This window comes from Neobacillus niacini, from assembly GCF_000759675.1.
GTDB classification, from domain to species: domain Bacteria; phylum Bacillota; class Bacilli; order Bacillales; family Cytobacillaceae; genus Neobacillus; species Neobacillus niacini_A.
The window spans coordinates 87,801-203,143 of the sequence record NZ_BAWM01000016.1; the positions used below are offsets into that span (position 1 = coordinate 87,801).

Sequence of the window (115,343 nt, forward strand, 5' to 3'; positions counted from 1 at the left end):
GAATTGGTTGGGTTGCCCAACCCAATTTAGTTGAAAAAACTCCTTACTATTCAAAAGTTTTCGCAGGGATTAGTGACTATATATTGAATGCTGGCTATACCTTAATAAATATATATAAAGAGGAACTTCAAAATGAAACTCAACTTCTTAAGTTTGTACATGAATGGGGTATAGAAGGGCTAATTCTGTGTGGTAACATTGATGACAACACTTTGGAGTACATTATGCAATATATGCCTGTCGTCGGTGTTGATATTCACTATCCAGATAAAAATATTTCCGTCATCGATTTTGATCGGGAAGAAGCTGGAAAAATGGCTGTAGAGCATTTAATTCAACAAGGACATAAAAAAATAGGTTTCCTTGGCGGCGGTATTGGTGAGGAATACGAAAATTTAGAAGGAGAAAAACGATTTATAGGCTATCAAAAAGCGCTGAGTGAAGCTGGACTTATTATCCATCCTGAATGGATCTACAATACAAAGTGGTTTATGGAAATTAGTTATGAAAGCATGTCAAGGATGTTAAAGGATTGTGCTCATAATCTGCCAACAGCTATGTTTTGTGCAAGTGACATGATGGCACTCGCTGCAATGAGGGCAGTAGTTGAAAATAAATTGAGAATTCCGGAAGATATTGCATTTGTAGGTTTAGATAATATTGAGATGTCCAAATACTCATCACCACCACTTACAACAATCGACATCCCAAAATATGAAATAGGTGAGCTGGCAGCTAAAACGATAATTGATCGGGTTGAAGAGAAAACAAAGCTGTCTGTTAAGATTCTTGTTCCTTTCCAATTGGTTATGCGTGAATCATCAAAGATTTAATGAACATGGGCTCCCCCTCTTGTACCTTTTTGGAAAAATAAAGAAAATTTCGGTATGTTTTTTTTGAAATATTGGAAAACGTTTGGATGGTTTTCCGGAAAACAGATGGGGTAAATTTAAGGAGGTGGTCCACCAGTTGTTGCTAGTCCGATTTCGACAGTTTACTAGTTTAGATTTGGAGTGATAAAAATGGATACAGTTAGAATAGGTATCATTGGAGCAGGACTACGGAGTGGAATTGCAAAGTATTGGCATAGCCCCGGCGGGAAATCGGTTGTTGTAGGAGCGGCAGATGTTTCTATGACAAGGCTTAAGGAATTTCAAGAAAAAATTAATGAACATGCATATATAACAACAGATTATCGAGAATTGTTAGAACGTAAAGACATTGATGCAGTTGCTATTTTATCTCCTGATTATTTGCATGAAGAACATGCCATTGCAGCTCTGCAAGCCGGTAAACATGTCTATTGTGAAAAGCCCTTAGCGATTACAGTAGAGGGATGTGACCGGATTATTGAGGAATCGAAAAAGTCCGGAAAGCATTTGATGGTTGGATTTAATATGCGTTATATGAGTATGTACCAAACAATGAAAGAGATTATTGATTCAGGGGTGATTGGTGATCTCAAAGCTGTTTGGGTAAGGCACTTTGTCGGATTTGGCGGATACTTTTATTATCATGACTGGCATGGAACAGCTAAAAATACGACTTCGCTTTTATTGCAAAAAGGTTCTCATGATCTCGATGTGATCCATTGGATTACGGGAAAATATACGAAAAAGGTATCGGCTTTTGGAGGACTAGATTTTTATGGCGGAGATAAACCAAATACGTTAACATGTCCAACATGTGATGAAAAGGATACTTGTACCGAAGCGAGTCTGAAAATTCTGACTCAATGTGCTTTCCGGGAAGAAATTGATGTCGAAGACAACAATATGTTGATCATGGAGCTTGAAGGCGGAATTAAAGCATCCTACTTGCAATGTCATTTTACGCCTGATTATTCTAGAAACTATACCTTTATTGGGACAAAAGGAAGAGTAGAGAACGACGATGTAAATGACAAAATATATGTTAAAACCAGAAAATCAAACTCCTGGAATGAATTAAGTGATATAACATATGACATGAAAAAAGAACAAGGCAGTCACGGCGGTGCAGATCCGAAAATATGCAACGACTTTGTCGAGCTAGTCTTAAACAATAAGCATCCTTTAACAACACCATATGCAGGAAGAATGAGTGTCGCGGTAGGATGTGCAGCAACTGAGTCCATTCGCTCGGGCGGAAAGGTAATTGAGGTCAGTCAAGGTCCAGCTGTTAAATCTGTGTAATTAACTTGCGCTAAGAGAAGGGGGAGAAACCTTGGAAAAAATTGTTCAAAACAAAACTAGTATTCAGCATACTAGCTTATCAGAAATAAAAACAGAAGCTTCCTTGTCAAAGTGGACAATTTTGAAGAAGTCATTTCGTAAAAATTGGGATCTGTATTTATTAATTTCTCCTGTAATCGCTTACTTTATTATCTTTCATTATCTTCCATTGTATGGGATCCAAATTGCTTTTAAAGATTTTATTGCTACGAAAGGCATATGGGATAGTCCATGGGTAGGAATGAAACACTTCGAACGATTTTTTGATAGCTACTATTTTTGGAGGCTTATAAAGAATACCTTGGGAATTGGTATTTATACGCTGGCTATATCGTTCCCAATTCCGATTATTATCGCACTAATGCTCAATGAAGTAAGAAATTCAAAGTTTAAAAAATTCGTTCAAACAGTGATTTATGCACCACACTTTTTATCCACTGTTGTAGTGGTGGGAATGTTGATGCTGTTTTTAAAATCAGATGGTCTAATTAATCAGGTGATCACCTTAGTTGGGGGTACTCCCATTGATTTTATGACTGAAGCAGGCTGGTTTAAAACTCTTTATGTATTCTCAGATGTTTGGCAAACGATGGGGTGGAGCTCGATTATCTACCTTGCTGCCCTTACAGCTGTTGATCATTCACAGCACGAAGCGGCAATGATTGATGGTGCGTCAAGAATCCAAAGAATTTGGTATATTAACATTCCTGCGATTATGCCAACGATTGTTATCCTTTTCATCTTAAATGCAGGCTCTGTAATGTCTGTCGGATTTGAAAAGGTATTCTTAATGCAAAACAGTTTGAACATGTCGACATCAGATGTGATTTCAACGTTTGTTTATAGGAGCGGTATTTTGGAGGCACAGTATAGCTTCTCCGCTGCTGTTGGGTTATTCAATTCAATAATTAACTTCATTATGCTTGTGATGGTTAACTATTTTGCTAAGAAAATCAATAATACAAGTTTATGGTAGGTGGTGAACCAGATTGCAGAATTCTACTTCGGACAAAGTGTTCAGTTTTTTCAATTATTTCTTTTTGGCTATAATCGCATTGCTTATTTTATATCCTTTATATTTTGTTGTAAGCGCTTCTTTTAGTAATCCAGCCTATATCTTGACAGGGGAAATGTGGCTCTGGCCAAAAGGATTTAATTTAGATGCTTATAAAAAGGTGTTCGCGAATGAAGATATCGTGAATGGATTTATCAATACACTTAAATATACTACTTTCGGAACACTTATAAACGTAATCATGACAATTATGGCTGCATACCCGTTATCGAGAAAAGACTTTTACGGACGAAATGTGATTATGGCGATTTTTGTATTCACGATGTTTTTTGGCGGAGGATTAATTCCTACGTATTTACTTATTCGAGACCTTGGAATGATCGATACGTTCTGGGTTATGGTTATACCAAATGCAGTTGCGGTCTGGAACATTATCATTATGCGGACGTTTTTTCAAACGACGATCCCTCTTGAGCTGCAGGAGTCAGCACAGATTGACGGATGCGGGAATATCCGAATTTTGATAAATATTGTTTTACCCCTTTCGATGCCTGTTATTGCTGTTATGGTTTTGTTTTACGCTGTGGGACATTGGAATTCCTATTTTCATGCTTTAATTTATTTGTCAGATAAAGAGAATTTTCCACTTCAATTAGTGTTAAGAGAAATACTGATCAAAGGTGAAATGGATGAAATGATTAAAGCAAACTCAGAAAGCTTTTTTAAACAGCAGCTGAGTGTAGAAGGCTTGAAATATGCCGTCTTGATTGTATCAAACTTGCCAATGATGATCCTGTATCCGTTCTTGCAAAGATACTTTGTAAAAGGATTCATGGTTGGCTCAATTAAAGGATAAATAGGGGGATGTCAAATGAAGGGTAAAAAGTATTTAACAAGTGTTATTACAGGTGCTTTAGCAGTATCCATTTTGCTAAGCGGGTGTAAAGACAAAGAGGCAGCTACTGAGGCTAGCAAAGAAAACAAAGATAATCTCAATAAGACGAACATGCCGATTGTAAAAGAGAAAATTGAACTAGATGCATTTGCTGCAAGGTTTTTAACTCCAGAGAATTGGGAAGAACTTATGCTTTGGAAAGAATATGAAAAAATGACGAATATTCATGTTAATTGGGAAACGGTTTCTACTGAAGCAGTGGCAGAAAAGCGTAATCTTATGTTAGCAAGTGGAGACTATCCTGATTTATTGTTTGCATCAGCTGTACCAAAATCTGACCTTCTTAAGTATGGTCAGCAAGGGGCTTTTCTTCCCCTTAATGACCTAATTGACAAATATGCTCCAAACCTTAAGAAGATTATGGATGAATATCCTATTGTTAAACAAGGGATAACCATGGCTGATGGGAATATTTATGGATTCCCTGCATTCTTTGATCCAAATTTTAAAGGACTGCACATCGGAACTCCATGGATACAGAAGGACTGGTTAAACAAATTAGGACTAGAAGAACCTAAAACTTGGGATGAGCTATACGAAGTATTGAAGAAGTTCAAGGAAGATGATCCAAACGGAAACGGTCAGGCAGATGAGATCCCATTAGGGGCATCGTACAGTATCGATCAAATCATTAGTTTCCTTAAAGGATCAGTTGGTTTAAACAATCACGGAACATCGAATGGGAATATCGACTTAGATCCAAAAGGAGATAAATTAAGATTCCAGCCAACATCCAAAGAATACAAACAGCTGCTAACCTATGTAAATAAGTTATACACTGAGGGTTTAATTGATAAAAATGTCTTTACCCCTGATTCTTCAAAATTTAATGCAGTTGCTGCAAAAGGTGTTTATGGAGTGCTGCCTGAAATCGATCCTAAAACTTTATTGAACTTAGATGGATATGTCGGTATGCCTGTAATTGAGGGTCCAAATGGCGATCGATTAAATACGGCAATCGGATCCCCATTGGGTAGTGCAGGGATGTTCGTTATAACTGATAAAAATAAGAATCCAGAAGCTTCCGTTCGATGGATCGACCATTTCTACAGCGAGGAAGGCATAAAAATGTTCTTTATGGGATTTGAAGGTGTTACTTATACTGAAAAGAATGGTGAATTCGAATATACCGATGAAATCACCAAAAACCCTGATGGACTGAATCTCGACCAAGCTATAAGCAAATATTTAACATGGCCTGGTGGATATTATCCTGGAGTTGTTAAGGAAAAATATTTCCAAGGTGCAGAAGGATCTGCAGCAAGTTTAGAGAATGCTGAGAAGGCAGAACCACTTACCCTTAAACAGGATGAAATCTGGCCGAACTTTAATTTCACTGTCGATGAGTCAAGTGAGCTGTCTGCACTTTCTACAGACATTAACACATTTGTTACAGAAATGACTGCAAATTTTATTACAGGCAAGAAGTCATTCGATGAATGGGACAACTATGTTAAAACATTGGAAAAAATGGGTCTTGAACGCTTTATGGAAATAAATGAAGCAGCTTATAAGAGATACAAAGATAAATAATCCATTAGACTCATATGGATGGCGCACTGCTATCCATATGAGTTTTTGTGTATAAATATGGAAAGGGGAGAATCGTGTGGAATCAAATAGTCTAATTGGAAAGTTTTATCGGTTTTCTGAAATCGTCTTGAAATTAGTCCTCATTCAGGGCCTGTGGGTGGCATTTACACTGTGCGGAGTTATCATTTTAGGAATTGTGCCAGCTACTATTGGGATGTTAACCGTTGTTCGGAAGTGGATGATGGGAGAAGAAAATAATCGAACATTAATTAAAGTTTTTTGGAATGCTTTCCGTAAAGATTTTTGGAGGGCGAATGCCATGGGCCTTGTTTTATTTTTACTAAGTTTCTTACTTTATATGAATTTTTCTATTATGCGACTTACAGAAGGTTTTGTCTATCTATTTCTATTAATAGGTTTACTCACGATTAGTATTCTGTTCTTCATATTGCTTATTTATATCTTTCCAGTTTATGTTCACTTTGATTTGAAATTTTTTCAATACTTTACAATGTCCTTGATTCTAGGAATATCCTCGCCAATCTATACACTATTAGCTATGTTTGGATGTTTTGGCTTATATCGTCTATTTTTATGGGTCCCAGGTTTGATTCCTTTCTTTAGTGTCGGTTTGTTTGCTCTGTTTATTATGTGGGTCTCTCTTAAGGTATTTAAAAAAGCGGAACAAAAACCAGAGGGGGCGGCAAACAAATATAAAGCCGGTCGTGTAAAAAAAATCCACTATGAAACACTTTAAGGATTAAGCAGCATCTCAACAGTGAATACAAATATTGAACAAAAAGGATGATCCTTTAGTTAAAGAAGTAGATACAACATATGAAGGAATATATGTTTATTGATTAGAAGAAATGTTCATCTTGGAGGAGATATTTATGGCCATTTTTACAACTGAAAACGATCAATTCATAATCGATGGAAAGCCGACTCAGCTTATTTCAGGTGCGATTCATTATTTTCGAGTTGTTCCAGAGTATTGGAAAGATAGACTTGTTAAACTTAAATCTTGCGGATTTAATGCAGTTGAAACGTACGTAGCCTGGAATATCCATGAACCGAAGCAAGGTCTGTTTAATTTCGAGGGAGGGGCAGATCTCCTCCGATTTATCAAGACAGCTGAAGAAGCTGGGTTATACGTAATCGTACGCCCGAGCCCATATATTTGTGCTGAATGGGAATTTGGAGGTTTGCCTTCATGGTTATTAGCAGACCCCAATATTCGCTTGCGCTGTTTTCATCAGCCGTTTCTGGAAAAAGTAGATGCTTATTACGATGTCTTAATGCCGAAGTTAAAACCTTTGTTATGTACGAACGGCGGGCCAATCATTGCTATGCAAATTGAAAATGAGTATGGAAGCTATGGAAATGATCTCAAGTATATGGACTACTTGAGAGACGGAATGGTGAATAGAGGTATCGATGTACTTTTATTCACGTCAGATGGTCCTATTGACTTCATGTTCCAAGGAGGAATGGTGCCAGGAGTTTTGGAAACTGTGAATTTCGGATCAAGGCCCGAAGAGGCATTTGCGAAATTGCATGAATACCAGGCAAATGCTCCGAAAATGTGCATGGAGTATTGGAACGGCTGGTTTGATCATTGGGGAGGAGAACACCATACGAGGGACGCAGATGATGTTGCAGATGTATTAGATCGAATGCTGGCAGCGAATGCATCTGTTAATTTCTATATGTTCCACGGCGGTTCGAATTTCGGCTTTTACAACGGTGCTAATTATGTAGATAAGTACCAGCCTACAGTAACAAGCTATGATTACGATTCTTTACTTAATGAATGTGGCGAGCCGACTGATAAATTTTTTAAAGTCCGTGAAGTGATTTCAAAATATGTAAAATTAGATCCACTTCAATTGCCTGAACCTGTAAGAAAGAAAAACTATGGTGAAGTTCAGTTAACGGAGCAAGTTTCACTATTTAATGCTCTTAATCAACTTTCCACACCAATAGAAAGAACATGCCCTGAAACGATGGAATCTGTTGGTCAGGACTACGGATTCATACTTTATACGACACATATATCAGGTCCAAGACCAGAAACAAAGCTTATTATTCAGGATGTTCATGATCGTGCCTTAATCTTTTTAGATGGTGTCTACAAAGGGGTCATTGAGCGCGGGAATAAGGACGATCAAATTTTTCTTACTATTCCTGCTGAAGGAGCAACATTAAGTATTTTAGTAGAAAATATGGGACGGATAAACTATGGTCCAAGATTGAAAGATTACAAGGGAATCACGGAAGGTGTTTGCTTAGGTGGACAATTTTTGTACCACTGGACGATACATTCACTTCCTTTAAATGACCTTTCAAAGCTTCGATTTGAAACGAAAAAGGGAAATGACGATAGCTTACCAGCTTTTTATAAGGGCATTTTCCATATTGATGAGCAAGCAGATACTTTCTTAAATCTCGAAGGATGGAAAAAGGGAATTGCCTATATTAACGGATTTAATCTTGGCAGGTATTGGGAGATTGGTCCGCAGAAAACTTTGTATATTCCTGCGCCCCTTTTAAAAGAAGGAGAAAATGAAATTATTTTGTTCGAATTACATGGAAATGAAGGAAGATGTGTTACTTTATCAGATTGTTCAATACTTGGGTAAGCAAGGCTTGGCTGTTATGTTTGAACTTGTATCCACTCTAAACAGGTAGGGCAACACTTTTGCCCTTTGATCGTGTTGCAGAATATGTGAATCAGTGATAAGCAGAGATAGGATCCTATGCTCTGCTTATTTTTTTTACAATAGGAAAAAGAACGACTTTTTTGTAAATTTATGTATGAATATTTCACTATGTTTATTTACATGACTTTAATCAAGTCTAAATGGTAACTACATATGTGCTAAACAATTTCCCCGTAAAATTTTATTTGTAGTATAACACAAATAAAAGGGAGATGGAGAACAATGAAAAAATCGTTTGTGATTGGAGCAGGCCTGGCTTTTAGTTTATTATTTAGTCCTTTTCAACAGGCCTTTGCAGCAGAAACAACTGGGGAGTTACGAAAAGTGGATAATGTTGCTCACCGTGGTGCAGCAGGTTATGCACCGGAAAATACGGTTGCCGCTTTTGATAAAGGCGTTGATATGAAAGTTGATTATATTGAAATTGATGTCCAAAGAAGCAAGGATGGGGAATTAGTCATCATTCATGATACAACGGTTGACAGAACAACTGATGGGACAGGAAGTGTGAAGGATTTAACCTTTGAACAAATCAGAAGCCTTGATGCTGGCAGCTGGAAGGGTGAAGAATTCAAAGGAGAAAAAATCCCTACCTTCGATGAAATTCTTGACCGTTACCATGGAAAAGTTGGTATTTTAATAGAATTAAAGGCACCTGAGCTTTATCCTGGAATTGAAGAACAGGTTGCACAGAAATTAAAAGAGCGGAACCTCGATAAACAGCAAAATGAAAAGATTATTATTCAATCGTTTAATTTTGAATCTATGAAAATAACAAACAGCTTGCTTCCAAAGGTGCCGATTGGTGTCCTTACATCCAATAGAGCCCACACAACAGAACAAGCTTTGAAAGAATTTGCGACTTATGCTGATTACTTTAACCCAAGCTACGGAATCGTATCAAAAGAATTGGTTAATCAAGTGCACTCGCTTGGAATGAAAATTCAATCCTGGACGGTTCGCAGCCAAGAAGCAGCTGATTTCCTTTTAGATATGAACGTAGACGGAATTATTACGGATTATCCTGATTATGTAGATCCAAGAAAATAGGACAAACTATCACCAAAAGAGGGAAAGCTTTCATCCCTCTTTTTTCTAGTATTCCAGACGTCTGTATACCCCTGGAGCAACGCCATATCTCTTATGAAATACTCTATGAAAATAGGGATAGCTGCCGAAGCCGCAATCCTCGGCAATTTGCTCTAGTGTCAAGGATGTGTATTTCATTCGTTCAATTGCAGCGGATAAACGGATTTCAAGGGCATATTCAATCATCGTTTTTCCAACGCTGCTTTTGAATAGATGAACGGACCGGGAGATGCTAAGACCAGCATGCCTCGCCACATCCTCGACTTTAAATGCGGTTGTGGCATGTTCTTCTATGTATCGCATCATCCTTGTCACAGTATAGGGACCGTTGAAAGAAGGCACTGTTTCATTAATGGCCCGTTCTAAAGTTAAGCAGAGAGCTCGCAGCAAATAGCTTGTGAGCTCTTCGTTTTGGCTGGAGGTTGGACGGCGTTTTTCAATCATGATATGCCGCCATAGAACCAGCAGCTTATCATCCAAATCGATTCTGGAGACATCAGGCTTTTCGGAACGGTTCCACCATTCGTCCACCCATGCACCTTCGCATACTAAGTGATAGTCGCCGCTGTTTTGGCCTGCATTTACCAGTAGTTCATAGTGATCCCCTGGTTTTATGAGCAGAAGGTCTCCTTTCTCGAGCTCCATTTTTCTACCCTTCACTACTACTTCACAAATGCCTTCTGTTTGCAGGCGGAATAGATAAGAGGGGTATCCTGATTTATGCTGAGAGTGATATCCATTTGTGTGATACGAATAGCCGCAAAAAAATGTGTCCGTTGTCATAAACATTCCTCTTTTTTTATAAAAAAGCAAAATAGTAGATGTTTTAATTATATCATCTATGTTTAATTGCAGATACAGCCATTATGATGTAATCAAATAAGGTATGTTCCAAGAAATGGGGGAGAAGGATGACAAGCATTCCAATTGCTGTCCAAATGTTCACGTTGCGGGAAGAGAGTGTACAAGATTTTGCTGGAACGTTAAAAAAAGTAGCTGAGCTTGGCTTTGATGGTGTTGAATTCGCGGGGTATGGCGGATTGACTGCGAAAGAGGTAAAAGTGTTATTAGATGAATTTGGGCTAAGGGCAGCAGCCAGCCACGTGCCGCTGGAAGACTTGGAAAAGAATCTATACCAAGTCATAGAAGACCAGAAATTATTAGATAGCCGTTACGTGGTTTGTCCGTATTTACAGCCAGAACGCCGCAGCATAGAGGATTACAAAGCACTTATTTCATTTTTAGACAAAGCTGGTGAAACTTGTCGTAAGGAAGGCATCATCCTTTGCTATCATAACCATGATTTTGAACTAGAGCGTTTTTCCACTGGCAGTACAATCCTTGAAACAATTTTTGATAAAACAAATGCGAACAATATAAAGGCAGAGCTGGATGTGTATTGGTTGACAAAAGCTGGCGAAAACCCGGTTGAGTGGATGAATCGTTACAAAAATCGAGCACCGCTCATTCATTTGAAAGACATGACGACAGATAATAAACAATTTTTTGCTGAGCTTGGGACAGGCGGAGTAGATATTGAAGCCGTGCTCCATAAAGGAAAGGAAAACGGTGTTGAGTGGTGGGTGGTTGAGCAGGATGTTTGCCGCCGTTCACCCTTTGAAAGCATTGAAATCAGCATTAATTACTTAAAATCAGTGAAGGTTAATTAAGTTATTGAGTTCAATATTTTACACCCTTTGTGTCAATGTAAGCCGTTTCATTAATTGTCTTATCCATTAAAATAAAAGATAACGTAAACTGAAAAGGAGTTGTTTATTTTGGTTAAAGTAACAGTTTGGAATGAAAACCGTCACGAACAAAAAAATCCTGTTGTAAGAGATATATACCCTAAAGGAATTCATGGTACGATTGCAGAATTTTTAAAGGCAGACGGCTTCGAAGCAGGGACTGCTACTCTAGACGAACCAGAGCATGGCTTAACGGATGAAGTTCTAGACAATACAGACGTATTAGTTTGGTGGGGGCATTTAGCACATGGAGAAGTAAAGGATGAAATTGTCCAAAAGATTCAGCAGCGAGTTCTTGATGGCATGGGTCTGATTGTTCTTCATTCTGGTCATTTCTCGAAAATCTTTAAAACTTTAATGGGAACAAGCTGTGATTTAAAATGGCGCGAAGCAGATGAAAAAGAACGCCTTTGGGTTGTGAGCCCAAGTCATCCTATTACAGAAGGTATTTCTGAGTATATTGAATTAGAAAAAGAAGAAATGTATGGGGAGCATTTTGATATCCCGCAGCCAGATGAGCTCATTTTCACCAGCTGGTTTGAAGGCGGAGAAGTTTTCCGCAGCGGCTGTACTTACAAGCGCGGAAGTGGAAGGGTATTTTACTTCCGACCAGGTCATGAAACCTATCCTACTTACCACAACAAAGACATTCAACGTGTCATTAGCAATGCAGTGAAATGGGCTCAACCTGTAAAGCGTGAGCGCCCTGTCTATGGAAACACGAAACCACTAGAAGTAATTGGAGGGAAATAAGAATGGAAAAATTAAGAGTCGGTGTAATAGGGTGCGGCAGTATTGCTCAGTATCGCCATTTACCAGAATATAAACTGAATAAAAATGTTGAGCTAGTTGCCGTTTGTGATATCAATGAGGAACGTGCCCAAGCCACAGCTGAAAAATATGGAGCTAAAGCTTATACGAGCTATGAAGAGTTATTATGCAATGGTTTGGTGGACGCCGTCAGCGTTTGTACACCAAACTATCTTCATGCACCAATTTCAATTGAAGCTTTAAACGCTGGTGTTCATGTTCTCTGTGAAAAACCAATGGCAACATCAAAACAAGAAGCAGAAGAGATGATTGCAGCAGCTAAAGCAAATGGTAAGAAGTTAATGATTGCTCATAATCAGCGATTTGTACCATCACACCAAAGAGCACGTCAGTTAATCCAAAGCGGAGAAGTCGGCAAGATTTACAGCTTCCGTACCGCATTCGGACATGGAGGACCAGAAGGCTGGAGTGTTGATGGTAAAGACAGCTGGTTCTTTGAGAAAGAAAAGGCATTTGTTGGTGCAATGGGCGATTTAGGTGTACACAAGACCGATTTACTGCGCTATGTGTTAGGTGAAGAAATTACTGAAGTAGGATCCTTTGTTGAAACAAGTGCAAAGAATTTCGCTGATGTTGATGATAATGCGGTTTGTGTTTTAAAAACCGAAAGTGGAATCATCGGAACTCTTGCCGCTAGCTGGTCTTATGTGAGCAAGGAAGATAACTCAACCATAATCTATGGGGAAAAAGCGATCCTTCGATTAGAGGAAGACCCTGTAAATTCTCTTGTTGTTCAATATGCGAATGGAGAAGTTGTGAATTATCAGCTTGGCAAAATTCAGTCAAATGATGCAGGGGGTCAGAATACTACACATGTAATTAATAAATTTGTAGATTCTGTTATTAATAATGAAGAAGTGCCAGTCACAGGTGAGGAAGGCATGAGGTCATTAGAGGTAATTTTAGCGGCACTAGAGTCCAATGAAACAAAACAAATTGTAAGAGTGAGAGAACGATGAAAAAACTTCGTATAGGAATCATCGGGGTTGGCGGTATTGCCTTGGGCCGACATATTCCTTCATTTCTCCAATTGAATGATATTTGTGAAATTACAGCTTTAAGTGATGTCAATTTCGAACGTGCTCAGGAAACCGCTGAAAAATATAACATCTCTCATGTTTTCGCGGATTATCATGAGCTTTTTTCAGAGGTTGATGCCGTATGTATTTGCACGCCAAATAAATTCCACGCAGAAATTACGATTGCTGCCTTCGAAGCGGGAGTACATGTATTGTGTGAGAAGCCGATGGCGTTACGTACGGAGGAATGCGAAGCGATGGTCACGGCTTCTAATAAAGCAGATAAAGTTCTCGCCATTGCGTATCATTACCGTTTTATGAAAGAAGCACAAGCCGCCAAGAAAGCCATGCAAGACGTGGGTGCACCGCTTGTGATAAGGGTTCAGGCATTGAGACGCCGTAAAGTACCAGGATGGGGAGTTTTTACCAACAAAGATCTGCAGGGCGGCGGCAGCTTGATTGATTATGGATGTCATCTGCTAGACTTAGCTCTTTGGCTGATGGGAAATCCAAAACATCTCACGGTGACAGGCACCGCCTATAACACATTAAGTAAGATGACTGATCAAGTGAACCAATGGGGTTCGTTTAATCATGAAAACTTTAATGTCGATGATCATGTGACTGCATATATTCAATTTGAAAGTGGTGCTTCCATGTTGTTTGAAACATCATGGGCCGCCAATATTAAGGATGACGCCGAGCATCTCAGCATCTCCGGAGTGGATGGCGGATTAAGTGTCTTCCCATTTGAACTTTATACGACCAAGAATGGAATGCTCCTAAATAGTGAAGCTGCCTGGATTCCTGGTGAAGAAGATCCAGGTCTGCCACAGGCGAAGAACTTTATTGAAACATGCCTTGGATTGGATGAGCTAGTGGTAAAACCAGAAGAGGCACTTCAGGTTTCTCAGATTATTGATCAGATTTATGAGAGTGAGGGAAATAAATTATGAAACTAGGGGTTTTTACGGTACTTTTTGCAGATAAATCTTTTGAAGAAATGCTGGACACTGTTAAGGAGGCTGGTCTTCATGCTGTTGAGATTGGGACAGGATGTTACCCAGGGAACAGCCATTGTGATTTAGAACGATTATTAGAGAGTGGGGAAGCTCGCAATCTTTACGTAAAACAAGTGGAGGAAAGAGGGTTAACAATAAGCGCATTTAGCTGTCATGGAAATCCCATATCACCTGAAGAAGGATTTGCAAAAACTTCTCATGAGACACTATTAAAAACCATTAAACTGGCATCACTTTTAGGCGTCCCAGTTGTGAACTGTTTTTCAGGTACAGCTGGGGACCATGAAGGAGCGAAATATCCAAATTGGCCAGTAACACCATGGCCGAATGAATTTGGGGATGTTCTAAAATGGCAATGGGAAGAAAAATTAATCCCTTACTGGAAAGAAGTCGGTCAGTATGCGAAGGAACACAATGTGAAGATTGGGCTGGAGCTTCATGGAGGCTTTTTAGTACACACGCCTTACACACTACTAAAACTTCGTGAAGAAACATGCGATGCCATTGGTGCCAACTTAGACCCAAGCCATTTATGGTGGCAGGGAATTGACCCAGTAGCTGCAATCAAAATTTTAGCAAAGGAAAAGGCAATTCATCATTTCCATGCGAAAGACACATACATTGACCAAGACAATGTGAATATGTACGGATTAACGGATATGCAGCCATACGGGGAAGTAAGAACACGGGCATGGACATTTCGTTCTGTTGGCTGCGGGCATAGTTTAAAAGATTGGTCAGACATGATGAGTGCGCTTCGTACGTATGGCTATGATTATGTCGTCAGCATCGAGCATGAAGACCCAATTATGTCAATTGATGAAGGGTTTAAACGTGCGGTGGCCAATTTGAAATCTGTTTTAATTGAAGACCCTGTTTCTCAAATGTGGTGGGTGTAAAATGGACAAAAAAACTTAAGGGACCTGTCATCCCTTAAGTTTTTTTACTACTTTATTCTTTCTAATTTATTACTGCTTTAGTAAACCTCTCCCAAGGCTTCGTAAGCCAGCGTTTTAAAGCAAAGCAACCGCGCAGCCACTCATCTATTCCTTGAGCAAACCATATCCCTAAAAGTCCTAAGCCGTAATGAACACCAAAAAAATAACTAAGGGGTACCGCAATTCCCCACATAGAAATAATTCCAATAATAACGGGAAAACGAACATCTCCAGCAGATTTTAACGAGTTCATTAAGACAATATTCATTGCTCTTCCGGGTTCGACAAAGACAATGGCCCATAAAACAGGAAGCCCAACCATAATTATTTCTGGATCTTTCGTAAATAAATCCAGGATAGTGTCTCCGCCTATGGCGATGACTAATGATGCCAGCGTTGAAGCAAGCATAGCTATCTTTAACGTCCGAATTCCACGTTTTAAGGCACGATCAAATTGTCTACCACCAATGTACCTTGCTACTAACAACTGGGTTCCTTGAGCAATCGCGACTGTGAACAAAAAGCATAGCATGCTAATATTTAAAATATATACTCGTCCTGCTAATGAGGCAGTCCCCATTGTAACAACAAAGCTAGTAATGACCACCTGAGATAATTGGTAGGAAAGATTTTCACCAGCTGACGGAATCCCTATCTCGAGCAATCCTCGGATATCTTCTTTTCTTGCGTTGAATATGTCCTTGATTACTATTTTCAAAGAAAGTCTGCTATATAACAAATATAATAGAGCGCAAACAGCATAGGCTCGCGCTGCAAAGATTGCCCAGGATACACCAGTCACACCAGTAACCGGCAGACCAAAGATTCCGGTAGTTGCAATGATATTTCCGCCAATACTTATTAAATTCATATAAACTGTTACCATCATCGATTCCTTGGTATATCCATGACTGCGAAGAATTGCACTTAAAGCCAGAGATAAGGATTCGAAAAAGAGTGAAAGTGCACATATTCGGACAAAAGTAAGTCCGTAGTCAAAAACGGCTCCATGAATATCATAGAATCGCAGCAGCGGTTCTCCTAAACTAAAAACAATAATGGCAATCGATATTCCAAACCAGAAATTCAATCCAAATACGGAATACGATAATTGTCTTGCACGCTGCAGTCTTCCTGCACCAAGGTTTTGACTGATTAAAACAGTTGCACCAATGGAAGTGACATTAAATACCAAAATGAAGATATTTAACAGTTGATTGGCTACACCAACACCAGCTACTGCTTGATCGGAGTAATGACTTAACATCAACGTAGCTACAATCCCCATTCCCATATGAAGCGCCAGCTCAATAAAGAGCGGCCAGGTAATACTGAATAAAGTCTGTTCTTGATATTTGTTATTCTGGTCCTCCACGATATTCTCCTAATCCTAAGTAGTATTTAAAAATTATGATTAATTTTACTCCTATATGAATGATTTAGAAATAGGATAATGGAAAAATAATAAGATTGTTATATGGATTTGAATTTGCTATTTTAAAACTATAACAATACTAAAATGGGGGACAAATATGTTAATAAAAAGAAATTTATCTAGGTTTTTGTTAATCCTTATTGTTGGGATATTTGTCCTTTTTCAGATAATAGATATTTTACTTCCAGCCCTCTTTCATTCTATTAATATAATGAGTTATATCACCCTGTTTGTTTCTTTTGCTGCCGTCGGTTTCTTGATTTACATATTTAAAGAATTTGATAAGAAAGCCGAAGAAATTACTAGAAATCAGCAGAAAATGAAAAATATTTTTGATACTCTTGATGTTGCCATATGGTCACATGATTTAAAGACTGACACTTTATTAATTACTCCTGGAATTGAAAAATTATATGGCTACAAGCTAGAGAATTTCTATGAAGATACGAACCTTTGGAAAGAAGTTATTTATCCAGAAGATCTGTATGTTTTAGAGGATAGGGCAAAGAAACTCGCAATTGGTGAAACAGTCACTAGCCAATATCGAATTATTCGACCAGATGGTGAAGTTCGCTGGATTCAGGATAGAGGGATTCCGACCTATGACCAAAAAGGAGATTTTGTTGATTTTAATAGTGTGTTGTTCGATATTACAGACCGGAAAGAAAGTGAAGGACTCTATCAGAGTTTAGTAGAAATGTCACCTGATATAATTGCTGTAGTTTATGATGGGAAAATTGAATATATTAATGAAGCAGGCTATAAATTAATTGGAGCCGAAAGTCTGGAGCAAGTGATTGGGCAATCAGCTAAGAATTTTGTCCCTTCTCAAATTACGAATTTAATTAAAAATAAAGTTTTCTCTTCAGATAAAATGGAAAACGAGAGATATAGGTTTGAATTCCAGGTTAAGCGAATAGATGGTGAAAGTATTGATGTGGAGATGGCAGCCAGGTCCATTCTTTACGAAGGTCGATTTGCAGTTCAAGTAGTGGGCAGAGATATTACCCAACGAAAGAAATCGGAACAAACGATAAAATTCATGGCTTATTATGATGCATTAACGGGTTTGCCAAATCGAAATCAGTTTAGAAACCATCTTAATAAAGTTTTACACCAACAACTGAATAAAATGCACGCGGTGATGTTCTTAGATTTAGATCGCTTTAAAATCATTAATGATACAAAGGGTCATTCCGTAGGCGATATTATTCTCCGAAAGGTTGCAGGTCGCTTAGAGAAAGCAGTTCAAAATGAAGGACTAGTATCCCGTCAGGGCGGCGATGAATTTATTATCATCCTTGAAGATGTTGACAAAGAAAATGCTTCACAAGTAGCTAAACGAATTCTTTATGAATTTTCAAACCCATTTGAAGTGAATAATGAAGAGTTTTATGTAACACCAAGTATCGGTATTAGTATTTATCCAACAGATGGAAGCGATGAAGAAACACTTATTAAAAATGCTGATACCGCCATGTACCAAGCAAAAGATTGTGGGAAAAATAATTATCAATTTTACTCAATAATCTCGGGTGGTATCTCGACTTGGAAAATGAAGTTAGAGAATTGGTTAAGAAGAGCAATGGAGCATAATCAAATGACTCTTCACTATCAACCTCAGCTTGATTTAGGTACTGGTAAAATTGTTGGGGTCGAAGCATTAATCCGTTGGAACCATCCAGAATATGGATATATTGCACCCTCTGAATTTATTCCATTAGCTGAAGAAACGGGACTCATTATTCCGCTGGGCAAATGGATTTTACGAGAGGCATGTGAACGGAGGAAAGCATGGAAGGATGCTGGATTCAGTGATTTTCCTATAGCTGTAAATATTTCTGTGCGTCAATTTCAGGATGAGCATATCATTCAATTCATTTCGGGCATGCTTGAGGAAGTTGGATTAGAGGCAAATTATCTGGAACTCGAAATTAATGAAAGTCTAATGCAAAATCTAGAGAACTCTACCATCATTTTGAATCAATTAAAGAGTCTAGGCGTTCTGTTAACGGTAGATGATTTTGGAACAGGCTACTCCTCATTAAGTTATTTAAAACACCTTCCAATTGATAAAATTAAGATTGATAAATCCTTTGTCGACGATATTATCTATCATTCTAATCAAGGAATGATGGTGAAAACAATTATTGATATGGGCATGAATTTAAAATTCACTGTCATTGCTGAAGGAATCGAAACGGAAGAACAAGTTAAGTTTCTGACACGGAATGCATGTCAAATCGGACAAGGCTATTACTATAGCAAACCATTAACTGCTGAGAAACTGGAAGAATTTTTAGTAAAAGGGAATAATCCTATGGTATAGGATATGGGTGGATTACTCAGCCTCTTTTTGCGAAAAAAGGACCTTCCATTGAAGGTCTGTTAGTTTCCCCATTTCATGTGTACAGTTAATGTACAGCAGGACATGGGACTGCTTGGATCAGGCGGGGTTGTAAGATCGAAGGTTACACCTGTTGGTGTATATTTCGTATTCACAGGTACTTTTAGTCCAATCGATTTAATTAACCTATCTACTTCTGTTTTGTTTCCCTGCTGTGCTGCTGCCATTAACTTAACGTCAAAATTCGGATTTCCTAATCGGTCCAACAGTTTACTACCTTGATCCATTAATAACCGGTAGGATTTAATGGACTTCGTGAAAATATTTACATCCACAGGCGGATACTGCCTGGCTATATGGGGATAAAACTGATAACCAGGGTAAGCGTGGGGCTGTGGATATTGTGGATAAGGATAGTGGTAATAGTACATCAAAACGCTCCTTCCGTAGTAAAAACACAAGGCATTATACGGTATGACAGTTGGACTTTTTTGGTTACACGAAAAGGCGCATGGACAGAAATCCATGCGCACTTTTTGCATTAGAATATTTTAACGTTTCCACTTGATACGGTGACATTTATATTATTCTTCCCGGAACCATGGGTTCCTTTTATAATTGTATTATCCGTCCCGCTACTGGTTAAGGGGAAATCGCTCGAAATATTTCCACTGCTCACTTTGCCATTTAAGTTGAAATCGGCGTTATCAGGCAAATCAAGATTTACATTTCCAGAGCTTAGGTCAATATCAATTGAATCATTAAGTTTATCCATTTGCACAGAGAGCCTTCCAGATGAAACATCTGCATTAAGTGCTCCAGTAAAGTGGTTAATATCTAGGTTTCCTGAGCTAAGATCAAAAGTACCTGTTTTAGTGAGTAAAGTATCAATTTTTACATTACCGGAAGATCCATCATGGGCAAATTCATTCACTTCTAAATGATCAATGTTTACATTTCCAGAACCAATATCTAAAGAAAAGTCATTTAATTTCATTGATTGCCCAGAGAAATTCAAGGTCCCTGATCCAATCTGTATATTCATATTACGATTGAAATCTTCAGGAATATATATTTTTAGCTGTCTTTTCTCAGAGAATGAGAACCAATTAAACATTTTTCTTTTCGTTTCAACTATTAAACTGTTACCTGTTTCTTTAACGATTATTGAGCCTTTGCCTGTTAAAACCGCTTCAACATCATCTCGGTCTTCTGGAATAATCGTCGTTTTGACTCCCCCCACGTTAATGTCAATGGATTCAATGTCATTGGATAGTGCTGCTCTTCCTTCCTTGCTTCCTCCAAACGCAAATCCATCAAACTGGAAAGACTGATTAAATACAATATATAATCCTGTGATAATAACTAGGAAAATCACAATCCTCTTCATAAAAATCCCTGCCCTTCATTTCTTATAGCTTAATAATAAAGGATTCCTTGTAAACTACCAATGAACCTGAGATTTAATTATTTCTAAGACTTGAGACGTATTAAGACAGGAAAAAAAAGAAGCAGTGTTTCTTCACTGCTTTAAACAGAGCTATAGGGTACTTTCTTTTTTTGTTTCGTTTGGCGTATGTATTCATCAATAGCGCCAGAACCAAGTAGTACGCCAGATAATATAAACACGAACCCGATGATTTGAGAAAAAGAGATAACTTCTCCTAGAAAAATGACCGCGCTAATCATGGCGAAAAGTGGATTTAGATTGATGAAAATAGCAGCTTCGGTGACGCCTACTTTCCCAATTGAATCGTTATACATCATATGACCAAAAGCAGTTCCAATAAGTGCTGAGGCAAAGAAAATTATCCAAACACTTACCGTGCCGTTAGAAATTTGACGGATTCCATTCGGTTCCTGAAACAAGCTAATAATAAAAAGAATACTAGAACCAATTAGCAGCATATATCCAGTCATCAATCGGGGATCTAAGGTTTTAGAAATTTTCTTTATCATCACAAAACTGATAGCTTGAGAAAGAATCGAAAGAAAAACATAGACATCTCCGATTGAGATATCACTTATGCCTCCATTCCCGACAACCACAATAAACGAGACGCCTAATAGACCCAGAATGATACCTGAAAATTGCAGGAACGAAACTCTGTTTCCTAAAAAGAAAAAGGCAACAACGGTGGTTAACAAAGGACCCAGTCCTAAGATAAGTCCGCCGTTTGATGCAGAGGTTTTTGAAAGACCTATAGATAAAAAGTAGTGATGAAAGACGACATTAAAAAAGGTCGCAATTAGTATATAAATAAACTCTTTTTTTGTTGGAACTCTTACTTTCTTAATGAAGAACAGGACAATAAAGACACTAATGCCTGCAGTAAAAACTCTTAAGGATGTAATGGTTATCGGCGGGAATACATCAACAATAATCTTCAAGGCAATTACGTTTAGTCCCCAACTCATCATCACGAAAACTAACAGAATATAAATCTGGTATTTTTGCGATTTTGACAAATGCTCCACTTCTTTCTTTTTCAAGGAATTATGCATTCTAAATCAAATGGTAATTTAATGTTACTATTATACATCATTACTGTTGAAAATATATGGATGTTTTTTCGAATACCGAAATATAAAAAATTGTGATATTCTTTGTAAAGGAGGTGTGTGAGGTTGACATACAAAAAAATTGAACCAAAAGAACTTCATAAAAGAATACAAGGAGAGGAAAAAGTAATTCTTCTTGATGTTCGAGCTGAAGAAAAATATAAAGAGTTTCATATCGAGGATCCTCAGGTGGAGAGCCTAAATATCCCCAAGACCGAAATTTTCGACCTTGAAGAAGGGTCTGTTCTTTTACAGCTATCGAAGGAACGTCCGGTTGTTGTTACCTGCACGACGGGAAACTCAGCGGAAAAGTGTGCAAAGATTCTCGACAGTCTAGGCTATCAAGTGGAAGTTTTAGAAGGTGGCCTCACGGCTTGGAAGGAATTTAGAAATTAAGCTTGGAGAGAAGCAGCATGCTGTTAAAGCTAAATAAACATCTAGAAAAAATCATGCCTTTAATTACTCCTACAAGTGTTGTATTGGGTGTATTACTTTCTGTCTATCTAAAGGACTTTTCCTTTTTAATCCCTTGGATTTTTGCTTTTATGACATTTACGGGGAGCTTGAATTCAAATTTTAAATCTTTAGCAGATGTGGTCCGCCATCCACTTCCAATTCTTGCTGCAATGGTTTTATTACACATACTCATGCCAATCTGGGCTTGGGGTGTCGGGCATATTGCTTTTCCGGGAGATATTTTTACCATTACCGGCATTGTGTTAGGAATGGCAATACCTACTGGCGTAACCAGTTTTATTTGGGTTTCGATTTATAAAGGAAATATCCCGCTGACCTTATCACTTATCTTAATAGATACCATACTTTCTCCGTTAATCGTTCCTTATTGTTTATCTGTCTTAATAGGTGAAAAAATTGAAATGGACTTCTTGGGTATCATGCAAGGATTGGTTGGAATGATTGTACTTCCTTCTCTTCTTGGAATGTTGCTAAATCAATTTTTAAATGGGAACCTGACGAAGAAATTGAGCACGAGTTTGGCCCCATTTTCAAAAATCAGTATCGGAATTGTTGTCATGCTAAACGGCGCTGTCATTGCTCCTTATTTAAAAAATATTAATTTAAAATTAATTAGTATCACACTCGTGGTCTTTTTTATCGCAGTCACGGGTTATGTATTTTCGTTTCTAATGGGTAAACTAATCAGAAGTGACCGTGAAACTGTCGTTTCTTTGACCTTCTCGGGTGGAATGAGAAATATTAGTGCCGGTGCTGTTATTGCTGTCACTTATTTTCCCCCAGCGGTGGCAGTTCCAGTGGTTGTCGGCATGTTGTTCCAGCAAATATTGGCTTCTTTTACAGGATATTTTTTAGCCCATTATTATAACAAGAAAACGATATATTTAAAGCTTGAAGGTATTAACAAAAATGAAGGAATTTAACACTTAAGGCACTTCAAATAGAAGTGTCTTTTTTTTTGAGTGTTAAACTTTGATTTTGGGTAAAGTAAATGGTGAAAATCGATTGACATGAAACCAAAAGGTTTTATATAATGCAGAAAGTGAAACCAAATGGTTTTATATTAAAAGATGAAAGTAGGAGATTTTTTGCAAAATACATTACAAGATATTAAACAAACAGTTGTCATTGACGCACCTATCCAAAAGGTATGGAATCAGGTTTCAACATCAGAAGGTATTGCAGCTTGGTTTATGCCAAATGATTTCAAACCAGAAGTTGGATATGAATTTCATATACAATCTCCATTTGGTCCATCACCTTGTAAAGTGACTGAATTTGATCCTCCTAATACTCTTTCGTTCACTTGGGATACGGATGGCTGGTTTTTATCCTTTTTCTTAAAAGAAGTTGATGGTAAAACAGAGTTCACGCTTATCCATGGCGGGTGGAAGCCAGCTGATGAAATTGTTGGAAAAGCAGGCGAAAAAGCTTCTGTTATCCGTGAACGCATGTCTTATGGCTGGACGGGCATTGTTGAAAAACTTCGTACGCTTTTGGAGAGCTAAGTGTCTGCTTTAGCACATAAACATGATGTTTTTCAAGCAATCGCTGACCCCACCCGGAGAGAAGTACTAAGATTACTTGCGGAAAAAGAGCGCCCCATTTCAGAAATAACCGCTCATTTTCCAATGAGCAGAACAGCCATTGCCAAACATCTTCAAGTCCTTTCAGAAGCGGAATTGGTTAGTGGACAAAAGGTAGGGAGAGAAAAGATTTACCGGCTGCACCCTGAGCCGCTAACAGAATTAAAGCAATGGCTTTCCTTCTACGAAAAATTCTGGGAAAATAAGCTTTCTATCCTTAAAAATATTGTTGAAAGTCCTGGAGATCATTCCATAGGAATCATAAAACAAGAAGACCGACAGAAATAATTGTCGGTCTTTTGTTTACCTAGGATCTTTATCTGACAATGCTGGAATGAATGAAGGACAGAACGAATGAAAGTAATTAGAGATTAGTCCTTCATAGCCAGGATGAAGGACAAAACAAATGAGGTAGTCATAGATTTGTCTTACATAGGCCGGGTAAAGTTTCATTTTTATCTAAAGTAATTAGACTATTGTGATAAGATATATCTATTACATTTATAGGAGAGAAGAAAATATGTGGGCTTTTATATTGGTCGTTCTGGTTCTATTTCTAATCCCAGGGCCTGCGGTTTTATTAACACTTACACAAACTGCGCGCGGGGGACTTAAGGCTGGAATAATTACCGGTGTCGGGATTGCTGTTGGTGATCTCCTTCATACGGTCGCAGCAGTCCTAGGACTTTCAGCCATCCTCATGACATCAGCATTAGCCTTCGAAGTAATAAAATATTTAGGAGCGGCGTATTTAATTTACTTAGGAATAAAATCTTTTCTTGAAAAGACAAAGAAACAAGAAAAGCCCGTTAATAAAAAGGTAAATACAGCGATGTCGTTTCGCCAGGCACTGTTGATTGAATTGCTCAATCCAAAAACAGCGTTATTTTTCTTAGCGTTTCTGCCACAATTTGTTGTGACAGATGGATCGCCAGTAGTCTTTCAACTATTAACCCTTGGTCTTATCTTCGTGTTAATGAGTATTATGTACACCTCACTGTTATCCTTTCTAGCAAGTTCATTGGGGAATAAACTATTTTCTAAAGAAAGCAAAATGTCCCGCTGGCAGGGTAAATTGGTCGGAACTATTTACATTGGTTTAGGTTTACAATTAGTCTTTCAAAGTCAAAAATAAAAGTAAGCGGTACATTAAAAAGTGTGCCGCTATTTTATTGACATTTTACAAGGATTTATGATATTTAATTAGTGTTGATGTTAGCACTCTTGAGCTGAGAGTGCTAATGATTCGAAGAATCTATTAAATTAAAATGAGTGAGGAGAGGTTTCTATGGCAAAAAAGCAGTTCAAAGCTGAGTCTAAAAGGCTGTTAGAAATGATGATTAACTCTATTTATACGCACCGTGAGGTATTTTTAAGAGAGTTAATCTCTAATGCAAGCGATGCGATTGACAAAATCTACTACAAAGCATTAACTGATGACGCATTAAGCTTCGACAAGGACAGTTACTTTATTAAAGTAATCCCTGACAAGGAAAATAGAACCTTAAAAATTATTGATACTGGGATTGGTATGACAAAGGAAGAGCTTGAGACCAACCTTGGTACGATCGCCAAAAGTGGATCTTTAGCCTTTAAAAAAGAAACAGAACTAAAAGATGGCTATGACATTATTGGCCAATTTGGTGTCGGTTTCTATGCTGCATTTATGGTTGCGGACCTTGTGACTGTAACTAGTAAATCGTTGGGAAGCGAAGAAGCGTACAAGTGGGAATCGACTGGCGCAGAAGGGTATACTATCGAAACTGTCGAGAAGGATTCTGTTGGTACTGAGATTACTCTTACCATTAAAGAAAATACCGAAGATGAAAATTATGATGAGTTTTTAGAAGAGTACCGTTTAAAGTCCATAATCAAAAAATACTCTGACTTTATCCGCTACCCAATTAAGATGGACGTTTCTGGTAGAAGACCGAAAGAGGGCACTGAAAATGAATTTGAGGAATATGTAGAAGAACAAATCATTAATAGCATGGTTCCCATTTGGAGAAAGAATAAAAGCGAGCTCACGGACGAAGATTACGAGAACTTCTACGCAGAAAAACGATACGGTTTTGATAAGCCGATTAAACATATCCATATCAGCGTTGACGGGACGATTAGATATAATGCTATTTTATATATCCCGGAGAAAACCCCATTTGACTTCTATTCTAAGGAATTTGAAAAAGGTTTAGAGCTTTATTCCAATGGCGTTTTAATTATGGACAAGTGTGCAGACCTGCTTCCAGACCATTTTAGCTTTGTAAAAGGTATGGTGGACTCTGAGGATCTATCGCTTAATATTTCAAGAGAGATGCTTCAGCATGATCGTCAATTGAAGCTTATCTCTAAAAACATTAACAAAAAAATTAAGAGTGAATTGCAAAGCCTCTTGAATAATGAACGAGAAAAATATGAAGAGTTTTATAAATCCTTTGGTCGTCAGTTAAAATACGGTGTTTATAGTGAATTCGGCGCCAATAAAGAAGTCTTGCAGGACCTCATCATGTTCTACTCTTCAAAAGAGAAGAAGCTTGTTACTCTAGATGAATATGTATCAAGAATGCCAGAAGATCAAAAGTATATCTATTATGCTTCTGGTGAATCCATTGAAAGAATCGATAAGCTGCCACAAGCAGAGTTCGTCTCTGAAAAAGGGTATGAGATTCTTTACTTTACTGAGGACATCGATGAGTTTGCGGTCAAAATGTTAATGAACTACAAGGAGAAAGAATTCAAATCCATCTCCAGCGGTGACTTAGGGATTGAAGGAGAAGAAAACAAGAGCGAATCCGAATCAGAAGAAAAGGAAAGCAAAGAAATCTTTGACTATATGAAAAATATTTTAGCGGATAAAGTCAAGGATGTTAGAGTTTCAAAAAGATTAAAGTCGCACCCTGTCTGCTTGGCAACCGAAGGTGACATTTCTATAGAAATGGAAAAAATCCTTGCTGCTATGCCTGATAATCAAAATATCAAAGCAGATAAGGTTTTAGAGATAAATAAAAATCATGAAGTATTCCAATCCTTAAAGGAAGCTTTTGAAAATGATAAAGAAAAGCTAGATCTGTATACGAAGTTATTATACAATCAAGCATTGCTGATTGAAGGATTACCAATCCAAGATCCAGTAGAATTTACTAATGACATCTGCAAGATAATGGTATAATCCGCCTGGTTGTTTTTTTCTATACAATAAATTGGATACCATAAAACATGTAAAAGCCGCTTTCACATTCAGTGTGGGCGGCTTTTACTACGGGGCTAGTAATTAATTGATAAAGGAGATTTTTTATTGCCTCGAAAAATAGTATAGTTAGTATAATGACTCTAATAATTGAAAGGAGCACAAATGGTTACAAGAAGAGAAGTGGCAGAACAGGCAGGCGTTTCACCGTCGACGGTTTCACGTGTCATTAATAATAATGGATATGTTGCGGAAGATGTTCGAAAACGAATAGAAGCAGCAATCGCAGAACTGAATTATATACCGAATCGGGCAGCACAAAATTTACGGATGAAGTCATATAAACAAATTGCTTGTTTAACACCTTCAATTAGTAATCCTTTTTATTCGGAAATGTTTGCCGGGATTGAGGAGATGGCATTAGAGAAAGGATATTCCTTATCCTTATATAATATTACGAAGGAAAGAAGGAATTATTTGCGGCAAGTAGTAGAAGGACCATATGATGGAATGATTTTGCTTGCGCCGTACGAATTAAGTTCGATTATGGATTTTAACAAAGGTGCCCTTAAAATGCCGCTGTCGGTTTATTGGGATCGCCCTGAAAAAGCGGATATTCCACATGTATTTGTAGATATGGAAAAAGTAATGAGGCAGTCTGTCGAGTATTTAATCGAAAGTGGTCATAAAGAAATTATTTATTTAGGACATTATGATGAAAATCAGGCCAACCCTAGATATAAGGGATATAAAGATGCTATGAAAGCACAGGGTGTGCCTATCAAGGAATATTATAAAAAATCCATTGGAACGTATGAAGATAAGTTGACCGTGGGCTATGATGCAATAAAGGTTTTATTGGGAAATGGCCAACCATTCACAGCGGTTGCAGCAACAAATGATTCGCTGGCGGCAGGAGCAATAAGAGCCATTATTGAAAGTGGTAAGAAGGTTCCAGATGATATCTCCGTTATAGGTGTGGATAATATTGAATTAGCAAAGATCGTGACACCCACATTGACAACGATGAATATCCCAAAAATTGAAATTGGCAGACTGCTTGTTAAACAGCTGTTAGATCAAATCCACAACGAAAGGAAAATGGAACGAAATATAGAAGGGGAAGTGACGTTAATAGAAAGAGAATCTGTAAAAAAGAATTGACAGCGATTTCAAGGGATCTTATATTAATAGTATCATCAAAATTACAAGAAAGTTCTTTTTTAATAAAGACGTGGTCACGTGACCGTGATTTTTCGCTAATGTGGTCACGTAACCATAACTTACGCTAATGTGGTTACCTAGCTATAATTTCCACTAATATGGTCACGTGACCACCGTTTTATATCTCTGGCATTTTTAAAGGATTGGTTAAAGGATAAAGAAGATTGAGAGGAGAAATCACAATGATTTTACAAAATGATTGGGAAAATCTAGAGGTACTGCAAAGGAATCGCCTAAAACCAAGATCATACTTTTTCAGCTATAAAAACAAAAATACTGCACTTTCTTATGAGCGAGGAGATTCACAAGGGTTTTTGTTGTTAAATGGAAATTGGAAGTTTCATTATGCAATTGCACCGATTGAATCACCAAGCGAATTTTATAAAGAGGATTATTGTACCGATGATTGGTCGGAACTTCCTGTTCCATCGCATTGGCAATTAAATGGATACGGGAAGCCGCATTATACCAATGTGAAGTATCCTTTTCCAGTAGAACCTCCTTATATTCCAACTGAAAATCCGACAGGGGCCTATAAACGGACTTTTTATTTAACGAAGGAGGCATTATCGGAACAGCTGCATTTGATCTTTGAAGGTGTCGATAGCTCTTTCCATGTTTGGGTAAATGGACAAGAGGTCGGTTATAGCCAAGGAAGCCGTCTTCCTTCAGAATTCGATATTACGAATGTCGTTAAAGAAGGAGAAAACAGCATCGCTGTAAGAGTCTATCAATGGGCGGAATCTTCGTATATTGAAGATCAAGATATGTGGTGGTTAAGCGGTATCTTTAGAGATGTCTATATTGTGGGAAAACCAACAACACATATCCAAGATGTGTTTGTGAACGGTTCATTAGAAAATCAGTTCCAAGATGGACGTCTTGATTTTGAGCTTGCTGTATCAGGTGAATATGAAGGATACCAAGTTGCAGTCGAAATCATTGATAACGGTGTGGGTCTAGTCCGGCATCAGCAAAAGATAGAAAGTCAGTTAGTGACAGGTTCTCTTGAGGTTGAGCGTGTGAAGCAATGGAATGCAGAAACTCCAGCTTTATATGATGTGGTTGTTACGCTGTTCGGTCCATCAGGGGATGTTGTCGAAGTGATTCCACAAAGGTGTGGCTTTAGAAATGTTGAAATTAAAGGTGGACAATTATTAGTTAATGGTGTTGCCGTTATGTTTAAAGGTGTTAATCGACATGATGCACATCCAGATTTTGGCCGCGCAGTTCCTGTCAGTTCCATAATTGAGGATTTAATATTAATGAAGCAGCATAATATTAATGCAATTCGCACAGCCCATTATCCAAATGACCCGCGGTTCTATGAGCTTTGCGATCAATTTGGCTTTTATGTCATTGATGAAACAGACCTTGAATGCCATGGGCTCGTCTATATTGGTCAGCCTCATTTAATAAGTGATGATCCAGCATGGCGGGCAGCATATATTGATAGAATGGAAAGATTAGTAGAAAGAGATAAAAATCACCCATCCGTGATTATGTGGTCATTAGGAAATGAATCAGGCTTTGGACAAAATCACGTAGCCATGTATGAATGGGCGAAAAGAAGAGATCCTTCAAGATTGGTCCACTACGAAGGAGAAACGAGAGAAATCATGAACGAGTTTGATCATGTTCTGGAGAAGGATCCGATTGCAACGGACGTTCACACTACCATGTACACACCGATTGAGAAAATGAAGGTTCTTGGCGGCTTGACGAATTTGAAGAAGCCGCATATTTTATGCGAGTACGCCCATGCTATGGGGAATGGACCAGGCGGCCTCAAAGAATATTGGGAAACGTTTTATGCCTATGACCGATTACAGGGTGGATTTGTCTGGGAATGGGTTGATCATGGTTTAAGACAACATACGCCAGAAGGGGAAGAATATTTTGCTTATGGCGGTGACTTTGGCGAAACACCGCATGATGGCAACTTTGTTATCGATGGATTAGTCCGGCCAGACCGTCAGCCATCACCAGCATTAGCTGAGTTGAAAAAAGTGATTGAACCAGTAGTAGTATCCGATTTCAATTTTGAAGAAAAGATGATACAGGTTCAAAATCGCTATGATTTTTCCGATTTGGCAAAATTACAATGCCAGTGGTTTATCGAAGCAGACGGTACGATAATCGAAAGCGGGATTATCGATGTACCGGCGATCGCTGCAAATACCACAAAAGTGATAGAATTGCCGATTCGCGTACCAAGTGTCGTGCTCGATAATACGGATTATTGGTTAAATCTCGTGTGGACAACGAAGGAAACGACTTGTTGGGCAGCTTCCGGTCATACGGTTGCATGGTCACAGCATGAACTGCCAATTTCAAATTATGCTGCCGTTGAACCACAACAAACAGGCAGATTAACGGTAGCAGAAGAAGCGTCAAAAATAAATGTTGCTGGCTCTCATTTTCAATTGGTTTTTAATAAGCAAAACGGCCGAATTGAGGAATATTTCTATGATGGGCAGCTCATGCTTCATAAAGGACCAAGATTGAATTTTTGGAGAGCACCGATTGATAATGATTTATTAGGGCTTGGAGAGTTTAGTGCGAAGCCGGTTGCGCAAGAATGGAAGGAATTTGGTGTCAATGCGATTCAACATCGAATCAAACAAACAAAAGTAACCATCCATGAAGACAGGCAGCAAGTCGTCATTGAGTGCGAGATGAAGGCAGCTCCGCCTGTTATTGCATGGGGCTTTGATGTGACCTATGTATATACCATTCGAGCGAATGGAAGTATTTTAGTAGAAATCAATGGGGGAAAGGTCGGTCAAGGTCCTGCTTCTCTGCCGCGAATTGGTGTAGAAATGACAGTGAATAATGGATACGACGGGGTTGAATGGTATGGCTTAGGACCGAATGAAGCCTATGTGGATAGCAAGCAGGCGGCTCGGATGGGTGTTTGGTCATCAACCGTCGATGGATTGCAAACACCGTATATTTTCCCGCAAGAAAACGGCAACCGTCATCAAAATAAATGGGTAAGCTTTTCACAAGAGAACGGTAAAAGTATGCTCCTTACTGGTCACTCTTTTGATTTCTCGGCAAGCTATTATACAGTTGAACAGCTGGAAACAGCAAAGCACACCTATGACCTATTCAAGCAGCCATATATTACGGTCCATCTTGATAAACAGCAATATGGCTTAGGTTCGGCAAGCTGTGGAGAAGATGTACAAGAACAATATCGGTTAGAAAATGAAGATTTCCAATTTTCCTTTGCTCTTTTACCGTATGATAAAAATGCACATTCCCCTATAGGACTAGGTAAAAAATACAGAAAGTATTTTGTGGACAAGTTTGTGACGAAAGAAACAGTTTTAGTCCCTTAGTCACTATGCTGATGGAGAAGTAAGTATGAAGAAATTCTTTAAAGAGAGGTTTTTCAACAGTGATTTTCGATAGAATAGAAAATTTAGGTATGTATACATTTATAAATGATCATTTAAATGAAGCTATTAAACATATCCTTAGTAAGCCATTAACAGAATCTTACACAGGAAATAGTTTTCAAAAAAACATAAACCAGTTCACCACCACATCTGTTAACGAAAAGAAATTTGAAGCTCACAAGAAGTTTATCGATATTCATATTGTCATAGAAGGCAAGGAATATATAGAGTGTGCTAATATTGGTTCCTTGATAGATTTGACAGAGTATGATGAAGAACATGATATTTTATTTGGTGATACGAATTCAACTTCAAAGTTCTCTGGAAGTTTAGAGGAAGGCTATGCCCTTATTTGTTTTCCTCAAGATGCTCATTTAGTAGGAGCTCACATCGACTCCGTACAGGAAATAAAAAAGGTAGTTTTCAAAGTTCCAATTTAATCGTGAATGAAAACGGTTATGAAAAACGGTGCCTGTCACCTTTTTGAAAAGAGGCTTCTAAAGCCTCTTTTCATTTTTCACCAAATTATCCAAAAATGTGAATTACAAAATTCGACTTTTTGAAATTTCGAAATTTTGGTAAAATAAAAGTAGTACATCGAAAATTCCATTGAAAAGGGGGAGGCTTGGAGTGTACAAAATAATTATTGTTGATGACGAAAAAAACATCCGTGACCGGTTGGCTCATTTTTTTCCTTGGTCTGAAGTAGGGTTTGAAGTAGCCGGCACAGCTGAAAATGGCGTTGAAGCATTGGAGCTTATTAAACAGGAACGTCCCCATGCAGTTTTGACAGACGTTCTTATGCCGGAGATGACAGGATTAGAGTTGGCTGCAGAGATAAGAACATCCTACCCCGAAATAAAAGTGGTCATACTTAGTGCTTATGACGATTTTAAATATGCCCAAGATGCCATTCGATTTGGTGTGAAGGGTTATTTGTTGAAGCCGCTAATGAAAAATGATTTTTTCAATGTTTTTAGTAAACTAGCAGAAGAATTAAGAGAAGATGAAGAAGCAAAAGCAGTGGATCGAGTTGAGGAATTAATGCTTTTGGATTTAATTAAAGGGGAAAATCTATCGCAGTATGCGGACCAGTGGAATCAGGAAACACAAAGCTTTAGAGTTGCTATTTTTTCCTTTGATCGACTGTTTAAAGAGGCGTCCACTTTTTCAATCAGGCAGAAGATTACAGAGCTTGCTGCGGATTTTTGGAATCGTTATCAAGTTTCAATTTTGTTTTACGGGAATAGTCTGATTGTGTTAAGTACTAATTCTAAGCTTGTTTCGAAGCAGAGTCTTTTGCCGAAAATTAACTTGTTCATTGATTCACTAAGAGATAACCTTGGTGACTTGTTTAAGAATCAGGAGAATTTTGTTGTTGGTGTGGGCAATCCAGCATCCAAGTATCAAGAAATTAGCGGTTCCTATAATGAGGCGGTTTACGCGTATAGCTATAAATACTTTAATGAATATGAAACGGTAATTTTCCATGAAGATTTGACGGTTGAAGGTAATAGAGGGAATCAAATAGAACTTCAAAATTTCATGTTAGACCATGTGAACAAAATTGAAAATCAACTGATGGAGTCGATGAAATCGGAAGGAAAAATGGCCGTTGGGGATTTAGTCAATCATTTCTTTGACCCTTACAAACAGATTGGCGGTCTGCCGATTGCCGAAATACGCAGTTCCTGTTCTGAACTTATTATTATTCTTATGTTCCGGTTTAAAGAGAAGGGAATCGCTCTCTCGTCTATTGACCAGCAGCATGTACTAGGCAGAATTTACGAGATTGATTCTTTAAAGGAATTAAAACGATGGCTGACACAAATGTTGGAAACGATTTCGTTTGATTTGATCCATCAGGATAAAAAGGATGTAAACAGTTATGTTCTTATGGCCAAGGAATATGTAAAGGAAAATTATCAGGAACGGATTACGCTTGAGGATATTTCACACCGACTATTTTTGCATCAAGCTTATTTCAGTGCGATTTTTAAGAAGGAGACAGGACAAAATTTTATCGATTATGTCAATCAAATTCGTGTAGATAAAGCGGTGCAGCTTCTTAAAAATACGGATTATAAAATCAAGGTGATCTCCGATATGGTAGGTTTTCAAAGCCACTCGTATTTTAACAAAGTATTTAAAAATGAAACAGGTGTTACCCCTGTTGTGTTCAGAAGACAGTGATCCCAAAGCATTAACAAATTGGTTTAATGACGAAGTAGCACTTAAGGGTGATCAGTTAAAGCGTATTGTTAGATATTTTAAAGCGTGGAAGGAAAATGTAAAAAAGGCTCAAAGGATTATAGAAGATGCTTGGAACAACCCCTTAGGAGAGAGGATTTACTTAGGAGAGTGGCATACTCATCCTGAATCGACACCAACCCCATCAATCGATGATAGAAAATTATTAATTAATATGTTGCAGGATACAAGAATGGAAATAGAGTTTCTTTTGATGATTATCATCGGTCAAAATGATAACTATGTGGGAGTTCAGCAAAAAGGTAAAAAAGTTATTGAGTCTTTATCAAGAGTTACATCAACAGACGGTATAGAGATAACAATTTATAAAGACTCTTTAGAAAAAATATCTGGTTTCAAAGTCAACGGATTTATTAATTTTGCCCCTATCGGGTATGACATATTTTGCACAAGAACTATTTAACGCGCTAGTAAATATAATAGCATACCCTTCACTAGCTGAGGGGTATGCTATTAATCTAATCGATATTACCTCAAACCATATGCCTTAATTACTTCCTGAGAAATTTTGTTTCCTTGGTCATCCCAAGCAGTTGCACGAAGGGAAACATATTTGCTTGTTTTATGATTGTTAATTTTAGCTGTCCAACGATCATACGCAGTACGCTCAAGGTTTACTTTCTCCCACGACTCTCCTTCATTAAAGGAAACCTCTAATGTAGCACCCTCTAATTTACCATACTCTAATTTACTAAAGCCCTCCCTATCATCAAGTTTTGCAACAGATAACTCGAGTGCAGTCGATGGTGCCGCAAGTGCGTTACCGTTCATATCGGTCTCAACCTTATAATCTAGTGAATAGAATGGGAGTAAAGTTTCGAATTCTTCTCTTTTTTGAGACCAGAATGTCCATTCTGTATGCGTACTTATTGATGTTTTCCAGCGATTCGGATCACGCTTAGCATCACTTACTAACCTGTATTGTGTTTTTTCTTCTGGGAATGGAGTATTTAAGTCCATAGCTTGTCCTTTTCTTTCACTAAGAAGGGTATCTCCTTGGTACAATTTAAGTGTTTGACTTTTTAAGGATTCATTATATCCTTTACTACCTGTAGAGCCATTCCCAGAATCGGCCCAAGCAGGAATATTAAAGTGTAAATAGTTCCTTTGGCGGGTAGGTGGGAAATAGCCTTCACCCAAACGCGGACGAACTACTGGAGAGAACCAGTCTTCCTGAAGTTTTTGTCCCTTTTCATACGTAACTAAAGGCTGGCGAACTTCCCATGAACTGTCTAATACACTTGCCTTGTGATACCATCTAGTATCTTTTACTGCTGAAACCCACTCTGTTCGAACATGGGGAAACTGTACTTTTTGTAAATCCCCAACACCATTAGAATACGGACGCAAATCATAACGGAACTCTCCTCCAGGTGCTTCACGGTCTGATTTGTAACGCGTGTCAATCTGAACTAGTTCCCCGTTAGATGGTGCATATTTTAAATTATTTGGAATCTGGTCTTGATGAACATCCATCAAATCATATACATATGGTGAATTTGTTTCACCTTCAACAAACAGGTTCAGGTTGCCAGAACGTGCTGCTGTGATCACTTTATCTCCTTCACCTTTACTGATTCCAACAACTGCAAGAGGGATGTCCGTTTTATCCGGATTTCCTGCAAACGCATTGAATTCCTTATCTTCATTGTTTACGATGATCAACAGCTTTGCACCCGCTTCATGTGCAGCAGCGGCCTGCTCAGAAGGCGTAACTTCACTGTTGCGATCTACAACAACTGCTTTTCCTTTTGCTTTTAGACGCTCATAATCTGCTGAAGTCCCTTTTCCTGCATAAACCGTTGATAAGTTATATTTTCCATCGAGCATTGTACTTCCTGCAAAAGGAACGTCATCCAATTCTTGTCCTTTAAAGTTAATCTCAAGCAATGGTTTCGTTAAACGCCAGCGAGTCAAATATTCGAAGTCTCCTGTTTTAACCTCCTCTGTTGGGACAGCATACATTTTATCGATCCATGGAAGCATGGTATTAGAATGAGTCAATGGTTTGCCACCAAGGGAACGGTAGTATTGCATGCGCTGATAGCTTGGTTCTGTATTCTTCTGTACTTCTACTGAAATTTCTTTTGCTTTTCGAGCATCAAGTTCCACGGTTTGTGGACCGTCTAGCTTGATTTCAGGATTACCGACTAATGCTATACCACTATGATCTGTTTCAGTATCCACTGACATATAAGACATGGCTGAATACGTGCCAGGGGGTAATCGTAATTCTGTTGATCCGTTTACAACAATGAATTCAGGTTTTGCCAGGTCTTTGTTAATGAGCGCGACAGACGTAAGGGTAGGATTTCCATTACGGTCCGTAGCGTTAAACGTTAGCGGATATTTTTCTTCTTCTTTCACCATGCCCATTGAAGTATGAGCCACTTGCTTGCCTTCAGAATCAGTTGCTGTTAGATGTCCTTCATAACGCGTGCCTAAGTCTCCAAGTTGTGGATTCAATGCAACGGTTACGTCTTTAGTCCCGTTAGCCGGAATGGTAATTTGACTCTCAGAAACCGTTAGCATACCATTTGGTGCGGCATTACCTTTTACATTCTTAAAATCAGCATGAAGATCTAAGGTTACAGCTGAGTCGCTGTCGTTTGTGTAAGTAACTGTTTTTTGTACAGATTGCGCATTATCATTTGGCCATTTGAAGAACCCAAACGATAATGAACCAGTTGCTCTCACTGTACTAAATGCCGCTGCTGGGACATCTAATCGACCTGATCCAATATGATAAGGCGAATAATTTAATTTCTTGGATGTACTCATCAACGCTTCTTTTAGCTGTGTACCATTCCAATTAGGATTCTTCTGCAGAAGAATCGCAGCTGCTCCTGCTACATGCGGTGTTGCCATGGATGTACCACTCAGACTCTTGTAAGATCCGCTTCCTGAGGATAGTCCAGATCGAGCAGCAACAATCCCAACACCTGGTGCAGACAGGTCAGGTTTCAATCCCAAATCTCCATAACGAGGTCCTTTTGATGTGAAAGGAGCAATCTTGTCTGTTTTATCCACAGCACCGATCGTTAAAGCAGCTTCAGCAGATCCTGGTGAACCAATGGATCCTTCAGCTCCTGAGTTTCCAGCAGCAATTACAAAGAGTGCACCTGTTTCTTCACTTAGTCTATTTACGGCTTGAGCCATCGGGTCTGTTCCGTCACTTGGCCCGCCTCCCAAACTCATGCTTACAATCTTAGCGTTGTCTGCAGCCCATTCCATGCCGTCAATAATCCAAGAATCCAAACCACTTCCTTTGTTGTTTAACACTTTACCTACGAGCAATCGAGCTTCAGGAGCAACTCCTTTATTCTTGCCCTCAGAAGCAGCCCCTGTTCCTAGTACTGTTGAAGCGACATGAGTACCGTGACCATGACCATCATCAACTGTTTCTTCCGGTACAAAACTTTTTGCCTCGTCAATTTGATCCGCAAGATCAGGGTGATTTGGGTCGATACCTGTGTCAAGTACAGCTACCTTAACGCCCTTACCTGTGTAACCTGACTCCCAAGCGGCTGGCGCACCAATCTGAGGTACACTTTGATCTAATGTGGCTTCCACTCGGCCATCCAGCCAGATCTTTTCAATGCCCTTGTCGAACAAAGCATTGTTTGTTGTTGCAGCCTCAGGTGTGACATCTTTCCAGAATGTATCCGCTTCCATTTTGGAAGCAGAGAGGGCAGCAGCGTTAATACTCTCTAACACTCGAACCTTTTTTGCGCCTTTTGGCTCAGCTTTTGGTTGAACAGCTTTACCTTTTGATTCCGTGTACTCCACGATTATGGGTAGAGAAGAAAGACTTTTGTCATCATAGCCATTTTTAATCAATTCCGTTATATTAAACAAATCCATATCCAACTTATCAGCTGCTAAGTATGGTATAGCTGAATTTGGAATAACATACGTCTCTTCACCAATATCCAGTATTTGAGCACCTGCACCATTTTTGTCAACATGCTCTACGTTAATAACACTTTTGCCGCCTTCAAGCTTTTTAATGGTAACGACATCACCTGTGATAAGCGTGATTTTTTGTTCATCAGCACCATTAATACTGTTTACAATGGCAGAATGCTCAGGTGGTGTCTTTTCATTTGTTGTTTTATCGATTGCATTTACACTATGAAAGGTTGATGCAAGCAAAACCGTAGATAAAGAGGTTGCTATAATCTTTTTCATGTTCATATTTTTCACCATACTTCCTCCTGAAAAACCGATTAATAGAATAAGAGCATCTAATGAGATAATGTCTTGATGCAGGGAATTCATTGTTAGAAACAAATTGGGGAGTTAATCGTATGCGTAGAAAGAAAACAACTCCTAGGCCAATTAGAGATTCTATGATTGCAGTCAACGCCAGTATCAAGAACACCGACTTTAATCCCTTTACCGGTAATATTCTCGGCATGCATCTTGTCCACGCCTATTTGCGGAACGCTGTCTGCCATTTTCGGATCAATGGCTTCCTTTGTTTTTACCGATGGTTCCACTTTTACCTCGTAATCTTTAAAAATACGTTTAACTACTCCAGATTGCAGCAAATCTTGCACTGCCACGCGAGGCAGCGTCATCACTACACCGTTGATGGCGTTTTTATACTCTCTTGTTATGTTTAAATCTTTCTCATTACATCCTCTCCTAATCGATAATTTTAACGAATCACAAATAAATCTAGTAAATTGCAATTCTATCCATATCATCACATATTCTTATTTTTCTGGAAATTAAACATAAGGAGTAAATTATATATACTATTAGTTCTACACCAACATAAAACAAAAGATCTATTCTAGCCCTTTTTATTTGAGTAAGTGCTTACATAAAATATATCAATTAAAATAGTTAACTTTAATTTGGAATGTTGTCTTATTCGTAGGATTTCAAATATGCACGGAGTACCAGGTTTAGTTGAACAAAAGGGCACTGTGACCCATCAGGTTAGCATAACTGGCCTCCACCCCTTGGATAGGCATGACGAAGGAATGAGAGGGCAATTGACCCGTTGAGACATGGGAGGGAAAGCCTCCATGGCGGCATGGAAATGTGCATTATATGGTAAAATATGGAGTTCCGGCTGGCTCCTTTATTTAACTATGCCTTCACGAAGCCAAAATGATCTGAACTCATTTCAATTACCGTAAATCCAATTACAAGGGTTATGAAATCCTACGAATAAGTGAGCATTCGAGAGATATTCGTATCAAACTGAGGGAGTTCAATTAGGACTTAAAAGGATTTTTTTATTTATGGTAATGTATAATTAGATACTTAGGTGAGGATGGAAAACATGACATCAAATATAGTAATTCCGATATTAATTTTAGCATTACTTGTGGTATTGGGATTCCTATTAGTTAAGTTATTTAGAAAGTAGAATTAACCAGGTCAGAACTCGGGAGGTACACCATGAAAAAAGATAAAAAGCTGCATTTCCATACCTTTTTATTAAGATTCTCGTTAATCGCCGTATTTGTATTTCTTTTGCTGTTAAGCAGTTTATATTATATAAAAATAAAAAACTTTATTGAAGAAAAGAAAGAAACGTCCATCCAGTTAAGAATGGACCAGATTTCTTCGGAATTGCAAACGGAGTTTAATAGCATTTATGACACGACCAACAATTTAAGGACCAATGAGATTGTTATTCGTTATATAGATGAATTAAGCGGCTCAGAGATAAGCCCGACAGAGAAGTATTACCAGAATTCCGGATTTGAAGATTACTTAAATACCATTAGACAGAACAACAAACTGATTGATAATATCCTCATAATTACGCCGAATACTCAATACAGTTCTGATCAAAAATATGTGAATTTTAAGTTAAATGGAATGAAGGTAAAATCAGACGTGGAAAATAATTTTCACTTTTTTAATTTAGGTGAGGCAAGCAGCAAAATTGAACTGCTTTCATCAGATAAGGAAAGTGGAATGGAAGAGTTAAATAACCATTTGTTTTTTGGTACGAATATCATTTCTGCGGACGGGGTCCATAAAGGAGTCATTTTACTATTTATCAATCCAAAAAATTTAGATGATTCCCTCTTTTATGCGAACCAAATTCGCTTATTTGATCAAAATGGCCAAATGTTTTTTAAAGGCGACCAGGCAGACGGGGATGTTCCTGTAAAGCTTGATACATTAAAACACGACAAAAAGAGGCAATTATTATCTTGGCGAGATAAAGGTGTCTATTATTCAAGCATACCTTATTATCATTTTCAGCTTATTTATGAAGATTCATTAGATTTTTATAAAAAACAAATTGGGCTTATGTGGAAAATGATTGTAATAACATTCGTTTGTTCCGCATTGGTTGCGATTATTTTTTCTAGAATAATAGGACGAAAGGTTATTCAGCCGCTTTATCAATTAATCGCATCGATTAAGGAGTACGAAGAAAGCAGAAATTACAGCAGTCTTTTACAGCAGAATAAAACGACTGGCATGAAAATGAGCTTACGAGAGCGCTTCTTTTTTTATTTTGTGATCACGGTTTTGCTTCCGATATTGATTTTTATAGGAATTCTTTATGGACAAACCTCCCGACTTGTTTCGGTGGATATGCAGGAAAGCTATCATTCTGTGCATGAAAAGATGGCTCGGTTGCTGAATAACGAAATTAACCAACGAGAGCTGACGATGGCACGCATTGCACATTATGGCAATTTACAGTTCCATATAATGGAACATGATGTCGAGAAGATTGGCTATGAATTAGTAGACCGAAGGCAGTTCCTTGAATTAAGACGGCAAAATATCAGAATTTATGATGAGTCCGGAAAGATTTTGTATACAAACATGCACAATCAGCAGAAGGAACTAGCTTCAGAATTCATGGGAAATTTAGCAAGTTCAGATCGGAAAATCAGCTATATACTAGAAAGGGATCGTTTTAACAATGTTACGATTGTGATCGGAATGCCGATTTTTTCCCCGGTCGAATATTCCAAAATTATTGGCTATATTACGGTTGACATTGAAAACAATCTGCTGGAAAAGTATTATTCGGATTGGCAAAAAACGGGTCTTGAAATGCTGCTTGCGGATAAAAACAATAGAATTCTTTCCCATCCGAATCCACTTAAAATTGGAAAAGTTTTTGAGAGTAAAGAGAAAATGCTATATGACGAAGGGTCTAATTTTCATGTTTACAGCACAGAAATTACTAGCTTGGACTGGGAATTTATTTCAAAATACAATTATTCTGATATTCAAAAGCAGGTCAATCAATTGTTTATCAGTGACCTCTATCTGTTATTTTTTATCATTCTCTTGCTGCTTATTTTTGCCTATTGGATTTCGAAACGAATGTTAAGACCGATTGGGCAGTTGAACAATCTGTTTCATACCTTTGATTTAAAAGGCTCCCATCATGAATTGGTTGAACAGTTATCGGGAATTGACGAAGTAGACTCCCTGACGAAAAACTTTAATCAAATGATGGAGAGAATGGAAGATTTGATTCATGAGACTATATTGACGAATCAAGAGCGGATTCAATTGAAATTTGAAAAACGCGAGCTGCAGCTCAATGCGCTTCAGTCGCAAATTAATCCTCACTTTTTATACAATACGCTCGATAATTTGATCTTTCTCGTAGAAGCCAATGAAACGGATAAAGCGACTGAGATGATTGCGTCCTTAAGCCGATTTTTTCGTTTTATCACCAATCGGGAACAATTTATGATTACGCTCCGGGATGAACTGGTATACACGAAAACCTATATCAAAATTATGTCCTACCGGTTTGATAATTTTGAATGCGTATGGGATGTAGATGAAAAACTATTAAATTATAAAACGGTCAAGCTGATTCTGCAGCCGGTCATTGAAAATGCCATTCATCATGGAGCAAGGAAAACGAAGGACATGGTGACGATCCACATTTCGGGCGAGCTGAAAGAGGAAGAGATTCATATCGTTGTAAAGGATAATGCAGTGGGAATAGGAGAAGAAGAACTGACCGTCATAAAAAGTCACCTAGCTGCTACTTCGTTGGATAAAGCCGGTATTTACAATGTAAACGGTAGAATACGGCTACAATTCGGAGAAAAATATGGGCTTGGTATAGAAAGTGAACGAGGTAATGGCACAAAAGTTACTATCGTCCTCCCCTCTGTTATATGAATCTAATGTTTTAGAGGATTACTCTAAGGGAAATTTTTTCCTTTTGGGTAACCTCTATTTTTATGCTTTTTAAGAAAATAAAAAAATAGCTTTAAATAGTGTTATTTTACCTTAAGAAAATTAACAAAACTTAAAATAGTGTTATTTAACCTTAAGAAAGTATAACTTTCTCAAAAGAAATTATACTATTCTAAAAATAGAAATCGTTTTCAATAAACAAAAAAAGAGGAGGATATTTAAACGTAGTTAGTTTAAACATCTGTGCGAACGCAATTATTTAAAGAAAAAGTGAACACTAATTGGTTAAGGGGGAGCAATAATGAAAAGAAGATTGAAAGCACTTTCATTTGCAGCTGTTTCAGGTGCACTCATTTTTACATCGGCATGTTCAAATAAGGAAGCAAGTAAAGAAGCAGAAAAAGTTGATGCTTCTGGTTTACCTGAGGCGGGGGATTTTTCCAAAGAGCTTGAACTGAATCTTTCAGGATCTGTGACAAGAGGTAAAGTTGAGGATGGAAACTATGTTCAAAAGAGATTAGAAGAGCAATTCAACATCAAAATTGTCAATACGAAAGCGGATACTTGGAATACTGACCAGGTAAACTTAATGGTAGCATCCGGGGATCTTCCTGATACATTTGCTTTTACGGCAGGCGGTAAGTCAGGACAAGAATTATTTGATTCTGGTTTAACTCGAACCATTCCGAAAGATATGCTTGAAAAATATGCACCTCGATATTTGAAGATGTTATCTGAAAATCCTCCAGGGGAAAATATGAACCTGAAGCAGGGAACAGAGAATGAATATTTACAATTAATTGGTCAATATGCCCATGTCGATGGCTTGGCTTGGGGGCCAACATTCCGACTTGATTGGCTGGAGAAGTTAGGTATTAAACCACCTGGAGAAATCAAACAAGTTGGACCAAGTGGCGGCCGTGAGAAAATTTATTCTACTGAAGGTGCCTATACACTTGAAGAAGTGGAAGAAATTTTTAAAGCGTTTACGTTTGATGATCCAGACGGAAATGGAAAGAACGATACGTATGGAATCTCTCCTTATAACAACCAAATCCACTGGTCAGCTACATTAATGGGTGCATTTGGAATTGCTCCTGGTTATAACTTTATAGAAGATGGAAAATTGGTTCAAACTGAGGTTTCAAAAAAATATAAAGATTTTCTAAAATTAATGGCAAAGTGGTATAAAATGGGATTGGTTGATCCTGAATTTACAACCCTTGATAATAATAAAAGCTGGGAAAAATACAAACAAGGAAAAATTGGCTACTATATCGCACAGCCTTCCTATATTGCCATGGATGATTGGGCAAAAGGACGAGCGCCACAAAATATCGTAGAAAATCCGGATTCTTCTGCAAAATTACTTGCGACAGCACCAGAAATTGGTAAGGATGGACAGCAGGGTGAAGGAGCCTATCTTCCTGTTGGAAATTTAGCGGATGCCTTCTATATATCTAAGAATGTAACGGATGAGGAGCTGGCAAGAATCCTGCAAATCTTTGATTATATTAATTTTGATAATGAGGCAAGATGGACATTGTATGGAGAGGTTGGCACACATTCTGATTGGGAAGGAACGCCTGAAAAGTCAGCGCTTAAAGTCCGTCCAGAATTTGCAGAACAAGAAGGGAATTCAGGATTTTGGGCATATAACTTCCGTACGTACGATAAAGAGCGGGTACAATGGTTCCAATCTGAATATACAAATAAATTAAAGAGTGAGTACTATGCACGTGAAGATGTGAAAGAAAAAATGCTGATTCGTCCGTATAAATGGGATATCTTAAATGAAACGAAGTTAAAAGAGCTATCCAAACGTTATAGTGGACAACTTACAACCATTGTCGACGAATTTAGAATGAAGGCAATTGTTGGCGAAGTGGACATTGACAAAGAGTGGGATTCATACGTTGAAAATTGGATGAAAAACGGCGGGGAAGAAACACTAGCTGAGTTAGAAAAAGCTCCTAAGGTTTCCGATTTGTTAAAGAAATAAATTTACTTTTCTTGAATGGATCCGAATTACATTGGAATGAATGTAATCGGATTCATTTGCGATAATATATAAAACCATTTTAAGAGGCGCATGAATATTCATGCGCTTCTACTATTTTTACTTGTCTTTATTGTCTAGCTCCAGCGCCTAGGGGCTCGGGGTCATAAGCCAATCCGTCGAAAAGGTTAAAAACCAACCTTCCCGTCGGCTCGTCTTATGCCTGTTGCCCCTGTTCAAGGCGCTTCCGCTTTCCTTAAAATAGTGTTACTTTTCCTAAAGAAAGTAAAACTTTTAAAATAAAAATTATATTATTCTAATAATAGAAAACGTTTTCAGATGTTTTTAAAAATGAGGGGGGGATATATAATGCAAACAACATTAGAGAGGATTAAGACAAAACCTCAGCGACAAGTAAGTGAAAAATGGGTCCGTATGAAAAAAATGAAATCGCTTTACTTCATGATGCTCATTCCGATGGTGATGTTATTTATTTTTAATTATATTCCAATGTACGGGGTAATAATTGCTTTTAAAAATTTCTCACCCGGCTTAGGGATTATGGACAGTCCGTGGAATAATTTTGAACACTTTAAAAGGCTGTTCAGTGATTTCTTATTTTTAAGGGCATTTCAAAACACAGTGTTCATCAGTTTACTGAAAATTATCATTGTGTTCCCGGCACCGATCATTTTTGCAATTCTATTAAATGAAATTAAAAGTGAGAAATTTAAAAAGGTGAGTCAGTCGATCTCCTATTTACCACATTTCATGTCCTGGGTTATTTTATCGGCAATGGTCATTGAAGTGTTTTCACCACAAAGGGGAATTATTAACTATGTTATTACCATTTTTGGAGGAGATCCAATCAATTTCTTATCGGACAAAACATCCTTTATTCCAATTTTAATCTTAACGGATATGTGGAAAGAACTTGGCTGGGGAGCCATCATCTATTTGGCTACAATTGCCTCCATTGATCCGGGATTGTACGAAGCTGCTGAAATGGACGGGGCAGGCAGATTCCACAAAATGATTCATGTCACACTTCCATCGATTATGCCAATGGTAATCATCATGTTTATTCTTCGACTGGGAAGTGTATTAAACGCAGGGTTCGACCAGATTCTTAACTTGTACAACCCATTAGTATATGAAGTTGCTGACATAATTGATACGTATGTGTATCGAAGCGGGTTGGAGCAATTCCAATTTGACTATGCAACAGCAGTAGGATTATTTAAAAACGTTGTCGGAATCGTGCTAATCCTCAGTGCGAACGCAATTATTCGTAGAAAAAGTGAACACGGAATTTGGTAGAAAGGAGGATAAAAAAATGGAAGTGAAAACTCGAAAAAAGATATCACTGTTTAATATTCTCAACATTACGGGGTTTGTACTATTTTCTATTCTTGTTATATATCCATTTTGGCAAACAATCGTTTTATCCTTCTCTGATGCTGAATCAGCATCAAGTCTTGGGGTGAATTTATGGCCTGATCAATGGATTACAGATGCCTATAAATTTATGTTTTCAAACGATAACATCGGAATTGCTTATTTAAATACAATCATACGTACTGTTGCTGGAACATTTTTAATTGTTAGTTTTACGATACTGGCAGCGTATCCGCTTTCCAAAAAAGAATTGCCTTACCGAAATGTCTTTACGATTTTTTTCTTGATTGCAATGTTCTTTTCAGGAGGAATGATTCCTGACTACTTGTTAATAAAAAATCTTGGCTTAATCGACAACAGTCTTTCCTTGATTTTGCCTTCAGCAGTCAATGTATTCTTTATCATCATCATGCGCAACTACTTTATGACGATTGATAAGGGACTTGAAGAATCTGCACTGATCGATGGTGCGAATTATTTTACCATCTTGACTAAGATTATTATTCCGGTATCAAAACCTGTTATCGCCACTGTAGCACTTTGGGCAGCAGTTTATCACTGGAATGAATGGTTCCATGCCTTGGTATATATCCAAGATGACTCAAAAACAGTGCTACAAATTGTTGTACGCGACATGTTAACAGCGATGGATCTTTCTAATAATCAAAACGCTCAAGTCGGCGGCGGCGGTATGGCAAGTTCAGAATTGTTACTGAGCAACGTGCGTGCAGCAACGGTTATGATTTCGATTGGTCCAATCGTATTAATCTATCCGTTCGTCCAAAAATACTTTATTAAAGGAATTATGATTGGTTCATTGAAAGGATAAAAGGGGGAAATATTAATGAAAAAGTTTGCAAAAACACTTTCCTTAGCAGCGGTTTCCGGCGCACTAATTTTCACATCGGCGTGTGCTAATAAAGAAGCAAGTAAAGAAGAGAAAAAAGTTGCGGTATCAAGTTTGCCTGATGCTGGAGATTTCAAAGATCAGTTAACCTTGAATCTTTCAGGATCTGTGACAAGAGGAAAAGTTGAAGATGGAAACTATGTACAAAAGAAATTAGAAGAGCAATTTAATGTCAAAATCGTTAATACGAAAACGGATACTTGGAATGCTGACCAAGTAAACTTAATGGTTGCATCCGGGGATCTTCCTGATACATTTGCTTTTACAACAGGCGGTAAGACAGCGCAAGAATTATTTGATTCGGGATTAACGAGAACAATTCCAAAAGAAATGCTTGAAAAATATGCACCTCTTTATATGAAGATGCTATCTGAAAATCCTTCTGGGGATAAGATGAACTTAAAGAATGGAACAGATAAAGAATATTTATCATTAATCGGTCAATATGCTCATGTCGATGGTTTAGTTTGGGGGCCAACATTCCGTCTTGACTGGATGGAGAAATTAGGGATAAAACCACCGGGTGAAATCAAGCAAGTAGGTCCAAGCGGTGGCCGTGAAAAAATTTATTATACAGATGGTGCTTACACGATTAAAGAAATGGAAGAAATTTTGAAAGCCTTTACGTTCAACGACCCTGATGGAAATGGGAAGAATGATACGTACGGTATTTCACCTTGGAATAACAATACGAACTGGACACATACATTAATGGGTTCATTCGGAATTGCTCCTACATTTAACCTAATGGAGGATGGAAAACTCGTTACCACCGAGATTTCACAAAACTATAAAGCGTTCTTAAAACAAATGGCAAAATGGTATGACATGGGCCTTATTGACCCTGAATTTACTACTCTCGACGATAAAAAGAGCTGGGAAAAATACAAGCAAGGAAAAGTCGGCTACTATGTAGCGCAGCCTTCCTATATTGCAATGGATGACTGGGCAAAAGGCCGTGCACCGCAAAACATCGTTGAAAATCCAGATTCTACTGCCAAATTACTTGCGACAGCACCGGAAATTGGTAAGGATGGACAACAAGGTGAAGGATCATTTATTCCAGTTGGAAACCTAGCAGATGCTTTCTATGTTTCGAAGGATGTAACGGATGAACAATTGGCGAGAATCCTGCAAATCTTTGATTATATTAACTTTGATAATGATGCAAGATGGACATTATATGGAGAAGTTGGCGTGCACTCTGACTGGGAAGGGGAACCAGAAAAGTCAGCTCTGAAAGTACGTCCTGAATTTGCCGAACAAGAAGGAAACTCTGGCTTCTGGGCTTACAACTTCCGTACGTATGACAAAGAAAGAGTATCTTGGTTCCAATCTGAATATACAATGAAGGTAAAAAATGAATTATATGCCCGTGAAGATGTGAAAGAAAAAATGATGATTCGTCCATATAAATGGGATTTATTTAACGAAACAAAAATTAAGGAACTCGAAAAGCGTTATAAAGGACAACTTGATACAATTGTAGCCGAGTTTAGAATGAAAGCGATCGTTGGCGAAGTTGATATCGACAAGGAATGGGATTCTTACGTTGAAAATTGGAAGAATAATGGCGGACAAGAAATCCTTGGTGAGTTGGAGAAAGCACCAAAGGCATCCGATTTGTTAAAGCAATAATGAAAAGAATAAATGTGGGTATTTTCGTACCCACATTTATTCTGAATTTATAATAGGAGCGATTAACTATGTCAACGATTAAAGCAGAAGCAGTATTTTATCCAAACCTTGCGGGTTCAAAGGCTTATCGAATCCCATCGATGATTACGACAACGAAGGGAACGGTTATCGCAGGAATTGATGCTCGGATTGTCGATCAAACAGATAATCCGAACCAAATTGATGTGACGATTAGACGAAGTGAAGATCACGGAGTAACATGGGGACCTGTACAAAAATTAGTCGCATTTGCCGGTGAAGGTTTAGACGGCGCTGCTGCAATTGATACATCACTTGTACAAGATGAAGAAAAAGGAAACATCTTTATGATCTATTGTCATTCACCAGGCGGAATTGGACTGTGGAACAGTGAACCGGGAATCGGCTTTGATGCTGATGGCCGCCGAAAATTATATGATAATGAACGAACTGTTTACTTTTTATCTGAATCAGGAAAAGTGTATGATTCAGAAAACAATGGAACGAGCTATACAGTTGATGAAAAGGGTTATGTGTTCAATGATGGTCAAGCCGCAGGAAATATTTATTTTAAAAAAGGAATTGACCCAAATGAAAGTTTACTAGAAGCAAGAACATGCTTTATCCAAATCATTCAAAGTGATGACGACGGGCTTACTTGGTCCAAACCAAGAGAATTGAATGTATCGGTTAAGAAAGAATGGATGAAGTTTATTGGCTCTGGTCCTGGATGCGGTATTCAATTGAAGCATGGAGAAAAGAAAGGCCGCTTAGTGTTCCCAATCTATTATTCAAATGAAGCGGGAGCGTTGTCTTGTGCTTGCATGTATAGTGATGACCATGGTGTGACATGGCAGCTTGGTGAATCGCCAAATGACGGAAGAGAGCTGGATGGTGAGGTCCTATCTGCCGAAACGATTTCAGATAAAAAACAATATTTGACAGAGTCCCAAGTCATTCAATTACCAACAGGTGAGTTGAAATATTATTTACGAAACCACTATGGGTTGCAAAGAACGGCTGTTACAACGAGCACGGATGGCGGCGAAACATGGGGCGAAGTCACGTTTGACATGACATTGGTTGATCCAATCTGCCAATCAAGTGTTGTCCTGTATCCTGATTTGGGAGATGGAAAAGTACGAGTTCTATTCTCCAACCCAGATGATGAGAAAACAAGGATAAAAGGTACAGTACGCTTAAGTGAAGACGGAGGAAAAACTTGGTCTTACAGCAAAGTAATTGAAGAAGGCTTCTATGGCTATTCCTGCTTAACAGTTCTTAAAACTGGAGAAATCGGCGTCTTGTATGAACGGGTGTATGATTACTCTGATTGGAATAACATGGACATAGCATTTGTTAAGTTTTCGTTAGATTGGCTGAAGTCTTAACTAGTTTTATAGCTAAGTATAATTGGGGGAATAAACTTGAAGCAGATTCCATTATCTGAAAAGTTGTTTCATGGAGCCGTTTCATTGGAAAAAACGAAAGAGTATGTGAAGCCTTGGAGAATCCCATTCGACAAGAAGGAGTTTTTCCCACCAAACAGTATAAGTGGGCAAGCGGAGCTGCCGGCTGGGGTCCGGATCAAATTCCTCAGCAATACTCAATCGATTAAGATTGGAATAGTAGAAGCAGTTGAATTGATGGAGATGGATTGTTTAATTGATAGTATTCGTTTTAAAACGGCCTACATTCCAGCAGGAGAAACAATGGTTTCCTTTGATTCCCTTGCTGGACAAACGAAGTTGATTGAAATCTATTTATCTCAGAAAGTACCTGTTCCTATTTCAGGAATTTGGATTGATGAAGGGGCAGAGTGGGAATTAGTAGACGATTCCCGTTTGCGCTGGATTACGTATGGAAGTTCTATCTCGCATTGTTATTATTCTGATAGTCCTTCACAAACGTGGCCGGCACTAGCTGCTAATGAGCTGGATTTCAATCTTACCTGCCTAGGGTATAGTGGAAATTGCCACTTAGAGCCAATGGTAGCAAGAATGATTCGTGATCTGCCTGCTGATTGTATTTCCATATGTGCAGGAATAAATATAGTGGGTGGAAATACATTATCGGATAGAACTTTTTCCCCTGCCTTGATTGGATTTATCGAAACGATTCGTGATGTGCACAAGAATGTGCCGTTGGTGATCATTTCTCCTATTTTTCACAGGGAGAGAGAAAAAAATGAAAATCAAGTTGGATTGTCACTGGAAAAAGTGAGAACCGAAATTGTTCAAGTCGTTGAGCTGTTTAAGCGTCATGGTGATCAAAATATCTATTATATCGACGGACTTGAATGGTTCGGCGAAGAATATGAAAAATATATGCCGGATGGACTGCATCCAAATGGAGAAGGCGACAAAATCATGGCAGTTCGTTTTCAGCAGTTAATCGAAAAGTACGTGCCAATCAACAACCAGAAAGAACGAACAAGATAAAATTATTTTAAAAGAGGTGGGAATATGTTTCAAACAGGTGGCTACATGGAGAAGTTAAACACAATCATGGAATGGATTATGAGGTTCTTTGTCCTTCAATTAATTTGGATATTATTCTGTCTTGTGGGTCTGGTTATTGGAGGCATATTCCCGGCCACTTTTACGATGTTTGCGATTTGCCGAAAATGGCTCAATAACCAAAAAGAGTTTCCTATTTTTCGAACGTTTTGGGATATGTACCGTAAATGCTTTCTCAAAACCAATCTTCTAGGTTGGGTTACCACGTTAACGGGCTGCAGTCTCTATTATTATTTCCAGCTGTTCAAAGGGTCAGAGGGAATGATAGATCTTGTATTACTCATTGCCGTGTGGATTGCGGGTATCCTTTATTTGATGGGGGTCCTGCTAATTATTCCAGTCTATGTTCATTTTGACATCAAACTGATCAATGTTGCTAAGTATGCACTGATTATTGCCATTGCTCATCCATTCCATGTCATCAGCATGGCGGCGCTTATTATTGGCTTCAGCATGGTGATCATTCTTATTCCTGGACTATTTCCGTTTTTTAGTTTCAGTGTGCTGGCGTTTGGACTAATGTGGATGGCAAAATCGGCCTTTACGAGAATGGAACAAAAGGTTTCAAAATTAGAGAAGATAAATAATAGCTTAGTATAAAAACTTGATCTAAAAAGGTGGATATCATGACACAGTTAAGAATCGGTGTAATTGGTACAGGCTTAAGGAGTTCGATTGCGAGGTATTGGCATAACCCTGAGGGGAATTCAGTTGTTGTTGGCGCAGCTGATGTGTCTTTGAAAGCACTGGAAAAATTTAAAAATGAGATTGATAAAGATATATTTGTAACGACCGATTATAAAGAGCTGCTTGAAAGAGAAGATATCGATGCGGTTGCGATTTTATCCCCAGATTATTTACACGAAGAACATGCAGTTGCAGCATTGCAGGCAGGAAAACATGTATATTGTGAAAAGCCTTTGGCTATCACACCTGAGGGCTGCGACAGAATTATCGATGAAACAGAAAAATCAGGAAAACATTTCATGATCGGTTTTAATATGCGCTATATGAGCATGTACCAAACAATGAAAGAAATCATTGATTCCGGTGTCATTGGTGATATTAAAGCCGTATGGGTCAGACATTTTGTCGGACTTGGAGGCTATTATTATTACCATGATTGGCATGGAACTGCAGCAAATACTACATCATTATTGTTACAAAAGGCCTCTCATGATATCGATGTGATTCATTGGCTGACAGGCAGCTATGCAACCAAAGTCTCTGCTTTTGGCGGTCTTGATTATTATGGCGGCAATCAGCCGAATGATTTATATTGTCCTGATTGCGAACTCAAAGATACTTGTCCAGATGTCAGCTTACAAAAGTTAACTCAATGTGCCTTTAGAGAAGAAATCGATGTGGAAGATAATAATATGCTGATTATGGAGTTAGAGGGCGGTATTAAGGCATCTTATATGCAATGTCATTTCACACCTGACTATTCACGGAATTATACCTTTATTGGAACAAAAGGACGTCTCGAAAATGATGATGTGAATGACAAGATTTATGTGAAAACTAGAAAATCAGGTTCCTGGCATGAAATGAGTGATATCACCTATGAAATGAAAAAAATGCCTGGGACTCATGGCGGAGCAGACCCGCGCATCTGTCAGGATTTCGTGAATTTAGTTTTATACAATAAGCAGCCGTTAACAACGCCTTTTGCCGGCCGTATGAGTGTTGCTGTTGGCTGTGCAGCAACAGAATCAATTCGCTCCGGCGGGAAAGTTGTCCATATTGACCAAGGAAGACATAATCCAAGTCTTTCAAGGAAAGAAGATACGATCTATCAACCGTAATCATTAAGCATATTTAGCAGATATATTTCTAGAATCGCAGATAAATTTTCAGAAATGCAAATACTAGTTTTATATTAAATAATGGCTGTGTTAAAGCTAAATGTTGATATTTGCACTCTGTTGATTTGTGCGGAAAGCGAAGTGCCTCGTGACAGGCAGAGAACGCCTGTCACTGCGGTGGTTATTCAAAGAAGCTTTCCTTAGTGGAGCGCAAATCAACAGACAAATATAACACTGCCTAAATAAAAAAAGGGGATACCAACATGAAAGCTTGGGATTTAGAGCAATTTAAAGGTGTATTTGTTGCAATGTATTCTGCCTATGATGAGGCAGGCGAAGTTTGTAAGGAACGAGTGAAAAAGCTGGCACGTTCCTATGTAAATAGCGGAGTAACAGGTTTATATGTCGGGGGCAGCTCTGGCGAGGGAATCCTGCAAAATGCGGAAGAAAGAAAGAAAGTAGTAGAAGCAGTTACAGAGGAGGTTGGCCGCGAGCTAACGATTATCGTCCATGTTGGGGCAAACTCTACAAAAGAAAGCAAGGAGCTTGCGATTCATGCAGAGAAATGCGGTGCCCATGCGATCTCAGCTGTTCCAGCAATCTATTACCGTTTGTCCGAGCAATCGGTTGAACAGCATTGGCAGGAAATGATCGACAGCACCTCATTGCCATTTATTATTTACAATATTCCACAGACAACAGGATTCAATTTAACTCAGCCACTATTCCAAAAAATGGCTGCGGAGGAAAAAGTAATCGGAATTAAGATGTCTGGAGAAAGTGTTTTTGACTTACAACAATTCAAAGCGAATGCTGGAAAAGAGTTTCTTGTTTATAACGGACCAGATGAGCAATTCTTAGGCGGACGAATTATGGGTGCTGATGGCGGTATTGGCGGAACATACGGAGTTATGCCGGAACTATTCTGTTCATTAGAAAAATTGTATCGCGCCGAGAAACTCGAAAAGGCTCAGAAATTACAATTTGAAATTAATAGCGTTATTAAAAAGCTATTAAGCTATCCATCTTTATACGGTGCTTGTAAGTATATTTTATCACTAAGAAATATTGAAACAGGTTCTCCAAGACTTCCATTATTACCTGTAACTCAGCAAGATCATGCATCCCTGGCTGAATTAAATAATACTATCCAGCAATTAATCAACACCTATACAAATGAAGTAGAAAAAGTATATTAATAGCGCTTTTTTTTAAACTGTCCTTCATAAGCTTTATGAAGGACAAAATGCATTAAAAATAGGCTGTGTTAAAGGTGAATGTTGATTTTATAACCTGTTGATTGGAGCGCAAATCAACAGCCTAGTTTAACACAGCCAAAAAATAAAAAATTATAAGGAGATCATGACATGAACAATCATCCTTTTTTCACGACTATACACAAAGATTTAATTGTATCTTGCCAAGCGCTTGAACATGAGCCGCTGCACGGATCTGAAATCATGGCGAAAATGGCTCAGGCAGGCAAGGAAGGCGGAGCAAAGGTAATTCGAAGCAATTCTGCAGTTGATGTCGCTGCGATTAAACGCCAAACAGGACTTCCAGTCATAGGACTAGTCAAGCGTGATTATCCAGATAGTGAGATTTTTATCACAGCAACCCTTATAGAGGTAAAGGAATTATTGGCGGTAGAGGCTGATGTAATTGCGCTTGATGCCACTTATCGCAAGCGGCCAAATGGGGAAACCTTAAAGGATTTAGTCGACTATATTCATGAAAATAGTAATGCGTTAGTAATGGCGGATATCGCAACTATTAGGGATGCGGAATATGCGCTAGAATGTGGTGTAGATATGGTCTCTACGACTCTTTCAGGCTATACGAATGACAGTCCAAAACAACATGATCCAGATTTTGATCTAGTCGAGCAGCTTTCCCAACGATTACCCATCCCTGTCATTGCAGAAGGTCGCATCCAAACACCAGAGCAAGCACGCAGAATGCTGGAATTAGGTGCTTGGTCGATAGTGGTAGGAGGAGCAATTTCAAGGCCGCAATTAATCACAAAAGCTTTTGCGGAAGGAATTCGCTAAGAATGAAGCACTATCTGGCCTTTGATATCGGAGGAACACAAATTAAATATGGGATTGTAACCGAAAATGGAGATATTCTATCTCACTTTATGATGGATACAGAAGCCCATCTCGGCGGCCGGGCGATCATCGATAAAGTAATTGCAGCAGGTAAAAGCATTGTGGCGGACCATTCCCTCAGCGGAATTGCTATTAGCACAGCCGGACAAGTTAATTTCCAAACGGGAACGATTGTAGCTGCCGGTGATACAATCCCGCATTATACTGGTGTCGAAATCAAGAAGCTTGTCAGTGAGGCCCTCGGACTGCCAGTTGAAGTTAGAAATGATGTGGACTGTGCGGCCCTTGGTGAGATGTGGCTTGGAAATCACGTCTCAAACAGCTTCATTGCTTTGACCGTGGGTACAGGCATCGGCGGAGCGATTGTGATTGATGGAAAAATGTATTCAGGGCATTCATTCAGTGCAGGGGAATGGGGCTATATGCTCGTTGACGGAGAACCCTTTGAAAAAAATGCCTCGGTTTCAGGATTAATTCAGTTTGCCAATCACTATAAAGAAAAACGTCAATGGACCGGAAAAGAAATTTTTGATTTATATGACCAAGGTGATGAGGAGATTCAGATGGCTGTCAGACAGTTTTTCCGTTATCTAGCGATGGGCATCTCGAACCTTATTTATATTTTTAATCCGGAAAAAGTCATCATCGGCGGCGGCATTACGGCTCGGGGAGAGAAGTTTTTGCAGGAAGTAAAAGAAGAAGTCGAAAAATATTTGTTACCTTCTTTTAATAAAAATACGGAAATTGTTCTTGCAAAGCTATCTAATCAGGCCGGAATGATTGGAGCAGTTTACCACTTTATGGGGTTTCCATATGATCCATGTAAACTATAAGTAAGTAATACAATATAAGTTGTTGGGTTGACTCAACAAGTAGCGGTGGTATAATTTAGGTAATTTAGATCGAGAGGGTGGAGTAATTTTGGTGGAAAGAGAATTTTTAACAAGAAGTTTATGTTCTTTAACAAAGGTTTTTGCTGATCAAGAACTGAAAGACAAGGCTATTAACAAAGGTTCAGCACTTTTAAATGAATCGTATTCTTTCCAGATTGCCTATAAATCTAGAACACTATTAAAAGATATTAGAGTGCAGGTAAATTCTGCTTTAAATGAGAAGATCACAGTCCGTTCTGTGGGGCTCGTTCCATCTGAATTACCATGTTACCATGATCATGATGATCTCATACTTAAGTCTACACCAGGATTATATCCGGATCCCCTTTATCCGATTCATGATTTAGATGGTTTAATAGCCTTTCCAGAACAGTGGCGTGCTATTTGGATTACTGTCGATCCTCAGGGAGACGTGAATCCAGGCAGACACCCTATTGAAGTAATCTTTGAAAAGAAAAACGGGGAATTTCTTGGTAAGGAGGTTTTCGAATTAGAGGTTATTGCCGCCGAACTGCCTCAACAAAAATTAATACATACAGAATGGTTTCATACGGATTGCCTGGCTACTCATTACAATGTTGAGGTCTTTAGTGAGGAGCATTGGAGAAGAATTGAGCAATTTGTTGAAACTGCGGCAAAGCATGGAATGAATATGATTCTCACACCAATATTTACACCTCCTTTAGATACCGAGGTCGGGGGAGAACGGCCGACTGTGCAGCTAGTTGACGTAGAAAAGTCAGATGAAAGGTACTTTTTCAAATTTGAAAAGCTAAAAAGATGGATTGATTTATGTAGAAAACAAGGAATAAAGTATTTTGAGTTTTCTCATCTTTTTACCCAATGGGGAGCAAAGCATGCACCGAAAATAGTTGGGCATGAAAATGGAGAATTAAAACAATTTTTTGGCTGGGAAACGGATGCAACGAGTCTAGAATATCGAGATTTTCTTCAGCAATTTCTTCCTAGTTTACTAGAATTTATTAACCAAAATGATTTAGAAGATCAATGCTTTTTCCATGTTTCGGATGAGCCGCATCTTAACCAGGTTGAATCTTATAAAAATGCTAGTTTAATCCTGCAGGAATATTTAAAAGATTTTCCAGTTATTGATGCGCTTTCAGACTATACCTTCTATGAAAAAGGCCTTGTCAAAAATCCAATTCCATCCAATGACCATATCAATACCTTTTTGGAGAATGGAGTAGAAAATCTTTGGACCTACTATTGCTGTGCCCAATATAAAAAGGTTGCAAACCGATTTTTCTCAATGCCATCGTTCCGTAATCGGGTTTTAGGTATCCAACTATATAAATATAAAATCGCTGGCTTTCTTCATTGGGGATATAATTTTTGGTATTCACAATACTCGAAAAAGCCCATTGATCCATTTAAGAATACCGATGCCAATTATTCATTCCCTTCTGGCGATGCTTTTCTTGTTTATCCCGGTGAAGATGGTCCAATCGAATCAATAAGACTTGAGGTTTTACATGAAGCACTGCAAGATTTAAGAGCGCTTCAATTGCTGGAAAGCTTTGTTGGCAGAGAACAGGTTTTAGCACTTTTGCAAGAAGGATTGGATCATGAAATCACCTTTGATCAATATCCTCAAGACCAAGAGTGGTACCTTCAAAAAAGGGATCAGATTAATAACAAAATTAAAGAAAAAACCTTTAAATCCAAGGGGGAAGGTGTAGTATGTCAGCATTAACCTATAATCAAAATTCATTTTTATTGGATGGCAAAGAAATTCGCTTATTAAGCGGTGCCATGCATTATTTCCGGACAGTGCCAGAATACTGGGAAGACCGATTAATAAAATTGAGAGAATGCGGGTTTAATACGGTAGAAACCTACGTAGCATGGAATTTACATGAACCTGAGGAGGGTCAATTTGTATTTGAAGGCATCGCAGACATTGAGCGATTCATCAAAACGGCAGAAAAAGTTGGTCTGCATGTCATTGTCCGCCCTGGCCCTTATATTTGTGCTGAGTGGGAATTTGGCGGTTTCCCTTATTGGTTATTGAAGGTGCCAAATATCCAATTACGCTGTTTTAATCAACCGTATTTAGAAAAAGTAGATGCGTTTTTCGATGTATTATTTGAAAGATTGCAGCAATTGTTGCGTGGAAGCGGCGGTCCTATTATTGCGATTCAGGTTGAGAATGAGTATGGCAGTTATGGAAATGACCAAAAGTATTTGCAATATATGCGGGACAGCGTCCAAAAACGAATCGGACAGGAGCTGCTTTTTACTTCCGATGGTCCGGCACCAAGTATGCTGAATGGCGGGATGATTGAAGATGTATTTGAAACCGTAAATTTTGGTTCCCGCGCAGAAATCGCTTTTGAACAATTAAAGCAGTTTCAGCCGAATGCTCCGCTGATGTGTATGGAGTTTTGGCACGGGTGGTTCGATCATTGGGGCGAAGAGCATCACACTCGATCCTCTGATAGTGTCATAGAAACATTGGAGAGTATTTTAGAGCAAAATGGTTCTGTCAATTTTTATATGGCCCATGGCGGGACAAATTTTGGTTTTTATAATGGAGCCAATCATAATGAAGAAAACTATATGCCGACAATTACAAGCTATGACTATGATGGCTTGTTGACAGAATCTGGGGATGTGACAGAAAAATTCTTTGCGGTGAGAAAGACGTTTGAAAAATATGTTGAGTTGCCAGAAATGAAATTACCTCCGGTCACACCGAAAAAGCAATATGGTGAGGTCCAGTTCGCGGAGCGTGTTGCGTTGCTAGCTTCATTGAATCAACTTTCCAGTCCACAACAGAGCCAAACTCCTTTAACGATGGAGGAGTATGGGCAGGATTATGGGTTTATTGTCTATGAAACGGTGATTAAAGGAGCTTACGGGAAGCAAACAATCACGGTTCAGAATATCCATGACCGCGGGCAGATTTATTTGAACGGTAAATATGCTGGCTTAGTCGAGCGAATTGGCGGGCGCTCAAGTATTGAGGTTAACATCACCGAGGAAGAAACGAAACTGCAGATTGTTGTTGAAAATATGGGACGTGTCAACTATGGTCCGTTACTTAAGGATTATAAGGGGATTACTGAAGGCGTACGAGCAGGGAATCAATTTTTATTTGATTGGACTGTGTATCCGTTACCGTTAAATGATTTGAGTTCCTTGAAGTTCGCAAGTGATGAGGCAAAAGAAAATCATCCTTATCTTCACCAGGGAACTTTAATTATTGATGAAGCGGCCGATACGTTCATCGATATGTCCGGGTGGACGAAAGGGGTCGTCTTTGTAAATGGGCATAACCTTGGTCGATATTGGGAAATCGGACCACAGCAAACCCTCTATGTCCCAGCTTCATTTTTGCATAAGGGAGAAAATGAAATCGTGATTTTGGAACTACATGGGCATAAAGGAACTGTAACATTTGTGGACCAACCGGTTCTGGGATAAATAAAGCGGCAGTTTTCCAATCTTATTGAAAGAACCTCGGGAGTCTGTGGAGACCTCAATCCTAAAAGAGTTTTCTTGCTAATATGCTGAAGAATATACATCGGCATAAAATCAAAAGGCGTAAGTGTTTATATCTGCTTACGCCTTTTTTATTATAAGTGAAATCCAAAATATTACATACTCAAGCAAATATCACATATCATCATTTATAGGCTTACTGAGCGATGATGTCGCATGACAATTCCAAACAAATTTACCATATTTACTACTACCCATCTTGAAAGTAAGCTAAGGTATATTTTTTAAAACTAAAGGAGGAAGTAATGTTAATATTTAAAAAATTAAAGTCGTTTTATCTTCCTTATAAGACGGATTTCATTTGGTCGATGCTTTTTATGGTGGTGATTGCTGGGATTACGGTTGTTTATCCGATGATTTTGCAGCTGACGATTGATGAAGTGGTTCTTGGGGGGAAATATGATTGGGTACCATGGATTGCTTTAGGATTTATTGCAATTATGGCAATAAAAGGACTATCCGCTTTTATTCAACATTATTTGGCGGATATGTTCGGAATAAAATCTGTTTTCCATCTTCGCAATACCTTATATGAAAAACTGCAGCGGCTTCCGTTCAGCTATTATGATAATGCGAAAACAGGGGACCTGATGTCCCGCTTGACCGCCGATGTAGAGGGGTTCCGCTTCTTTGTTTCCTTTGGATTTAGTGAGGTTCTCCGCTTTGTTATTGTTGTCGCCGCCAGTTTATTGGTGATGTTTAATTATTCCGTTTCTCTTACGCTTGTGACGATTGCGGCACTGCCATTCATCAGCATTGTTGTCTATAAATTTGATAAAGACGTACACCCTGCATTCCGCGGAATCCGCGAATCGTTTGGGCGGTTAAACACTAAAGTGCAAGAAAATATCAGCGGAATACATACCGTCAAAGCCCTATCAAAAGAAGCAGTGGAGATTAAGCGGTTTACAAAGACAAATCAAGACTATCGGACGAAACAGTTGAATACTGCCGCGGTATGGTCTAAATATTTTCCGCTGATGGAGCTGATTGGAAATATTTCCGTTGTTGTATTAATCGGTTATGGCGGCTATCAAGTCATCAATGGCGCCTTAAAACCAGGTGAGCTTGTCGCCTTTTACAGCCTGATTTGGTATATTTTGTGGCCGATCATGCACCTTGGTTTCACGATTAATATGTTCTCGCAGGCGAAAGCATCTGGTGAGCGGCTGCTGGAAATTCTGGAAGCCGATGAAACGATTTATGATCGAGAGGATGTCAAGAATATCGAAAAAATCGAAGGAAGTGTGGTCTTTGATCAGGTGACGTTTCGTTATCATAATGAAGGAACAGCGGCACTTCAAGATATCAGCTTTGAAGCACGTCCAGGTAAAACGATTGGGGTGATCGGGGCAACCGGTTCAGGGAAAACAAGTATCATCCAGCTACTATCACGCTTGTATGAACCAACGGAAGGAAAGATTCTCATCGATGGTCGTCCACTAAAGGAATATCGCTTGAAAACACTGCGTTCCGAGATTGGGGTTGTCTTACAGGAAACCTTCCTTTTTTCATCAACGATCAAAGCGAATATTGCTTATGGAAGACCGGATGCCACGATGGAAGAGATTATCGAAGCCACTAAATGCGCCGAGGCCCATGATTTTATTATGGAGCTGCCAGATGGATATAACACGATGCTTGGTGAGCGGGGTATGGGCCTATCCGGGGGGCAAAAACAGCGGATTGCGATTGCCCGCGCAATATGTACCGATCCTGCCATTCTTATTTTGGATGATTCGACAAGTGCGGTCGATATGGAAACAGAATTTCAAATTCAACATGCCCTTCAGGAAGTAATGAAGGGAAGAACCACCTTTATTATTGCGCACCGAATCTCGTCATTAAAACATGCAGATGAAATATTAGTGCTGGATAACGGAAAAATTGTTGAACGCGGCACACACGAACAACTTGTAAACAATAATGGTCCATACGAAAGAATTTACAACATTCAATACCAGGACCATGATGCCATTAAGGAAAAGGCAGTTAGGTAGGTGTAAAGATGGAAGAAAAGCACAAGAAACAACTGATATTAGAGAGGTTTCACTATTCACAAGAGCAAGTGATCGATAAAGCGTTTAACTGGCAGCAAATATGGCGGTTATTACAGTATGTAAAACCGTATGCCAAAACGTATCTACCGCTTTCGTTTCTGGCCGTTATCCTGGCAACGGCCATCCGGTTAATCATTCCGATTTTGATTGGTGTCTATACAATGGACCGGGCAATTATTGAAAAGGATACGGGACTGCTATTAAAATTAGTTTTCATTATTTCAGGATTATATTTGCTGTCTTATTTGGTCAATGCCTTAAGAATTCGATGGATGAATATGCTTGGGCAAAATGTCATTTATGATTTACGCCAGCATTTATTTACCCATGTCCAGTCATTGTCCCATCGGTTCTTTGACCAGCGTTCGGCAGGTTCGATTCTGGTACGGATTATGAATGATATTAACTCATTGCAGGAGCTGTTTACGAATGGCGTTATTAATCTTTTAACTGATTTTCTACTGTTGTTGGCGGTCATTTTTATCTTATTCTCGTTGAATGCCAAACTCACGATTGCGATTATGGTTATATTACCAATCATGTTTTTTATTTCAACAAGTCTGCGAAAAAAGATTCGCTTATCGTGGCAGATGGTCCGAATAAAGCAGTCGAAAATTAATTCTCATTTGAATGAAAGCATTCAAGGAATTCGAGTGACGCAGGTATTTACTCAAGAAGAAGAAAACATCCAGTTTTTTAAGGGACTCAACCAGGAAAACTTTGAAACATGGCAGGAAGCGGTAAAGAAAAATGCGATGTTTGGCCCGTTTGTGGAAATGACGAATGCTGTCGGGACGGCGATTTTGATTTGGTATGGTGCTTTTCTGGTAATGAACGGCGTAAGCACCATCGGGGAATTTGTATCGTTTGCCTTTTATTTAGGGATGTTCTGGGAGCCGATTTCCCGTCTTGGGCAATTATATAACCAGCTCTTGATTGGAATGGCGTCCTCCGAGCGGATTTTTGAGTTTTTAGATGAACGGCCGCTTGTCGCAGAAGCTCGAAACGCACGGATGCTTCCTACGTTGAATGGCAGAATTGAGTTTGAAGATGTAACGTTTTCCTATGATGAAAAAAGAACGGCGTTAAATGGTGTTTCTTTCTCGATTCAGGCAGGTGAGACGTGTGCGCTTGTCGGGCACACTGGATCAGGGAAGACAACAATAGCGAATTTGGTCAGCCGTTTTTATGATGCGACCGGTGGTGTGGTGAAAATTGACGGCCACCCAATTCAGGATCTTTCCATTGCCAGTTTGCGGTCACAAATTAGTATCGTGCTCCAGGATACGTTTATTTTTTCAGGGACAATCATGGAAAATATCCGCTTTGGCAACCCACGAGCAAGTGATGAGCAAGTAATAGCAGCTGCGCAAGCTGTTGGGGCGGATGCTTTCATTACGCAGCTTTCTAATGGGTATCAAACAGAAGTCGAAGAACGGGGAAATGTTTTGTCTGTAGGAGAACGCCAGCTGCTTTCTTTCGCAAGGGCGCTCCTCGCTGATCCCAAAATTCTTATTCTAGATGAAGCAACCGCAAGTATTGATACGGAGACTGAAGTTAAGATTCAGCGGGCATTAAAAACATTATTAAAAGGAAGAACGGCTATTATGATTGCCCACAGGCTCTCGACGATTCGAGAGGCAGATAAGATTATTGTTATGGATCATGGTACTATCCTTGAGCAAGGAAACCACGAGATGTTAATGGGCAAACATGGAGTTTATTACGATTTGGTAAAAGCTCAATACAAAATGCTTGGTGTTGGTTGATTATTTCAAAGTGGAATACGATGAAAAAGGCTGAAAAAATGTATATAAAAATTCTATCAGCCTTTTTTTAATCATCAAATTCGGATAATTCGAAAGGTAGAACTCAAATGGAGTTCTACCTTTTTTTAAATAAGGAAGTAAGTAAAAAGCGAAAGTTTTAGGCAATGGGTAAAAAAACTACACGCATTAGTATAAATATTACACACGGCACGCATTACTTTCTTCGGTATACTAAAGAAGGTATTGATGGAATATTTAAAATTATTAAAAAGTAAAGGTTGTAGCGATTCTTTTTAATAGATTTATATCTGTATGGTAATAAAGAAGGGATTGTGTTGGGATGGGGCGGAAAAGATTTAAATGGAATAACCTCATTGTTCTATCTGTTGCAATTGTATTGGTAGTATTCATCACCATAGCAGCCTCTATATTACATAAAACGGATAAAACTGTATTTACTATTGATGATTATGAAGTCACGGATGATGAATTCAATCATATTTTGCAAAACATGAAGGCATTAACGGTGAATTACTTTAAAGAAAAATATAACGTCGATTATAGCAAGAATTTTTGGAAGAGCAGCTATGGTGGTAAGAATCCATCGGAATATGCAAAGCAAGAGGCTATGAACTATTTATTAAAGATTAAGACGGAACAGATCATTATGAAGGAAAATGGCATTATAGAAGATCTATCATATGACGCGATTAACAAACACCTAATAAAAGAAAATGAACGAAGAAAAAAAGAGTTGGAAAATAAACGACCAATCTATGGTCCGGTTCAGTACAACATCACAGAATATTACTCGTATTATCAAAATATTAATCGCCAAGCTTTGGTTGAAAAATGGGCGAAAAATTTTGGTCATACATTATCAGATGAATTTTTAGAAGGTTACTACGACGAGATAAAAGATCATTATTTTAAAAAAGCAGACAGCTTTATTTACGAAAAAATATCCGTTAAAACGGAACCAAACGGAATGGGAATTCTTGAGGAGTTCAAGAAAAAAGCTTCCATTGCAAAGCTGACAACAGATGAGGCAAAACAGAGTATGGATCGGTTCATCACTGTTGAAAGAAGTTTTATAGACCCTAAAGAAATAAAGAAAGAAGCTTCAATCGAAAACCAACTGTATGAGGCATTTCTGGAGCTAAACGAAGGAGATTTTACTGAAATATATCAAATGGATAATGAAGATGTCATGTTTAGAATGATAGAAAAACAACATAACGGTTATGAACATTATTCAGATGTGAAAAACACGATTGTAAAGATCTATGCACAAGAGCAATTAGATTATAAGGTCAGCCTGCGATTAAAAAATGTAAATGTGAAAATTAACGATCCTATTTATGACAAGATCATAGTAGATTGAAAAATTTAATGAAATACATCACTTGATGGATAACCATCAAAAATGAATAAGAATATCGTTTTACACTATTCAAATGGTTGAACACCCAATATGGGTTCAAATAAAAATAAGTTCTATTAAAAGGAGGGGATAAATGGATAAAACAGTATCACGGTTTGTTTGTACAAATAATATGAGAGAGGAGTTGGAATATGAAAGAATGGCAGTTTAAAAAAATGATAGCTGTGTTTTTAGCAGTCTGCTTAACTTTCTCAGGTTTTTTTCCAGGGATCCAACAAGAAAGAGTAATGGCTGCTTCAGGAACAATTTATTATGTCAGCTCGACAGACGGGGATGATGGCAACGATGGGCTGTCAAAATCAACTCCATGGAAGTCATTAGAAAAAGTAAGCTCTGAGGATTTTCAACCAGGAGACAAAATATTGTTTAAGGCCGGGGATGTCTGGAATGGGAGTTTAAAACTTAGAAATATTTCAGGAACTGAGGCGGAACCGATCATTTTTGATAAATATGGCAATGATGATCCGAACGTGAGGCCGATCTTAAACGGAAATGGCACGACAACGACCGAGATTTTTTCGATTTATACTTACTATAATGGGGTAAAAGATAAAACACAGTCTGCTACCATTGATGTTCTTGATGGAAGTTACTTGGAAATTAACAATTTTGAAGTGACAAACTATAGCGATACCGTTATTTCACAAAGAGCTGGTATTGCCATTAAAACGTCAGCGACGAATCAGGCGGAATGGGAAGCAAATCCGCACAAAGGAATTGTGATTAGAAATAATTACGTCCATGATGTCAATGGCAACCCCACTGGACATAAGGTAGGCAGCGGAGGGATTCTTCTCCTTGGCAATATCAGTGATGCCCTTGTGGAAAACAACAAAGTGGTTAATGTTGATATTGAAGGAATCAGAAATGCAGGACTATATAAGGAAGGCGATATAAAGGCTAATTTCCCTAGAGTATTGACCAATGTACAATTTAGAAATAACTATATTGAAAAAGTTCAAGGCGATGGGATTGTCATGAGTAATGTTGGGGAAAATGGCCGGATCGAATATAACACGGTAGTCGAACATTCCTATAAAAATGTAGGTAATGTAAATTACGCCGGATTATGGGTTATAGGGGTAAAGGACACCATTGCTCAATACAATGAAGTTTATGGCGGTAAGTATGGATATAATGACGGTGAAGCATTTGATGTTGACATGTTTTCTGAGGGCATGTTGTATCAGTATAATTACAGTCATGATAATCGAGGCGGATTTATGCTATTTATGGGAGGGTCAACCAACTCGCTTGTCAGATACAACATAAGTGTGAATGATGGAAATGGAGCAGAAATTTTCCACTATCTTCCTAGTTCTCAAAATGATTCACCGTTAATACACAATAATACATTTTTTACTGATTCACACATTAATACAAAGATCTTTAGCCCAAAAACGAATCAATATGTAAAGCTTTATAACAATATTTTTATGGCTAAAGGTGAAATGACAATGGGGTCCACTTCATTTAACGGTGGCGAAATGAAGAAAAATGTTTTCTATCCAGGAACAGATATAAAGGGGCAAAACTTCACAGGTATTACATTTACGGATAACATTTTTGAAAGTCCAAAGCTTGCGAGACCAGGAGATAGGCCTCAAAACATTATTACAAATCTGGATACATTTAACGTAGATGCACTTGATGGCTACAAATTAATGAGTAATTCACCTCTCATTAATGCCGGAATGGATGTTTCTAGCTTGACGCCATCAGTATGGAATCAGGCAGCAAAAGATATTTTCAATAATGATATTGTCGGTCCATTGGATATTGGTGCACATGAATATTCAGGAGATGAACCAGAAGAAACTAGTCCCGAAATTGAACCATCTTCCATTACGCTGGACAAAGAGGAATTACATCTTTATTTAGGCCATTCGGGAGTTGAGCTAAAGGCAACTGTATCCCCTGATGATGCATGGTTTAAAGGTGTAAAATGGTCAAGCAGTGATCCATCCGTTGCTTCTGTAAATGCAGATGGCTTTGTGACACCGATTTCTGAAGGTACAGCAATCATTACAGCAGAAAGTGATATTGTTAAAGGTTTAAAAGCGACTAGTACCGTAACTGTTCATCCCCCATCACCGGTTAAGCAATATATTGTAGCTTCCGACGATGCCTATTTATCTGAGACAAAGAATACGGTGCAGTTAAGACTAGACGCTTTATTGGGGGATGGAAATACCATAACGGACCCGCCAAATTATAACATGAATTACAGTACAGATCATCCGGACACTTTGATTGATGATAAAACAGGCAAGCTTACTTTTACAGGTAATCTGGAAAAAGCAGAAGAAATCACAGTAAATGCCCAAATACAAGAGTATTCTAATCTTGTATATTCAGAGAGTTTCGAAAATGGATGGGGAAGTTTTAGCAGGGAACAAAATGCCCCTACGGGTGGAACGGGGGGAATTATTTCCGATAAGGTTGCTTTCCACGGGAAATATAGTGCATTATATGACCAGCCCCCGGCTGTTGAAAAAGTATTTGGACCAAATCAAAGAGGAATCGTAACTATGATGTTCTATGATGATGGGTCAAAGAACGGAAGAACGAGAGTAGTCGCACATGTCGGGAACGATCGAACTAAATTAATGGCTGCCATGGGAGTCTTTTATGATGGGGGAAGCATAGGAAATCTGGACAATTACTCAGTAAGAGCAAGTGGTTCTGCTACTGCATGGGAGAAGACTACGGTCCCGCGTACGAAAGGTTGGCATGAACTTAAATGGGATTACACATCGGGAACAGATTTGAAGATGTATATTGATGGCCAGCTGGTCAAAACAACCACAGCAATAAATGATTTTGACAGGATTAATCTGTCCTTTATATGGGATACCGCTGCTGGACGTACGTATGCATTCGATAATATCAAGTACGCTTTATCGGATGAAAAAACAACTTATCAAGCAAAAGAGCTTAAAATACCAGTTAAAGTTGATAAAACCTCCCCTGTTACCACGGCAGAGGTTGCAGGAAAAGGAAAAAATGATTGGTACCATACAGATGTTACTGTTACTTTAAGTGGAACGGATAACGTGACTGGTGTTGACAGGACGGAATATAGGATTGGTGAAAGTGGAGACTGGATTCCGTACAACAGTCCGATTGCCCTGGATCAGGAAGGGATTCACACAGTACAATATCGTTCCATCGACAAAGCAGGAAATATTGAAGAGACAAAACAGGAAACCATTAAAATTGATAAAACGAATCCTCACTATGAACTTAGGGTAAACGGCAATGTTCTTATTGATGGAGGTAACTTTGATGACTATTTGCCGCTTACCTTTAAAGTATCAGATGAACAGTCCGGAATAGCTTTTGCCAAAATCAATATTGACGGTACAGACTATCCTATTGATCCCAAAACGCAGAGCGTAGAGATCGATATGGCGGGTAAACCGGGAAGCTTCACAGCACTCGTTACAATTGAGGATATGGCGGGCAATATCATATCGGAAATACCATTTCACTTCAATGTCACAACAAGTATTCATTCAATGAAGCAGCTAGTAAGCCGCTTTACCTCTTTAGGTGAGCTTAGCGGACCATTGGTACCACAGTTAACGAATAGCCTTAATCAAGCGCAGCATCAGCTTGACAAGGGAAGGGCTGACCATGCAGTTAAACATATTCAAAAATTTGTGGACCGCCTTAATAAAGCATCAAGTAAATACGCCAGTGAAAAAGCTAAAAAAGTTTTGAATGCAGATGCAAATGATCTGATAAATAAATAGTTAGAGTAAGGGGGAAGCTTGAGGTCATCTCACTGGCTACTCCCTTACTTTTTCTAGTAGAACGATAGTGTGAACAGCAAACATTGAAGAGGGAGGTTTTGGATGAGTACCTTAAATAGAAAGATTAGTGCCTTTTCATTGATCTTATGTATGTTATTTAGCTTAACTTTTTCTTTTACACCAGTCGGAACGAACGCAGTAAAGGCTGAAGAAGAGGTAGTTTTGACGAACTTTGCACCAAATGGCAGCTTTGAAGAGACAATAAAGACGAATCGAAATGTATGGACAAACAATATTGAACCTGTTGGCTGGTCCGAATGGTTCCCAAGCGGAAAACCGCAAGCAACCGTTGACCAAACTGTCTATTATAGCGGCAAACAATCGATCTTGCTTGAATCCGTCACAACTGGGAGAGCTGCATTGACTACAACCACTACAATCACACCCGGAAAAAGTTATAGACTAGGTATTTGGATAAAAACCGATCATGTTGTCTCTAGTGATGGAATTTTTTTACGAACACAATATTTAGACGGCTCAGGTAGAAAAGTCGGTGATGGCCCAAAGACGGAAAAAGTAACGGGGACATATAATTGGACTTTAAGGGAAGTCTTTTTCACTGCTCCTAATAACGCAGAAAAACTGAAAATTGAGCCATTTTTTGAAACAGGGACAGGAAAAGCATGGTTTGACGACATCGTCCTTGAAGAATGGAATGGATTAACCGGTATTGAACTTGATAAAAAGGCGGTATCATTAGAAGAGGGAAAGACGTTCACCTTAATGCCTATCTTTTTTCCAGAAAATGCCGGTGATAAAGAAGTTGTTTGGTTTTCCTCAAACCCTGATGTTGCATCAATAAATAATGGGACGGTAATCGGAATAAAAGAAGGGAATGCAACGATCACGGTGCAAACGAAAGATGGCAAGTTTTCAGCAGACTGTATCGTAAGCGTAGAAACTGAAAAAACGATAAAAGCATACGATCAAGCTCGGCAAAAATGGTTCGATAAATTAACAGGCGGTACATCCTATGATCTTCAAGATCCGGACGTTGTTAAGGCACTTGATGATTTAGCGAAAAGTGCAAAAGAATATTGGGGTAAAATGGACAAATCCGCTGGACGAACCTATTTATGGAGCGATTTAGCCAATCCGGCAAATGAAGGTCAAATTTCTGACTCCTATGGTCGTTTATTAAGTATGGCACGCGCTTATACAACGAAAGGATCGAGCTTATATCATAACGATCAGTTAAAAAAAGACATTATTAGCGGATTAGACTGGATGTATGACAATCGTTACAATGAACACCAAAGAGAATTCGGAAATTGGTGGCATTGGGAAAATGGTATTCCACAAACGCTTAATAATATTGTTGTTCTAATGTATGAAGATTTAACAGATAAACAACTTACCGATTACACGCGGACAATTGACCGTTTTATTCCAGACCCAACCGCTAGAACGCTCAATGGTGTAAAAGAAACCGGAGCGAATTTGTTGGATAAAGCGTTTGCCGTATCATTAAGAGGAATTATCGGTAAAAACAGTGCAAAAGTAATTCAAGGAGAAAAGCCGATCGGCAAAGAGTTTGTTTACGTGGATCACGGTGATGGAGTGTATAAAGATGGTTCACTTATTCAGCACTTTAATATCGCTTATACTGGAGGCTACGGCGCTGTTTGGATTAGCCGGGCTGCTGATATGATGTATTTATTGAATGGTTCTCCTTGGACCATCACAGACCCGGATGTAAATAATGTCTATAACTGGGTGGAGGATTCCTTTGAGCCCCTTATTTATAAAGGCGCGATGATGGACATGGTTTCAGGAAGAGGAATATCCCGTAAAGGATCCAGTGATCACGATAAAGGAAGAGAGACCATTTTAACGATCCTTCGCTTAGCTGAAGGCGCACCGCCAGATAAAGCATTGCAGATTAAACAAATGGTTAAATACTGGATTATGACGGATCATACATTTGATCAGTATCACACTGGTTTGCCTCTTTACGAAATGAATTTAGTCAAAACACTTATGAATGATGATTCGATTAAGCCAAGAAAAGAATTAGAAAAGAATCAAGTTTTTGCGGGTATGGATCGGGTTACCCATCTACGTCCCGGATTTGGGCTCGGTATTAGTATGTTTTCTGACCGAATTTCCGCGTTTGAATATGGCAATGGAGAAAATTCAAAAGGCTGGTATACGGGAATCGGCGCAACGTATGTATACAACAATGATTTGAAGCAGTTTAGCAACGATTTTTGGCCAACGGTCGATAGCTTCCGCTTACCAGGTACCACGTCTGATGGATCAAAAGGAATTTTAAAAGATTGGCAATCGTATTACAATCCGAAAACCTGGGTTGGCGGATCATCAATTGATGGTTTTTATGGTGCAGCTGGAATGGATTTCTCACTTAAACAAGTAACAGGAAGTGATCTCGAAGGTAAAAAGTCATGGTTTATGTTCGATGATGAAGTTGTGGCATTAGGCACAGGCATTACAAGTACGAACAGCAGAAAAGTAGAAACGATTGTTGAAAATCGTCAATTGAATGATGCTGGAGAGAATCAATTAATCGTAAACGGTGAAGCAAAGCCGGATATGGTTGGTTGGACAGAGTCGATGAATAATGTAAAGTGGGCCCATTTAACAGGTAATGTTTCCGGTTCCGATACTGGCTATTTCTTCCCTAATGCTCCAGCCATTGATGCTCTTCGGGAAGCAAGAACCGGATCATGGAAAGACATTAACAGTAACGGCTCACCTACTCCGATTACAAGAAATTATTTAAGTTTGGCGTTTAATCATGGAGTCAATCCGTCAGGTGGTTCCTATTCCTACGTATTGCTGCCAAATAAGAGTGTGAATCAAACGGAAGAGTATAGTAAAAATCCAGATGTTGAAATTCTAAAGAATACGTCGGATGTGCAGGCTGTAAAGGAAAAGACGCTTAATATAACGGCAGCTAACTTCTTTCATGCTGGAACGGTAGAAGGTATCCACGCACTAAATCCCGCTTCTGTTCTCGTGAAGGAAGAAGGAGGAGAATTAGCCCTTTCCGTTTCTGACCCGACACAAAAACAAAAGACGGTATCGATTGAAATCAATAAGCCTGGTTTATCACTCGTAAGCAATGACAGCACCATTAAAGTTGTTCAGACAGAACCAACCATTAAGGTCGAAGTGAATGTTGCAGGTTCTATCGGAAAAACACATGTTGCTGCATTTAAAGTTGTTACAGATATTGATCATCTTGATGAATTAGTAAAGTTCGCAAATGAAAAAGGCTGGATCACGAATAAGGGGATAACCAATAGCTTGTTGGCAAAAATCGCAAATGTGCAAAAACACCAAAGTGATGAAAAACAGCTTATAAAAGGATTGAATCCATTACAAAACGAGGTTGAAGCACAATCCGGTAAACATATTACTCGTGAGTTTGCTGAATATCTATTGGAGAATATCGCCTATTTAAAGGGAACGGAATAGCGATCCATTTATAATCCGTGAAGTACGACACTTAAGTGCTTCACGGATTTTTTTTGAACTTGTCATGAAACCGATAGGGCAGAATTTCTAAAAAGTAATTGAGATTGTTGAAAAAGAGATACATTAAAGTTATGACTTTTAATATTCATCATGGAGGAATAGACCGCATTTTTGATTTGAAAAGAATTGCCGTATTAATTAAAACATCGGGTGCCGATATCATTGGTTTACAAGCTTGGGCGCTTTTCTTTAGTAAGGAAAGTGTCCGTTTTTTATTGTTTCAAGGATTCTCACGATAGCCGTTGCCTCAGTTAAGGAGGAAATTAATTCTTCCACAATAGAATGATTTCCTATAATAAGGAAGTTGCGAAAAGCTGTACGATTTAAATGTGCCACGATATAATGATGGGAGTTTGTGTCTGAATATATATTTTGATAAGCTGTGAGGTAGTGTATGAAAAAAGGAACGATAGACATCATTTTTATCATTATTGGAGCATTTCTTTTTGCGTTAGGAGTTAATTTATTTGTTATTCCGAACGAGCTTGGTGAAGGCGGAGTTACTGGTATCACAATTATTGCCTACTATTTATTTGGGTGGTCGCCAGGTTTAGTCAGCTTAATTTTAAATGCATTTTTGTTAATTGTTGGTTACAAATTTTTAAATAAGGTAACCACAATTTATACAATTATTGCTGTAGTTTTCAATTCGCTTTTTCTTCATCTGACAGAAAGCTGGAGTATTGCTTCTAATGAATTAATGGTGAATGCAATTTTTGGCGGAGTATTTGTAGGTGTTGGAATAGGCTTAATTATTCGGGTTGGCGGAACATCAGCAGGTACTACCATCCTAGCAAGGATTACACATAAGTATTTAGGATGGAGCATTAGCTATGGTCTATTGTTTTTTGATCTAATTGTTGCCTTCTCATCTTATTTTATCATTGGTGCTGAAAAGCTGATGTTAACCATTATTATGCTTTATGTAGGAACGAAAGTAATGGAATTTGTTATTGAGGGCTTAAATCCGAAGAAGGCTATTACGATTATTTCTGATAAACCGAATGACATTGCTAAACAGGTGACGACGTCAATGGATAGAGGAGTGACTGTATACTCGGGTCATGGTTATTACACAAAAACTCCAAAGGAAATTCTTTATATTGTAATTAGTAAGCAAGAAGTAATAAAGCTGAAACGCATTGTTCAAGCTACCGATCCGACCGCATTCATCGCTATCCACGATGTTCGAGATGTGTTTGGAGAAGGATTTATTGATATATCTAAAGCATAATAGTACAAAAAAACAGCTATATCTTGTCAAGATAATAGCTGTTTTTTTGTCACTGATCAATACTATAACACTTCCACTTTGAGTTTAAAGGTTCCATAAGGTTTTCGATACCTTTTGTACCTCAGATTCATGGACCAATTGGATATTAAACCGGTTCTCATTCTCTCTAATCTCCCAATAGCCTGAAGAATACTTATATATAACCATGTAAAGCTTTCCCTCATATAACACTACTTCTGAATTCAATGTAATACCACCTTATCTATCATAATTTATTAGCGGTAGGCTCTGTTAAACTTGGTTATTGATTTCCGCTCGAGGTGCGAGCGGTTCGCGGCGGTCCGGGGAGCATCCTCGTCGCTTCGCTCCTGCGGGGACACCCCCCAGCCCCGTTCTCCTTCAGAAGTCTTCGCGACTTCCGATCCAATCAACAGAGTTAAATAATCAACATCGACCTTTACCATAGTCTAGCGCTATTAAATATATTCAGGATTATTCAATCTATGACTATCATAAGGAGTTTTTTCATTTTCATAGAATGATAGAAGATTTAAGTAACAAGAGCCCTCTATGTGACCACATTATAAAAGCTATGCAGCTGGGAGCCAGAATACCGAGAAAGAATCTGCTGCAAATAGCTATGAAGAGTATTTGTCGAAGTACCCGATTAAGGGGAATAAAACGACAAATAAAATGGTGATTGATTATCAAAGCCTGGTCGATCAGGAAAACTATGAAACTCTTAAAGATTATGAAGGCAGCGATGGCATCTCGGTTATATGTCCTGAAGAAGGGACGATGAAATGGGAGTTCGATGTCGAAGAAGCTGGACTTTATAACGTAGAAATCGAGTATTACCCTTATAAAGGAAAAGGAATGAATATTGAAAGAGAATTAAGTATCAACGGGGAAATCCCGTTTCGAAATGCTCAATATTTATCGTTTTCAAGGGTGTGGAGGGACGCAACGAAGATAGAACAAGATGCAAATCAAAATGATATCCGTCCTTCTCAAGTGGAGGATCCTAAATGGCAAAGCACTTATTTCAATGATTATTTAGGGTATGAACAGGAACCCTTCCTCTTTCACTTTGAAAAAGGAACAAATACGATCGAGCTGAAATCGATCCAGGATACGATGTTAATTCATTCACTAGTTCTGAAGCAACATGAGGAAATTCCAACTTATAAAGAATTGAAAGCGCTATATAAGAAGGACAATTATCAAAAAGTGAAGCTGGATCAGGAAATTAAAATCCAGGCGGAACAGGCAGCCTATAAATCAGATCCGATGCTGTATCCGACTTATGATTTTTCCAGCTCTTTTAAGCGATTGTCCGTGAGGGTTTTAATGTTTTTTTAATTATTCATGTTCGAAAGTTCAATTTCTTCTCTTAAGCTGCTGACAGAGTTTTGATAAAAAATAAAAGCCATTGTTGAAAATGGAACGAGAAAAATTAACATATAGGAGAGTATGTATTTCAGCTGTAATCTAAAAGAATTAATAAAACCAATAATCGTTTATTTATTTCTTTCTCCTCTTTTAACGTTTATCGAACACTTGTAAACCCTTTCAATTTTTCCCGCAAAACATCCTTCATCTAAAGAATAGCATTTTTTTTGATAGATTTACTTGAACTATCAGTATATATTAAAATATTTCTATTATTCACAAAAATAATCTTACCTTATCTTTCCATAAAATATATATTTTATTTATAATGATAGTATCTAAGTTTTGTCAATGCCGAATAATGGTTTCGATAACCCAATTTGAAAATCATGAATACCGTAAAAGGTCTTTTAACAGGCTTTTTACTTTTTTATAACATTTTTAGCTAGTTTGTAAGAAACAACATACTGTACAAGAATGACATATTATTTTTCAATGCCTTGCCGCCCGCTGAATTGCTTTAGACAATCACGACAAATCTCACATATTTACCTTCGATTGCATGCGGCTGTAAGCTAGAGGAAATATCCTATTCAAAAAAAATTTTTTTGGAGGTATTTTGAATGATTAAGAAAAATGACTGGGAAAACCTTTCTGTGCTGCAAAAAGGAAGATTGTCTGAAAGGGCTTACTTTTTATCGTTTTCCGATGACCATTCTGCTCTAACCTATGAAAGAGGAAATTCCCAAGGATTTAAATTATTAAATGGAAGCTGGAAATTTCATTATGCTGAAAATCCTGCGCTTTCACCAGACCAGTTTTATCAAGCTGATTATGATGTGAGTGAGTGGGATGAGCTCATCGTTCCTTCTCATTGGCAGATGAATGGGTATGGCAGACCGCATTATACCAATGTTCAGTACCCATTTCCGGTAGACCCGCCGCATGTGCCGACGGAAAACCCAACCGGCTCCTACCGAAGGAGTTTTTACATCCCAACTGAATGGCTGCTGCAAAAAATTATCCTACGGTTCGAGGGCGTGGACAGTGCCTTCCATGTGTGGGTCAATGGCCAGGAAGTCGGATACAGTCAGGGCAGCCGGATTCCATCTGAATTTGATATCTCTTCGTATATTCATGAAGGCGAAAATACGTTAGCTGTCAGAGTCTATCAGTGGTCAGATGCCAGCTACATAGAAGATCAGGATATGTGGTGGTTAAGCGGCATCTTCAGAGATGTGTATTTATTAGCAAAACCAAAAGTTCATATTCTAGACTTTTTCGTCAAAACCAACCTCGATGAGCAGTATAAAGATGCGATTCTCTCCATCGACACGGTGATTGAAAATGGCACCTATCAAGCGTTGGAAAACTATCTGCTTGAATACCGCCTCCTTGATCAAGAAGGAAACTTGGTTTCTGTAAACTCAAAGCAGGTGTTTCTGCCGAACAATCAACAGGTTAGCATTAACATCGACATTCCTGTAGAAAAACCTGAAAAATGGTCCGCGGAACATCCTTATTTGTACCATCTATTGATTACGTTAAAGGATGCTTCAGGAAACCGGGTTGAGGTGATTCCAAATAAAACTGGATTCCGTTCGATAGAATTGAAGGATGGTGTTTTCCTCGTTAATGGTGAGGCGATTAAATTTAAAGGGGTAAACCGTCATGACCATCATCCGGATTTAGGACGGGCTGTCCCTCTCGATGCGATGGTGAAGGATATCATTTTGATGAAACAGCATAATATCAATGCGGTAAGGACTGCTCATTATCCAAATGATCCGAGATTCTATGATCTTTGTGATGTTAATGGTCTTTATGTCATCGATGAAGCTGACTTAGAAACCCATGGCTTCGAATATGTCGGTAATGGCAATCAGTTAAGTGATGACCCCGAGTGGGAAGAGGCTTATATTGATCGAGCCAAACGGATGGTCGCACGAGATAAGAATCACCCTTCGATTATTATGTGGTCATTAGGAAATGAATCTGGCTATGGCTGTAACCATGATGCGATGGGTAAATGGGTCAAAGAAAATGATCCGACACGTCTTGTCCACTATGAAGGTGAATCTAGAAACATCATGAATCAATACGAGAATGATCCAAAAAGGGATCCAGCTGTTTCCGATGTACATACAACGATGTACACGTCCATTGGCATTTTAGAAAAATTGGGGCAAAGAACGGATTTAAGCAAGCCGCATATTCTTTGTGAATATATCCATGCGATGGGGAATGGTCCTGGCGGTATCAAAGAGTATTGGGACCTCTTTTATAAATACAAAAGATTACAGGGAGGCTTTGTCTGGGAATGGTGTGATCATGGAATCCGTCAATTTACCGACGAGGGCGAGGAATACTTTGCTTATGGCGGCGATTTCGGTGATACCCCAAATGATTATAATTTTGTCATCGATGGACTTGTGATGCCTGATCGGACACCTTCTCCAGGGTTAATCGAATATAAGAAAGTCATTGAACCGGTCCTTGTCGAGGCCGTGGATCTCGAAATAGGTAGGGTGCAAATCACCAACCGCTATGATTTTATTTCCTTAAGTCATTTGAACTTGTCGTGGTCAATCGAGACAGATGGCAAGATTATTGACAAAGGCATGCTGCCAGCTCCTGAGATTGCACCAGGTGAAACGGTGACGCTTGCGATTCCATATCAGCTTCATGCGGTAATCCAGCCGGATACGGATTATTGGTTAAACCTTCAATTTACTTTGGCAGCTGATACGATATGGGCAAAAACAGGGCATGAAATTGCTTGGGCGCAATTTGAATTGCCTGTGACGAGCACAATTAAGAGGGAAGTCGTCCCATCTTATCACCAGCCTCTGTCTTGTCAGGAAATGAATAACAAGCTGTTGGTTCAGGGAGAAGATTTCCAGGTGGAAGTTCATCTCGTTTATGGAACACTGGATTCTTGGTCTTATCGAGGCATTAATCTTTTGGAAAAAGGACCAAAGCTCCAATTATGGCGCGCATTAATTGACAATGATCACCGTTCAGCGGCTGAGTGGAAGCGATATGGCTTACATTGGCTTCAGCAGCGTGTCGATTGCGTGGAATGGCAGCAAGTGGCGGGCGATAAGGTTGTGATAACTTCAAGCGTTCGAATTGCCCCTCCTATTTTAGCCTGGGGAATTCGCATCACCTATACGTATACGATTCATAGTAATGGCGAACTATCGATCGCTGTGAAAGGCTGTCCAGAAGGAAATGGACCGAAAACCTTCCCGCGGATTGGCTTGCAAATGAAGCTGCCAACTTATTTAAATGAAGTTTCATGGTATGGACGGGGACCGGGCGAAGCCTACAGCGACAGCAGGCAGGCCAATCGAATTGGCGTTTACGCTAAAAAGGTGGAAGAGCTGTATACCCCATATATCTACCCGCAGGAAAATGGCAATCGCCATGAAGTCCGCTGGGTATCCTTAACGAACACCGGCGGCATGGGCTTTGTGGCAGCAGGTGAGCCAACGGTTGATTTCAGTGCCCATTATTATAAAACGGAAAACTTGGATCAGGCTCAGCATACGTATGATTTAATCAAGCAGGATTTTATTACGTTTAACCTGGATTATCAGCAGCACGGTCTTGGATCTGCAAGCTGCGGGCCAGATGTAACGGAGCCTTATCGTTTAGAAAATAAGGAGTTCCAATTCACTGTACATTTAAAGCCATTTTCTGCGAACGAGAATTCGCAGGTGGAAATTAGCAAGTCATTTAGAGCGAAGCAAAGTAAGACAGAAGTTAGTATTCCTGTAGTTTAGAAGCAAAAACGCAGCTTATTTGCTAGTAGAGCAGGATGCAATTTCGGTGAGGAGGAAGACATTTGAGTAAAGTTCGTGTTGGATTTGTCGGAGCAGGTGGAATTGCTAATGTCCACCTGCAGCATGTCAGTAAAAATGAAATGGCCGAGGTGACGGCGATTTGTGACATTCATGAAGAGACAGCACTACAAAAAGTGAAGCAATATGGCGGGGCCGCTTACACAAATGGGGATGAGATGCTTGAGAAAGAAACGTTAGATGCATTATTTATTTCTGTACCGCCATTTGCTCATGGAGAAATTGAAGAAAAAGCAGCAAGAAAAGGGATTCACTTAATGGTTGAAAAACCATTGGGTTTAGACTATCAAACGGTTGCTAAAAAAGCAGAGGTTATTAAACAATCAGGAATTATCAACGGGGTAGGCTATTGCTTGCGTTACTGGGAAACGGTCGCGAAGGCGAAGGAATATTTAAAGGATAAGAAACCAACCATGGTCCGCGGCCATTATTTATCATCATTTGTTCCCACACCTTGGTACCGAGAATGGAAGAAATCCGGCGGCCAGCTTGTCGAGCAATCGACGCATATCGTTGACTTAGCGAGATATTTAGGTGGCGAGATTGAACAAGTCTATGCCGATATGAGCCTGCAGGTTCATCGCAATGTACCCAATATTGATATCCCAGACGTGACCTCTTTAAATTTTGTGTATGACTCAGGGGCTGTTGGGCATATCGATAGCACTTTTGCTCAGTTTGATCACAGAATGGGAATTGAATTGTTTGGTGAAGATTTTCGGGTTGTCATCGATGGCGGTAATCTGACAATCCTCGAAAAAGGGGCTGATACCATGAACTTCAAGACAGAGTTGGATGTTTATGGGGATCAAGATCGCTTATTTATCGATGCTGTTATTAAAGGGGATCAAGATTTAATTTTATCCTCCTACGAGGATGGCTTAAAGACACTTGCTGTAACATTAGCCGCTAATCAGTCTCATGAAACAGGACTCCCAGTGAAAGTTTCTGATTTAGGTAAGTTGGTTATGAAGAACTAAATGATTGTTTTTTAATAGAAGGTTCATTCGAGTCTAGTAATTGTGAACTTTGCGGAATAAATTGCGAACTCCGCGGAATTAATCTGAAAATCGGCGTAATTCACCCGAAATTTTGCGGAATAAAACATATGGAGGTAAAATCTAATGAAATTAGGTATCAGTTCGTATAGCTTACAAGGTGCCATCAATTCAAAGGAAATGACGATTTTAGATGTCGTTCAATGGGTTGCTGACCAGGGCGGGGATCATGTGGAAATTGTTCCAATAGGTTTTAGTTTGGCCGATGATTTGTCATTGGCTGATGCCATTCGCCAAAAAGCTGAAGCAGCAGGCATCGAAATCTCCAATTACGCCATCGGGGCCAATTTCCTGACTGACGATTTTGAAAAAGAAATTGAGCGAGTAAAACAGGAAGTCGATATCGCTCATCGCCTTGGTGTAAAGCGCATGAGACATGATGTCGCGTGGAAGGCGCCAAACGAAATCTCGATTCGTGATTTTGAACAGGATCTGCCAAAAATGACCGAAGCCTGCCGAATCATTGCCGATTATGCTGCACAATTTGATATTGTGACAAGCGTTGAGAATCACGGGTACTATGTTCAGGCAAGTGACCGGGTGCAGCGTTTGATTCATGCGGTCGATAAGGAAAACTTTAAGACTACGTTAGATACTGGGAATTTTCTTTGTGTTGACGAAGACCCAGTAGCGGCTGTTAAGAAAAATATAACGTACGCATCCATGGTTCATGTTAAAGATTTTTACCAAAGATCATCTTCGCTTGGTCTGGGAGAAGGCTGGTTCCCATCAAGCTCCGGCAAGTACTTAAGAGGTGCGATTACAGGGCATGGGGATATCAATTTGCCAGAAGTCTTAAAGGTTATCAAACAATCAGGCTATGACGGCTATATTTCTATCGAATTTGAAGGAATGGAAGATTGTAAAAAAGCTGCAAAAGTCAGCTTCGACAATGTAAAAGCCATTTGGGAAGCGGTTTAGTAAAAATAGAATACCATCGAAGATTATCAGCCCTATTGGAGCGCAGCTGCCAGATGAAATGGACACCGTTATTGAGCTTAAATTAATCGATTAATTGCTAATTCCCGTCAAGTATGGAGCAAGGATTTCGCTGGAGCCGAAAAAGGACATTTCGTCACTCGGATTGTGACTTGGGAAGGGAACTAAGAATTACTCCCATTGGCCTATATTATAGTAGAAACTAGGTAATTATCACTGAATGGTAATAAAAAACATACCGAAATAAAATATGACATATTAACAAACTGAAATATGGAAGGATCATTAGGAGGAGGATGAAATTGATGGGTAAATTAAAAATTGGTGTAATCGGGGCTGGCTCCATTTCCGATTTACACTTTCAGTCTTATGCTAACAATGACAAGGTTGACATCTATGCTGTTTGTGATCTTAATGAGCAGCGGGCAGGGGAAAAGAAGAATAAATATCATGCTGAAGTGATTTATACGAACTATGAAGACTTATTGAAGAACCCTCAAATTGATGCTGTGAGTATTTGTACATGGAATAATTCACATGCGGAAATTGCAATTGCTGCTTTGAATGCAGGCAAGCATGTTTTGGTTGAAAAACCATTATGTAAAACAGTCGAGGAAGCGTTAAGGGTAGAAGAAGCGGTAAAGAAGAGTGGAAAAGTCCTTCAGGTAGGTTTTGTGCGCCGATTCGGAACCAATACAAATGTTTTGAAATCGTTTATTGATTCTGGGGATCTTGGCGAAATTTATTATGCAAAAGCTTCGATTTTGCGCCGATTAGGAAACCCTGGAGGCTGGTTTGCTGACAAGGAAAGGTCGGGCGGTGGGCCTCTTATCGATATAGGTGTTCATATTATTGATTTATGCTGGTATCTGATGGGGAAACCAAAAGTGAAATCCATTAGTGGAAACACTTATTCGAAGCTTGGAAATCGATCTAATATTAAAAACCTATCTTTCTATCAAGCAGCGGATTATGATCCTAGCATTAATAAAGTAGAAGATCTCGCAAATGCCCTGATCCGCTTTGAAAATGGTGCTTCATTAATGATCGATGTCAGCTTTACCCTGCACCTTAAGAAAGATGAGACATCGATTAAGATCTTTGGCGATAAAGGCGGGGCAGAGATTGAACCTGAGCTCGTTATCGTAACAGAGAAAAATAATACGATTTTAAATGCCCAGCCGCAAATCGACTCGCTGTCCTTTGATTTTAATCAAGCTTTCCAAAATGAAATTAACCATTTCGTTACATGCTGCCAAGGTGAAGAACAAACCATCAGCCCAGTGGAAGACGGTGTGGAATTGATGAAAATATTATGCGGCATCTATGAATCTAGTGAAACAGGGAAGGAAATCTCCTTTGAACGTTCCAATGTGACCATTTAAACTAGAATAGGAATCATAGGCTGGTCTCATAGCGAAAACGATAAAATATCGTTAATTAAAAGAACCGCTTTTTTTAAGCGGTTCTTTTTAAAATTTGGCTTTGTTATAGTCGTAAATAACGAATTAATGTATATCGAATTCGTACTCCCAATCAGTTCCACACGGTAAACCTTTACCGTTAGCCTCCATGTCGACTGTCGACCCGTCAAATCGGTACAAAGGAGCATATCCTTTTCCGATCCGAGAGGTAGATTCGGCAACATAATGACAAATAAGGGCACGGCGAAAGCGGTCTTTTGTTTGATTCGGATAGGACCCGTGAATAACGCTTCCATTGAAGAAAAGAACGTCTCCTGCCTTCATGTTGCAAGGTGCAATGGACTTTCCTTCAGGAACATCAACCTCCAATGAAGTAAAAGACGCTTTAATATTTGCTTTATGAGGGCACAAAATATCTAAATCATTTGTTTTCGGAACGACAACAAGGCCGCCATTCTCCTCATCTGCGTCGTCAATCGCAACCCATGCAGCAATACAGGTTCCCGGCTCAACTTTTAAATAAAAGTTATCTTGATGAAGTGCCTGCCCCCTTGCTCCTGGAGGTTTAAAATAAAACATGCTTTGTGCTGCTATAGGCTCTTCTTCGAATAATTCCGCAAGTACTCCCTTGATATTCGGATGAAGCATATAGCTCTTTAGCGTATGATTCACTTTGTGAGGATGCATCATTCGAGGATAAAGCAGCAATGGGTCATTTCCCGCTTTTTCTTTTGGAGCCGGTTTGTAACATCCTTTTATGGGTCCTCCTGCATGCATATCCATCACCGTATTTTTTATATGATCGATTTCTTGTTCTGTGAGAAGTCCTCTAGCTATCATAAAACCTTCCTCATGAAACTGCTGAACAAGCTTCTTTTCGACAACACCGTTTTGTGAGTTTTTTACCATATTGGTTTCCTCCATTTATTTTATAAATTTTGATGAGTTCATTGTATAATGGAGGAAACTTGAAAGGAATACAGAAAATGGCTAATGATTTTAGTAATACTGCTAAATTCTCTTCTCCAGGTGTACTAGTTTCCGGTCATTATTACAAGTCATACGGTTATAAAACGATTCGAGCAGAAGGAACTTGTGACTGGCTTCTTACTTACACTCTTAAAGGGGAGGGATGTTTTGAAGCCGGGAATATTAACCTTTCATGTCATACAGGTGATATTGCTATATTAAAACCTGGGACACCCCATTATTATTTTACGTCTAAGGGAGAGATTTGGGATTTTATGTGGGTTCATTTTGTGCCGCGATTAGATTGGAACCCATGGTTGCAATTACCGGAAGTAATATCCGGGCTAATTTATATTCATTTGGACAATACCGGAGTAAAAAATAGGATTTCAAAAGCATTTCGAAGAGTAATTGAAGACAATCGTCAGTTTAATACAATTCATAGAGAACTGGCACTTAGTGCTCTTGAAGAAATCATTTTACTAATCTATCAAAAAAGCAATGAAACTAATAATCAAGTACGAGACCCGCGAATACAAGAAATAGTGGAATATTTGTACAATCACTATGATCGGCAGCATACCGTTAGCGACCTTGCTGAAAGAGTATGTCTGTCACCCTCACGTTTAGCTCATTTATTTAAGGAAGAAGTTGGACAGTCCATCATTGATATGCTTATCAAAATTAGGCTAAAGCATGCGGCACGTCTTCTGCAATTTACTTCTCATTCCGTTTCAGAAATTGCCGAAGAATGCGGATTTCAGTCAACCAGCTACTTTACTCAACAATTTTCCTCGGCTTATGGTATGAGTCCTTCTGTTTATCGTAGAAAAATCGCTAATATGGGAAGATGACTATACGTCACATTAAGAAAGACAAGTCAATTACTCTTTTTGAGGTGTTGCATATGGAAGATATTAAAATTAGCAGTGCCATTGTAAAACACGATGCTGGCTGGAGCATTGAACATCAGCACAGTTCTGTTGAGATTTCTACTGTATTGGAAGGAAAAGGGATTTTTTGTACGGGGAATCTATCGAAAGAAATACAAAAAGGCAGTGTAATTCTAATCGAAAACAATGTTGACCATTGTTATAAAGCCGCTACTTCTATTCGTTTTGGTGTTTTAATGGCAGATGGTTTGCCGGAAGAGACCCGGAAACTCTTCGAACAATTGATCACTACAAATCAATCAAAAATCATTTCACTCTCTTCTTATGAGCTCAATTGGTATATGTCGTTATTTAAAAACTGGTTAAGCACCATTTCCCTGCCTTTTTTGAAAGAAAAAAATCTTTTGATAAAAAATTGGATAGAAATTTTGCTATTAAGTCTACTACAGCACGCTCATGTTGGAGAAAAAGTAATCTCCGTTACTCAAGCAGCGGATGTTATACGTAACCACTTAGATCAAGAAATCATAATAAATCATCTTGCAGGACAGACAGGACTCTCTGAATCAACTTTTAGAAGGTACTTTAAAGAAGAATATGGGGTATCACCAAAACAATTTCAGCAGCAATACCGGATGGCTGAAGCGAAATGGCTGCTTCGTTCATCAGAAAAATCAATCCAAGAAATTGGAGAACATATTGGCTTTTCATCAGTACACCCTTTCTCTTCCTGGTTCAAAAAATGTGAAGGCATAAATCCTTCAGAATGGAGGAAATTGCAACAAACTGGTTTACTCGAATCTACTTGATCGTTTTGATTAAATTATTAACGGCTATTCATAAATACTCTCTCAATCTATCCTGTTAATATAAATACTGAAGATATTATAGGAAGGGTTGATAAGATGAAGGTTCAAATGGGAAAACATGAGTTAGAGATGAATAGCGACTACTTAACGGAATTGCGTAGTTCGAATGACATCCTTGATGATACCGAAGCTTTGAAAGAGCGATTAAAAGAAGATGGATACTTGCTTATTCGTAATTTTCATGATCGAAAAAAGGTTTTGAAAGCTCGATATGACATACTTGAAAAATTACAGCAAATGGGGAGACTGGATCCGCATGCTCCATTAGAGGAGGGCGTGATAGGTCCAGAAGAAAAAGGTGCAGCCTTCATGGGATTTGCAGAAAAATTAAAAAAGGAAATTCCGGATGTCGTTGAGTTAAGTGAAAGTGACAGAGTAATGAGATTCTTTGATCGGTTACTTGGCGGCGAGTGTCTTACTTATGATTTCAAATGGCCTCGTGCAGTAGCCAGAGGAGGAAATACCGGAGCTCATTACGACAACGTATATATGGGACGTGGTACGCGTAATTTATATACGGTTTGGACCCCATTAGGAGATGTACCTTTGGAGCTGGGCCCGCTTGTTGTTTGCTTAGGGTCTCAGCATTTTGAAGATGTAAAAAATACGTACGGGAAAATGGATGTGGACCGCGATAATGTTGAAGGCGGATGGTTAACGGATGATCCTTACGAGATCGTTGAAAAATTTGGAGGCAAATGGGCTACGACTTCTTTCAATGCAGGGGATGCCATTATATTTGGGATGTTTTTCTTACACGGCTCATTAAATAACATGACGAATCGTTATCGTTTAAGCATGGATACTCGTTATCAATTGAAAAGTGAACCTGTCGATGAAAGATGGTTTGGAAGTGGCGCTAAAGGGCATTATGCCTGGGGTAAAGGAAGAGTCAAAACGATTACAGAAGCAAGAAAAGAATGGGGAATTTAAATTTATAAAATCTTAATTAGTCCAAGAATAAATGTCCGACACACGTATTGGGTGTCGGACATTTAATGTTTTACTTAAAAACTAATTAAAATTGTTTTTATAAGTAAGGTGAGTTTTATTGGAATGATGAGTTTTTAGTTGATTATTTTGTTTGATTTTCGTATTATTAACTCATAAAATTAAAATCAATTTAAAAAGTGGTGAAAAATTAATGGACATATCAGCAAGTAATGCAGATCATATGAAGCAGCTTAACCGGTCTGTTGTTTTGAATGTAATTCGTAATTTTGGTCCTATTTCAAAAGTGGATCTAGCTGAAAGAACTAAACTAACTTTTGCCACCATTTCAAATATTATTAACGAACTCTATCATTCGAATCTAATTATAGAAGATGGATATGGTGAATCAAATGGGGGGAGGAAACCCGTCCTATATGGATTGAATCCCAATGCTTACTTTGTAATTGGCGTTGAATTAGGGGTTTCTCAAGTAAGCGCTATTATTACAAACTTAGAAGCAATTGTTGTTACAGAATATAGTCTAAATACACACTTCTCACGTAAAAGTGAGTTAGTCATCCAACAAATATTCGATGTGATAGATGAAGTAATTCGGATTTCAGGGATTGATTACGAAAAAATAGTAGGAATTGGTATTTCTTGTCCTGGGCCTCTAGATTTGGAAGCTGGAATCGTAATGAAACCGCCCAATTTAGTAGGTTGGGAGAATATCTATTTAAGAGATTTGGTGAGGGATAGGTATAATCTTCCAACTTTCTTGGAAAAGGACGCAAATGCAGCAGCACTAGGGGAGAAGTGGTTTGGTTCTGCAAAAGGGAAAGAAAATGTCATTTTTGTATTAGCTGACGAGGGAATTGGAGGAGGAGTGATCTACCAGAACAGAATTTACAGGGGATTCAACTATGGCGGTGGGGATATCGGCCATGGAACCATCGATATAGATGGTCCTTTATGTAATTGTGGGAACTATGGGTGCTTAGAAGCACTGGCGTCTGGACTTGCGATTGTTAGAAGGGTAAAAGAGGAAATTCGAAGAGGAGTAAAAAGTAAATTAGTTGATATCTATGAAAGCACTGAAGAAGACCTGACATTAGAAATCATTATTGAATCGGCTAATGGGGGAGATGTGCTAGCAAAGAATATTCTCGATGAAGCAGGACGGTATCTTGGAATCGGAACAGCTACATTAATTAACTTCTTTAATCCTGAAGTCATAATCATTGGAGGGTCTGTAGTCAATGACTATGATCCCATTTTAAAGACCATTGAGGAAATTTCCTGTAAGCGTGCTTTTCCATATTATACAAAGGGAATTAAGGTTGAAAAATCCATGCTTGGTAAGAGAGCTGGACTTATAGGAGCTGCCTCACTCGTTTTACAATCCTTTTTTGACCATCCCAATAAAATCATAGCAGAATGAGAAGCAATTAGATCATTGGTAAAGGAGTGAGGCTAGTGACAACTACAATTAAAAAAGTGCATGTCATTTTTAAAACCCATTTGGACATTGGATTTACCGATTTGGCAAAAAACGTAGTTGAACGTTATATGAAAGTTTTTATTCCACAGGCATTGGAGCTGTCCGAACAGTTGGCATGCGAGGAAGGCAATGCGAAATTCGTGTGGACGACCGGTTCTTGGTTGATCCATGAATATTTGCAGACGGCTTCGCCGGATATGCGAGTGCGCATGGAGGAAGCAATCAGTAAAGGGCGAATAGTTTGGCATGGTCTGCCGTTCACAACCCATACTGAAATTATGGATGCATCCTTGTTTGAATTCGGTCTTTCACTCTCAAAAAATTTAGATCGACAGTTTGGTAAAACAACGCTTGCTGCAAAAATGACCGATGTTCCGGGACATACGATTGCGATTGTGCCTATGATGGCAAAACACGGGATTCAATATTTGCATTTAGGTGTCAATATGGTTTCGAAAAATCCGAAGGTGCCGAAGGTCTTTGTATGGCGTGCAGCAGACGGGTCGGAAATTATCGTCAATTATGCAGATAGCTATGGCAAACCTTTTCAAATGGATGGACTTGAGGATGCTTTGTATTTTGCTCACACTGGAGACAATCATGGGCCTTCTACTTTGGAAGAAATCCGTGAACTGTTTGCCCAATTGCAGTGTGAGTATCCAGGGGCAGAGATTGCGGCTTCAACGCTTGATGCATTTGCCGAAAAGCTTATTGCAATCAAACATATGCTCCCTGTTGTACAAGAGGAAATCGGGGATTCGTGGATACATGGCATTGCTTCCGATCCATGGAAAGTGGCTCGCTACCGGGAATTGCTTCGGCTGAGGGACAAATGGAAGGCAGCTGGTCAATTGGACACCGAAGGCGAGCAGTACGCCCAATTTTGCAATCGGCTCATGCTTATACCTGAGCATACATGGGGATTAAATGCATCCGTATATCTCGTTGATTTTGCCAATTACTCCGCTTCCGATTTTGCGGCAGCAAGAGCACGCGATGTTGTGGACGATATGAAGCTAAGAAAATACGATTATCTTCGCCAGCTTGCAAATGAGAGCAGGTCATACAGCTATTACGAAAGCTCGTGGCAGGAACAACGGGACTATCTCGAGGAGGCGGTTCAGGCGTTGCCTGAAGAGCTGGCGGATGAGGCGAGTGAAACGCTGGAACGCATGAGCTCTCCGCTTTCCATTGAACATTCTGCCAATACAGAGCCTGTTGAAGACGTGATAGATATCGAGATGAATGAGTGCTACGAATTAGGGCAGTTTCAAGTAAGCTTTGCTGCCGACGGATCGATTATTAGTCTTGTTGACCAATCGGGCAAGGCATGGGCGGGTGACAATCAGCGACTTGGGATGTTCCAATATGAAACGTTCAGCAAAGAATGTTACGACAGGTTCTTCAAAGAATATATGAGCAATCTGGAAGTACATCACAGCTGGGCGGACAATGATTTCGGCAAACCGGGTATCGAGTATGTTAAGCCAAGACCGAAACATCAACGATATCCGGCGGTATTAAGATCGCTGCGTTTGAAGAGAAACGCGGATTGTGATGTCGTTCGTGCGGATCTGAAACTGCCAAAGGAGGTTGGCGAGCAATACGGCGCGCCTAGAAGACTAGCTGTGATCTATACGTTCCATTCACATGAGCCGATTGTAGACATTGACTTGATTTGGAACGATAAACAAGCGTGCCGCCTTCCTGAAGCAAGCTGGTTTTCTTTTACCCCGCTTGTCGACAACCCGAACGCCTGGTCCATGGATAAGCTGGGAGAACGGATTTCTCCGTTGTCCGTTGTAAAGGACGGCAACCGGAACATGCATGGCGTAAACTCTGGTCTTTACTATGAAGGTGCGGACGGAAGGGCCGTTATCGAAACGTTGGATGCGCCTCTCGTTTGTCCGGGTGAACCGCGTTTGCTGCATTTCGACAACACTTATGCTCCGTTAACCGACGGGTTTCATTTCAATTTGCACAACAACGTATGGGGGACGAATTTTATGATGTGGTTCGAGGATGATATGAAGTTTCGTTTCAGACTGAAGCTGTGGTCAAATCCAACATTAGAACAAAAGTAAGAAAGGAAGGAAAAGATATGTTTGAAAAAAGGCCACTAAATCCGACTCGTCAAGCCGTACTTGAAAATGGCATTGAAGAAGGATACGCTGCTCTCCTGCAAAGGGTGATTTCGCAGGCGAAAAGCAAAACCTGCAACATCTATACACTTGTTATAGACGGTACGCACGGTGCAGACTTTCAAGCTCTGCTGAAGCACTTGATCCCTTATGCCGCAGACCATGGATTTCGCTTTGCTGCAGTGGACACTTATAGCTATTTAAAATCCGGAACGGAGCTGCGGGATCAATTCCGTCAGAACATAACAGACAATCGCGCCTTCGGCTACGTAGCGGAGCAAAAGGTTGACGAGTATTTCCGAAGCGGGGCACAGCGCCGCTATGCTGAGTATGCAGCCAAGTTAAAGGAAGAAACAAGTGAACAGTCATTGTTGGTCATTTTTGGTCCGGGTGCGTTATGGCTTGCTGATGGATGTTGCGATGCTTCGCTGTTTCTTGACGTTTCACGGGAATACCAGGAAATTGCCTATAAAGGCAGCTTGCTAAACTTCGGGTTTAGTTGGAATATCGACGCTGTAGAAAAATACAAAATAGCTTATTTTGTTGAGTGGCCGCTGATGGAGGGATACCGCAAAGAGCGGATGGAATCATTTGATTGGTATGTCGACATGAACGATCCGAGCCATCCTGTTCTATTGACCGTTAGTGATCTACTGGCTGTTATCCGGGACATTGCCCGTTTTCCGCTGCGTGTTAAGCCGTTTCTGATGCCGGGCGTATGGGGCGGACAATATTTGAAAAAAATTACCGATTTGCCGGCTGACATGATCAATTGCGCCTGGAACTTCGAGCCAATCGCTCCAGAAAATTCGGTGCTTGTGTCCAACGGGGAGCAAGTTGTCGAAATTCCATTTTTACTCGTGATGGCATTTTCCCACTTAGATATGATCGGTGCGCGCAATGTCAAGTTGTTCGGGGATTATTTTCCTGTCCGTTTCGACTTTTTGGATACGATGGATGGCGATAACCTATCATGTCAGGTCCATCCGAAGCAGAGCTACATCCGCGAAAACTTTAATGAATTCATGGAGCAGCAGGAGTCTTATTACATAATGGAGAAACAAGGCGACGCCAAGGTATACCTCGGCTTGACGGAAACATGCACGGAGGAGTCTTTTCGAGAAGCGGTAGAACAATCTCAAGAGACGGGAGAACCGATTCGTTTTACGGAATACGTGCAGGAATGGACGAGTGAGAAGGGTGACTTGTATCTTATTCCGACAGGTACTGTCCACTGTTCAGGAAAGAACAATTTCGTGTTAGAAATATCTGCTACGACATGGTGGTTCACATTCAAAATATACGATTACGTACGCAAAGATTTAGATGGAAAATTACGCCCGATCAATATCGATTTCGCATTTGACAATATCGATTTCTCACGTAAAACCGGTTGGGTGCAGGAAAACTTGATTCCGCACCCGAAGCTCCTTAAGCAACAAGGAAGAAATGAGGAGTACATGCTTGGAGAACGTGACGATCTGCTCTTCTATGTAAACCGCATCCATCTGACTGACCGATGGGAGGATGAAACCGATGACGAGTTCGTTCTGCTTAATTTAGTAGAAGGCGAGCGCGTTCGTATTATTTCATTGGATGACGAAGATGTTTACGTCGAATTTGGCTATGCGGAGTCTTACATCATACCAGCCTCTTTTGGTGCTTTTGCCATTGTGAATTTGAGAAGCAAGCCGTGTAAACTGATCAAATCCGGCGTATCGAAGAAATGGAACGTTAGTTTGGTTGATGCAGATGCATGATTCCGTATTGGCCTTTGATGTAGGCGGCACGTACGTGAAAGCCGGCATCATCCGCAGCGACGGTACCATAGCGGAACCCGTTGCGGTTTATCCCGCCCGGTCGGGGGAGACAAAGGAGGAGTTGCTGCAGCATTTTGCTACGCTTGTTGAGGCTCAAGCGAAGCGGGTTCGGTCCGGGCATGCGATCCGGGGTGTAGGATTGGCGTTCCCTGGTCCATTCGACTACGAATGCGGTATATGCCGAATACAGGGCTTAAATAAGTTTGAAGCGTTGTACGGTGTTAATCTCAAAGAAGAATTGACGGCCAGGATCGCCATATTACCGGAGCTGCAAGGAAGATGGAGTGATTCTCCGGTTATCGCCATTGAAAATGACGCAGCCTTGTTCGCGTTAGGAGAGTGCGCCTTCGGTGAGGGACGGTCTTATCAGCGAACTATTTGTTTGACGATTGGCACAGGATTCGGCTCTGCCTTTGTGAGCAGCAGACGGTTAGTTAAAGGAGGCGAAGGGGTTCCCTCTGATGGCTGGTTATACCGATTGCCCTACCGGGATGGAATTATTGATGATTACATCTCACGAAGGGGAATCGTCCGGCTTGCTGAGGAGATGGGAATCAAGAACGTATCAGTTGAAGAAGACGATGTGAAACGATTGGCGGAACGGGCCAGCTCAGGCGAAGTGCTGCCTGTACAATTGTTCCAAGAGTTCGGTAAAAGGCTAAGGGAGGTTCTGATGCCTTTTATCCAATCGTTTCAACCTGATGCCATCCTCATCGGCGGGCAAATTGCCAAAAGTGCGGACCTGTTCGTTTCAGAGAGGATAGGCAGCGTTCCAGTCCGTATCACAACCGATATGTCGGTTAGTGTATTAAAAGGGGCTTATCAGCTTTTTCAAAAAAATGAGAACTAAAGGGAGTGTGGCACATGAATAAACTTAGCCGAAAATGGCGCATTTTTGCTATTCACCATTCACATACAGATATTGGTTACACGGAAAGGCAAGAGAGAATTGAGCAATACCATGTCGATTTTATCCGCCAGGCACTGAATATTTCCAAAGAGCTACGATCTGGAAAACGCGATGAGTGGAAAGGATTTAAATGGACTTGTGAGACATTTTGGGCAGTCGAGCAATTTCTTAAAGAAGCGACCGAAGAAGAAAAGAACGATTTTGCCGAAGCGGTCCGCCATGGAGATATTGAACTATCGGGCACGTATCTCAACATGACTGAGCTAGCTGATGAAGACCTGCTCAGTTCGATTCATTCCAAAGCAGCCGAATATGGTAAGTCCATCGGTTCACCGGTTGAATCTGCTATGACAGCAGACATTAACGGCTACAGCTGGGGTTATGCGAAAAGCTTGCTCGATGCGGGGATCCAGCATTTGTTTTCGTGTATTCACACGCACCACGGCATGTTTGCGCTGGGACGCAAGCAGATTCCGTTCTGGTGGGAGACGAAGGATGGTGACAGACTTCTCGTATGGAACGGGGAGCATTATATGTTCGGTAACGAGCTGGGCCTTTGTCCGGACGCTGTCGGCAGCTACATGATCCGGGACGAATTCCATACGCCGGCAATCGTAGACAATCATTCTGAAATAATGTTGACTAGAATCGAACGTTATTTGAGCAAGTTGGAAGAAGAGCGATATCCGTACGATTTTGTTCCGGTCATGGTGTCAGGACTGGCTACTGATAACGGTTCTCCGAATGGGGATATTATGAAAGTGCTCCATTCATGGAATGAGGAACATGGGGATAAGGTACAAATCGAGATGTCGACGTTAAGTGAATTTTTCCAGCATCTGAAAACGCAAGGCGCCGAAATCCCGGTATATCGTGGCGATTGGCCGGACTGGTGGTCGGACGGAGTAAACTCTACGCCAATGCAAACACAAATTTTCAAGGATGCTCGGCGCACCTTACGTAAAATCAAACGGTTGGATCCGCAGCAGCAGATTGTCGGTCCGTCTGAGCTGTCAGATATCGAGCACCAGCTTGTTATGTACGCAGAACATACGTGGGGATATCATGCTTCGATTCATTCTCCATGGGATTGGAACGTACAGATGTTGGAAGTGCGTAAGCTGGCCTATGCTGCTAACGCCAGCAGATTGGCACATGCCGCTTTGGATAAATTGAGCAACTTTATGGGCGGATCGCTGTTGCATCCAGGACGTGCTTTCCGCTATCAGGTTATCAATACAGAACCGCATGTTTCTAAACAATTAGTCGAATTTAAATGGGACGGCTTTGAGAACGAGCGATTTAAGGACGGTTTGGAAGTCGTAGAGGAAAAAAGCGGTCAGGTTGTTCCGTTTCAAGTTGGTAACCAAAGTGTTACTGTCGAGGCGGAGTTACAGCCGGGGGAGCTGAAGAAATATATCATCCGACCGGTGATAACATCGAAGGCCAGAACAACAAGCAATATTAAGCTGGTCGGGGCAGACACAATTTATGATATTGAGGATATAAACCTTTCTGGCGAGACTAAGGATTTATTTATTATTTCACAGCATGATGTTGAATCTCCTTTCGTGAAAATACGCTGGAACGAAGAAGGAATAGTCTCTTGGGTGAACAAGGAAACGGGAGAGGAATTGATCCGTAAGGACCGGAAGCACGGGGCGTTCACACCTGTATATGAATTGACGCCTGCGGTTGATCCGAAGAATCCTAGCAGTATCTTCTCTGCTCGGAGCACAATGGGCCGGAACAGGAAAGGGCTGAACGTGCAGCGTTCCGTCGGACGGTTGGTTAAGGTGAAGGCGCTTTCTAGCGGACCGTTATATGGGGTAGTTGAACTTCAGTTCGAAATAAATGGAATGAGCTATTATTCTCTGCTATTAAAACTTTATGCAACTAGCAGCAGGGTTGACGTAGCTGTCCGTTTTCATAAAGATAGCGTCTGGGAACCAGAAAATGTATATATTTCACTGCCGTTTACTTCAGGAGCGAAGAATGTCGATACGTTGTGGCTTGATAAGGCAGGAGCTCCTGTACGCCCTTGGGTTGATCAACTACCGGGGACACTGCTTGACTATTATTGCGTTCAAGAAGGTTTAGCTTTTGTAGGAGAAAACTGTTCCCTCATGATCGCTACACCGGATACGCCTCTCATACAATTAGGCTCTCTCGAATATGGAAAACGAGTGCTCCATACTCAGCAAGGCGAAGAGACAGAACGCCAAATGTATTCCTGGGCAATGAGCAACTACTGGGAGACGAATTTCAAAGCTACATTGGGCGGGTTTTACGAATTCCGCTATTTAGTCGAGTGGAGCAAGGATTTTACTACGGTGGAACAAGCGATTGGACAGTGCCAAGCAATGAGCACTGGATTTACTGTTTGGCGTAGTAAAGCTGATGCATAATTGCATTATCTAGTTAATAAACTGATAATTACTAGCTCAATTATAGACGTTGCAGAAGGATGAAAATATTATTATACGGCATCTATGATTCAAGTGAAACAGGTAAGGAAATCTCCTTAGTTTGATCAAATATGACCATTTTAATATAAAAATGAATCTTTTATTTTAAAAAGAAATAGACTGTTCTAATGGTAAAAAACCATGAACAGTCTATTTTTCTTTATTTCTATTGTTCCAAGGATTTGACATTATTTTAATATTTTCATATTGTACGTTCCAGCATTACGCCATAAAATTGAAGGCTTTCCTGAAACAGAATTTACGAAGTTCACTAATTCTGAAACAGATGTAAAAATTAAGCCATATGCAAAGGTTCCATATCCACTCGTTTATTTAACACCTGAAGAACAAGAGGAATTAGGGCATATCCGCGCTGATTTGGATACTTACATTGAGCAAATGGAAGCGAGATTTATCACAGGTGCCGAGCCGATGTCCAATTGGGATAAATATTTAAAAACTATGAATGATATGGGTGTTGATAAATTGGTTAAAATTTGTCAAGATGCCTATGACCGTTGGAATAAATAATTGAAAAAAGAAGGAAAAAGACGAAGATGATGTCTTTTTCCTTCTTTTTTGTCCGAAACAACATAGGATGCAAAATTTACATATCATTGTCCCCGAGCCCCAGATTTAGTCGAATTTATGTAAAAACGCTGAAACCCTTGAAAAACGCGTAAAAAAAGAACCCCAATTGAATTCCGTCGGTAATGATTGATTTTATTTATAATTTTTTTAATAATTAAAATTGTAATAGCATTATATGTCGAAGAAGGTGGAATTGAAAAAGAAACACCAGAAAAAATGAGTAAAAAACAGCAAGCCTTGCTGTATGGGTTTAGAGAAATCAAGGATGTGAGAATCTTAGAAGATAGTAAAAGAAATTATCTTAACGAATAAAATTAATGCGCTTTTTTGTTACTTATAACACAATTATAACACTTTCCGTTGGTGCGGATGCGTTCATTACGCAGCTTCCAAATGGGTATCAAACCGAAGTGGAAAAGCGTGGAAATGTTTTGTCTGTAGGGCAACGCCAACTGCTTTCTTTCGAAAGGGCGCTCCTCGCTGATCCAAAAATTCTTATTCTTGATGAGGCTACGGCAAGTATTGATACGGAGACTGAAGTTAAGATTCAGCGGGCATTAAAAACATTATTAAAAGGAAGAACGGCCATTATGATTGCCCACAGGCTCTCAACGATTCGAGAGGCAGATAAGATTATTGTTATGGATCATGGTACTATCCTTGAGCAAGGAAACCACGAGATGTTAATGGGCAAACATGGAGTTTATTACGAATTGGTAAAAGCTCAATACAAAATGCTTGGTGTTGGTTGATTATTTCAAAGAGGAATACGATGAAAAAGGCTGAAAAAATGTATATAAAAATTCTATCAGCCTTTTTTTAATCATCAAATTCGGATAATTCAATAATATCAAAAAATTGTTGACGATTTCATTTTCTGGATGTTACAATTGAATTACCGGTAACATTAATTTACAAGGTTAATAAAAGATAATTTAAAAATGAAAGGCATCATTGCGGTTGTTAAAACGGTTGATACTTGTCCATATACTAGTTTAATCGTTGTTCGGGTTAAAAAACTAAAATGCAGATTAAATTTTTGGGGGTGAATGCCATTGAATGGCTTAGGGAAGGTTTTGTATAAAGTGGGCGATTTGCTTGCGAAAGCTATGTATGTCCATTTTTTGTGGGTCGTATTTACCCTTGCTGGTTTAGTAATATTCGGTGTGATGCCAGCAACAGCATCCGTGTTTTCAGTTATTCGAAAATGGCTTATGAAGGAGAATGATGTCCCGATTTTTCGTACATTTGTAGACTCCTATAAGTCATATTTTATAGAAACAAATCTATTAGGTCTCTTTTATTTCTTAATAGGTCTATTTCTATATTTCGACCTTCGTATATTAAATACCGAATTACATATGAATATTATTCGTATCTTAGTATTGATCGCAGGTTTTCTCTACATACTTATGGGGCTATTTTTACTTCCTGTTTATGTTCATTTCAACCTATCGAAACTAAACTATATTAAACAAAGCTTTTTAATCGTTTTCGCCCGCCCTCTTGAAACGTTTTTAATGTTGGTAAGTTTAGTAGTTTCATATTATCTTTTCCTCTATCTCCCGGTCGTGTTTATCTTTGCCGGTACAACCATTGTTTCTTTTCCATTGATGTGGATTGGAATGCGGTCGTTTAATAAAATTCAAATAAAACAAACAGCATACTTAACACCCAGTACTAACATGAAAAAAATAGTTGGATTTAAAATTTAATTGAGTATTTGCATTTATGTTTGTTATCGGTAACAAAATATATAAATAGATAATATGAAAAAGGAGTGTTAGTCATTGAATGTTACTGGGGTAGTTGAGAATAAATCAACCATTTCTGAAGTAAAGCATAAAACTAAGAAAAAGCTTTTGACAAAAATTAAAAAAAGCTGGCAACTATATGTCCTTTTTATCCTGCCACTGATGTATATCTTAGTTTTCCATTACTACCCTATGTATGGCGCTTCGATCGCGTTTAAAAACTTTGACCCTGTATTAGGGATTGGAGGAAGTCCTTGGGTAGGATTTGAACATTTTAAAAAGTTCTTTGAATCATACGACTTTGTAAGGGTATTAAAAAATACGCTAGGCCTAAGTCTTTATAGTTTAATAGCAGGTTTTCCTCTTCCTATTTTATTAGCTTTAAGTCTTAACTATGTATACTCAAAAAGATTTAAGAAGGCTGCACAGTTAATCACATATGCTCCTCACTTTATATCGGTTGTTGTTATGGTTGGAATTATTTTTATGATTTTAGACCCCCGCGGTCCAATAAATAATCTTCTTTCCCTCTTCGGGGTTAAAGAGGGAATTAACTTTATGGGTGAGGCGGATTATTTTAAATCGATTTTTGTTTTCAGTGGCATCTGGCAGAATGTTGGTTTCGGCTGCATTATTTATTTGGCCGCATTGACAAGCGTCAGCCCTGAACTTCATGAAGCTGCAATAGTAGACGGTGCTTCGAAGATCCGCAGAATCTGGCATGTCGATATTCCGGGTATTATGCAGACAGCTGTATTGGTCCTCATTCTTAATATGGGAAGCTTCCTGGATACCGGGTTTGAAAAAGTTTTATTAATGCAAAACCCATTAAATCTTTCATCATCTCAAGTAATTGACACCTATGTGTATAATGTCGGTCTTGTCTCTGCACTTCCGCAGTATTCGTATGCAGCTGCTATAGGAATTTTTAAATCACTAGTAGCATTCATTCTTATTATTGGGTCCAACAAGTTGGCGAAGAAGGTTGGACAGGATGGGCTATGGTAAACCAATTAAAAGAGGGGGATTCTTATGAACACAAAGATAGGCGAGTCAAGGGGTGACCGCATTTTCACTATTTGCAACTACATTTTCCTATCACTCCTCGTCCTTTCAGTCTTGTATCCGCTTATTTATGTACTTAGTGCATCCTTAAGTTCGACAAAAGCTGTAGCAAGCGGGCGGGTCTGGTTATTTCCGGTAGAGTTCAGTTTGTTAGGATATAAGACAATCTTTGAATATAGCAAAATTTGGGTCGGATATGGAAATTCAATGTTTTATATGATTGTTGGAACAACCGTGAATGTTATTTTAACCATTTTAGCTGCATATCCGCTTTCACGGAAGGACTTTTATGGGCGCGGAATCTTCATGTTCCTGTTTGTGTTCACCATGATGTTTAATGGCGGATTGATTCCAAACTATCTTCTAGTACAAGATTTGGGTTTATTAAATTCCCGCTGGGCTCTTATTATTCCAAATGCTTTATCGGTGTTTAATGTCATTATTACGATGAGTTTCTTTAAATCAACCATTCCAAATGAATTGCTCGAATCGGCTCAACTTGATGGGTGCAATGATTTTAAATTTCTATTTAAAATTGTGTTACCGCTTTCAGCGCCTATCATTGCGGTTATTTCTCTCTTTTATGCCGTTGGGCATTGGAATTCTTATTTCGGTGCATTAATTTATTTGCGCGATGCAAGTTTATTCCCGCTGCAGCTCATCTTAAGGGACATTCTTGTTCAAAACAGTGTAGACCCTTCGATGATGGGTGATGCAACTCAATTGGCAAATAAAATTGGGCTTCAACAGCTGCTAAAATATTCACTTATTGTTGTCTCTTCCCTTCCGGTATTAATTGCCTATCCTTTTGTCCAAAGATTCTTTGTAAAGGGTGTTATGATTGGATCTTTAAAAGGATAACCAGGCAAGTAATCTTTTTCATTTCCACTGGGAGGGAGTGATAGCACTTATTGATCCTATAAATTTCTTGGTTTAACCGTATTGAATCAAATTGTTTAAAAAAACTATTATGTTTTTTCAATGAAACTTTATTAAGGGGATGAAACCATGAAAAGAAAGTTGAATATGCTTCTATCTTTAGTAATAGCAATGTTACTGCTATTGGTTGGCTGTTCTGATAATGCCTCCACAACCCAAAAGAAAGACAAAGAATACAAAGATATTGTCACAGAAGCAGGAACATTTCCAATCGTAAAGAAAAAAGAGACCATATCTGTCCTGACCCATTCGAACTCTGAAGTAAAGGATTTTGCAACCAATGAGTTTACTAAGTGGTACGAAGAGAAAACCGGAGTACATATAAAGTGGGAGGTTCTTCCAGAGGAGGGTGCTGCGGAAAAGTTAAATCTTATGCTGGCTAGCGGTGAATATCCAGATGTCATTATGGATATGAGTCTTACACCAGCGCAATTACGCGTGTATGGGGAAAAAGGTATCTTTCTTAGGTTAAATGATTTAATTGACAAGTATGGTGTTCAAACGAAGAAAATGTTTCAAGAAATGCCTTTAGTAGAAGATGCAGTAAAAACCCCGGATGGCGATATTTTTGCCCTGCCGCAGGTAAATGAATGTTTTCACTGTACGACTTCTCAAAAAATGTGGATTTATAAACCATGGTTGGACAAGCTTGGCCTTGATGTACCAACTACCACAGAAGAATTTTACAATGTAATGATGGCATTCAAAACACAGGATCCAAATGGCAATGGAAAGGCCGATGAGCTCCCGCTTTCAGGCATGAAGAATTATTGGCATGAAGAGATTGCCGGATTTCTTATGAACCCTTTTAGCTATAGTGATAAACATATTGAAGATGGAAAATTTGTTGTACCATGGGATAAGCCTGAATGGAGAGAAGGCTTAAAATATTTAAATAAGATGTACAATGACGGTTTAATTTATTCTGGCTCATTTACACAAGACCCTGAACAATTTAAAAAACTGGGTGAAAACCCTGACATCCCAATTTTAGGTGCTGCAGCATCATCGGTTCCTTCATTTTTTACAGATGTATCAGAAAAGGGACGAGCTAAGGATTATGTTGCAGTTCCTCCTTTAAAAGGCCCAAATGGTCAACCAATAACGCTTTACGAACCATCTCCGGTTACCCGTCCGGCTGAGTTTATCATTACGAATAAAGCAAAACATCCTGATGTTGCTTTTAGATGGGCAGAGGCAATGTATGATCAAGAAGTCACGATCAATTCCGTTTTTGGAATGGGTCAGTTCCTTGATGCGAAAGAGGGTGAACTTGGTTTGGATGGAAAACCAGCCGTATGGACATTAGAGGAGCAGGATCCAAACAATGTTAATAAGAATATAGGTTGGAACCAAACAGGTCCATCTCTAAGAACGAACGCATTCCGTGCTGGTCAAGCAGTACCTCCGGGGGATCAGGAACAGCTTTTATGGAAGGCAACAGAACAACATGTACCATACATCTCAAAGACAATCCAGCCTGTTCCGAGATTATTCTTTAGTGAGGAAGACTCAAACAAATTAGCTACTCTTGAAGAATCGATCAAGAACTACGTAGATGAAATGACAGCTGCGTTTATTACCGGAAAAACAAAACTTGATGATAAGTCTTGGAAAGAGTATATCAAGAATTTAGAGAATGCCGGTCTTAAAGATTACAATCAAGTCTATCAAAAAGCTTACGATGAAAAATACAAAAAATAATTTACTAGTTTAATTGCTCTGTACGAAAAGGGGAAGAGATGTTCTTCTCTTTTTCGTTTACCATTCTAAGGGGAGATGATTTTATGGCTAATGAGGTTAAAGAAAAGGAAATTACGGAAGGTGTTCATAACTACAGCTCTGAAAAGGAATGGGTTAAACCTGAAGATCCGATTCTATTGGAGAGGTTAGAGTGGTTTAAGGACCAGAAGCTTGCGCTAATGATGCATTGGGGGCCTTATTCTCAGCTGGGGCTAGTAGAATCATGGGCATTAAGTGATAAGGATGCAGAATGGTCACGGACCGATATTGACTGGACCTCCGATGGTGAGGAATTCAAACGGCAATACTTCAATCTGAACCAAACCTTTAATCCGCTTCGATTTCAGCCTGAAGAATGGGCAGATTTGGCTTCAGAAAATGGCTTCAAATATTTAATTTTTACGACTAAACACCATGATGGCTTTAGTATGTGGGATACTAAAGAGACGGATTATCGAATTACAGGTCCGGATTGCCCTTTCCATACCCATAAATATGCGGATATATGCAAGCATGTTTTCGATGCCTTTCGCAATAAAGGTTTAGGGATTGCTTCCTACTTCTCTAAAGCCGATTGGAATACGGATTATTATTGGGCCCCAGGAATGGAAAGGGGCAGGGATATGTGGCGCGGTCCATCCTATGATCCTGCAGAATATCCATGGCTATGGGATCAGTTTGTAAACTTTACCCATAATCAAATTATGGAGCTGATTTCCAATTACGGAAAGATAGATATTTTGTGGTTGGATGCCGGTTGGGTCGGGAAAGGAAAACAGGACATCCGCCTTGGGGAAGTAGTGGAAAAAGCTCGCAAATTACAGCCGTGGCTGCTGACAGCGGACAGAACAATTGGCGGACCGTTTGAAAATTATGTTACACCTGAACAGACCATCCCTGAACGGGCACTGCATGTACCTTGGGAAAGCTGTATCACGATGGGAACTGCTTTTTCATTTAGATTTGAAGATGATTATAAGTCTACACGTGAACTTGTCAATATTTTGGTTGAAGTTGTATCAAAAGGCGGAAACCTGGCTCTTAATGTGGCGCCACAGCCTGATGGTCGCCTGCCTAGAAGGGCCATCGAGAGAATGAAGGAACTCGGTGAGTGGTTAAAGGTTTATGGTGAGGCTATTTACGGTACACGTATTTGTGCTCCTTACTTCACAGAAGATTTCGCTTTTACATGCAAAGGAGACACTACCTATTGCTTCCGTCTATTTAAAAATGAAGCCGATTATTATTATGAAGAATCTTTGACAATCCCATATACCCAAAAGGTTAATCAAGTGGAAATGCTCGGTGGAAAAGGTTTCGTCGAATTTGAACAGACGGATGCCGGATTAACGGTTAAGGTTCCAAGATTGAGAGAGGGAGAAAAGGCTCCAATTGCCTATGTCTTTAAATTGACTTAAACCCATGGAAGATTGGTGGGGAATTCTTGCGATTCTTTAAAACAATGTTGATAAATTCAGGTAACTAAAAGGGTCTGACCTCATAACCACAATATGCCGCTCATTCTTTTAAAGATCGCGTATGATTGTGTGTAAAGCTGAGGTCAGACCTTTTTGGGTTTATTTTTTTAACGAAGAACTTCGAATGATGATTTCTGGTGGTAGAATGACCTTTTGCTTTTCCGCCGGGCCATTGCCTTCAATTCGTTCAATTAATAACTGAATTCCCATATACCCGAAATTGTATGCCGGCTGTGCGGCAATCGTTAGAAACGGATTGAAATCCGGAATCGGATCCGGATCATCGAAACAAACAACCGCTATGTCTTCAGGTACCCGGACATTTAATTGGCGCAGGCTTTTAATCGTGTTAATCGCAATAAAGTTGTTCGCTGCAAAAATCGCTGTCGGCCTTTTGGACTCAGGCAGGGAGATAAGATTTTTAACAAATTTATAGGAATCATTCTGCATATAGGAAATATTGGCGGCAAGTTTTTTGTCTGCTTCGATGCCGGCTAAGCGCAATATTTCAAAATACGCTTTTTCCCTTTCACGTGCTGTTGAAACATTAGTTGGACCATTGATGAGCGCAATTTTTGAATGGCCTTGCCCAATTAAATGTTCTAACAGCTGCCTCGTCCCCTGGTAACTGTCACCCATGACTAAGTCACAGTCAATTCCCTTTACATGCCGGTCAATTAATACGAACGGTATTCTATTTTTTATCAGGGTTTTAAGATTTTTTTGTGATTCATCCCCGGAGGGTGCCATGAGTACGCCGTCAACGCCTGACGAAATAAGCATATCAACATATTCGGATTCTTTTTCGAAGCTTTCATCACTATTGCTTAAAAGTAAACGATACCCCATTTGTTTTGCTTTATCCTCAGCACCGCGGGCAACTTTTGTATAAAAAGGGTTGGTTATATCCGTTATTACCAATGACAATATTTTTGATTGTTTAAGCGTTAAGCTCCTGGCCGCATTATTAGGGATATAATTTAGCTCCTCAATAATCTTTTCAACTTTCTCTCTTGTTTTTTCACTAATTTTCCCTGAATTATTCACTACTCTTGAAACGGTCATAGGAGAGACATTTGCTTTTTTTGCTATGTCGTAAATAGTGGCCATATCATTTCTCCTTCTAAAAATATTCATTACTATAAATATATGGCATTCCTTGATTGACAGCAACCCCCTTCCGTGATATTTTTATGTTATGGGTAACATTTATAATTTTCTAACAACAAAATGACAGAGTTTAGGGGAAATGACCAAATTATCCGTTACCGATTACACTCAACTACCCACTCCCGAAGGCAAAATTGGGCGTGGCTGCTGAAAGGGATTATAGCTATGAAAATTGATACCCACCAACATTTTTGGAAGTTAGCGCGGGGTGATTATGATTGGTTGACTCCTGATTTTTCGATATTATATCAGGATTATTTACCGATGGATTTGTTCCAACATTTACAGCCATTTCGATTTGATAAGACCATTTTGGTTCAGGCGGCCCCTACCATTGCAGAAACGGAGTTTTTACTGGAATTGTATGATCAGAATGAGTTTATAGCCGGTGTGGTTGGCTGGCTGGACATGGAATCTCCAAGTTTTGCAAGCGAATACAGGAGACTTAGAAGTCATAGGGGATTCGTTGGGATCAGGCCGATGTTACAGGATTTAGAGGATGACAAATGGATCCTTAGAAAAAGTGTCTTAAAGAATATCGATCTGCTTGTTGAAGATGACTTTCCAATCGATATATTAATTTATCCGCACCATCTTCCTACCATCATTCAGCTATTAGAAATTTTTCCAAGTTTACGGGCTGTTATTAATCATTTGGGAAAGCCAAGGATAGCCGAGCAAATCATCCAGCCGTGGAAGGAGCAAATCTCCGAAATTGCCTGTTACAAAAATGTCATGTGCAAGCTGTCAGGAATAGTGACAGAAGCGGGTCAAGAAATCCAGACATCGGAAATTGAGCCTTATGTCCATCATGTCATCAATATCTTTAGGCCCCATTCCGTGATGTTTGGGAGTGATTGGCCTGTATGTCTCTTAAAAGCTAGCTATCAGGATGTAGTTGAACTATTGCTTTCCACATTGCCGGACCATTTAACGGAAAGTGATAAGGCTGCAATTTTTGGAGAAAATGCCATTGGGTTTTATAAACTAAACGTATAAATTGAAGGAGGCATGACATGAGATTACATAATAAAACAGCCATCATTACCGGGAGCGGCAGTGGAATTGGGAAAGCTGCTGCTGAGGTTTTTGCATCTGAAGGAGCAAAAATTGCGGTGGTTGATATTAATAAGGAAAAACTTAATGAGACTGTTCAGGAATTACAGCAACAGGGCTGTGAAGCAATCGGGATTTGCTGCGATCTTACCAATGAAGACCAAGTAAAAGATTTGATCACTTCTGTGATTCAAAGATTTGGTGGAATTGATATTTTATTCAACAATGCCGGTACCATATTACCGAAAAAGATTGAAGATATTCAGGAGCATGAATGGAATAGGCTTTTTGACGTGAATGTAAAAAGTATGTTTCTTACAATTAAATATGGATTAGAACATTTAAAGGCGAGCAAAGGCAGCATCGTAAATATGGGTTCCATGACAGGGGTTGTCGGGCAGCAATTTAATCCGGCCTATTCCGCAACTAAGGGTGCCGTTATTGCCTTAACTAAAGCACTGGCGATTGACCTAGCGCCGCTTGGAATCAGAGTTAATTCGATTAGTCCCGCGGGTGTCAAAACACCTTTGCTTTCGAATTGGCTGCAAAAGCAGGAAAATCCGGAGCAGGCAAGTCTGGCCCAGGACCGTTCCCATTTATTAGGGAGAACAGCAACCTCAAAAGAAATTGCCAATGTTGCGTTGTTTCTGGCAAGTGATGATTCCTCCTTTGTAACCGGTGAAAATATTGTCGTGGATGGCGGTGCCACCATTGGGTATGCAGCTGGACCTAAGCCAGAATGGGATCGTGCAGTAGTTTAATAAAATGATAGGAAAGAGGGGTAAATCATGGCGGCTTATGACTTCAATTCTGAAATGTCGAGTATAGTTTTGAATAGAAAAGACAATGTAGCGACACTGCTCCGTGATGTGATAGCAGGCGAAAATATTACCTACACATTTGAAGGGAAACCACAGACATTAGTGGTAAAAAGTGATATTCGCTTTGGACATAAAGTGGCATTATACCCGATTCCAAAAGGGGAACGAATCCTGAAGTACGGGGAATCAATTGGCGCTGCCACGGAGTTTATTGATCGTGGTGAACATGTGCATGTTCATAATATCGAAGGCATTCGCGGCCGGGGGGATGCTCATATACAAAAAGAGGTGAAGAATTCATGACCATCATAAAGGGGTATAAAAGACCAGACGGCAGGGTAGGGATTCGAAATCATGTGCTGCTAATGCCAACTGTTATTTGTTCTAATCAAGTAGTGAACCGAATTCAACAGCAGGTGGCTGGAACCGTTGCGATTCCCCACCAGCATGGCTGCAGCCAGGTGGGAAAAGACAAGGAAAGAACACATCAAGTATTAGTCGGCATGGGGAAAAACCCCAATGTCGGTGCCGTATTAATCATCAGTCTTGGCTGCGAGGTTATGAATGCTGAACAAATCCGTAATGAAATCATGGAAACAGGCAAACCGGTGATCTGGCTTGATATCCAAGATGAAGGCGGGACGATTAAGACGATCCAAAAAGGAATCGAAGCGGCCAAGGAAATGGTTAAACAAGTTCAGGATGTACCAAGAGTAGATCTTGACCTGTCTGAATTGATTGTCGGGGTGAAATGCGGCGGGTCAGATGCAACATCGGGACTATGCAGTAACCCGGCACTGGGAAAGGCGTCTGACTTACTTGTTGCTGAAAATGGCACAATTGTGATGGGAGAAACAACAGAAATCATCGGGGCGGAACATATTTTAGCGGAAAAAGCGGTATCGGACGAAGTGCATCATAAACTATACGACTGTATTAGAAATTTTGAAATGGAAATTGACCGTATGGGAGTAGACATGCGCGGCGGGAATCCAAGTCCAGGCAATATTGAAGGCGGATTGTCGACCATTGAAGAGAAATCCTTAGGTTGTATTAGTAAAGCAGGCTCTTCATCACTAAAAGGTGTTGTCGAGTATGCAGAACCGATAAAAGGAAAAGGCTTTTATTTCATGGACTCTCCAGGAAATGATATTGAATGTGTATCCGGCATGGCTGCTGCGGGAGTACATCTCGTATGTTTTACGACAGGAGTTGGAACTCCAACCGGAAATCCAATTATTCCTGTTATCAAGATTACTGGGAACGAACGAACAGCCAAACGCATGGAGGACAATATTGATATTGATAGTAGCGCGGTCTTGCAAGGGAAAGAAACGCTTGAACAAGCAGGAAAGAGGATTTTTGATGAAATTGTCAGTGTTGCTTCTGGCAGCCTAACGAAGGCAGAAGTTTTAGGCCATCAAGAATTTAGCATCAATAGAATCGGAATAAGTTTATAAGAAAATACAGGTTGCAGATTCTTTTTTATGAAAGGAATAAAGGTAATGAGATTAAAGGATAAAGTTGCGTTAATTACTGGTGCAGGGTCAGGAATCGGAAAGTGCACAGCCATTCAGTTTGCTAAAGAAGGAGCAATGGTTGTTATCAATGATTTAAATTCGGAAAAAGGAAATGAGACTGTTCAGGAAATCATTCAAGCAGGTGGAGATGCGATTTTTATTCAGGCTGATGTAACAGACCCGGAATCTGTCCGCGGCATGATTGAACAAATCATTGAGAAATTTTCACGAATTGACGTTCTCTTTAATAATGCAGGGATCAGCGGGGTAGGACGTTTGCATGAAATTGAACCCGAGATTTGGGAAAAGGTCATCAATGTGAACATTAATGGGGTTTATCTGCCAAGCAAGTATACGATTCCGCATATGATGGAGCAAAGAAGCGGTTCGATTATTAATATGTCATCCTGTATTGCCGAAATCGGGCTTTTAAACAGGGCATCCTATGCGGCCACGAAAGGAGCTGTACTCTCCTTAACAAAATCGATGCAGGTTGATTATGCGCCGTACAATATCCGTGTAAATGCCTTGCTTCCAGGGACGATTTTGACACCATTTGTAGAAAACTATTTAAAAACCTCATATGATGATCCGGAGGAAGCTATCAAGACAATTAAAACAAGACAATTAAGCGGTGATCTTGGCAGGCCGGAAGATGTGGCACAGGCAGCCTTGTTCTTAGCATCCGATGAGTCGAAATTTATGATGGGTTCACCTCTTTATATTGACGGCGGGGTCGTATTTGGGAAAAATGCTTGATTTTATTATAGAAATGGGGAAAGTACATTGAAATTCTTAACTCTTGAAAAAGAAGGACGAAAAACATTAGGGGTCAAAACCGAAGCGGGTATTATTGATGTTGAAGCGGCCTTGAACGGAGGGAATGATGAAAAGATCCCCACAACCATTACAGAGGTTATTGAGTATGGGGAGGAAGCAGTGGAAAAAGTTAGGGGTTTTATTAACCAGCTAGATACAACGGACAGTCCTCTTTATTTAGTGGATGAGAAAAATTGTACATATGGGCCTTGTGTCGTTCAGCCGAATAAAATCATCTGTGTCGGCTTAAATTACCGCAAGCATGCGGATGAAACGAATGCACCGTATCCACAGGTACCGATTCTCTTTAATAAATTTAATAATACATTAACGGGTCATAAGCGAGATATTGCGGTTCCAAGCGTAACCGAGAAACTTGATTATGAAGTAGAATTAGGGGTTGTGATTGGCAAAAAGGCAAAATATGTATCAAAAGCGGAGGCACTCGATTATGTGTTTGGCTATTGTACGGTAAATGATTTATCGGCACGGGATCTTCAGTTAAAAACACCTCAATGGCTATTAGGGAAAACATGTGATGATTTCAGTCCTGTCGGCCCCTATCTTGTGACGGCAGATGAGATAGGGGATCCGCAAAAATTAAATTTAAAGACCGTTGTCAATGGCGAAGTACGGCAAAATTCAAATACAGAGGATATGATTTTTTCTGTTGCGGAAATTGTCAGCTATATCTCCCAGCATATGACATTGGTTCCCGGCGACTTAATTTTAACAGGGACCCCGGAAGGCGTTGTGTTAGGAAGACCTGAAGCTGAGCAGGTTTATCTTCAGGCAGGCGACGTTGTAACCGTTGAGATTGAAAATTTAGGCGCATTAACGAATACCTTTGTAAAAGAAACGATCTAAATTAATTTTTAACCTAAAAATAAGGGAGTGTAAGAAATGAAGACAAGAGAAGAGCGTGTGAAGTGGTTTATGGAGGACCGCTTCGGCTTATTTATTCATTGGGGACTTTATTCCATCCCTGCCAGAGGAGAATGGGTACGAAGTTTCGAACGTTTAAGTGTTGAAGACTACCAGCCGTTTTTTGAGGAATTCAATCCAACCAGTTATAACCCGAGGGAATGGGCAAAAGCAGCTAAGGCAGCGGGACAGAAATATGTTGTCCTTACAGCGAAGCACCATGACGGTTTCTGTTTATTCGATAGTCAACTGACCGACTACAAAGCAACCAATACACCTGCAGGGCGCGACCTGATTAAGGAATATGTTGAGGCTTTTCGCGAGGAAGGAATAAAGGTCGGACTCTACTATTCTATCATTGATTGGTATCACCCGGATTTTCCTAAATACGGGGACCGCCAACACCCAATGCGGGACAACGAGGAATATAAGGATGAAGTAACCGATTTTTCTCGCTATGTGAGTTATTTTCACGGGCAAGTCAAGGAGCTTTTAACGAATTACGGCAAGATTGATATTCTCTGGTTTGATTTTTCCTATGACGACATGACCGGGGAGAAATGGGAAGCAACGAAACTAGTGGAAATGATTCGTTCTATCCAGCCCGATGTCCTGATTGACAATCGTCTCGGCGGCAATATTAAGCTTGCAGAGCCGGAAGTTTATGCAGGTGATTTTTACTCACCTGAACAGATTATTCCGGTCGGCGGCATCGTGAATGGAAAAGGGGAGCCGGTTCCGTGGGAGGCGTGCATTACGTTAAATGATCATTGGGGCTATCATTCGAAGGATATAAACTATAAATCTCCGAAACAGGTCATTCGCACGCTGGTAGAATGTGTCAGCAAGGGCGGGAATTTGCTGCTAAATGTGGGTCCGAATGCGAAGGGAGTCATTCCGGAGCAGTCCTTGGCCATTTTGGATGAAGTCGGGAAGTGGCTTGAGAAAAACGGCGACAGCATCTATGGCTGTGCGGCTACATCCATGGCAAAGCCGGAGTGGGGACGTTATACGCAAAAAGGCCGCTTTTTATATGCGCATGTATTTGATCGCGGCATTGGGCCTATTTACTTCCAAGGCTTAAAAGGCCGAATTAAAAAAGCACGTCTGCTTGCGGATGGCAGCGAATTGAAGGTAGAAGTTCCGTGGATGGCTGAGCAGTATTCTGATATTGAGAGCGGCGCATTTATCCATTTGGCAGGGGCAACGCTGCCGGATGAAATAGATACGGTGATTGAATTAGAATTAATTGATTAAAAATTGGGTTGGTTTTCTTATACCCACAAGCAATTTTTTAAAAGGCGGGATATTGAATGAAATGGGGAATTATTGCAACCTGGGGTATGGCTTATGAAGGAATAGATAAGGCAGCCAAGGAATTAGCAGAAGATTCGATTGCCGGAGATGCTTTGGAGCACGCCATAAAAATCGTTGAGGACAACCCTCTTTATCGCTCGGTAGGCCGCGGCGGCCTGCCAAATGAGCAAGGGATTGTCGAATTGGATGCCGCCTTTATGGACGGAGATCAGTTCAATATTGGCGCGGTTGCAGGAATTCAAGATGTGAAAAATCCAATCTCTGTTGCCCGCAAGCTTAGTAGCAAGCAGTTTAACCGTTTCCTCGTCGGGCAGGGTGCTACTGCTTTTGCGCAAAAGAATGGATTTGAACGAATGAATATGCTGACAGATGAATCTCGGACTATTTGGGAAAAACGGGTAGAAGAGATTAAAACGAAGGACTTAAGCCCCTATGATGGTCATGATACCGTCGGGGTTGTTTGTTTGGATCACGGGAAATCGATGGCTGCAGGTACCTCAAGTTCAGGTCTGTTTATGAAAAAGCAAGGCCGGGTGGGCGATTCGCCATTGTCCGGTTCAGGCTTTTATGTTGATAGTGAAATTGGCGGAGCTACCGCCACCGGCCTTGGTGAGGATTTGATGAAAGGCTGTCTAAGTTACGAAATCGTCCGTTTAATGGGTGAGGGTCTTGCGCCTCAGGAGGCAGCAAATAAGGCACTTTATGATTTCGAGGAGAAATTAGTAAGAAGGAAAGGCAAGGCTGGTGCCATGTCGATGGTTTGCATGAATAACGAAGGTCAGTGGGGTGTGGCAACAAATGTAGAATTTACGTTTGTTGTTGCGACTGAAGAGGAGGAGCCGACCGTTTATTTCGCTAATAAAGGCGAAGGCTATTCCACGATTATTGAAAAAGCAACCAAGGAACAGATTGAGAAGTGCGAGTAAAAGCTTCTGTTACGTCTCTTTTACATTATTGAAGTATGGCAGATATAGGGACTATCTGCCATACTCTTTTTTTTTTAAGTTTAAGAGCTTAATAGCCTGGAGGTAAACATTTTGCAGAGAATTCAACGATTGATTCGGTATTTAATAAATCACCAAGTCTTAACGTCTATTCAGATATCCGATTGGAGTGCAAAACGCGGTTTTTACGTGGAGCCAACTAAGTATGAATTTGGATCTGAAACGAAGGTGTTTCCAAAAAGGTGAATATTTTGTAAAATATTTTGAATTGACAGTAAATAATGGTTATGTTAATCTTGTGTTATCGGTAACCTTTTATAACATAAAATTCGAATGAAAGGAGCGATCACTATCTAGATGAAGTGGGAGTATTTATTTACAAATGAAGAAGAGAATATTTCAAGGTTAGGTGGGGAAGGGTGGGAGCTTGTTACAGTTATCCAGCACATCACTGGCTTAACGTTTTATTTAAAACGACCTGTACGAAGTTTTGTGGACCGCCTTACTCGGGAACAGAAGGAAGAAGTTTATAAACAGAATTTTGGGCAAGAAGAATCAAGAAAAACATCATTATTGTAAAGGCAGGACGAAAAATATGAAGAAAAAGGGCATCCTTCATCCAGAACTTGCACATTTAGCTACTAGTCTTGGGCATACTGATTATCTCGTCATAGCGGATAAAGGTTACCCAATCCCCAATCACGTTACAAGAATAAATCTCGGATATACAGATAACCAACCGACAGTCCTACAAGTACTTGAACCATTAGTAGAGGAAATATCGATTGATCGAATCATCGTTACGCAAGAGATGGAAGATATTAGTCCTGATAGATTAGAAGAATTAAAGAACCGTTACCCTCATATTCTTTTTGAGAAAATAAGCCACCATGAAATGAAAGAGCTGACAAACCATGCAAAAGGTGCGGTAAAAACAGGCGATGCCTGTCCATATGCAAATTTAATCATTGTTTCGGGCTAACATGGAGTCGAAGTTAGTGCTATCCAATTAAAAACATAGGAGGCAAAAAGATGACAACCATACATAAGGTTCTACCGACTGAGAAACAGCTTGCTTATCAAGACTGGGAATTCGGGCTATTTTTGCATTTTGGTTTAAGGACATTTTATGAGGGATACGTTGATTTTGATGAAAGACCGATGTCACCTTCCAAATTTAATCCAACGAATTTAGATTGTGAACAATGGATTAGAACCGCCAAAGAAGCCGGAATGAAATATGCGGTGCTCACGGCGAAACATCATGATGGCTTTTCTAACTGGCCTTCAGCCTATACAAGTTTTTCAGTTGCACAATCAGAGTGGAAGGAGGGCAAAGGCGACGTCATTCGGGAATTTGTCGATGCCTGCCGTCAGTATGGAATCAAACCAGGTTTATACTATTCTCCATATGACGGATCCGTCGATTTTTACACGAAAGACGCGAAGGCGTACGATGATTATTTTGTGAATCAAATCACTGAACTGTTAAGCAATTATGGGGAAATCGATATTCTTTGGCTGGATGGCTGTGGTTCTGAGGGACATGAATACGACTGGCCGCGCATTATCGGAGAAGTCCGTCGATTGCAGCCAAATATACTCCTGAACATGGGTGATCCTGACTTTCGCTGGGTTGGCAATGAGGATGGAGTTGCACCTGTGCCAAGCTGGAATGTTGTGTCTGCAACGGAATTCTCAATCCTTACAGAGGAGAAAAATCAATTGGGGGAACCGCGCTGGCTGCCGGCAGAGGCAGACGTGCAAATGCGTACCAATTGGTTTTATAGCGATAATGATGAACACACAATAAAAAGTATCCAAGAATTAATGGGACTTTATTATCATTCCGTTGGCCGAGGTGTCAATTTACTCCTGAATATTGGGCCGAATCGAGAAGGTGTTCTGCCGCAGAAGGATACGGAGCAGCTGCTTGCAATGGGGATGGAAATTCGCCGCCGCTTTGATCATCCAAATGGTACCTTTCATCAATGTAAGAATGAGGATAAAAAGTGGATTTACAAGCCTGAAGAGCCTCAAATACTTGATCATGTAGTCATCAGGGAAGATTTGAGTGAGGGGGAAAACGTCTTACAATTTAAAATCAGCATCATCACGGCCAAATCCCATCAACTTTTAACTATTTATGAAGGTAAAAATATTGGCCATAAGGCAATTATCCGGTTTCCAGCAGTGAAAGTACGCGGGGTGATCCTTGAAATAACGGAAAGTGACGGAGCTCCTGTCATTAAGGACATGTCGTTCTATCATGTTGGTGAATAGGATAGATTAATAGGTAAGTATTTATAGATAAAAAGGTAGAACTCGAAAGGAGTTCTACTTGTTTATCTAACATAACACCACAGTAAGGAAGTGAGATTGTTGAAAAAGAGATACCTTAGAGATAAAGAGACTGACATTAAAGTTATGACTTTTAATATTCATCATGGAGGAACAGATGCCATTTTGGATTTGAAGAGAATTGCAGTATTAATTAAAACTTCGAGTGCAGATATCATTGGTTTACAAGAGGTAGATAATCATTTTTCCGAGCGCAGTAACTTCGAAGATCAAGCGAAATGGTTGGCAAATTACTTAGGAATGAATTATGCATATGGTGTAAATCTTGACTATGATCCTTTACAAGAAGGAGAAGACCGGCGCCAATACGGAACGGCCGTTTTAAGCAAATATCCTATCCTTTCTGCCGAAAATCATCTACTCACTAATATTCCATATCAAGGAAACCCTAAAGAGCAGCGTGGTCTTTTGGAAACGGTGATTAACGTGAAAGGAAATCATGTTCAATTTTACAATACGCATCTTGACGATCAAAGAGCCGAACAGAGGGATCTACAAATCAAAGAGATACATGACATTGCAAACCAAAAAGAAGGAACTAGTATCATTGTAGGAGACTTCAATGCAACTCCTGAAAGTGCAGAAATACTAAAAATGACTGCACAATATAAAGATGTATTTGCCGAACTCGGTCAAAATAATGACTTTACCTTTCCTGCAGATAAACCAGATAGTCGTATCGATTATATTTTCACTTCTGAAGATGCCAAAATTTGTACTGGGGAAGTTATAAACACGAATTTATCTGATCATTTGCCCATTACTGCAGAGTTAGTACTGAGTTTTTTATAACATTTTAGCTAGTAAGTAAGAAACAACATACTGTACAAAAATTACATATCATTTCTCTATGCCTTGCCGCCTGCTCAGTTACATAAGACAACCGCAGCTATGCCAATATGAGCTTGCAGGTACATAATAATGTTCCAAATATTAATATCCCGGATGTGACCTCCGTGAATTTCGAGTATGACTCAGGTGCCGTTGGCCATATCGATAGTACCTTTGCGCAATTTGACCATCGGATGGGAATTGAAGTAATGGGTGATGAATTTCGCCTAGTTATCGATGGGGTAAACCTAACCATCATCGAAAAAGATTCTAATCAGAGCTTCAAATCAGAGGTCGATTTTTATCAGGAACAAGATCGGATGTTTATCGAGGCGATTGTCAAAGGCGATCAGAACTTACTTTTATCTTCCTATGAGGATGGTGTAAAGACTCTCGCGGTAACATTAGCCGCCAATCAGTCACAGGAAACAGCACTTCCGGTGAGAGTTTCTTCTATTATAAATTCTGAAAAAACGTGGGAGGTAAAATGAAAATGAAACTGGGTATTAGTTCATACAGCTTACAAGGTGCCATCAATTTAAAGGAGATGACGATTTTAGATGTCGTTCAATGGGTCGCAGACCAGGGCGGGGAGCATGTTGAGATTGTTCCGATGGGTTTTAGTTTAGTAGATGATTTATCCTTAGCCGATGCCATCCGGCAAAAAGCGGAAGAAGTTGGAATCGACATTTCTAATTACGCCATCGGGGCCAATATCCTCACTTCGAGTTTAGAAGACTATGAAAAAGAAATTGAACGTGTCAAAAAAGAAGTAGATGTTGCACATCGCTTAGGTGTAAAGCTAATGAGACATGATGTTGCATGGAAGTCGCCAAACGAAATCTCAATCCGGGATTTTGAACTAGATCTGCCAAAAATGGCTGACGCCTGCAGAAGAATCGCCGACTATGCAGCACAATATGGCATTGTAACAAGTGTTGAAAACCATGGTTACTATGGTCAGGCAAGTGACCGGGTTCAGCGTCTGTTCATGCCGTCGATAAGGAAAACTTTAAGACCACGTTAGATACAGGGAATTTCCTTTGCGTCGATGAAGACCCAGTAGCAGCTGTAAAGAAAAATATCTTTTACGCCTCGATGGTACATGTGAAGGATTTTTACCGCAGAACTTCTTCTCTTGGTCTTGGTGAAGGCTGGTTCCCATCAAGCTCCGGCAATTACTTAAGAGGAGCCATTACAGGGCATGGGGATATCAATCTGCCTGAAGTCTTAAAGGTTATCAAACAATCAGGCTATAACGGCTATATTTCTATAGAATTTGAAGGAATAGAAGAATGCAAAAAGGCAGCAAAAATCAGCTTCGATAATGTAAAAAGAATTTGGGAAGCAGTTTAAATCAGATTTTCGTTTATTGGATCATTATTTTTAAGAAGGAAGTAAGGATCTTCCAATATAAAGGCAGCACAATAAATAGCATTTCGTTTCCCAACATACAAACAGCTGTTACAAGGGCTATGATGACAATTGGCTTTCCGAATATCGCTGGTCTTGCTATTTTGGGAATCGGTATCTTTCTATCAGTAGATTTATATATTTCTCAAAAATATTTAGGGAACTTTTTTGTCCATCTGGTTTTACTTTTTCTCTATTTTTTATATGTATTGACCGTGCTTTTCTTTTTCCCTACATTTGTTCATTATGAGATGAAATCATTATCTTATCTTAAACAATCCTTTTTCATAACTTTTATTAGACCGCTGCATAGTTTGCTAATTTCCGTGATCGTTATGATGATAGTAGTAATCGTGTATGCTTTTCCTTTTCTAATCGTTTTTTTCGCTGGTCCTATGCTGGCCTATCCAATTATGTGGATTGGAAATAAAGTCTTTAAGTCTTTGGAGAGCATGGAAGGGAAATAAGAATCACTTCAAATTCACTATATAGTTGAAACTAGGTGAAAAATCACTGAGTGGTAATAAAAAAAATAACGAAGTAAAAAATGACATACCAACAAACTGATATATGTACGAATGAAATGGAGGATGGAAATGATGGGTAAATTAAAAATTGGTGTAATCGGGGCCGGTTCGATTTCAGATTTACACTTTCAGTCTTATGCTAACAATGAAAAGGTCGAAATCTTTGCCGTTTGTGATCTTAATGAGCAGAGGGCGGTAGAAAAGAAGAATAAATATCATGCTGAAGCGACGTATACGAATTATGAAGACTTGTTGAAGGACCCTCAAATTGATGCCGTGAGTATTTGTACATGGAATAATTCTCATGCAGAAATTGCAATTGCTGCTTTGAATGCAGGCAAGCATGTTTTGGTTGAAAAACCATTATGTAAAACAGTGGAAGAAGCGCTAAGGGTAGAAGAAGCCGTAAAGAAGAGTGGAAAAGTGCTTCAGGTAGGCTTTGTCCGCCGATTTGGAACCAATACAAACGTTTTGAAATCTTTTATTGATTCTGGTGATCTTGG

The 115,343-nt window shown here is 39.4% G+C and carries 90 protein-coding genes and 3 pseudogenes (1 of these 93 only partly in view); 83 read left to right on the forward strand and 10 right to left on the reverse strand.

Annotated elements, in window-relative coordinates:
• The 8 genes from TR08_RS07335 to TR08_RS07370 form a co-directional block, all read left to right on the forward strand.
• Nucleotides 1-833, forward strand: an 833-nt coding sequence (locus TR08_RS07335) for a substrate-binding domain-containing protein (RefSeq protein WP_045517020.1), incomplete at its 5' end; no start/stop codon positions are given.
• Between the two features lie 189 nt (nt 834-1,022).
• Nucleotides 1,023-2,174 (forward strand): Gfo/Idh/MocA family protein, encoded by a 1,152-nt coding sequence (locus TR08_RS07340; protein WP_045517022.1) that lies wholly within the window; start codon nt 1,023-1,025, stop codon nt 2,172-2,174.
• Between the two features lie 85 nt (nt 2,175-2,259).
• The gene (locus TR08_RS07345; RefSeq protein ID WP_238579104.1) at nt 2,260-3,189 is read left to right on the forward strand and encodes an ABC transporter permease; all 930 of its coding nucleotides are present in this window, start codon (nt 2,260-2,262) and stop codon (nt 3,187-3,189) included.
• 13 nt (nt 3,190-3,202) lie between these two features.
• Complete coding sequence (locus TR08_RS07350) at nt 3,203-4,084, forward strand: carbohydrate ABC transporter permease (RefSeq protein ID WP_045517023.1); 882 nt, start codon at nt 3,203-3,205, stop codon at nt 4,082-4,084.
• Nucleotides 4,085-4,099: 15 nt separating this feature from the next.
• Nucleotides 4,100-5,716 (forward strand): extracellular solute-binding protein, encoded by a 1,617-nt coding sequence (locus TR08_RS07355; protein ID WP_045517024.1) that lies wholly within the window; start codon nt 4,100-4,102, stop codon nt 5,714-5,716.
• 76 nt (nt 5,717-5,792) lie between these two features.
• Nucleotides 5,793-6,473 carry a YesL family protein gene (locus tag TR08_RS07360; protein ID WP_045517025.1) on the forward strand — a complete coding sequence of 227 codons (681 nt, stop codon included), beginning with the start codon at nt 5,793-5,795 and terminating at the stop codon, nt 6,471-6,473.
• A 136-nt stretch (nt 6,474-6,609) separates the two neighbouring features.
• Nucleotides 6,610-8,358: a glycoside hydrolase family 35 protein gene (locus TR08_RS07365; protein WP_045517026.1), complete on the forward strand. Its 1,749-nt coding sequence runs from the start codon at nt 6,610-6,612 to the stop codon at nt 8,356-8,358.
• Nucleotides 8,359-8,661: 303 nt separating this feature from the next.
• Nucleotides 8,662-9,489 carry a glycerophosphodiester phosphodiesterase gene (locus TR08_RS07370; RefSeq protein WP_045517027.1) on the forward strand — a complete coding sequence of 276 codons (828 nt, stop codon included), beginning with the start codon at nt 8,662-8,664 and terminating at the stop codon, nt 9,487-9,489.
• 45 nt (nt 9,490-9,534) lie between these two features.
• Here the strand turns inward: TR08_RS07370 and TR08_RS07375 are convergent, their stop codons facing one another.
• The gene (locus tag TR08_RS07375) at nt 9,535-10,311 is read right to left on the reverse strand and encodes an AraC family transcriptional regulator (protein ID WP_045517028.1); all 777 of its coding nucleotides are present in this window, start codon (nt 10,309-10,311) and stop codon (nt 9,535-9,537) included.
• Between the two features lie 128 nt (nt 10,312-10,439).
• Here TR08_RS07375 and TR08_RS07380 point away from each other — a divergent pair, with 128 nt between their 5' ends.
• The 5 genes from TR08_RS07380 (at nt 10,440) to TR08_RS07400 (ending at nt 15,047) form a co-directional block, all read left to right on the forward strand.
• Nucleotides 10,440-11,198 carry a sugar phosphate isomerase/epimerase family protein gene (locus tag TR08_RS07380; RefSeq protein WP_045517029.1) on the forward strand — a complete coding sequence of 253 codons (759 nt, stop codon included), beginning with the start codon at nt 10,440-10,442 and terminating at the stop codon, nt 11,196-11,198.
• Between the two features lie 108 nt (nt 11,199-11,306).
• On the forward strand, nt 11,307-12,029 hold the full coding sequence (locus tag TR08_RS07385; RefSeq protein ID WP_045517030.1) for a ThuA domain-containing protein: 723 nt from the start codon (nt 11,307-11,309) through the stop codon (nt 12,027-12,029).
• Between the two features lie 2 nt (nt 12,030-12,031).
• Complete coding sequence (locus TR08_RS07390; RefSeq protein WP_045517031.1) at nt 12,032-13,066, forward strand: Gfo/Idh/MocA family protein; 1,035 nt, start codon at nt 12,032-12,034, stop codon at nt 13,064-13,066.
• Nucleotides 13,063-14,082 (forward strand): Gfo/Idh/MocA family protein, encoded by a 1,020-nt coding sequence (locus tag TR08_RS07395; RefSeq protein WP_045517033.1) that lies wholly within the window; start codon nt 13,063-13,065, stop codon nt 14,080-14,082. Before TR08_RS07390 ends, TR08_RS07395 begins: the two co-directional genes overlap by 4 nt.
• On the forward strand, nt 14,079-15,047 hold the full coding sequence (locus TR08_RS07400) for a sugar phosphate isomerase/epimerase family protein (RefSeq protein WP_045517034.1): 969 nt from the start codon (nt 14,079-14,081) through the stop codon (nt 15,045-15,047). The genes TR08_RS07395 and TR08_RS07400 overlap by 4 nt, the downstream gene beginning before the upstream one ends.
• A gap of 61 nt (nt 15,048-15,108) precedes the next feature.
• Here the strand turns inward: TR08_RS07400 and TR08_RS07405 are convergent, their stop codons facing one another.
• Nucleotides 15,109-16,461, reverse strand: coding sequence for an MATE family efflux transporter (locus TR08_RS07405; RefSeq protein ID WP_045517035.1), 1,353 nt, complete (start codon nt 16,459-16,461; stop codon nt 15,109-15,111).
• A gap of 157 nt (nt 16,462-16,618) precedes the next feature.
• Between TR08_RS07405 and TR08_RS07410 the strand changes: the two genes are divergently transcribed.
• Nucleotides 16,619-18,850, forward strand: a complete 2,232-nt coding sequence (locus TR08_RS07410) for a sensor domain-containing protein (protein ID WP_045517037.1) — start codon at nt 16,619-16,621, stop codon at nt 18,848-18,850.
• Nucleotides 18,851-18,909: 59 nt separating this feature from the next.
• Here TR08_RS07410 and TR08_RS30210 read toward each other — a convergent pair whose 3' ends face one another.
• The 3 genes from TR08_RS30210 to TR08_RS07425 all read right to left on the reverse strand — a co-directional run bounded on the left by TR08_RS30210 (nt 18,910) and on the right by TR08_RS07425 (nt 21,361).
• Nucleotides 18,910-19,299 (reverse strand): hypothetical protein, encoded by a 390-nt coding sequence (locus tag TR08_RS30210; protein ID WP_052427373.1) that lies wholly within the window; start codon nt 19,297-19,299, stop codon nt 18,910-18,912.
• Between the two features lie 110 nt (nt 19,300-19,409).
• On the reverse strand, nt 19,410-20,258 hold the full coding sequence (liaG, locus tag TR08_RS07420; RefSeq protein WP_045517038.1) for a LiaG family protein: 849 nt from the start codon (nt 20,256-20,258) through the stop codon (nt 19,410-19,412).
• A 140-nt stretch (nt 20,259-20,398) separates the two neighbouring features.
• Nucleotides 20,399-21,361, reverse strand: coding sequence for a DMT family transporter (locus TR08_RS07425; RefSeq protein WP_238579100.1), 963 nt, complete (start codon nt 21,359-21,361; stop codon nt 20,399-20,401).
• A gap of 135 nt (nt 21,362-21,496) precedes the next feature.
• Here TR08_RS07425 and TR08_RS07430 point away from each other — a divergent pair, with 135 nt between their 5' ends.
• The 11 genes from TR08_RS07430 (at nt 21,497) to TR08_RS07480 (ending at nt 33,985) form a co-directional block, all read left to right on the forward strand.
• Entirely contained in the window at nt 21,497-21,826 is a 330-nt protein-coding gene (locus TR08_RS07430; protein ID WP_045517041.1) for a rhodanese-like domain-containing protein, read from the forward strand.
• 17 nt (nt 21,827-21,843) lie between these two features.
• On the forward strand, nt 21,844-22,830 hold the full coding sequence (locus tag TR08_RS07435) for a bile acid:sodium symporter family protein (RefSeq protein ID WP_045517043.1): 987 nt from the start codon (nt 21,844-21,846) through the stop codon (nt 22,828-22,830).
• Between the two features lie 165 nt (nt 22,831-22,995).
• Complete coding sequence (locus TR08_RS07440) at nt 22,996-23,415, forward strand: SRPBCC family protein (RefSeq protein ID WP_370576286.1); 420 nt, start codon at nt 22,996-22,998, stop codon at nt 23,413-23,415.
• The gene (locus TR08_RS07445) at nt 23,416-23,781 is read left to right on the forward strand and encodes an ArsR/SmtB family transcription factor (protein ID WP_045517046.1); all 366 of its coding nucleotides are present in this window, start codon (nt 23,416-23,418) and stop codon (nt 23,779-23,781) included.
• 232 nt (nt 23,782-24,013) lie between these two features.
• Nucleotides 24,014-24,628 (forward strand): LysE family translocator, encoded by a 615-nt coding sequence (locus tag TR08_RS07450; protein ID WP_045517048.1) that lies wholly within the window; start codon nt 24,014-24,016, stop codon nt 24,626-24,628.
• A 153-nt stretch (nt 24,629-24,781) separates the two neighbouring features.
• Nucleotides 24,782-26,662 carry a molecular chaperone HtpG gene (gene htpG / locus TR08_RS07455; protein ID WP_045517049.1) on the forward strand — a complete coding sequence of 627 codons (1,881 nt, stop codon included), beginning with the start codon at nt 24,782-24,784 and terminating at the stop codon, nt 26,660-26,662.
• A 183-nt stretch (nt 26,663-26,845) separates the two neighbouring features.
• Nucleotides 26,846-27,844, forward strand: coding sequence for a LacI family DNA-binding transcriptional regulator (locus tag TR08_RS07460; protein ID WP_045517051.1), 999 nt, complete (start codon nt 26,846-26,848; stop codon nt 27,842-27,844).
• A gap of 242 nt (nt 27,845-28,086) precedes the next feature.
• Nucleotides 28,087-31,251: a glycoside hydrolase family 2 TIM barrel-domain containing protein gene (locus TR08_RS07465; protein WP_045517052.1), complete on the forward strand. Its 3,165-nt coding sequence runs from the start codon at nt 28,087-28,089 to the stop codon at nt 31,249-31,251.
• Between the two features lie 59 nt (nt 31,252-31,310).
• Entirely contained in the window at nt 31,311-31,751 is a 441-nt protein-coding gene (locus tag TR08_RS07470; protein ID WP_045517053.1) for a YhcH/YjgK/YiaL family protein, read from the forward strand.
• Between the two features lie 190 nt (nt 31,752-31,941).
• Entirely contained in the window at nt 31,942-33,504 is a 1,563-nt protein-coding gene (locus TR08_RS07475; RefSeq protein WP_045517054.1) for a response regulator, read from the forward strand.
• On the forward strand, nt 33,485-33,985 hold the full coding sequence (locus TR08_RS07480; protein WP_045517056.1) for a Mov34/MPN/PAD-1 family protein: 501 nt from the start codon (nt 33,485-33,487) through the stop codon (nt 33,983-33,985). The genes TR08_RS07475 and TR08_RS07480 overlap by 20 nt, the downstream gene beginning before the upstream one ends.
• Nucleotides 33,986-34,050: 65 nt before the next feature.
• Here TR08_RS07480 and TR08_RS07485 read toward each other — a convergent pair whose 3' ends face one another.
• Both TR08_RS07485 and TR08_RS31835 read right to left on the reverse strand, forming a co-directional pair.
• Entirely contained in the window at nt 34,051-37,791 is a 3,741-nt protein-coding gene (locus tag TR08_RS07485; protein ID WP_052427374.1) for a S8 family peptidase, read from the reverse strand.
• Between the two features lie 143 nt (nt 37,792-37,934).
• A pseudogene (locus TR08_RS31835) lies at nt 37,935-38,216 on the reverse strand (hypothetical protein); the annotation flags it as partial.
• Between the two features lie 784 nt (nt 38,217-39,000).
• Between TR08_RS31835 and TR08_RS07495 the strand changes: the two are divergent.
• The 21 genes from TR08_RS07495 to TR08_RS07590 all read left to right on the forward strand — a co-directional run bounded on the left by TR08_RS07495 (nt 39,001) and on the right by TR08_RS07590 (nt 72,384).
• Complete coding sequence (locus TR08_RS07495) at nt 39,001-41,724, forward strand: sensor histidine kinase (RefSeq protein ID WP_045517060.1); 2,724 nt, start codon at nt 39,001-39,003, stop codon at nt 41,722-41,724.
• 319 nt (nt 41,725-42,043) lie between these two features.
• On the forward strand, nt 42,044-43,744 hold the full coding sequence (locus TR08_RS07500; RefSeq protein WP_045517062.1) for an ABC transporter substrate-binding protein: 1,701 nt from the start codon (nt 42,044-42,046) through the stop codon (nt 43,742-43,744).
• Between the two features lie 366 nt (nt 43,745-44,110).
• Nucleotides 44,111-45,061: an ABC transporter permease gene (locus TR08_RS07505; protein WP_045517064.1), complete on the forward strand. Its 951-nt coding sequence runs from the start codon at nt 44,111-44,113 to the stop codon at nt 45,059-45,061.
• Nucleotides 45,062-45,077: 16 nt separating this feature from the next.
• On the forward strand, nt 45,078-45,968 hold the full coding sequence (locus TR08_RS07510) for a carbohydrate ABC transporter permease (RefSeq protein ID WP_045517066.1): 891 nt from the start codon (nt 45,078-45,080) through the stop codon (nt 45,966-45,968).
• A gap of 15 nt (nt 45,969-45,983) precedes the next feature.
• Nucleotides 45,984-47,684, forward strand: coding sequence for an ABC transporter substrate-binding protein (locus TR08_RS07515; protein WP_045517068.1), 1,701 nt, complete (start codon nt 45,984-45,986; stop codon nt 47,682-47,684).
• Nucleotides 47,685-47,752: 68 nt separating this feature from the next.
• Nucleotides 47,753-49,093, forward strand: a complete 1,341-nt coding sequence (locus tag TR08_RS07520) for a sialidase family protein (RefSeq protein WP_052427375.1) — start codon at nt 47,753-47,755, stop codon at nt 49,091-49,093.
• Nucleotides 49,094-49,129: 36 nt separating this feature from the next.
• On the forward strand, nt 49,130-50,143 hold the full coding sequence (locus tag TR08_RS07525; protein WP_045517069.1) for an SGNH/GDSL hydrolase family protein: 1,014 nt from the start codon (nt 49,130-49,132) through the stop codon (nt 50,141-50,143).
• A gap of 24 nt (nt 50,144-50,167) precedes the next feature.
• On the forward strand, nt 50,168-50,821 hold the full coding sequence (locus TR08_RS07530; RefSeq protein ID WP_052427376.1) for a YesL family protein: 654 nt from the start codon (nt 50,168-50,170) through the stop codon (nt 50,819-50,821).
• A gap of 26 nt (nt 50,822-50,847) precedes the next feature.
• A complete protein-coding gene (locus tag TR08_RS07535) occupies nt 50,848-52,029 on the forward strand; it encodes a Gfo/Idh/MocA family protein (RefSeq protein ID WP_045517070.1) in 1,182 nt (393 codons plus the stop codon).
• A 263-nt stretch (nt 52,030-52,292) separates the two neighbouring features.
• Nucleotides 52,293-53,228, forward strand: a complete 936-nt coding sequence (locus tag TR08_RS07540) for a dihydrodipicolinate synthase family protein (protein WP_045517071.1) — start codon at nt 52,293-52,295, stop codon at nt 53,226-53,228.
• Between the two features lie 168 nt (nt 53,229-53,396).
• Nucleotides 53,397-54,080, forward strand: coding sequence for an N-acetylmannosamine-6-phosphate 2-epimerase (locus tag TR08_RS07545; RefSeq protein ID WP_045517073.1), 684 nt, complete (start codon nt 53,397-53,399; stop codon nt 54,078-54,080).
• A gap of 2 nt (nt 54,081-54,082) precedes the next feature.
• Complete coding sequence (locus TR08_RS07550) at nt 54,083-54,973, forward strand: ROK family protein (protein WP_045517074.1); 891 nt, start codon at nt 54,083-54,085, stop codon at nt 54,971-54,973.
• A 91-nt stretch (nt 54,974-55,064) separates the two neighbouring features.
• Nucleotides 55,065-56,747, forward strand: coding sequence for a DUF4091 domain-containing protein (locus tag TR08_RS07555; protein ID WP_152597361.1), 1,683 nt, complete (start codon nt 55,065-55,067; stop codon nt 56,745-56,747).
• A complete protein-coding gene (locus tag TR08_RS07560; protein ID WP_045517076.1) occupies nt 56,735-58,480 on the forward strand; it encodes a glycoside hydrolase family 35 protein in 1,746 nt (581 codons plus the stop codon). Before TR08_RS07555 ends, TR08_RS07560 begins: the two co-directional genes overlap by 13 nt.
• A 323-nt stretch (nt 58,481-58,803) precedes the next feature.
• Nucleotides 58,804-60,558 (forward strand): ABC transporter ATP-binding protein, encoded by a 1,755-nt coding sequence (locus tag TR08_RS07565; protein ID WP_045517077.1) that lies wholly within the window; start codon nt 58,804-58,806, stop codon nt 60,556-60,558.
• Between the two features lie 8 nt (nt 60,559-60,566).
• On the forward strand, nt 60,567-62,387 hold the full coding sequence (locus TR08_RS07570; RefSeq protein WP_045517078.1) for an ABC transporter ATP-binding protein: 1,821 nt from the start codon (nt 60,567-60,569) through the stop codon (nt 62,385-62,387).
• Between the two features lie 340 nt (nt 62,388-62,727).
• A complete protein-coding gene (locus tag TR08_RS07575) occupies nt 62,728-63,771 on the forward strand; it encodes a hypothetical protein (protein WP_045517079.1) in 1,044 nt (347 codons plus the stop codon).
• A 191-nt stretch (nt 63,772-63,962) separates the two neighbouring features.
• The gene (locus tag TR08_RS07580) at nt 63,963-67,589 is read left to right on the forward strand and encodes an Ig-like domain-containing protein (protein WP_045517080.1); all 3,627 of its coding nucleotides are present in this window, start codon (nt 63,963-63,965) and stop codon (nt 67,587-67,589) included.
• Nucleotides 67,590-67,691: 102 nt separating this feature from the next.
• Complete coding sequence (locus TR08_RS07585) at nt 67,692-71,090, forward strand: polysaccharide lyase family 8 super-sandwich domain-containing protein (RefSeq protein WP_052427377.1); 3,399 nt, start codon at nt 67,692-67,694, stop codon at nt 71,088-71,090.
• A 131-nt stretch (nt 71,091-71,221) separates the two neighbouring features.
• A complete protein-coding gene (locus TR08_RS33115; RefSeq protein WP_238579101.1) occupies nt 71,222-71,389 on the forward strand; it encodes an endonuclease/exonuclease/phosphatase family protein in 168 nt (55 codons plus the stop codon).
• A 155-nt stretch (nt 71,390-71,544) separates the two neighbouring features.
• A complete protein-coding gene (locus tag TR08_RS07590; RefSeq protein ID WP_045517081.1) occupies nt 71,545-72,384 on the forward strand; it encodes a YitT family protein in 840 nt (279 codons plus the stop codon).
• A gap of 84 nt (nt 72,385-72,468) precedes the next feature.
• Here the strand turns inward: TR08_RS07590 and TR08_RS32435 are convergent, their stop codons facing one another.
• Complete coding sequence (locus TR08_RS32435; protein ID WP_193747698.1) at nt 72,469-72,630, reverse strand: hypothetical protein; 162 nt, start codon at nt 72,628-72,630, stop codon at nt 72,469-72,471.
• Nucleotides 72,631-73,035: 405 nt separating this feature from the next.
• Between TR08_RS32435 and TR08_RS07595 the strand changes: the two genes are divergently transcribed.
• The 5 genes from TR08_RS07595 to TR08_RS07615 all read left to right on the forward strand — a co-directional run bounded on the left by TR08_RS07595 (nt 73,036) and on the right by TR08_RS07615 (nt 81,024).
• On the forward strand, nt 73,036-73,746 hold the full coding sequence (locus TR08_RS07595) for a hypothetical protein (RefSeq protein ID WP_152597362.1): 711 nt from the start codon (nt 73,036-73,038) through the stop codon (nt 73,744-73,746).
• 653 nt (nt 73,747-74,399) lie between these two features.
• On the forward strand, nt 74,400-77,564 hold the full coding sequence (ebgA, locus tag TR08_RS07600; RefSeq protein ID WP_045517083.1) for a beta-galactosidase subunit alpha: 3,165 nt from the start codon (nt 74,400-74,402) through the stop codon (nt 77,562-77,564).
• A gap of 62 nt (nt 77,565-77,626) precedes the next feature.
• On the forward strand, nt 77,627-78,622 hold the full coding sequence (locus tag TR08_RS07605) for a Gfo/Idh/MocA family protein (protein ID WP_045517085.1): 996 nt from the start codon (nt 77,627-77,629) through the stop codon (nt 78,620-78,622).
• A 144-nt stretch (nt 78,623-78,766) separates the two neighbouring features.
• Nucleotides 78,767-79,621, forward strand: coding sequence for a sugar phosphate isomerase/epimerase family protein (locus TR08_RS07610; protein ID WP_045517087.1), 855 nt, complete (start codon nt 78,767-78,769; stop codon nt 79,619-79,621).
• Between the two features lie 323 nt (nt 79,622-79,944).
• Nucleotides 79,945-81,024 (forward strand): Gfo/Idh/MocA family protein, encoded by a 1,080-nt coding sequence (locus tag TR08_RS07615; protein WP_045517089.1) that lies wholly within the window; start codon nt 79,945-79,947, stop codon nt 81,022-81,024.
• Nucleotides 81,025-81,147: 123 nt separating this feature from the next.
• Here the strand turns inward: TR08_RS07615 and TR08_RS07620 are convergent, their stop codons facing one another.
• Complete coding sequence (locus TR08_RS07620) at nt 81,148-81,972, reverse strand: phytanoyl-CoA dioxygenase family protein (RefSeq protein WP_045517090.1); 825 nt, start codon at nt 81,970-81,972, stop codon at nt 81,148-81,150.
• A 59-nt stretch (nt 81,973-82,031) separates the two neighbouring features.
• On the opposite strand from TR08_RS07620, the gene TR08_RS07625 reads away from it, so the two are divergent.
• The 15 genes and pseudogenes from TR08_RS07625 (at nt 82,032) to TR08_RS07700 (ending at nt 101,077) form a co-directional block, all read left to right on the forward strand.
• On the forward strand, nt 82,032-82,886 hold the full coding sequence (locus TR08_RS07625) for a helix-turn-helix domain-containing protein (RefSeq protein WP_052427378.1): 855 nt from the start codon (nt 82,032-82,034) through the stop codon (nt 82,884-82,886).
• Nucleotides 82,887-82,939: 53 nt separating this feature from the next.
• Entirely contained in the window at nt 82,940-83,734 is a 795-nt protein-coding gene (locus TR08_RS07630) for a helix-turn-helix domain-containing protein (protein WP_052427379.1), read from the forward strand.
• 96 nt (nt 83,735-83,830) lie between these two features.
• Nucleotides 83,831-84,727: a phytanoyl-CoA dioxygenase family protein gene (locus TR08_RS07635; RefSeq protein ID WP_045517091.1), complete on the forward strand. Its 897-nt coding sequence runs from the start codon at nt 83,831-83,833 to the stop codon at nt 84,725-84,727.
• A gap of 211 nt (nt 84,728-84,938) precedes the next feature.
• Nucleotides 84,939-86,168: an ROK family transcriptional regulator gene (locus TR08_RS07640; RefSeq protein WP_045517093.1), complete on the forward strand. Its 1,230-nt coding sequence runs from the start codon at nt 84,939-84,941 to the stop codon at nt 86,166-86,168.
• A 35-nt stretch (nt 86,169-86,203) separates the two neighbouring features.
• Nucleotides 86,204-88,312, forward strand: coding sequence for a DUF5054 domain-containing protein (locus TR08_RS07645; protein WP_045517096.1), 2,109 nt, complete (start codon nt 86,204-86,206; stop codon nt 88,310-88,312).
• Nucleotides 88,313-88,329: 17 nt separating this feature from the next.
• On the forward strand, nt 88,330-90,129 hold the full coding sequence (locus TR08_RS07650) for a class I mannose-6-phosphate isomerase (protein ID WP_045517098.1): 1,800 nt from the start codon (nt 88,330-88,332) through the stop codon (nt 90,127-90,129).
• Nucleotides 90,122-91,039: an ROK family protein gene (locus TR08_RS07655; protein ID WP_052427380.1), complete on the forward strand. Its 918-nt coding sequence runs from the start codon at nt 90,122-90,124 to the stop codon at nt 91,037-91,039. Before TR08_RS07650 ends, TR08_RS07655 begins: the two co-directional genes overlap by 8 nt.
• A 14-nt stretch (nt 91,040-91,053) precedes the next feature.
• A complete protein-coding gene (locus TR08_RS07660; protein ID WP_045517100.1) occupies nt 91,054-93,507 on the forward strand; it encodes a glycoside hydrolase in 2,454 nt (817 codons plus the stop codon).
• Between the two features lie 267 nt (nt 93,508-93,774).
• Entirely contained in the window at nt 93,775-94,098 is a 324-nt protein-coding gene (locus TR08_RS07665; RefSeq protein ID WP_045517101.1) for a hypothetical protein, read from the forward strand.
• Between the two features lie 416 nt (nt 94,099-94,514).
• Nucleotides 94,515-94,910: pseudogene (locus tag TR08_RS07675) on the forward strand (ATP-binding cassette domain-containing protein); the annotation flags it as partial.
• 303 nt (nt 94,911-95,213) lie between these two features.
• Nucleotides 95,214-95,873 carry a YesL family protein gene (locus TR08_RS07680; protein WP_193747699.1) on the forward strand — a complete coding sequence of 220 codons (660 nt, stop codon included), beginning with the start codon at nt 95,214-95,216 and terminating at the stop codon, nt 95,871-95,873.
• A gap of 75 nt (nt 95,874-95,948) precedes the next feature.
• Complete coding sequence (locus TR08_RS07685) at nt 95,949-96,920, forward strand: ABC transporter permease (protein ID WP_238579102.1); 972 nt, start codon at nt 95,949-95,951, stop codon at nt 96,918-96,920.
• 24 nt (nt 96,921-96,944) lie between these two features.
• A complete protein-coding gene (locus tag TR08_RS07690; RefSeq protein WP_045517106.1) occupies nt 96,945-97,838 on the forward strand; it encodes a carbohydrate ABC transporter permease in 894 nt (297 codons plus the stop codon).
• A 147-nt stretch (nt 97,839-97,985) separates the two neighbouring features.
• Nucleotides 97,986-99,620, forward strand: coding sequence for an extracellular solute-binding protein (locus tag TR08_RS07695; protein WP_045517108.1), 1,635 nt, complete (start codon nt 97,986-97,988; stop codon nt 99,618-99,620).
• Between the two features lie 83 nt (nt 99,621-99,703).
• A complete protein-coding gene (locus TR08_RS07700) occupies nt 99,704-101,077 on the forward strand; it encodes an alpha-L-fucosidase (RefSeq protein ID WP_045517109.1) in 1,374 nt (457 codons plus the stop codon).
• Between the two features lie 159 nt (nt 101,078-101,236).
• Here TR08_RS07700 and TR08_RS07705 read toward each other — a convergent pair whose 3' ends face one another.
• Nucleotides 101,237-102,247, reverse strand: coding sequence for a LacI family DNA-binding transcriptional regulator (locus TR08_RS07705; RefSeq protein WP_045517110.1), 1,011 nt, complete (start codon nt 102,245-102,247; stop codon nt 101,237-101,239).
• 225 nt (nt 102,248-102,472) lie between these two features.
• On the opposite strand from TR08_RS07705, the gene TR08_RS07710 reads away from it, so the two are divergent.
• The 17 genes and pseudogenes from TR08_RS07710 to TR08_RS07785 all read left to right on the forward strand — a co-directional run.
• Entirely contained in the window at nt 102,473-103,306 is an 834-nt protein-coding gene (locus TR08_RS07710; RefSeq protein WP_052427382.1) for an amidohydrolase family protein, read from the forward strand.
• Between the two features lie 17 nt (nt 103,307-103,323).
• Complete coding sequence (locus tag TR08_RS07715) at nt 103,324-104,124, forward strand: SDR family NAD(P)-dependent oxidoreductase (RefSeq protein WP_045517111.1); 801 nt, start codon at nt 103,324-103,326, stop codon at nt 104,122-104,124.
• A gap of 27 nt (nt 104,125-104,151) precedes the next feature.
• Nucleotides 104,152-104,487 carry a UxaA family hydrolase gene (locus TR08_RS07720; RefSeq protein ID WP_045517112.1) on the forward strand — a complete coding sequence of 112 codons (336 nt, stop codon included), beginning with the start codon at nt 104,152-104,154 and terminating at the stop codon, nt 104,485-104,487.
• Nucleotides 104,484-105,644, forward strand: a complete 1,161-nt coding sequence (locus TR08_RS07725; protein WP_045517113.1) for a UxaA family hydrolase — start codon at nt 104,484-104,486, stop codon at nt 105,642-105,644. Before TR08_RS07720 ends, TR08_RS07725 begins: the two co-directional genes overlap by 4 nt.
• A gap of 45 nt (nt 105,645-105,689) precedes the next feature.
• Nucleotides 105,690-106,463, forward strand: coding sequence for an SDR family NAD(P)-dependent oxidoreductase (locus TR08_RS07730; protein WP_045517114.1), 774 nt, complete (start codon nt 105,690-105,692; stop codon nt 106,461-106,463).
• 27 nt (nt 106,464-106,490) lie between these two features.
• Entirely contained in the window at nt 106,491-107,390 is a 900-nt protein-coding gene (locus TR08_RS07735) for a fumarylacetoacetate hydrolase family protein (RefSeq protein WP_045517115.1), read from the forward strand.
• 36 nt (nt 107,391-107,426) lie between these two features.
• Nucleotides 107,427-108,704 (forward strand): alpha-L-fucosidase, encoded by a 1,278-nt coding sequence (locus tag TR08_RS07740; RefSeq protein ID WP_045517116.1) that lies wholly within the window; start codon nt 107,427-107,429, stop codon nt 108,702-108,704.
• A 56-nt stretch (nt 108,705-108,760) separates the two neighbouring features.
• Nucleotides 108,761-109,690: a N(4)-(beta-N-acetylglucosaminyl)-L-asparaginase gene (locus TR08_RS07745; RefSeq protein WP_045517118.1), complete on the forward strand. Its 930-nt coding sequence runs from the start codon at nt 108,761-108,763 to the stop codon at nt 109,688-109,690.
• 111 nt (nt 109,691-109,801) lie between these two features.
• Nucleotides 109,802-109,954 (forward strand): hypothetical protein, encoded by a 153-nt coding sequence (locus tag TR08_RS32440; RefSeq protein WP_193747700.1) that lies wholly within the window; start codon nt 109,802-109,804, stop codon nt 109,952-109,954.
• A gap of 111 nt (nt 109,955-110,065) precedes the next feature.
• Nucleotides 110,066-110,287: a hypothetical protein gene (locus tag TR08_RS07750; RefSeq protein ID WP_045517119.1), complete on the forward strand. Its 222-nt coding sequence runs from the start codon at nt 110,066-110,068 to the stop codon at nt 110,285-110,287.
• Nucleotides 110,288-110,303: 16 nt separating this feature from the next.
• Nucleotides 110,304-110,690 carry a D-ribose pyranase gene (gene rbsD / locus TR08_RS07755; RefSeq protein ID WP_045517121.1) on the forward strand — a complete coding sequence of 129 codons (387 nt, stop codon included), beginning with the start codon at nt 110,304-110,306 and terminating at the stop codon, nt 110,688-110,690.
• Nucleotides 110,691-110,740: 50 nt separating this feature from the next.
• Complete coding sequence (locus TR08_RS07760) at nt 110,741-111,991, forward strand: alpha-L-fucosidase (RefSeq protein ID WP_045517122.1); 1,251 nt, start codon at nt 110,741-110,743, stop codon at nt 111,989-111,991.
• 99 nt (nt 111,992-112,090) lie between these two features.
• Complete coding sequence (locus tag TR08_RS07765; RefSeq protein WP_052427383.1) at nt 112,091-112,861, forward strand: endonuclease/exonuclease/phosphatase family protein; 771 nt, start codon at nt 112,091-112,093, stop codon at nt 112,859-112,861.
• Between the two features lie 164 nt (nt 112,862-113,025).
• Entirely contained in the window at nt 113,026-113,391 is a 366-nt protein-coding gene (locus TR08_RS07770; protein WP_193747701.1) for a hypothetical protein, read from the forward strand.
• A gap of 2 nt (nt 113,392-113,393) precedes the next feature.
• Nucleotides 113,394-114,256: pseudogene (locus TR08_RS07775) on the forward strand (sugar phosphate isomerase/epimerase family protein).
• Between the two features lie 122 nt (nt 114,257-114,378).
• Nucleotides 114,379-114,780: a hypothetical protein gene (locus tag TR08_RS07780; protein WP_238579103.1), complete on the forward strand. Its 402-nt coding sequence runs from the start codon at nt 114,379-114,381 to the stop codon at nt 114,778-114,780.
• Between the two features lie 132 nt (nt 114,781-114,912).
• A protein-coding gene (locus TR08_RS07785; RefSeq protein WP_045517126.1) for a Gfo/Idh/MocA family protein crosses the window boundary here: on the forward strand, nt 114,913-115,343 show its 5' portion. Its footprint extends 649 nt past the window's final position; 431 of the gene's 1,080 nt are visible here — the first part of the coding sequence; it begins with the start codon at nt 114,913-114,915; the stop codon falls past the right edge of the window.

Excerpts from the sequence above, each read along its gene's own strand:
- TR08_RS07340 (WP_045517022.1), top strand. The coding sequence starts at position 1,023 with ATGGATACAGTTAGAATAGGTATCATTGGAGCAGGACTACGGAGTGGA.
- TR08_RS07355 (WP_045517024.1), top strand. The coding sequence starts at position 4,100 with ATGAAGGGTAAAAAGTATTTAACAAGTGTTATTACAGGTGCTTTAGCA.
- TR08_RS07365 (WP_045517026.1), top strand. The coding sequence starts at position 6,610 with ATGGCCATTTTTACAACTGAAAACGATCAATTCATAATCGATGGAAAG.
- TR08_RS07370 (WP_045517027.1), top strand. The coding sequence starts at position 8,662 with ATGAAAAAATCGTTTGTGATTGGAGCAGGCCTGGCTTTTAGTTTATTA.
- TR08_RS07375 (WP_045517028.1), bottom strand. The coding sequence starts at position 10,311 with ATGACAACGGACACATTTTTTTGCGGCTATTCGTATCACACAAATGGA.
- TR08_RS07380 (WP_045517029.1), top strand. The coding sequence starts at position 10,440 with ATGACAAGCATTCCAATTGCTGTCCAAATGTTCACGTTGCGGGAAGAG.
- TR08_RS07390 (WP_045517031.1), top strand. The coding sequence starts at position 12,032 with ATGGAAAAATTAAGAGTCGGTGTAATAGGGTGCGGCAGTATTGCTCAG.
- TR08_RS07395 (WP_045517033.1), top strand. The coding sequence starts at position 13,063 with ATGAAAAAACTTCGTATAGGAATCATCGGGGTTGGCGGTATTGCCTTG.
- TR08_RS07400 (WP_045517034.1), top strand. The coding sequence starts at position 14,079 with ATGAAACTAGGGGTTTTTACGGTACTTTTTGCAGATAAATCTTTTGAA.
- TR08_RS07410 (WP_045517037.1), top strand. The coding sequence starts at position 16,619 with ATGTTAATAAAAAGAAATTTATCTAGGTTTTTGTTAATCCTTATTGTT.
- TR08_RS30210 (WP_052427373.1), bottom strand. The coding sequence starts at position 19,299 with ATGTACTATTACCACTATCCTTATCCACAATATCCACAGCCCCACGCT.
- liaG (WP_045517038.1), bottom strand. The coding sequence starts at position 20,258 with ATGAAGAGGATTGTGATTTTCCTAGTTATTATCACAGGATTATATATT.
- TR08_RS07435 (WP_045517043.1), top strand. The coding sequence starts at position 21,844 with ATGCTGTTAAAGCTAAATAAACATCTAGAAAAAATCATGCCTTTAATT.
- TR08_RS07450 (WP_045517048.1), top strand. The coding sequence starts at position 24,014 with ATGTGGGCTTTTATATTGGTCGTTCTGGTTCTATTTCTAATCCCAGGG.
- htpG (WP_045517049.1), top strand. The coding sequence starts at position 24,782 with ATGGCAAAAAAGCAGTTCAAAGCTGAGTCTAAAAGGCTGTTAGAAATG.
- TR08_RS07460 (WP_045517051.1), top strand. The coding sequence starts at position 26,846 with ATGGTTACAAGAAGAGAAGTGGCAGAACAGGCAGGCGTTTCACCGTCG.
- TR08_RS07465 (WP_045517052.1), top strand. The coding sequence starts at position 28,087 with ATGATTTTACAAAATGATTGGGAAAATCTAGAGGTACTGCAAAGGAAT.
- TR08_RS07485 (WP_052427374.1), bottom strand. The coding sequence starts at position 37,791 with ATGGTGAAAAATATGAACATGAAAAAGATTATAGCAACCTCTTTATCT.
- TR08_RS07495 (WP_045517060.1), top strand. The coding sequence starts at position 39,001 with ATGAAAAAAGATAAAAAGCTGCATTTCCATACCTTTTTATTAAGATTC.
- TR08_RS07500 (WP_045517062.1), top strand. The coding sequence starts at position 42,044 with ATGAAAAGAAGATTGAAAGCACTTTCATTTGCAGCTGTTTCAGGTGCA.
- TR08_RS07505 (WP_045517064.1), top strand. The coding sequence starts at position 44,111 with ATGCAAACAACATTAGAGAGGATTAAGACAAAACCTCAGCGACAAGTA.
- TR08_RS07510 (WP_045517066.1), top strand. The coding sequence starts at position 45,078 with ATGGAAGTGAAAACTCGAAAAAAGATATCACTGTTTAATATTCTCAAC.
- TR08_RS07515 (WP_045517068.1), top strand. The coding sequence starts at position 45,984 with ATGAAAAAGTTTGCAAAAACACTTTCCTTAGCAGCGGTTTCCGGCGCA.
- TR08_RS07520 (WP_052427375.1), top strand. The coding sequence starts at position 47,753 with ATGTCAACGATTAAAGCAGAAGCAGTATTTTATCCAAACCTTGCGGGT.
- TR08_RS07530 (WP_052427376.1), top strand. The coding sequence starts at position 50,168 with ATGTTTCAAACAGGTGGCTACATGGAGAAGTTAAACACAATCATGGAA.
- TR08_RS07535 (WP_045517070.1), top strand. The coding sequence starts at position 50,848 with ATGACACAGTTAAGAATCGGTGTAATTGGTACAGGCTTAAGGAGTTCG.
- TR08_RS07540 (WP_045517071.1), top strand. The coding sequence starts at position 52,293 with ATGAAAGCTTGGGATTTAGAGCAATTTAAAGGTGTATTTGTTGCAATG.
- TR08_RS07545 (WP_045517073.1), top strand. The coding sequence starts at position 53,397 with ATGAACAATCATCCTTTTTTCACGACTATACACAAAGATTTAATTGTA.
- TR08_RS07550 (WP_045517074.1), top strand. The coding sequence starts at position 54,083 with ATGAAGCACTATCTGGCCTTTGATATCGGAGGAACACAAATTAAATAT.
- TR08_RS07560 (WP_045517076.1), top strand. The coding sequence starts at position 56,735 with ATGTCAGCATTAACCTATAATCAAAATTCATTTTTATTGGATGGCAAA.
- TR08_RS07565 (WP_045517077.1), top strand. The coding sequence starts at position 58,804 with ATGTTAATATTTAAAAAATTAAAGTCGTTTTATCTTCCTTATAAGACG.
- TR08_RS07570 (WP_045517078.1), top strand. The coding sequence starts at position 60,567 with ATGGAAGAAAAGCACAAGAAACAACTGATATTAGAGAGGTTTCACTAT.
- TR08_RS07575 (WP_045517079.1), top strand. The coding sequence starts at position 62,728 with ATGGGGCGGAAAAGATTTAAATGGAATAACCTCATTGTTCTATCTGTT.
- TR08_RS07580 (WP_045517080.1), top strand. The coding sequence starts at position 63,963 with ATGAAAGAATGGCAGTTTAAAAAAATGATAGCTGTGTTTTTAGCAGTC.
- TR08_RS07585 (WP_052427377.1), top strand. The coding sequence starts at position 67,692 with ATGAGTACCTTAAATAGAAAGATTAGTGCCTTTTCATTGATCTTATGT.
- TR08_RS33115 (WP_238579101.1), top strand. The coding sequence starts at position 71,222 with ATGACTTTTAATATTCATCATGGAGGAATAGACCGCATTTTTGATTTG.
- TR08_RS07590 (WP_045517081.1), top strand. The coding sequence starts at position 71,545 with ATGAAAAAAGGAACGATAGACATCATTTTTATCATTATTGGAGCATTT.
- ebgA (WP_045517083.1), top strand. The coding sequence starts at position 74,400 with ATGATTAAGAAAAATGACTGGGAAAACCTTTCTGTGCTGCAAAAAGGA.
- TR08_RS07610 (WP_045517087.1), top strand. The coding sequence starts at position 78,767 with ATGAAATTAGGTATCAGTTCGTATAGCTTACAAGGTGCCATCAATTCA.
- TR08_RS07615 (WP_045517089.1), top strand. The coding sequence starts at position 79,945 with ATGGGTAAATTAAAAATTGGTGTAATCGGGGCTGGCTCCATTTCCGAT.
- TR08_RS07620 (WP_045517090.1), bottom strand. The coding sequence starts at position 81,972 with ATGGTAAAAAACTCACAAAACGGTGTTGTCGAAAAGAAGCTTGTTCAG.
- TR08_RS07630 (WP_052427379.1), top strand. The coding sequence starts at position 82,940 with ATGGAAGATATTAAAATTAGCAGTGCCATTGTAAAACACGATGCTGGC.
- TR08_RS07635 (WP_045517091.1), top strand. The coding sequence starts at position 83,831 with ATGAAGGTTCAAATGGGAAAACATGAGTTAGAGATGAATAGCGACTAC.
- TR08_RS07640 (WP_045517093.1), top strand. The coding sequence starts at position 84,939 with ATGGACATATCAGCAAGTAATGCAGATCATATGAAGCAGCTTAACCGG.
- TR08_RS07650 (WP_045517098.1), top strand. The coding sequence starts at position 88,330 with ATGTTTGAAAAAAGGCCACTAAATCCGACTCGTCAAGCCGTACTTGAA.
- TR08_RS07655 (WP_052427380.1), top strand. The coding sequence starts at position 90,122 with ATGCATGATTCCGTATTGGCCTTTGATGTAGGCGGCACGTACGTGAAA.
- TR08_RS07660 (WP_045517100.1), top strand. The coding sequence starts at position 91,054 with ATGAATAAACTTAGCCGAAAATGGCGCATTTTTGCTATTCACCATTCA.
- TR08_RS07690 (WP_045517106.1), top strand. The coding sequence starts at position 96,945 with ATGAACACAAAGATAGGCGAGTCAAGGGGTGACCGCATTTTCACTATT.
- TR08_RS07695 (WP_045517108.1), top strand. The coding sequence starts at position 97,986 with ATGAAAAGAAAGTTGAATATGCTTCTATCTTTAGTAATAGCAATGTTA.
- TR08_RS07700 (WP_045517109.1), top strand. The coding sequence starts at position 99,704 with ATGGCTAATGAGGTTAAAGAAAAGGAAATTACGGAAGGTGTTCATAAC.
- TR08_RS07705 (WP_045517110.1), bottom strand. The coding sequence starts at position 102,247 with ATGGCCACTATTTACGACATAGCAAAAAAAGCAAATGTCTCTCCTATG.
- TR08_RS07710 (WP_052427382.1), top strand. The coding sequence starts at position 102,473 with ATGAAAATTGATACCCACCAACATTTTTGGAAGTTAGCGCGGGGTGAT.
- TR08_RS07715 (WP_045517111.1), top strand. The coding sequence starts at position 103,324 with ATGAGATTACATAATAAAACAGCCATCATTACCGGGAGCGGCAGTGGA.
- TR08_RS07720 (WP_045517112.1), top strand. The coding sequence starts at position 104,152 with ATGGCGGCTTATGACTTCAATTCTGAAATGTCGAGTATAGTTTTGAAT.
- TR08_RS07725 (WP_045517113.1), top strand. The coding sequence starts at position 104,484 with ATGACCATCATAAAGGGGTATAAAAGACCAGACGGCAGGGTAGGGATT.
- TR08_RS07730 (WP_045517114.1), top strand. The coding sequence starts at position 105,690 with ATGAGATTAAAGGATAAAGTTGCGTTAATTACTGGTGCAGGGTCAGGA.
- TR08_RS07740 (WP_045517116.1), top strand. The coding sequence starts at position 107,427 with ATGAAGACAAGAGAAGAGCGTGTGAAGTGGTTTATGGAGGACCGCTTC.
- TR08_RS07745 (WP_045517118.1), top strand. The coding sequence starts at position 108,761 with ATGAAATGGGGAATTATTGCAACCTGGGGTATGGCTTATGAAGGAATA.
- TR08_RS07750 (WP_045517119.1), top strand. The coding sequence starts at position 110,066 with ATGAAGTGGGAGTATTTATTTACAAATGAAGAAGAGAATATTTCAAGG.
- rbsD (WP_045517121.1), top strand. The coding sequence starts at position 110,304 with ATGAAGAAAAAGGGCATCCTTCATCCAGAACTTGCACATTTAGCTACT.
- TR08_RS07760 (WP_045517122.1), top strand. The coding sequence starts at position 110,741 with ATGACAACCATACATAAGGTTCTACCGACTGAGAAACAGCTTGCTTAT.
- TR08_RS07780 (WP_238579103.1), top strand. The coding sequence starts at position 114,379 with ATGACAATTGGCTTTCCGAATATCGCTGGTCTTGCTATTTTGGGAATC.